Origin of the sequence: Streptomyces sp. NBC_00457, assembly GCF_036014015.1 — a bacterium.
Lineage (GTDB): Bacteria > Actinomycetota > Actinomycetes > Streptomycetales > Streptomycetaceae > Streptomyces.
Genome location: NZ_CP107905.1, coordinates 10,646,029 through 10,759,030, shown reverse-complemented (window position 1 = coordinate 10,759,030; position 113,002 = coordinate 10,646,029). Strand labels below are relative to the sequence as shown.

The following is a 113,002-nucleotide window of genomic DNA, read 5'->3' as shown; positions in this document are numbered from 1 at the left end:
GCTGGTCCGCTTCCGCGGCTACCGCATCCTGAACCGCGGCGGCCGGACCGCGTACGGAGCGACGTACGGCCTGCCCGCAGGCGTCCGCCGGGCACGGTCGGGCGGCTCGCGCTATGCCCAAGATGCCCGGCAGCAGGTGCGGGTGTGGGGCAACACTGTCCGCGAAGACGGCCGCGCCTGGGGTGACACGGGGCGTCATGTGGCCCGGGTTGTGCGGGAGAGCGATGACCGCGGCGGGCCAGGCCCCTTCATCAGCCGCCGCCTGACCAGGACATCGTCGGCGACCGCCGCCCCGGCGGCGTCTCCTCACCGGCCCGATGCCTCCCCTCGCACCGCACGGCCCAGCGCACCGTCTTCGCGCACCAACCGCACTGCGGCCACGCCGCCTGCCGGCCCGCCTCGCCGCACTGGCGGCAGTGACGCAGACGGTTCCGCTGGCATCACCAACCAGGAGCGGATGCGACAAGCAGAGGCATTGGGTGAGATGCGCGAACGGTGGCGCTCCGAGGACGGTGACGACGAGTGAGGCCGCCTGGCCGTCGCATGAGGCGGTGGGTATGTATCGTCGCACTGCTGATGTTCGCCGCCGTGTGCTGCGCCGTGCCGGCAGGGAACGCGATCAGCGCGTACGTCGCGCTGAAGACGGGTGCAGGCACCGGCGACGGCGGGATCGCCGAAGGCGGCACGGCAGCGGACATCCCACCGCGCATGCTCACCGCCTACAAGAAGGCGGTCCAGCAGGTCGGGAACTATGTGCCGAAGTGTCAGGGCATGCGCTGGCCGATCCTCGCCGGGATCGCCAAGGTCGAGTCCAACCACGCCGTGGGCCGCAACGTCGCCGGCAACGGAGACATCCGCCCGAAGATCTACGGGGTGCTCCTCAACGGGTCCGGGGCCGGTGGCAACACCACCGTCTTCCCGGACACCGACGGCGGCAAATGGGACGGCACCTCTCAGGGCGAGCGCGCCGTTGGCCCCTTCCAGTTCCTGCCGTCCACCTGGTCGACCGTCGGCGAGGACATCGGCGGCGACAAGACCGCCGACCCGCACAACGCCGACGACGCCGCCCTCGGCGCCGCGATCTATCTGTGCGGCAACGGCCGGGACCTGACCCAGCGTGACCAGCTCAAGGCGGCGATCCTGCAGTACAACCACTCCAACACGTACCTCTCGAACGTGCTGGGCTGGATCGACCAGTACACGGCGGCCGCCAAGGACCCAGGCCTCAAGAACGTGTCCAGAAAGATCCGCACCGTGCTTGATGCGGCTCTGTCCCAGCGGGGCGTGCCCTACTCATGGGGTGGCGGCAACACGAACGGCAAATCGACCGGGATCTGCTGCTCGCCCAACGGGTCCAGCGGCGAGCACATCAACGGCTTCGACTGCTCTGGGCTAACCCAGTACGCGTACGCCAAAGTCGGCATCCGGCTGCCGCGGGTCGCATCCGCCCAGGCCGGTGCTGGCCAGCGGATCCCCGCCCGCCTGGGCACATCCGCCCTCAAGCCCGGCGACTTGGTCTTCTTCGCCTACGCACCCGGCCGCGATTCCACGATCTACCACGTCGGCCTCTACACCGGCGGCGGACAGATGACCAACGCCGCCCGCCCGAACACGGTCGTCCGCCTGGACGCGGTCGACGCAATGTCGGGATACGCGGGAGGAGCCAGACTGCTGTGACCTCCACCCCACGCTCCCCACGCCTGCTGCTGATCATCACCGTCGCGCTCGCCGCTGGCGGGGTCGTTCTCCTGGCCCTCCCCCACGGCAGGACGGTGCCAGTCTCGGCGACACCGCCCAGCGTGACCGCGTCAGCGGATTCCCCGTCCAGGGCTTCGTCCGCGCCGGTTCCGAACCGTACGCGCTCCGCGCCCACGACGCCGGCGGCACCCGAGTCCGCGCTGCCGCCGCACGGCGAAGGCCCGGCTGGCGACCGAGCCATCCAGCAAGTGCTGGAGAGGGCCTGGCCCGCCGACCTTCCCGCCGTCGACGAGCGTCAGTTGCTCACCGCCGGCCGCGCCCTGCTGCGCGCGGACGCCACCGGGATCGGCCGCGCCAGGTGGCCCGGCATGTTCCGCGGCTCCGGGCGGGCGGTCGCTCCGGCCTTCGCCACGGCCCGCTTCCGAATCCAGGCCGCGATCGCCCGCCGCGACGGCAGCCCGGACACGGCGGTCGTGCACCTGGTGTGGGCGGGTGCCGACCGCGGCGGCACCTACACCGACGGCCGCATCACCGATCTGTTCTTCACCCGCACCGTCCGGAAGGGGGAGCCGACGTGGACTCCGCAGCCTCATATCTGAGGGAACAGGCCTTCGACGGGGCCACGGGCCAAGTATTCGGCCTGATCACCGGGCTCGTCGAAGCCGTCGCCTGGCTCTACGACCACTGGTACCTGCTCGCCCTCGCCGTCGCCGCTCCCTGGGGTGTGGGCGAGATGGTGGTACGGCGCCTGGCGGAGCGGGCCGTTGCCGAGCGGATGGCCCTGGAGCTCACCCCCGCCCGGCACTTCGACCCGGGCTTGGAGGAGATCTTCCGCCGCGGTGTGCAGCTGGCCCGGGCCTCGACGAGCATGCCGTGGTGGGCGCCGCGCCGGTCGAAGACCGTGCAGATCAGGCTGCGCGCGGACGGCTCCAGCACGCTGCGCTACCGCATCGAGGGCCCCGCTGGGGGCGAACGGCTGCTGTCTATCACCCCGTTCGGGCCGAACGTCACCGTCGACCGCGCCCGCCCGATCGTGGACAAGCCACGCGATCACGTGGTGCGGGCGGAGTTCATCCTGCGCGGCAGACTCACCGCTCCCCTGCGGGAGGTGCCACTGGAGCCCGACCCGCTGCAGCCCCTGGTCGACGCCGTGTCCGACCTGCGGGCCGAACTGGGCGACCTCGCCGAGATCCGCCTCGACATCCAGCGCGCCCCCAAGTGGGCCCTGCGCGCTCGCCGTCTGCAGCTCATGAGTACCGCACGCCGCCAGGAGCGCCGGGAGACCCAGCGCGCGGCGCGCTGGGTGCGCCAGGACGCCACCGGGATCGAAGACTCGCTGGCCTGGAACCTGCAGGCGCTAGTCACCGGCAAGGACCACTCAGCCGGGCGGCGACTGGTGATGCCCCCGGTGCCGCGCCGGGTTGACCGGTCCCAGGCCCTCGGCAAGCTCGCCGAGGACGACCACCTCGTCCGCGTGCAGCTGCTCGTGATGTGCGCGTCGAACGTCGAAGGCCGCGCCCAGGCCCGTCTCGCCCAACTCCAAGCGGGGTTCGATGTGTTCGGCGGCCGCTCTCGGTGGGCCATGCGCGGCTGGCGGCTGGGACCGTGGCGGTTCGGTGCCGATCACTGGCCCACCCGGCGCAGCTTCGAACGCCGCTGGGACTTGGGGCAGTGCCAGCCGCCCCGCGCGAACTGGGTGCGGCTGGAGGAATTGACCGGACTGCTCAAGCCGCCGACCGTCCACTGCCGGCTGCCGCTGCTTCCCGGTGACTTGCCGACGTTCGAGTTCGGGAATCCTGAGCTGTTGCTGCAGGGCATCTACCGGGGACCGGACGGCCGCAGGCGTCTGGTCGCCACCTACACGGCCCAGACGCTGTTCGAGTGCGGAGTGGGCAAAGCCGGTGGCGGGAAGACGGAACGCGCGCTGGCGCAGGCGATCGGGTGGGCGCACGCCGGCGGCGGATTGATGTTCCTCGACCCACACCGCGACTCCTGGCCGCGCGCCGCGACGTTCCTCGCCCACGACCACCTAATGCAGAAGATCGCGCTGATCGACCTCAACGCAGCAGGGCCCTCACCGATGTTGAGCTCGTGGAATCCGATCGCCATGCACCACGGGCCGGCTCCGCACGACGTCGTCGAGGCGGTCACCGACGCCTTCGCCTCCATCCTCGGCTGGGACGACGCCGCCGCTCCCCGCGCGCTGACCATCCTCACCTCGTGCCTGGCCGTGCTGGTCGCCATCAACCAGGCCGCCTGCCAGGCCGGACGCCGCGAAGACCAGACCACCGTCTTCCATGTGCGGTCCCTGATCTCCGACCCCGGCTTCCGGGCTGCGGCGCTGGCCGCCATGGCGGACCGGCTGGACGAGGAGACACGGGCGTGGTGGCGGACGGTGTTTCCGACCTTCCCTCCGGACGCGTTCGCCGTCGTCCTCAACCCGCTCGCCCGGCTGGCCGCCAACCCGGTCACCCGTGCCTTTCTCGGCCAGCCGGTCGGCGTCTACAACAGCCGGGCCGCCATGGACAACGGGCTGATCGTGTGGGTGTGCCCGGCCGGGAACGGCCCCACCGACCGGCTGCTGACCGCGCTCCTCGCGCGGGACCTGCTGCGGGCGGTGCGCTCGCGCCGGGACACGCCCGAGGAGCAACGGCGGCTGTTCCGGCTGTACTTCGACGAGCTGATCACCCTGACCGGTGCGGCTCCGGAGACCATCGCGTCGATGTTCGAAGACTTCCGCAAGTTCAGGGTCACCGTGCACGGCATGACGCAGCTGCTGGGCCGTCTGCCGGCGCCGGTGCGGATGTCGTTGACGCAGAACGCGTCCACGCTGGCGTCCACGGCCGGTTCCAAGACCGCGATCGCTCCGATCACCGCGGAGTGGGGGGACAAGCCGAGCGCGGACGAGGTCGCCGCACTCGACCGGTTCGAGCACTACATGACGCTCACCGTCGACGGCCGCCGTGTTGGGCCGGTCCGGATCACCGGTCCGCACCTGGACGAGGTGTTCGCCGACTACGCCCGACCCGGCGATGTCGCCGCCCTGGAGCGTGCTGCCCGCACCACCGCCGGGGCAGTGCCGCTCGGCGAGCTCACCGCCACCGCTGCCGACCAGCAAGGCCGTGTCAGCGCATTCCTCGCCCAGCGCGCTCCCGCTGCCACAGCGGACGTACGAATGAGCAAGCACTCGGACGGATATCAGTGATCCCAATCCCGTGCGACAGGTCCTGTGGGACGGTCCGCTCCGGTCAGAAAAAGGCCGGCATCTTCCAGCATCTCAACGCCCTGCTGGGCGCCGCGTCCGCGAGGACGAAGGCCGCTGGCCCGAACCGACCGCGATGGTGATCGACGCGCAGAGCATCAAGACCTCCACGCTCGGCTGGCTGATGCTCCACCGCCGCCTGGCCTGCGACTACGAAGCCCTCCCGACCCACTCCACCGCCATAATCTACATCGCGATGATCGCCCTGATGGCCCGCCGCCTCACCAAGGAATCTGCACCAACCTGGCGAGGGCTCTGATAGTTCGTCAAAGATCCATCTCGGGATGAAACATCGGGAGGAAACGAGGTCTTACTGAGCGTTGATCCTGTCTCGGATGCTCATACGGCGTCCGCACCGGCGGGTTCCCAGAGCTGGATCGGGGTGCCCTCCGGGTCGCTGAGCTCGGCGAACCGGCCATTGGGGTAGTCCTGCTCATGGACATCGACCTGGATGCCCGCGCTGCGCAGCTGGGCCACCATGGCATCGAGATCGCGAACCCGGAAGTTGATCGCCCACTGCTGTTCGGGGGTGCGGAAATGCTCCGATCCGCTCGGGAGCGGGGCGAACACAGTCGGCCCAGTCTCGGTCTCCCAGGACCGCTCATCGTAGGTATCCGGTGGGCGTCCTACGCCGAGGTGAGTCTCATACCAACTGGCCAGTGCCTCGGGGTCGCTAGCACGGAAGAAGATGCCGCCGATGCCTGTCACGCGTTCCATGCCGCCATCCTGCTCTGTCGGCCCGCTCGCAGCCCATGGATTGAGTCTTAACGTTCCGGAGTACGGCGGAGCTACCGAGTCACAGGCTCGACCCACCGGGGCGACTCGCGACGGACTTCATGCCCACCCAATGATCATGTTCGAATGCGTGCTCCTCTTGTCCGGTTCGGTCGCAGCCCAGTGTGCTCAGCTCGCCGGCGTGGTCGTCACAGACACATTCGGCCTTCCCTTTTGGGCGAGGTCAGGAGTTGTCGGAGGTGAGTGCGGCGACCACCCGGTTGATCATGTCCTCGTCCGTGGTCAACGGGGTCGGGGTGTAGGACAGGACGAAGCGGAGCCGGAGGTCGAGAGTGGAGAACACGCGGGTGCGGTAGCCGTACATCTCGCCGGTCTTTCCCCAGAACGTCACGCCGTTCACCGTGGCCGTCTGCAGGCCCATGCTGTAGCGGGCGGGACTGCCGTCCTTCAGCATGCGGACCTCGGCCGGGGGAAGTGTGCACAGCTTGTCCATCGCCCGGGGCGGCAGCAAGTCGCCGGAGAACAACGCCTGTTGGAAACTGAAGAGATCGTCGACGGTGGAGACCAGTTCGCCCTCGCCCCATGTGCTGGAGGGGTTGTAGACGGTGGCGTCGCGCAGGGAGCCGTCGGTCATCCGTAGATAGCCGTGGACATGCGGACCGTGCAGGCGGGGGTCGTCGCCCGGTAGCAGCGTGCGCGTGAGGCCGAGCGGTCGCAGGACGCGGCAGCCGATCGCCTCGCCGTAGCGTTGTCCGGTCAGCTTTTCGATGAGGAGGGCGAGGAGTACGTAGTTGATGCCCCGGTATTCCTGTTTGGTGCCCGGGCGGAACTTCAGCGGACCGTGCGTCACTGTCCGCACCCACTCGTGCGGCGTCCAGCGGTCGAACCGGTGCCTCAGGGCAGCCTCCGGCGTGCTCGTGTCAGGGATGCCCTGGTGGTCGGGGATTCCGCTGGTGTGGTTGAGGAGTTGGGTGACGGTGATGCGAGGGAAGTCGGAGGGGAGCAGCCCCGGAAGGTAGCGCCCGATCGGTGCGTTCAGCTCCACGCGGCGCTCTGTCCACAGCTGGAGTACGACCGTGGCCACGAAGGCCTTGGTGACGCTGCCCGCGCGGAACTTGTCGTCGGGGCGTGCGGCACGCCCGGTGGTGAGGTCGGCCATGCCTGTGGTGCCGTACCAGTGGTCCGTGCCGTGGGCGGCACGTAGTTGGGCGGAGGTGGCCGGCGGGTGGGAGAGGTCGGAGATCGCCGCCTGTAAGGCGCCGGTGTCCAAGCCGGCGTCCAACTCCTCAGACCTGGCGGAGTCCGCCGCCGCCCGGGAAGCCGCACTTCCGGCCGCGACCAGCACGGCACCGGCCACAAAACCACGGGCCAGAGAACGTCGGGAGATCGACTGAGAGTTCATGGAGCTCATGCTGCCGACGGCCTCGTACCCCGGGTATCCGGGATGTCCCCCTGGTATCCCTAATCCAACCCGTACCTGGCGGTACTCAAGTTAATCCAAGAACGTCACAGTGAGTCGACATCCTTTCGGTGTACGCCGCTGCCCCGCAAACGTCGGACCCCGTTCCGGAGTCTCGACGCTCACGAAAGGCCGCAGATCACCGACATCAGGCAGGCCAAACGACTTGCAGGCCATGGTCGACCACCATCCACTCGTGGCCGAGATGGCCCGCGAGGTGCCGCTCGGAGCGGTCGTCCTGAACGACCTCGAAGAGCACGGCCCCACCTCTGACGTGTGGGTGCCGCTGGCCGGCGGGGGACGACGGTCCTGGACCGAACAGTGACATCCCCGCTCCGGTTGGCTGCAGAGAAGAACGCTCTTTTCAGGGCAGTTGTCCCCGGTAGGTTCTGCCTCCTCGCCGCGGCAACCGGGCCGGGGTGTCCTCGGGGGTCGCGATCGTCTCGGCGGCCAGGTGGAGTTCGGCCCGCACGGTCGCGGACGACAGATCCAGGGATAGTGCCCTGCCGCACTTGCTGAGCCGGTCGGTGAGCGTACTGCGGCTCAGGCCTAGCTCGGAGGCAGCGGGCGCTGTGCGGCCGCGGTGTTGGAGCCAGCAGCGAAGGGCGATACGCAGCGGCTTGTCCAGAGGTCTGAGGAGGGCGGTAGCCCAGTGATGGGCGTCGTCGGGGCCGAGTAGATCGGTGGGCAGCGGGGGGTCGGGAACAAGGCGTACGGATGTGCTGACTTGTGGGGAAGGTACCGGGGCCCGCAACGCCAGCAGGAGTTGTGCCTGCACGGTGGGGTTGTCCAGGTCGGCAGCCAGGGCAGTGCCGATCCAGCGCAGGCGTGCACGAACCGTGCCTTCGGACACGTCGAGCACTGCTGCGGCGGCCTGAGCGGACCCCGACCGCAGGTATGCCTCCAGCGTCCGGTGCTGCTCGCGGGTGAGGGGCGTAAGGACGGCGGCGGACCAGCGGGCGAGCCGGTCGGCGGGCACGGCGCGGAGCAGCCCGTGCGAACCCAGGAAGGTCGCGGACGCCAGGCAGCCGGGAGTTGCGCCGTGCCGCGCGTTGCCGGCCTCGGCCCATGCCGTGGCGACCATGTCCAGCGGCAATGGGTCCGAGACGCCGCCGACCAGTTGATGGCGCTCTACGATGCGCGCGACGTAAGGGCGGGCCACGTGGCGGTCGTGGCCGAGGCCGTGGAGCGCGACGACCGCCACCTCGGTTCCCTCCATACACACCAGCATGCGGGGGGCTTTGGAAGTCACGCTGGGCTGCGCTGCTCGCCAATGAGTCTGATAGGCGGCATGCATCTGCGGACCGGCCAGCCGGAACACCGTCGCGTGGGTGGCGGCGGTGCCCAGCACGTCGGTCGCCAGATGGGGCTGGCCGCTCAGCAGGAGATGCAGGACGGCGGTGTGCAGTCTCTGCTCAGCGTGGCGGGTGTCCTCCGCCCGGCGAACCCGCGCCCGCATTCTGAGCAGATCGACGCAGGTCCGCGCGATCAGGTCAATGCGCGATACGGGCGATGCCGGGCCGGGACGGATAACGAGGACGCCACCGGTCATCTTGCGGATCGTCAGGTGCGGGTGCAGGCGGGGGTGCGCGGCGGCACGCACCCCTTCAGGTCCGGCGGTGTCTGGGGTGCTGCAGACGACGCCGCCCGTGAGGTCCGCCAGGACCGCCGAGCCCTCGGCCAGGACTGCGGCTTCGGCAATGAGCTGGGCGTCCGAGTGGGCTGCTGCCCGGGTGAGTCGTCGCACCACCTGGTATCGGGTCAGCTTCACGGGGCGGGCAGGCATGGGCGGCCCGGCACGGCTCGTCGTCATCGGATCCGTGCGACCCCGCCCCAGCCCGCGCGGTCGGTGAGCGTGCCGGTGTTCGCGTCGGGGCGCCAGCGCGGCCAGCTCGTGAACCCGGGTTCGACCAGTTCGGTGCCTTCGAAGAGTTCGACGGCCACCGACGGCTCCCGGAAGATGTAGGGGATCGCACCGGAGCTGTTGTACTCGTCCTGCACCGCTTGGTGTTCCTGGTCTGCGGCGGTGGAGTGGCTCAGTGACAGGTAGCTGCCTGGGGGAAGCTGCTCGACCAGCCGGCGCACCAGACCCCTGGCTTCGGTCCAGTCCTCGATGTGGCCCAGCACGTCGTTGATGACCAGGGCAGTGGGCTGGGTCCTGTCCAGCGTCTTGGCCGCGCCGGTTAAGACGGCGTCCGTGTCGCGCATGTCCGCCTGCACATAGGCGGTGGCGCCCTCGGGGGTGCTGGTGAGCAGCGCATGGACGTGCAGCAGCACGATCGGGTCGTGGTCGATGTAGACCACGCGGCAGTCGGGCGAGATCCGCTGTGCGACTTCGTGAGTGTTGTTACTGGTCGGCAGCCCGGCACCCAGGTCGATGAACTGCCGGATCCCTGCCTTGGCGAGGAAGGCGGTGGTACGTCGGAGGAAGTCCCGCGATTCCTTGGCGAACGGGACGATGTTGGGGTACTTGCTGCTGTAGGCGTCACCGGCGGCCTGGTCGGCGGGGTAGTGGTCTTTTCCGCCCAGCCAGTAGTTCCAGACGCGCGCACTGTGCGCGACGGACGTGTCGATCGGCTGATGCGGGCGAGTCGGTTCGGTCATGTCAGTACGTCTTTCGATTCGTTGGGATGGGGTGCGATGACGCAGGTGTGGTCCATCAACAAGTGATATGCTGACACCGCGTGCAGGCTGTTCAAGACTTCGGCTGTTCCGCGGAGATCTCCTTCACGGACTACGTGGTCGGGGATCTCCGGTACGTCGACCCGGTACAGGGTCACGGTCGGCATGCCGGTCATGGGGTGGCAACGACCGTCGAGTGGGTGAATCTGCAAGGTCACATCGGGGCGCTCGACGGCTGCCCTCAGTGCCTGCCGCTGCTCGGCCATCACATCTTCGTCGCCTACGGACGTATGCAGCGCCGCGGCGGACATGATGGCCCAGATGCGGGTGTCCTGGTGACGCAACCGCTTCTGGCGTTCTATGAGCAGCTCAGTCCGTCGGTCCTTGTCCGCGGGGGACAGGTCAGGTCTGCGGACGTTTTCGACGGCGCGGGCATAGGACGGCGTACGTAGCAGGGCAGGGACGAGGGCCGGCTCCCACACGCGGATGATCCGGGCCGCGGATTCCACGCTCATGAGGTCCAGCTGCCATGAGTCCATGACAGACCGCCACGGATGCCACCACCCGGGGAGGTTGGCAGCCGCGAGCTGCCCGAGGAACGCTTCGATTTCGGCCGTGCCCGCGCCGTACGCCGTGAGCAGGGCATGGACCTGACCTTCGTCCAGGGAGGTCTCGGCCTGCTCAATGCGGCGCACTGTTGCGGTGTGGGCCCCAAGTGCATGGGCGGCCTCGCCCCGGGACATCCCGGCCGCCTCACGCAACGTTTTGAGCCGGGTGGCTAGAACCAGGTGCGCGACGGTCCTTCCAGACCTTGCGCGAGCCACAGCATCCCCTTCCGGCACTTTCTACAACCTGCGGGTAGTGCAAACTCTGTACCTTGCAATCTCCGTTCACAACCCTTTGAGTATGTCTAACCCGCCGCAGCCGGCGCGCAGTTGGTAGGCGACGGCATGCCGCGAGATCGCGGTCGGCCGCCGACGGGGGCTCCGTTCACATACGTGCCGTCGCACCGGCCCGGGAGTAAGTCGGGTGCGGTCGACGTCTATGGGGACAGGATCGGGAGGACGCATGGACAGACGTGATCTGCGGCAGTCGGCCCCTGGAGGGACTTCCGTCAGCAGGAGGGACGACGGCGCCGGATCCGGTTCGGCGGCTATGCGCGCCTGCACGATGTAACACGCACAGAGGTGGCCGCCCTCGGAGGGAACGGCCACCTGGCGACTCATCCGAGTCAGGCACACCAGGTACAGACCCATCCATCACTGGGGTGCTCCGGTCGGCGTGTTCGCGGCACGCCGCTGGGCTCAGGATAGACCGGCTCACGCACAGGATCGCGACGTCCTGTGCCGTCCGGCCGGATCCCGATTCTGAGCCCGGGGTGCCCTGCCCTCACCCAAGGATGTGACATGCACACTACACACTCGAGTGCTGCGGGCCATCCCCCGCCCGCCGCTCCCGGCACTGCACGCCGCGCCCCGGCCCTCCGGCCCACGCCACAGCCCCCTAAGAGGCCACCGACCGGCACCGACCGGTGACTTCGGTGCACAGCCGCAGCTCATACCAGCCTTTGCTCGCCCGGCAGCCGGCTTGCCGCGCCGCGGTGACCGACGGTCATCCAGCCGACGCACCCTGACGTCCGGAGGGCGTAACCGTGCACACGACAACACGCCTCGTCGACCACTCCGTCGGCGGGCCCGTCACTAACGAGCCCCGCCATGCCAGGCTCGCCGCCCACCTGCCCCAGCACCTGGGCCTGCCCGGCAACTCCCCTGCAGCCGTCGCCACATGCCAAGCCCCGGCCAGAGCTCGGCACGCACTGCGGGAAGCTGACGTCCCCTCCGTGCACTCCCCGAACCACCAACTGGGCAACACCTTCGAGGACCTGGTGGAGACCGGCGGCAAGAAGGAGGGCCAGCAGCTGGCCCCCACCAAGGAGTTCACCAAGAACTACACGAACCGCACCAAGGTCAAAGAGGCCAGCTTCGCCACGGTCAAGCACTTCGACGGGAAACCGGCGCACCCGAAGGTGTACGCGCTGCGCCTGGCCGACGGCGGCGTCCTCGCGCTGTTCCCGAGCGCCTACACCATCGAATACCTCCACAAGCGGTTCATGAACGGCGGCAGGATCATCCCGGGCCCGGCGGAGGCGGTCTACAACAGCGAGCGGCGGCCCCTGATCACGGACGAGTATCAGGGCCAGGCCCTCGCGACACTGACCCTGACGGGCAAGCCAAAGGTGCTCACCCACAGGTACACGATGGCGAACTCCCGATGAGACCCGCCCAGACATCCTCGCCGCGCATCCCGCAATCGCTGAGGCAAACGTTCGCGACCCTCGACGAGTGGGCCCACAACCGCGACCAGCGCTTCGCACGGTTCCTCACCAAACGGCTGGCCGAGGCCGAGGCACTCGGCTGCTGCCTCGCAGAACTCAAGGCCCTGGCCGGCGTGCAAGACGTCTTCGCCGAATGGCTCGCCCAACGCGACCTCGCCACCGAGGACACCGACGACCTGCACCTTAACCAGGTCAGCACCCTTGGCTGGGCGTTGCGCAGCGTCGCTCACAGTATCTGGGCCGGCCATCCCGAGTGGGAACTGTCCTTCCATCCCGCCGCAACCAAGCCGCCGATCGACCCGCTGACGGCCTTGCTCGGCAGGTGAGCGGAGGCATCCAAGTCACTGAGATCAACTCGCCTAGCGCACTGGGAAGTTGCCTGGCATATGCGTAATCTTCTCGCTACGCAAACGCACCACCGCGGCTTGACCGTGCCGCGGATCCGGGCTGCCGTGCACCGGTGGCAACAGCGGCCATGTCATACCGCGCTCCACGGGGAGGCTTCGTGAAACGCCGCGCACACCACTCCGCTGTTCACTTCCGAAAGACCGCCACCGCGTCCCTCGCACTGTGCGCCGCGCTCGCACTGACCGCGTGCAGCTCATCCGACGGGAAAGACGAGGCGAGCGACGAGTCACCGACGGTCACGCAGTCGCCGACAGCTTCTGCCAGCGCTGATCCGGAGGAGACCGCGGTCCTCGCCGCGTACACCCAGTCCTGGGAAGCCCAGACCAAGGCCTACGCCAAGGCGTCTTCCGCAGGCACCGACTTGAGGAAGACCACCACTCTGCGAGCCCTGGGGCTCATCGAGCAGGACCTGAAGACCATGCGGAAGGCCGGGCAGGTGACGATCGGGAAGCCGATGATCCGCCCGCGGGATCCCAAGATGACCGACGGTGAGATTCCCAAGGCCACCCTCACGGACTGCGTCGACACCACGAACTGGACGCTGATCGACAAGGCCACGAAGAAGAAGGTCCCACTGCCGTCAACGCGGCTCGTCAAATACGTCAGCACCGCAAAGCTCGAGAAGTGGGGAACGAAGTGGATGGTCACAGAGTTGACCGCTCAACCGCAGACCTGCTGATACGGCGCCCCGCCCTACTCGGTGCCGCTCTCGTCTTGGCCGCCGCGGGCACCGCCCAGGCCGACGACGGTCCCGATGTCGGTGCGGGCAAGTGCCAAGTCGTCAAGTTCTGTGTCGATGTCAGCGTGCCCGGCGAGACCGGCGGGGAAAACCAGCAGGCCAGCTCGCAGGGCAGCGGCGGCGAGAGCAAGTTGAAGTGCGGGTACACAAAGATCGACCCGGAACCGCCGGTCAGTGCGAAGGAGCTCTGGAAGGGCGCCGACCCGAAGAAGAGCGACCTGTACTTCTACTCCTGTTCGGACGGCGGCCAGAACAACCCCGACGGATTCATCACCGTGCCGAACGGCCAGCCCCCTCAGCAGCAGGCGAATCCTCAGGAGCTGGCGCAGCAGGCAGTCGACTCCATGACGCTGCTCCGCCCGGACATCGCCAGCCCCAAGGCGGCCGGCAAGTACACCGTGGGCGTCCCGATGTGGATGTGGGTCAACCAAAGCGCCACGACGTTTGGACCGAACACCGCGTCGGCCACGGCGGGCGGGATCACCGTCACCGCGACCGCAAAGGTGTCGAAGATCGTGTGGCAGATGGGCGACGGCTCCTCCGTGACCTGCAACGGCCCGGGCACGCCCTACGAGGCATCGGAAGGCATGACCCAGTCGCCGACCTGCGGACACGTGTACTCCAAGACCTCGGGCGGCTCCCAGGGCGGCAAGTACCCGGTCACGGCGACCTCGACGTGGACGATCGACTGGCAGGGCGGCGGAGCGGCCGGCCAGCTCACCGAGATCCGGCAAACCAACGTGCAGGTGGCGATCGGCGAGCTGCAGGTCGTCAGGTAGCGCCGCGGAAGGACGAGACGTTGAGCAGGACCCAGGATCGTGTAGAGGCAGTCAGCTCGAACGGGGTCCCCCACCAGGGACGTGGGGCCGGGCCCGTCGCTCCCCCACGGGTGTCGGCCCGCCGTCGCCGACCAGGTGTCATCGCCCTGTCACTGGCTCTGATCGCCGCCGGAGGAGCGGGGGTTGCCGTCCTGCTGCTGCAGGTCGGCCACCGCACCGAGGTGGTAACCGTGGTCCGCACCGTCCAGGTCGGCCAGGTCGTGACCGAAGACGACCTGGGCACGGCTTCGGTGGCCCTGGACCCGGCCGTCAAGTCGGTGCGCGGCACCGACCTGGACTCGATGGTGGGGAAGCGGGCCGCTGTTGAGCTCAAGCCCGGTTCCCTGCTCGCCCCGTCCCAGGTGACGAAGGACTCGCTGGTGAAGGCTGGTGAGCAGTTGGTGCCGATCGGGCTGAAGCCGGAGCAGGTGCCGGCCACGGCACTGATTCCGGGCCAGAAGGTGGATCTGGTGCACGTCCCGGCCCAGGGCCAGGCGGACACAGGTAAGACGTCCGGCACCCTGCGGGAGACCATCACCGGACGGGTCGTGAAGGCCTCCAGCGCCGCCCCCGGCACGGGGATCGTAGTCGTCGACGTCGCCACCACCGCGCAGGAGGGGCCGACGGCCGCCGCGTGGGTGGCGGCCGGCACCCTGCGCCTGAACCTCGCGGCCCCGGACGGCAGCTGATGGCTGTCATCGCGCTGGCCGGGTGCAGCGGCGCTCCTGGCGTGACCACGAGCGCGCTCGCTCTGCTGTTGTCGTGGCCGCTGGAGCCGGGCCGGAGGATGATCCTGGCCGAGTGCGACCCGGACGGCGGGGCTGTGTTGCACGGTCTGCTGCAGGGCACGCTCGGTGACCGGTACGGGCTGCGCAACATCTCGGTCGCTGCCCGCAAGGGCGAGTTCAGCGACGCGTTCTGGCGTCAGCTGATCGACTTGAGCAGCGAGGACGGCAAACAGGTCTCGCCGCGCGACCGGTTGCTGCTGCCGGGCATCACCGACCCTGCACAGGCGGCGAGCCTGGGCTCGGTGTGGAAGGTGCTGGCGCAGATGTTCCGCGGCATCGATGCCGAAACCGGCCACGACGTCCTGATCGACCTCGGCCGCCGGGGGGCGTATGGGCCGTCCGGTGTCCTGGCCGAGCAGTCCGACGCCGTTTTGGTGGTGATCCGCAACACTCTGCGCTGCCTGCAGGCCGCTCAGGCCCGGGTGAGCGAGCTGGAGGAGCGCGTCGGCGACGTCGGGCTGATTGTGATCGATGAGGGGCCCTACCCCGCGGGCGAGGTGCAGCGGGTTCTGCAGGTGCCGGTGGTGGCGACCCTGCCGTATGCGCCGAAGGATGCCCGCGTGCTGTCCGACGGCGCCGAGCAGACGCGTCACTTCACCAAGTCGCCGCTGATGAAGGCGGCCCGGACAGCCAGCAGCGTGCTGGTCCAGCGGGCCGCGATGCGGCGGGCCCGCCTCGATCCGCGCGGCGCCTTTGCCACGGGGGAGGTGACCCGTGCGCGGTAGGCCTCTGCACGCCGATCCGACCGTCGCTCCGCCGCCCGGCCGCCCCCAGCAGGCCTGGCCCCGTCCGGCGAACGGAACACCGGCCGGAGCTGCCTCGAGTGCGCACGCGCTCGGCGCCGCGGCTCCGCAGGTCAGCGTGGATTACAAGGTCGCCCGGCACATCGCTGCCCAGGTCGCCAAACAGCGCGAGGAGTGGCTGAAGACCACGCCGGACGTGGACCGGGCCAGCGAGGAGCAGCGCTGCCTGGACTGGATCAACGAGGCGGTCGCGCTGTGGTCGGACGCCCAGGCGATGGCCCCGCACGAGGACGAAGCCCTGCGACGCGCTGCCTATGACCTGCTCTTCAGGGCCGGCCGGTTGCAGCCGTATCTGGACGACGAACGGGTTGAGGACATCATCATCCAGGGCCCGGACCAGGTGTGGCTCGACTACGGCGACGGCGAGCGCCGCATGGTCGGCCCCATCGCGGATTCCGAGGAGGAACTGCTGGAGCTGCTGCGGGAGTTGGCCCGGGGCTCCGGGCACAGCGAGCGCACGATCTCCACGGCGAACCCGACGCTCGCACTGTCGCTGCAGGACGGCTCCCGCCTCCAGGCGATCACAGGGCTCGGGCCGATGACCTACGCGGTCATCCGCCGGCACCGGGTCTCCCACGCCGATCTCGACGACCTGGTCCGGCTGGGCACGATCGACCCGATCCTGCGGGAGTTCCTCGGCGCCTGTGTACGCGCCGAGAAGAACATCATGATCGCGGGGAAGCAGAAGGCCGGGAAGACCACGCTGCTGCGGGCGATGCTCAAGGAGTTCGACCCGGAGTGCCGCTTCGCCACCGTCCAGACCGAGGACGAACTGTTCGCCCACGCCAACGGCTACCACCGCCAAGTCGTCTCCCTGGTGGGCCGCGAGTCCAACGGTGAGAAGGACGTCACCGGCCGCGGCGCCGGTGAGGTCACGCTGCTGGACCTGATGCACCCGGCGCTGCGGATGTCGCTGGAGCGGATCGTGGTCGGCGAGGTCCGTGGTCCCGAAGTCGTCGCCATGATGCAGGCACTGACGAACGGGTCGGGCGGCAACCTGTGCACCATCCACGCGCGTCGCCCCGACATCATCTTCGACCGGATCGCCGAGCTGTACGCGCTCGCCCAAGGCAACCTGTCCGAGCAGCTCGCCTACCGGCAGACCGCCAACGGTCTCGACTTCATCGTGTACGTCGACATGACGGACGAGACGCAGATCGGCGGCCGCCGCCACCGCTACGTCTCGCACGTCCTGGAGCTCACCGGGATCGGCGAGTCCGGCCGTCCGGCGACAAACGAGATCTTCTCCCCCGGCCGGGAGTTCGGCGAACTGCGGGCAGTGCCACGCATGGACCCGGGCTGCATCGACGATCTGCGCCGGGTCGGCTTCGACTCCACGCTGCTGCAGCACCCGTACGGGGCGTGGGCGGCGCCGCTGCCGTTGAAGGTGGGGGCGGGCCGATGACGCTGTTGTTGGCACTGCTGAGCGGCATGGCTGTCATGGGCGGGCTGATCGGTGTGGTGGCAGGCGTCGTGGGCACCACGGCGCCGCGCAGGCCGTCGCTGAGGCAGCGGTGGAAGGTCCTGGGCGCGGGGCAGGCGGAGGATGTCCGGCTGCGGCGGCGGACGCTCGCGGCGGCCGGGGCCGTGGTGTCCGTTGTGGTGTGGCTGGTCTCGGGAAACTTCGTAGCCGGTGCGATGCTCGGCGCAGCCGTGGTGGGCGTGCCGTGGCTGATCACGCCAGCGCAAATCGTGCAAGAACGCATCGGCCAGCTGGAAGCCCTGAGCGAGTGGACGCAGCGCCTGGCCGGGCTGCTGCGACTGGGCATGGGCCTGGAACAAGCGATGATCACCAGCCGGAAGGGGGCACCGGAGGAGCTCGCCGAGCAGATCGCGGGCCTGTCGGACCGGCTGCGCCTGGGGTGGCGGCCCGAGGAAGCGTTGCGGGCCTTCGCAGACGAGCTGGACGACATCACCGCGGACAAGGTGGCGGCCGCGCTCATCCTGTCCGTCAACGACCGCGGCCCGGGCCTGGCCCAGGCACTGGAGGACCTCGCCGCGACCGTTCGCGACGAAGTCGCCGGCAAGCGGAAGGTCGAGGCCGACCGGGCCAAGTCCCGCACCACGGTGCGCTGGATGACCTTCATCACCCTCGGCATCGTCGTCGCCGGGTTCTTCGTGCCCTCCTTCACCCGCCCCTACAACACGCTACTCGGGCAGCTGGTGCTGGCGGTCCTGACCGCAGGGTTCGTCGGCACGCTCGCCCTGATGAGGTCGCTGGGCATCTTCCGCCGGATCGCGCGCTTCCTGGAGGCCGATCCAAGCAGCACGGTGCGCCTGCCCGCGCTCTTGGTGGAGACGGATGTGCCGGGCGAGCGCGAGGTTGAAGGGGTGAGCTCGTGAACCTGTTGCCTGCAGTGGTCACCGGCGGCGTAGTGGGCGCCGGCGTCGCCCTGTTGGTGCGTGAACTGCTGCGCCCACAGCCCGCCTTGGCCGCGGCGCTGCAGCGCAGTGCCCCGGGCCTGTTGACTATGCCGGAGCCGGAGCCGGAGCTGGACCGGGACGAGGTCTGGGGCCGGTGGCTGCTGACCCGCCTGGGGCGCCTGCCCGCAGTGCGTATCCCCGCCAAGAACCTGGCGCTGCTCGGGCAGGGGCCGGGAGCGTTCATGCTGAAGAAGGCCGCGCTCGCCGGGCTCGGCCTGCTCTGTCCGGTGCTGGTCTCCATTCCGTGGATCATCGCGGGTGTTTCCCTGCCGTTCTACGTGCCCGCCGTCGCCGGGCTCGCCGTCGCCGGGCTGCTGTTCATCACCCCCGATCTGGTCGTGCGGGACCAGGCCAAGCGGGCCCGGGAGGAGTTCGCCCACGCGCTGTCCGCCTACCTGGACCTGGTGGCGCTCAAGCGGGCCGCGGACGCGGGCCCAACCGAGGCCCTGGAGAAGGCCGCCGCGGTCGGCCGCGGCTGGCCCTTCCTCTACCTGCAAGCAGCGCTGCGGCGCGCCCGGCTGGAGAAGATCCCGCCGTATCAGGCACTCGAGGACCTGGCGCACGAGTACGACCTGCCGGTCCTGGAGGACGTCGCCGACATCATGCGCGGCTCGGCCACCGACGGCGCCGCCGTCTACAAAGCCCTGCGGGCACGGACCGCCGCGCTCAACACCGAACTACTCGCCGCGCAGGCCGCCGAGGCGAACGCCGCCAGCGAAAAGATGACCGCCCCCGGCGCCCTGCTCGCCGTGCTGGTCATGCTCCTGATGGCGTTCCCCGCGGTGATCCGCATGCTCACCGTCTGACCGAACTGATGCAACGCACAGCACGAACTCTGTGGAGGTTCCCCTCATGAAGCACACCGCAGCCCGCAGCTTACGCGCCGTCCGCTGGCTGACGTCCCGCCTGGAAGACGGGCTTGGCGAAGCCGGCCGACGGCCGGACCGGGGCGACATCAGCATCACCACCGTCATCATCTGGGTCGCCGCGGTCGCCGGCGCTGTGGCGATCGCCGGCACCATCGCCATCGTGATCAACAAGTACAACGTCAGCCTGTCCGGCATCTGATGGTCTCCGGCCGGCTTAAGGACTGGTGGCGCGGGCGACGATGGCGCGACGACCGCGGGGACGCATCCATCCAGATGGCGATCGTCTTCCCGTTCGTGCTGCTCGCCACCATGGCGGTCATCCAGGCCTCCATGTGGTACTACGCGCGGCAGATCGCCCTGACGGCCGCCCGCGAAGGTGCCACCGCGGCCCGCTCCTACCAGGCCACCCCGGCCGACGGCGCGGCCCGGGCCCGCGATGTGCTGGGCCGCGTGGCGGGGGACAGCCTGATCAACCCCGGCGTCTCCACGGCCGGCAGCACCGCCGAGCGGGTGCGGATCCAGGTGACTGGGACGGCCCAGTCGATGATCCCGGGCGTCGACGGCCTGCAGGTCAGCCAGTCGGCCTCCGGCGCCGTGGAGCGCTGGACGACCCCGGGAGAGTGAACGTCGTGCCAAGGACCCGGTGGGGGGTGGCCCAAGGGGATGCGGGCAGCGTGGCGATCGAAGCGGCCATCATCTTCCCTGCGCTGATCATGTTCGTGTGTATGGCGATCGCCGGCGGCCGCCTCATCACCTCCGGCGCGAAGATCAACGCCGCGGCCGAGGACGCCGCACGAGAGGCCTCCATTCACCGCACCGTGGCCGCCGCCCAGGACGCAGCCCATTCGGCCGCGAACGAGTCACTGACCGACCAGGGCATCAAGTGCGCCTCCAGCAGCATCACCGTGAACACGGGCGGGCTCAACGTGCCCGTCGGGCAGGTAGGGACCGTCACCGTGACCGTGAACTGCACGGTCAATCTGTCCGACCTCCTGCTACCCGGCGTGCCCGGGGCTCGCACCTTGGAGTCCACCGCGACCTCGGTAGTGGACCAGTACCGGCAGCGGGGGAACTGATGATCTTGCAGCAGGTACGGGGGCGCACCCGCATCGGGTTCGACGACCGTGGTGGGGTCACGGTGTTCGTCGCGGTGTGCGTGGTCGCGCTGATCGGCATCGTCGGCGTGGCCGTCGACGGCGGTGGCAAGATGCGCGCCACCGAACGAGCCGACTTCGTCGCGGGGGAGGCCGCCCGGGCGGGTGGGCAGGCCATCGACCCTGCCCAGGCCATCACCGGCGAGGCGATCGTCGTCGATCCGCAGGATGCGCAGGCCGCAGCCCAGGCGTACCTGCGCTCCGTCGACGCTGCGGGCACAGTGGCCGTGTCCGCCGACGGCAAAACGCTCACCGTGACCGTCAACGGCTCGTACGACACGAAGTTCCTGCCCGTGGTCGGGGTCGGCTCGATGCCGGTGACCGGTCACGCCACGGCCACCCTCCTGCACGGCGTCGCCGCTCCCTAAGGACCATGATGCGCACCAGCCACTCCCCCGCCGCCCGAGGTCGCACCCTGGCCAGGGTGCTCAAGGCCGTGTGCAGCCTGCTCGTCCTGACCGGCGCGGTCGCCGGGCTGCCGCTCGTGCTGGCCTGGGCCAGTCCGGTGGTCTGGGATGCCGGCCGCGACGACCTGGCCCATCTGCTGGACCGGCAGGACACCGGCGCAGCCTTCCTGATGCTGCTCATCGTGGTGGGGTGGATCGGCTGGGGGCAGTTCGCGTTCTGCGCGATCCGGGAGCTGGTCGCGCAGTTGCGCGGCCGGAGTTGGCACGCACCGCGGGGGCTGGGCTCCTCGCAGCGGGCCGCGGCCGCGCTGATCGGGAGCATCCTGGTCCTCCTGCCGACGAGTTCGGCCCTTGCGTCCTCCCCCGCCCAGGCCGCACCAGCCGTCAGCGCCACCCACGTCCCCGGGCAAGCCCAAGCACAAGAGACGACCGAGGCAGACACCAGCTCCGCATCGACGGCGAGCACGCCAGCCTCCCGCACGACGTACACGGTGCGCGAGACGCGGCCAGCGGAGAGCCTGTGGGGCATCGCCGAGCGGGAGTTGGGCAACGGCGAGCGGTGGCGGGAGATCGCCGACCTGAACGAGGGCCGCCCCATGGTCGACGGCCAGGTCTTCCACGCCAACGGCTTTCTGCAGCCCGGCTGGCAGCTTCAGATGCCCTCAACCGCCACAGCCGCGGGAGGAGTTCGTACGCAGCTGGATGACAGCACCCCGGCTGCCGACGCAAGCGGGCACGCCGTCACGGTCCACTCGGGCGACTACCTGTCGAAGATCGCAGAGGAGGAGCTCGGCGACGGCAGCGAGTGGCCGAAGCTGTTCGAGGCCAGCCGGGGCAAGCCGCAGCCGCACGGCCTGCCCGCCATCTCCGACCCGGATGTCATCTACGCGGGGCAGCAGGTCATTGTGCCCGGAGCCCAGTCCGACCAGCTGGGCCAGGGCCGTGACCTGGGTGATGAGCCGGGCAGCCAGGAGACCACTCCCCCGGCCGCCCAGAAGCCCGACGACACACAGCAGCCGGGCGCGGGCACGGATCAGGCACCCGCGCCGAGCCAGAGCACCGCGCCTGCACCGCAGTCGTCGGCCCCCGACACGCCGGCCAGTCGCCCCGCCCAGCAGCCCGGGCAGGAACAGCTCTCCCCTTCCGCTCCGGCCGCCGCCGTGACGCCCGACCCCAGTGCCGCATCATCTGCCCCCGCACGGTCGGCGCCAGCTGCACCGTCCGGCACCGTGGCCTCCTCCCCCGCCACCACGGCGTCCGAGACCCCAGCATCGGCTCCGGCCAACAGCCACCTGAACCTGCGCACCGTGCTCGGCGCCAGCGCACTGCTGGCCGCCGCCGTCACCGGTGCCCTCGCCCTGCGCCGGACACTGCAGCGCCGCCGCCGCAAGCCCGGCGAGACGATCGCCATCGCCTCGGAAACGTCCACGGCAGAGGCGCAGTTGGCGGCGGCCGCCGAGCCGGACGGCGCAACCCGCCCGGACGCGGCGCTGCGGACCCTGGCCCACCACGCGGCCCAGCAGGAGAAGGACACCGTGTTCCTGCCGCCGTTGCGGGCGGCCCGGATCGGCGCCCGCACGGTGGAGGTGCTGCCCGAGGACCTCGCTCACGAGCCGCAGGCGCCCTTCGTCTCCGGGCAGGGCGGATGGTGGGTCCTGCCCGCCGATGCCGTGCTCCTGGACGAAGAGACCGCCCGCGAGGTGCCCGCGCCGTATCCCGGGCTGGTCACGATCGGCCGCACCGCGGCGGATGACCTCCTGCTGCTCAACCTCGCGCAACTTCCCGCACTGCTGCTGGACGGCAACCCGCTTCACATCACCGAGGTGTGCACCTCGCTCGCCCTGGAGCTCGCGATGAGCCCGTGGGCGGGCGACATCGAAGTCGTCACCGTCGGGTTCGGCGAGGACCTGCCGCAGTTGCTGCCCACCGCGCGGATCGCCCACATGCGGCAGGCCGCGCACGCGCTGCGCGATCTGAGCGAACGGCTGCTGGAAGCGCACCAGATGCCCGAAACCCAGCATCAGCCGTATCTGCTGCTGTGCGCGTCCTCTCTGGACACGGACACGGCCTGGCAGTTCGCCGACGTCATCGACAAGGCGGGCACGGTCCCCGTCACGCTGATCGCCCCGGCGAGCACGGCGGCCGCGCACTTCCCCGAGGCGGAGATCCTCAACGCCTCCCTCAGCGAACCGCAAAGCCTCGACTACGCCGGCACCGACATCACGGTGCAGCGCCTGGAGCACGCCGCCTACCTGCAGATCACCACGGCCCTGAGGGTGTCCGGACAGCCGTCCCACCCGGCCGAAGGCCCCTGGCAGGACGTCCCGGACGAGCCCGACAGCCTGCAGCAGCCCGAGCAGACCGTCCCGGAGGAGTCCACCGCGCCCGCCGCCGCTGCCACCAGTCGCGCGACGGCGTCGGCGGACCCGAGCGGCGAGGTCTTCCCGGCCTTGCTCGCCGCCACCACCGATCCGTCCGGGCTCCGCCTCCTGTCCTCCGCCGCGTCGTCGACCATGCCTGCCGACGAACCCGACGCAGTCGTCGAAGCAACAGCGCCTCCGGCCCCCGCACCCCCGGCGGCCGCGGAAGCCGCCGAGGCGGACGACCAGGAGGACTCCGCCGAAGAACCCACGGCGGCGGAGGCAGAGGAGTGCGAAGCGCACGACCTGCACGCCCCGGAGATCCGCGTGCTGGGCCCCGTCGAGGTGACGGACGTGGACAGCACCGGCCACGGCCCGCGGATGGCGCAGCTCGCCGCGTTGCTGTTCTTCCGACCCGGGCGAAGCTCCGACGTACTGTGCGCCGACATGGACCCTCTCAGCCCCTGGACGGCGAGCACCCTCAACGCCCGGCTGCAGGGCCTGCGTCGCTCCCTGGGCAACGATCCGGCCGGCAGCCCCTACGTACCGCGCCGCAAAACCGGCGAGGACCCCTACCGGCTCGCCCCCGGCGTGCACTGCGACTGGATCCGCTTCCTGCAGCTCGTCGAAAGGGCCCTGCCGATGGGTCCGTCAGGCCTCACCGACCTGGAGAGGGCGCTGACTCTGGTGCGCGGCAAACCGTTCGGCGGCAAACCCCTGCCCTGGGCCGAGCCCTACCAGCAGGAAATGATCACGCGGATCATCGACGTCGCGCACACCGTGGCCACCTACCGCACCCCCGCCGGCCCCCACCGTGACCTCAGCGCGGCCCGCCGGGCCGTCGCGACCGGTCTCGACGTCGACGACACGGCGGAACTGCTGTATCGGGACTGGCTCCGGATCGAGCATGCTGCCGGGAACCGGCAGGGGCTGCACACCGCAATCACCCGCGTCCAACAGGTCAACCGGGCACTGGACTGCTCACTCGAGACGGAGACCGAGGACCTCATTCGCGCCCTCCTCACCCGGACCTCTCCTGCACGAGCCCAGGGCAGATGAATGACGAACAGGGGACGATCCGCTGCCCGCACGCAGCCGGAAAGAGACGACCACGACGTACAGCACGTAGTGGGAGAGGGGTACGGGTGGCCGCGCCGGTGCAGCTGACACGGACGCACCGGGTTCTGATCGGCGTGGTCGTCTTCGGTGCCGTCGTCATCGCCGGCATCGGTTTCGCGGGTTCGTACGCCGCTGTCCGCGAACTGGCCCTCCAGAAGGGCTTCGGGGACTTCAGTTACGTCTTCCCGATCGGCATCGACGCGGGCATCTGCGTCCTGCTCGCCCTGGATCTGCTCCTCACGTGGATACGCATACCCTTCCCGCTCCTGCGCCAGACGGCGTGGGTGCTGACGGTGGCGACGATCGCCTTCAACGGCGCGGCGGCCTGGCCGGACCCGCTGGGTGTGGGCATGCACGCGGTGATCCCGGTCCTGTTCGTGGTCTCGGTCGAGGCCGCCCGCCACGCGATCGGCCGCATAGCGGACATCACGGCGGACAAGCACATGGAGGGGGTCCGCATGACGCGCTGGCTCCTGGCCCCCGTGCCCACGTTCCTCCTCTGGCGCCGTATGAAGCTCTGGGAGCTCCGCTCCTACGACCAGGTCATCAAGCTCGAGCAGGAACGTCTCGTCTACCAGGCCCGCCTCCGCTCCCGCTTCGGCCGCGGCTGGCGCCGCAAGGCCCCGGTCGAGTCCCTGATGCCCCTACGCCTCGCCAAGTACGGCGTCCCCCTGGCAGACACAGCCCCCGCAGGACTGGCTGCAGCAGGCCTCGCACCGACTTTCCGACCCCCTGCCGAGCGCGCCGGCGCCTCCACCCCGCCAGAACACGCCTCCCTCGAGACACCGGCGGTCCCTGACCAGCAAATGACCAAGCCGGACGGAGCAAGGCCGCGACACGTCCCAGCCTCCGCGCCCAAGCGGTCACCTGCCCCTCAGGAGTCGACCGAGGACGCCGTCGACCGGTTCGCCGAGTCCTACCAGGCGTACATTGCGCAGTTCCACGTCGAGCCGACCGCCGCGCAGTGGGCCCTCTGGCTCCGCGACGCGTACGGCATCTCCACCGCAGCCGGTGCCCCGCTCTCCGAGGAACAGACCCAGCCCCTGCTCCGGGTACTCCCACGGCGCGCTGTTCCTCAGACCGAAGAGATCGCCGTCTCTGAAGAACCACAGGCAGACTTCGTCATGAGCGGCAAGGAGCGCGAGTTCACCGGCATCGGATCACCCGCCGATGAGGCTGCCGCCGATCCCGGCGGGCAGGCCGCCGACGAACTCCCGCAGGAGGAGCATCCCGAGGCGGCACCCGCCGGTATGGGCGCGCAAGCCGCCACGGAGCGGCGCGGCCTGCAGGTGAACACCCCCATCGATGCTCCGCTGCCAGGCCACGACGACGTAGCCACGAAACGAGCGGCCCTCACCACCGTCGACCGCTACTACCTCGTATGGATGGAGTGCCAGGCCGGGCAGGGCGAGGAGCCCACGGCCGAGCAGCTGTCCGCCGCTCTCGCCGCGAAGGGCATGTACGGCCGCGGCCGAAAACCGGTCAGCCCCGCCAACCTGCGCCGCTACCTCCTGCCCTTCCGCCTGTACAACGTCTGGGCCCAGCACCGGGCGCACGGCCCACAGCCCTCGCTCAACGCCATCGCCCAGGAATGCGCAGCCCGCGGGATCACCGGTCAGTACAACAAAACCATCACCACCGATCACCTCACCCACGAAGCCGACGACTTCGAACGACGCTGGCAAGCTCTCACCCACCACCGCACCAGCACGCAACGGTAGGTCCGCGAGCGCACGCCGCCTGCGCATCGGCTGCATCAAGGTGAAGATCAATGACGGTACGAAGCAGCCACCGCGAGCCACAGCACGAGTCCGGTGGGGCCGGTTGCAGCCGTCCCTCCATAGGCGGGGTCATCTCAAGCCGTCACGATGGGGCCCTCAACGGCGTCACGACCACGCTGGCGGCTGTTTCTTCCGGGCAACGCTCGGAGTCGTTGCCGCCAGTTCGGCCGCTCAACCGTTTAATCTTGCGACGCTCGAACTTTTGATCTAGCGATGCTGGAAGGAAACCGTGTGAGCGGGAACTTGGTGCGGGGATTAGCGGTGGCCTCTGCCACTGCGGTCACCACTGTCGGCGCCGTTGCGGGAGCTGCCCAGAGCAGCACCGGCCAGTCGGTGAACGACACCGAAACGACAGCGAGCAACTCGACCCTCCTCGCGGACTTACCCGCGGGGCAGCAAGTTCAGGTGCAGACGGCCGCTCTGGCTCAGCAGGCCGACTCGCAGGCCATCGCCGCGGACAACAGCGCAAGGAAGACCGCGGCGGAGTCGGCCCGCAAGCAGGCCGCGAAGGCCGCGATCGCCAAGCAGCAGGCAGCCAAGCAGCAGGCCCTCAATGACGCCAAGGAGCGCCAGGAGGCGCGGCAGAAGGCCAGTCGATCGTCGACGGACTCCTCGGCGACGGACAACTCCAGCCTCGCGACGCAGTCCTCGTACACCACTGCCCAGGTCCGGGCTATCGCGCAGCAGATGGTGCCCAGCGATCAGTTCCAGTGCTTCAGCAACATCGTGGACCACGAGTCCGGCTGGAATTACAAGGCGGTCAACCCCTCTTCCGGGGCCTACGGTCTCGTACAGGCCTATCCCGGCTCCAAGATGTCGTCTGCCGGAGCCGACTGGCAGACCAATCCGGCCACGCAGATCAAGTGGGGCCTGAACTACATGAACGACCGCTATGGCAGTCCGTGCGATGCCTGGCTGTTCTGGCAGGCCAACGGTTCCTACTGAGCCGATGCCGTTGAGGCGGCTCAACCCTGCGCAGCTCCTCACCGTTCTGCGGTGAGGAGTTGCCCCATGTGTCGGTCGGGACGGGTCCAGAGGAGCGGTGGGGAGAGACGTGAAGGGGATGAATCGTGTTGCGAGTGCCTCGGTTGTGAACGGTCACGATATTCCCCATGGGACAGTTCATGAACTTCCCCATGGGGATCCCGGAGTCGCTTCCGTGGGCAATGGTCTCGGCAGACGTAGTGACACACTCTCAGGGCCATCCGATGGCTGGGGGTTGGTGCGCTGGGGTGCTCAGTAGCCGACAGTGAAGCGGCGTTGGACGAAGCGAGGTAGTTCCGCCTCGTCGACGAGGGCGACGGCTGCGTCCTCCGCGGAGATGCGGCTGCGTCCGTCCGCGTCGAGGATCGTCTGGTCACTGCCGACGCGGAACCGGCCCGTACGTTCCCCGGGTGCGATGTCCTCCGCGGGGCTGAAGTAGGTCCATAGCCGGTTGGAGAGGCGAAGGACGTTCAGGGCGTCCCGGTGGCCGCGTACTGCGGCGGCGTACTCCCGAGGCAGGCCGATCGCGTCAAGGGCTTCGTTCAGGAGTTCGTCGGAGTCGGCTCGTACGACTCCGGGTTCGATCTCCAGGCTGCCGGCGCCGCCGATGACGATGAGCCGTGTCCGGGAGTGGGTCTCCAGCGCCTTCAGGAGTGCCTGCGCGGCCGTGGCGTAGACCGTGGGATCGGCGATGGAGCGGGCCACGGTGTCAGCGATGTCCTGGGCTGCGTTTCCGGGCTGGAATCCGCTGATCAGTACGTCGAGGCCGGGTATGGCAGCGGCGACTGCATCGGCATCAAGGACGTTGAGGCTCTTCCAGGTGATGTCCTTCCGGTTCTCCTCGATCCGGGTGGCGTCGCGGCTGAAGGCCGTGACCTGGTGGCCCCGGCCGAGGGCTTCGGTGACGACACGACTGCCGATGGTGCCCGTGGCCCCGATGACTCCTAGGTGCATGAGCTCTCCCCTGGGTAGGTTCCGCTGACCATACTGCACGGCACGCGGAAACTATACGCCATGAAGTAAAAATACGGCGCTCAAGTTTGTGACGCTGTAGAGTGAGCGGCCATGGGAAGCGTGGGAAGCATCAAGGGGCGCCGCGAGCGGCTGCGCGCCGAGACGACCGCCGAGATCAAGAAGGTCGCGCTGGAGCTGATGGCTTCGGGCGGGCCCAACGCGATCACCCTGAGGGCCATCGCGCGCGAGATGGGCATGACGGCCAACGCCATCTACGGATACTTCGCCACTCGTGACGACCTGGTCACCACGCTGATCAACAACGTCTACACCTCGCTGGCCGACACCGTGGACGCGGCTTGGGAGGCCGCCCCCGCGCATGACCCGGCCACCCGGATCCAGGCATGGGCCTGCGCCTTCAGGGACTGGGCGCTGGCCAATCCCGAGGGCTTCCGCCTCATCTACGGCGATCCCGTCCCCGGCTACCAGCCCCCCGAGGGGGGCGCCGCACCGGACGCCGCCCACCGCGTCTGCACCGGGATCACCGCCCTCGCGGCCGCCGCCTGGCCACAGGCCGAACTCCGTTACGCGGACAGCGACTTCGACTGGTCCGACTTCGACCCAGGTCTACTGGACAAAGTCCGCCCGGCCTTCCCCGAGCTGCCCCCGGCCGCCGTGGCCCTGGCCCTGCGCATCTGGAGCCACCTGCACGGCCTGGTGTCACTGGAGATCTACGGCCACCTACAGGCGCAGGCCCTCAGCCCGGAGAAGTTGTTCCGCGAAGAACTGGCCCAACTCATCCGCTCCTTGGGCATCGCCCCGCAGAAGTAGGAGCCTTGCATGCCCAGCCACCCGTAGTGCACCGTCACCGCCCCGCAGGTGGTCAAGCGCCATGAGGACATCGAACCCATCGGCCCACTCACCCGCACCAACGGAAACGTTGCCCCAGCGGGGAATAACGTGACGCTCAAGCTGCCGATGATGGGGAATTCCCGAACTCCACGGGAGGGTGAGGCCGGCGGTGACGGCATCGAGGTCGAGGCACAGGCCCTGCGCGAAAGCGAGGACGGGGGCGGGTGCGTCTCGTTCGACCTCGCGAACCCACGCCAACAGCTGATGGCCACGGCGGTGTTGGAGCAGGTCATGGAAGGTGCGGGCAAGGTCGCAGGCTCGGGCGATGTCGGGGCAGGCCAGGCGAACCCTCAGGAGTTCGTCTTCCTCGTGGCGCTCCAGGGTGCCGCGGGGCAGCATGATCCATTTGGTGATCTTGCGTGGGCTTGGGATAGCGCCGCGGGCGGGTTCGACGGTGCCGGTTCGAAGGCCGGCGGCGTAGCGGCGCACGGGCAAGTCGCTGCCCTGGTAGCCGCGTTCCCGGACCTCGCGGTAGAGGTCGGTCGGGCTGGTCACGCCGCTGGTGAACCGCTCGGTCAGGTACTCGGTGAAGGGCTCCAGCACGCCCTTGGGACGCCCCATCCGGGCGGAAGCCAGCAGCTCGTCGAGGCCGGTGTCGCGGAAGTGGCGGACGGTCTTGCGGTCCAGGTGCAGGCGGCGGGAGATCTCGGAGACGGACCATTCTTGCCCGAGCAGACGGTGGATGTCTGAGTAACGGTCGACGGTGCGGACAGCGATCTTCGTGGGTGGCAGAGTCGGCGGAGGCAGGGGATTGATGATCCGCCGGGGCTCTGCAATGCGGTCGCCTTCGGCCTGTTTGCGCAGGCAGGAGCGGTGCTGGTGGCACGTCTTCTCGACCGCGGAGGAGAGGTTGTTGAGCAAATGCCCGCGGTCGGCGACCTCTTGGGCGCCTGACGCGGCTTCGCGCACAGCGCTGGAGTAGGCGCTGGCCCGGTCCCTGCAGATGATCTCCGCGCCGGAGTGTTCGCGCAGCCAGGCGGCGAAGGTCGCCGCGTCCCGGTCGGGCAGGACGTCCACCACCCGGGCCGCCTCAATGTCGACCAGGACAGTGCCGTAACGCCAGCCCTTCCGGAAGGCGAACTCGTCGACTCCCAGCACCCGAGGCGCCTGTTCGGGCGCCACCGGGGCCGTGAGTAGCCCCAGCAGGTGGGTACGGCCGGTAGGCAACTGGAGGACCCGGCACAGGCGTTCACCGGGACGGCCGCCCAGGAACGTCGCGATGCTCCGCATCCATCGCCGAAGGCCAACGCTGTGGCGACGGTACCGCTCGCTCAGATCCGGGACCTGCTCGACGAATGTCCTCCGACGGCATGAGGCCCGGTCGCAGAAGAACCGGCGCACGCTGAGCCAGATCGCCAACGTCCGCCCCATCACAGGGCGTTCAGCTACCCGCCGCACATACCGAGAGTGCACGCGACGTCCGGGCTAGCCGCAGTCCGGACAGACTGGTGACCGCCCGCACGACGACGCCTCGACAGAGACTCTCTCCGCAGTGACGTGCACCGCGGTGACACGCACATCGATCCCGGGAAACAGCACATCCTCGATCGCCACGGCCCCCATACCTGGGCAATCCCCACGAGAAACGTTCCCGCAGTCGCACGACGACCTGGGGATTCACGGAATCGCGGCCAGAACCAATTACGCGATCGTCCACAGCTGCAACAGCTCTCCGGCGGCCGGCTGGACTTCGCCGCCAACTTCGACATCGTCAACCTCGCCAGCCACGCCCGCCGCAGCTCGCGCACCCTCTCCGGAGGGGAGACCTTCCAGGCCTCACTCGCCCTCTCCCTCGCTCTGATGGAGATGCACGGCCGCAGCCGCACCCGCCTGGAGAGCCTCTTCCTCGACGAAGGCTTCGGCACTCTGGACACCGCCTCCCTCGACAGCGCCCTGCAGGTCCTGCGCACCCATGTCGGCAGCGACAAGCTGCTGGCCGTCATCAGCCATCTGCGCCCGGTCGCCGAGACCGTGCACGACGTGCTGTGGGTCGAAAAGGACCACCACGGCTCCCGGGCCCACTGGCTGAGTGCGGCGGACCGCGACACCCTCATCCGCGGGGACCTTCACAACCTGACGGACCTGGCATGACCACCGTGCGCGCCCGCGGCCGTACCGCGGGGCGCAGTGCACCGACGCCTACCACGTCCTGTTGCATATGCGGGCCGCCGGCCAGGCGCATAGGGAAACCCGCCAGCGCACGGCGCCCGGGTGGGCGGTCCTCCGCGGCATCAGGCTGATCAGCGTCGTTTCGAGCACGAAGGCTCACGCACTCTCGTCGCGTTCAGGCGGCAGCAGGAGGCGGACTTCAGCGCGTCGGGCGGTCGACGCCCGGCTCTCGCGGCCGCCAGGGGGACGCTCTGTCTCCGGAGCGTCCCTCACACTGTCGAGCGCCTCCTCAAGGCTGTCGCGTATGTGCTCCATCTCTGTCTCAACAGCGTCCTCGGCTACGACGATCTCCGCACCGATCTTGCGAAAGTCGGCATTCACCAGCTGTGACCCGGTTACTCCATGGCGTCCTGCCTGAGCCATGCCAGCGATGCTCAGCAGTGTACGGAGCTTTGGTCTGATTCCCCCTTTTATCATCGTGCGCAGTTTCTCCAGCCGCTCAGCCGCCGTTCCGTCCCAGCTCTTGGATCTCGACTCCTGTCTCAGCCGCTCCTCCAATTCTTGACGCCACTCGTCGAGCATGTGAGCGGCCGCCTGAACACCATCGAGCAGTACTTGGTAATCCCGTGCGCGCATGGCAGATCCGAGGTTGTCGAGTGCCTCCTCCACCTCTCTCAGTTGGCCCTCAAGGAACTGAGACAGCGGGACTTCACCGGTGGCCATGTTGCGCGCCCTGTGGGATGACGTCAGCCAACCTCGTCCGGCCACAAACGCTGCCCGTATATGCGCAGTCGTCTTCCGGCCTGCTGCACGCGGCGAAGCGTTTCGCCGGGCGATGAGGCATCGCCGAACTGGGACAACAGGGCGCCGGCATCTCTCAGTTGGTTGCGCAGCAGTGTGGCGCGTCGATCGGTGAGAGCATCCGCAAGATCCTCGGCTTGCCGGCGCAGGCTCACTGCCATGAAGCCCAGCCGCGCGGCGGACGCGTCGTGCGGGAGGCGCTCGATTTCACGTACGAGTGCGGCCAGTTCTGCCGCGGCTTGGTTATCTGGTGGTGGCGGAGTGAGCGGGATGACTTCGGCCAGGCGGTCGGAGACCGCTGTCTTTGGCTCGCCCTTGCCCAGTGGGGCACGGCCTGTTGCGCAGGCCTCGGTTGGAGATGTGGTCCAGTCTTCTTTCGGCGTGCCCGTGCCGCCTACGAAGGCGCGGGTCGCAAGGGCAGCCACTTCCAGGAACCACCAGCGGTCATGGTGAGCCATGCCAGGACGGGCGAAGAAACGCAACGCGCATCCGACAAGGACGAGATGGTTCTGTTTCTTCCACGCTTCGCGATCACCGTGCTGCGCTGACCCGTCCTCCGCCGCGGTGTGAATGGCCTTTGCGACGGTCCGGTACCCGACCATGGGCGGCGATGCTGCACAACGTCCGGGGGCCACCATCAGTTCGGCGAGCCCGCTGCGGATCGCGGAATGCGGCACGAGAGACGGCAACCACTCGGCGGCGATGGACAGCAGGAGCCTCATGGGGTCGAGCGAGAGCGGCCCAGTGGTCGAGTACCGGCCCAGATCGATGAGCTGGAATGCGTGCTCCTCAACCTGCCCAGCCTCCGTTCTCGGCAGCAGTACGTTGCGCACGTGCAGGTCCCCGTGGCTGCTGCCGAGGAACACGGGGACGGACGCCTGCCAGTCCTGTTTCGCCCCCTTGAGAAGTGCGAACGGATTGGGAAGCGGAGTCTGCCGCCCGGGAATCCTGATCAGTTCCGCCGGCGCGACGGTGTCGATGCCCTCTTCGGACAAGAACGCGCGGACGGCAGGGTCCTCGAGTCGTTGGCCGAGGAATCTCTCGAGGAACCTGCTGGGGATTTCGTCCACTGGGTCTGAACCCAAACCCCACTCAGTGATGATCGCTGTCACGAGGGTGGCGCAGTACCTGTCGAACTCCTCGTCATCGACGAGGTCAACGAGCCTGGGCGCCCTTTCAAGGGTGAGATCGCCCAGCACCACCCGTTGCAGGTGGATCCACCACGATCCCTCGCCCGCCAGCCTGCCGGATGGCTCCTCCAGCTCCACGAGATGAGCCGAGCGAAAGGCCTCAGGGCCCGAACCCATGGCGTCCCGAACGTTGTTGGTCTCCACATGCGCATCATCAGGCGGCACCAGCTTGACGATCAGGCGATCCCATTTTCGCGGCTGCCGGTGCGGTGTGCGGTGCACGACGGCGACGTAGGCCCCGCTGCCCCCGCCGGAGAGTGAGCGCTGGTAGCGCAGGTTGAAGGTCTGATCATGGAGCCAGGACTCAAGCTGCCGGATGACGTGACGGAACTCTTCGTCGTCGCCTCCGTGTTCCGAGCGCCAGCGCTCGCCCCCCTGGAGCCTGCCGATTCTGTCGGTCCTGACCATGGACCGGCCCCCCTCGGTCTGAAGATCTCGTCCCAAGGGCTCCGAGTATCGCGACCCCCCTGCCCCCTGACAATCGGCTCGGCGTGATCTACCGTCATCCCTCGGCGGTCTCCCAGCAGGAGGAACGCATGACGCGACCGACGCGACGCGGAAATGGTTCAGGGGAGCAAATGCCGCAGCCCAGCGAGAAGTTGGCTCTCTTACGATGGCATCTTGACCGGTACGACCGGCTCCGCGCCTCCACAGCATCCCGCGCGTCAGTCGTACTCAGCGCAGGCGCGATCCTGTCGGCAGGAAATGCAGTCGTCCTGGTACGCCTCATCGACGGGACAGATCCCCCGCTCGACACTACTGTGGCCCTGCTCTTCGGCGCGGGCCTGCTGACCAGCATCGGACTCGTTGTCCTGTCCCTTATCTTCGCCACCGGCGTCCTCGTCACCCCGAAGGCCAGCAGGGAGACCTTCACCGACGGCCACGACCTGCCCCTCGCCCTGACCTTCAACCCGTCAGACACGGTGCGGGAGTTGAAGACATATGCCGCGTTCAGGACGGCCGTCGCCGACCAGGGCTATGCGGCGATGCTCGAAGCCGCACAGGTCGAACTCTGGATCGGCATCCGCCAGCACCGCCTCCGCTACGTCCGACTGCGCTCCGCCGCCCGGGTACTGCGCTGGGCGGCAGTCGCGTTCCTGGTGTCTTTGGCCGGTTTCGTCATCACCGTGCTGAGCAAGGCGCCCTAGTACCAATGCCGTGACTCTACTGGTGATGTTGTCTGGGTCATGCGACGGCTGCGCACAGCGCGTGGTACGGCGGCGAGTTCTGGGGTTGCTGGACACCCAGTCGGAGACCCGGGTTGCTTTACGTGGTTGAGGGGTTCGGGTCGTTGGATGCGGACTGCGCGGGTGCCGGTGTGGGTGGGCTGGGGCCAGGTGTGGTGTTCGGCCCGTTGGGCGTTTACACGCGCCTGCAGTGGCTCGTTTCCCCAAGTCGGCAGGCCACGGAGGGCGTTTAAACGCTTGCGATCTACGCAGCCGCCTTCTGTCGAGCAAGCTCGCGCGCTCGCTCGTTCAACTCTCGCGCCCTCGGGTTGCCCAGGTAGGGCCGGATGCGTCGGCGCATGATGCCAAAGTGCTCGTCTGCCCGCGCGGACGACAAGGCCGCGTAGTCGTCGAGGAACAAGCCCCACGTCTCGCATGCCGCTTCGAGGTGCCCGATTTCCAACTGTCGTTGCGCAAGTAGGCCGTTCGCGTGCGCGCTGCCTTGTTTCTCCATCGGGGGCCGTGCGCGGTTCGATGCCCTCATGGCCTCGATGGAACCCGGCACGTCGCCGAGGGCGTACAGGACGCTCGATCGGTGGAACTCATACGCTGCCCGGTCGTAACCGCCCACAGCGTCCCGCCTGTTGTCAGCCTTCGCCAGAGCGTCTTCCGTCTCTCGGAGTCGCGCGAAGGCTAGCCGCCGGTCCCCCACCAGGGCGGCCCCATGCGCCTGTTGCCCGCGCAGGAAGGCTTGCAGTCGGGGTCCGGCTTGAGGTGCGGCTTCTGCAGCCGAATCGGCAAGTTCGAGGGCCTTGTTCGCGTGCTTCAGGTTGGCGGCCTGAAGGGCCATGCCGCGCAGGGTCCGGCAGTAGGTGACCTCGTCGCTGCCCGCCCTGGCCAGGCCGAGGGCCTGGCGGTAGTACCGCTGTCCAAGGCCGTGAGCCTTCTCGTACATGGCCATCCAACCCGTCAAGTAGACGAGATCGGATGGGTCATGTCCCGCTGAGTGGTGTAGTCACGGCAGCTGTTTCGATTCCGGTTGCGACGTGATCTGCGGTTCGGGCGGGGTCGGCGTGGTGAGGAGATCGGCCATGGAGGCTTCGGAGAGGTAGCGGCGGTCGAAGACCTGCCACTCGTCGTGGAGTTCGGCCAGGACCGCAGCGGCGAGTCGGTCCAGGGCTGCGGGGTTGGGGAAGACCTGGACGACATCGGCCCGTCGTTTGATCTCCCGGTTCAGCCGTTCCAGCGGGTTGGTCGACCAGATCTTCTTCCAGTGCGCCGGCGGGAAGTCAGCGAACGCCGTGATGTCCGTCGCCGCCTCCAGCAGCATCTTCTTGACCTGCGGGAACTGCCGTCCGAGCATGTCGGCTACCACGTTGAGCTGGGTGCGGACCTGCTCGCCGGTGGTCTGGGCGAAGACGGTGCGGATGGTGGCGGCGACCATCTCCCCGGAGCCCCTCTCGATCACCGAGAACACGTCCCGGACGAAGTGAACCCGGCAGCGTTGCCACGCCGCACCCAGGAAGACGGTGCGGATCGCGGCCACCAGCCCGCTGTGGCTGTCGGAGATGACCAGCTGGACGTTCTCCAGGCCACGGGCCCGCAGTGAGCGCAGGAACTTGGTCCAGAACGGCTTCGACTCACTGTCGCCGACCATCAGGCCGAGGATCTCGCGGTGCCCGGTGGCAGAGATCCCGGTGGCGATGACCACGGCCTGCGAGGCGATCCGGTGATTCACCCTCGCCTTGCAGTACGTGGCGTCCAGAAATACGTAGGGGAAGACGGTGTGATCCAGCGGCCGTTCCTTGAACGCGGTCAGTTCCTCGTCCAGTTCGCCGCAGATGCGGGAGACCTCGGACTTGGAGATCCCGGAGTCCGCGCCGAGTGCCTTGACCAGGTCATCGACCGAGCGAGTCGACACTCCGTGCACGTATGCCTCCATCACCACGGCAAACAGCGCCCGGTCGATCCGGCGCCGGCGTTCCAGCAGGGAGGGGAAGAACGACCCGGTCCGCAGTTTCGGGATCTTCAGGTCCAGGTCGCCGGCCTGCGTGGTCAGCAGACGCTCACGGTGCCCGTTGCGCCAAGTGGTGCGCGTCGCCGTGTGCTCGCCCGGGGCCGCACCGATTGTCTCGGTGGCCTCGGCCTCGATGAGCTCCTGCAGGATGCGCTCGCACGCCACCCTGATTGCTTCAACTCCATCCGCCCGATGTAGTGACTCAAGCAGCCGCATGAGCTCAGACTGGGACAAGGCCATCGCGTGCTCCTCCGGTTGAACTGCCCGTTCACCAGGGAGACTTGCGCGATGGCCTGCCCTTGTTCAGGGAGCACGCACGGTCAGCGGATGCACGCCCCGGGGCGGACACCGCGCGTTCCGGACCACGGCTCGGCTACACCACTTCACGGGACACGATCATCGGATGCTGCGGCGCGCATGTCGTTCTTGACAGCTTCGGTTCCGTCTGCCCGCAGGTAGGAGGAGACAGAGTTGACGATGAACGCGGCGGCCATCGGGCGCGCGTGAGCGCCCCCGAGTTCGTCGAGGATATCGGCGATCTTGTCCGTCATGCTGCGGACAACGGCCACGTCACCGGGGCCAATCCTGACGGTTCGCCCTGCGGCCTGGTGCTCAAGTCGGTCTAGCCTCACGCTTTCACCAAGTGGGGCGTCCGAGGCTTGATCAAATAAGCGGAGAGTGCTCCTGACCTGCAACGATGGGACTTGTCTAGGGTCCTGTTGGCTGCACGGAAAGAAGCACTCTCCAGGTGAAGAAGCGTATCGGGTCGTACCCGCACGTCCGCATCGAGGGCGGCGGCCGGGCGGTGGTCTCGCAGGCCGGGGCGTGCTGCTGGTCGAGACCGTCCGCAAGGCCGGTTTGGACACCGCGATATCAGCGGTGCTGACGCCGTGGCGGAAGGCTCGGGCGGTGCACGACCCGGGCAAGATCCTGCTGGACATGGCCCTGGCGGTCGCGCTGGGCGGGGACTGCCTCGCGGATGTCGCCATGCTGCGGGCCGAGCCGGCCGTGTTCGGGCCGGTGGCCTCCGACCCGACGGTCTCCCGCCTCATCGACACCCTCGCAGCCTCCGGAGAGAAAGCCCTGCGGGCCATCCGTGCCGCGCGGGCTGAAGTCCGCCAGCACGTCTGGCGGTTGGCCGACAGGGAAGCGCCTGATGCGGGCGGGACGGTGACCGTGGACCTCGACGGGGTGCTGGTGATCGCGCACTCGGACAAGGAGGACGCCGCACCCACGTGGAAGCGAACCTACGGCCACCACCCGCTGATGGGGTTCGTCGACCACGGAAGCGGCGGCACGGGTGAACCGGTCGCGGCCCTGCTCAGACCGGGCAACGCGGGATCGAACACGGCCACCGACCACATCACCGCCGCCCAACTGGCCCTGGCCCAGCTGCCGAAGAAGTACCGGCGCGGACGCCGGACCCTGATCCGCACCGACTCCGCGGGCGGTACTCACGACTTCGTCGCCTGGCTCGCTCAGCGGGGACGGTGGCTGTCCTACTCGGTCGGCATGGTGATCACCGAGCAGGTCCACCAGCAGGTGCTGAAGGTTCCGGCATCGGCCTGGACGGCGGCCGTCGAGACGGACGGCGAGATCCGCGACGGCGCCTGGGTCGCTGAACTCACCGGCGACGTTCTGGACGGCTGGCCCAAGGGCATGCGGCTGATCGTCAGGAAGGAACGACCGCACCCCGGGGCCCAGTTGCGGCTCACGGATGCGGACGGCATGCGGCTGACCTGTTTCGCCACCAACACCTCGGGCCGACCGATCGCCGAGCCCGAGCTCCGTCACCGGCTGCGGGCCCGGGCCGAGGACCGCATCCGCGCCGCCCGAACCACCGGCCTGCGCAACCTGCCCCTGCACCGCACGGCCCAGAACCGGATATGGCTGGAGATCGTGCAGATCGCTCTCGACCTGCTGGCCTGGATGCCGATGCTCGCCCTGACCGGCAAAACCAGACTCTGGGAGCCCCGCCGACTACGGCTCCGCCTGTTCACCGCAGCGGGACAGCTCGTGACCACCGGCCGTCGGCGAATCCTCCGCCTGGCCCGGCACTGGCCCTGGACCGATCACATCACCGCAGCCCTCGATCGGCTCACCCAACTGCCCGACCCTGGCTGACCAGCAGATTCCCCGTCCCTTCGACAGCACCTCAACACCCGGAGCAGTGGAATCCGGCGCCATCCCAAGGCGACACTCGGGTCTTCGGCCTGCACAGCCTCAGCCCACGGCACAAAACGGCCCACCGACTCCGTCGGCGGACCGTCACGAAACTTCGAGGCTAGACACCCTCCCCCGCGCGGTTCGCAAATCTCCTGCGTATCCCCGCCGGGCGGGGGAGGGCCAAACCCCTTGTAGCTCAGTCAGGAAGAGCAACACCAAGTGTGTGAATCTCAAACCCTTCCTTGGGATTGATCTTTGAACAGATTCATACGCGGGAGACCCCAGTTCGAGTCCGGGCAAGGGGACTGCTCGCCCCGGTGGAACACGGTCCAGGACAGCCCGAGCGCCCGCCGGGGCGGGCGCAACGCCCCGTGGGGTGGTCTGTGCCCACGTGCTGAACTCGTCTCCGCCGTCGCCCGGCCACCGCCGGGGGCCAACTGCCGCCATGCCTGCTCTCACGAAAGTTGAATAGGCTCCCACCCGTAGGGACCCAAGATCCTGTCCACTTCGTGCCGTTCCGCGAAGGGTGACCAACAGCGCGGGCAGGGAAGGCTGTCAGTGCCGCAGCGTACGGTCAGTGAGCACACCGTCCATCTGGACGAAACCACGGCTCGGCGACCATCGACTGTCAGTGGGCGCGGGTACAGTGCCCCCGCGCATTTGCGGGGCAACGGATTCCGCCCACTTCACTGGGTGAACATCCGGCAAATCAACCCAAAGTTAACCGCTCGGGTGTGCCTTCCCTCACCCTCTAGAGTGTGTGATGTGCGTCACTCAAAGGGTAAAAAAGGGGTGCCAACCTGGGCTGTTACCGGATAAGCAAGATCAAACTACGCAGATCAACATGTGGCTACACGATGCACAACCACAACAACGCAAGGCAAGATGGGGGCATCGCCGTACCCGAGTGTGATCGTCGCCACAAAGGCGGCCTCTGGCTTGCGTACGCGGCGGTAACCGCATTCGGAAATACGGAAGGCCCCACCCGACGCCGGCCAAGCATCCAAGTGAGGCCCTCCCTCAGCACTCCGTCTGCAGCGCGGCCCCGACCATTAGGTCGGGGCTCTTCGCGTTACATCGGCCCGTAGTCCCGCACGATCTTGTAGACCGTGAAGACGACCGGCCCCAGCCAGCGGACCGCCCGTCGGTGCGGCGGAATCCGCTTGCTGCAGCAGCGGCAGTGCCCCTCTGGCTTCTCGTTCTTGTCGGCCATCGGGATCTATCACCCCATTCCGTGGGACCTACGGATTTCGTAGGTCCGGTGGTTGGGTCCACATCCTTCGTGGACTCCGCGGGAGGCACGAGTGTTCGCGGACCCCTGGGGTGACTGATTGCAGAGCAGCGTACCCGCACGGTGCGGAATCCGTGGGGCCGTCAACTTCCCCTCGCCGCAAGGCGAGCGAGGCACCGCGTGCCGCGACGGACGGCTGCACGGGGCACGCATCCTCAACTTCGCGCGATCACGGCACTCTTACCTGCAACGCCCCCTGGGCGTACGTCCGGAACGGAGTGCCAGTTCCCTTTGAAGGAGTCGCCTATCTCACACAGGAATGCCAGATTCCGAGTGAACCGTCAGGCTCGAACGACCGTATTAATATGACTAGTTGGGTCACGCGGTTGCGGAACATGGCACCGATGCGGGTACAGGGCTCCCGCCGAGCCCGGTGCCACAGCTACAGGTCATGCTGGCGGACGGCCGGCCGGGGGAGTTCGGCAAGAACGGCGTTCGCCGCGTCGGTGAAGCGCTGGAGCTGGTCGCCGGACTCGTCCTTCAAGTGGTTCCAACCCTCCATGTCGAGGGGCTCGTACTGGGGCACGGACTCGGGCACCAGCCTGTGCGTCATGTCGTCGTACATCGCCCGGACGTACGTCTGGACGGTCTTCTGGAAGTCGGTGGCGGCCGGCACGAGGGCAGGCACCATCAGCCGGATGTGCGCGACCGTGTTGTCCAGGGCGGCCATATCCTCGGTCATCCCGCGGTACAGCACATCTCGGGTGCTGTCGTGCAGGTCGTGGCGCACGCGGGTGCTCGCATCCCTGTCCGCCCGGACGGCGTCCACCCTCGTTTCGACCTCGTCGAGCTTCAGGAGGGTCTTGGTGGCCTGCTGGAGGAAGCGGAGGCAGGCGTCGGCCCGTCTGTCCCGCAGCCAGTGAGCGTGTTCCGCCACCGACTGGTCGAGTGCCTGCTGCCGCATAGCTTTCGTGTTCATTCGGGACGTCAGCAGCCCGCCCCCGATTGCCGCCAGCGACACCACGCCCGTGACCACCGAGGCCGCGACAGCCGCCATTCCCGCATCCATGGCCGCCATACTGCCGTGCTGTCGCGCCCTCTGCGGCGTAGGCCGGGCGATCGCCCCAACGCCCGCCGTAGCTTCCGGTTCATCCCGGAGCTCGATGTTGTCCCGGAAGCCGTTGGGGACGCGGCCGCGGAAGGTCCGCGGGAGGCGTGTCACCGAATGTGGCCACCAGCGCGCAAGACCGCCTCCAGCGCCGGGTACCGGTAGAAGCTATCTCCCTCCTCGGCCATGGACTGAACCTTAGAGAGGAAGGAGACAAACTCCGCGGGCTGCGCCAAGCCCAGATGCGCCGTGTTACGGAAGAGCGCCACGGCAAGGTCGGGCATCTGGGCGGCGGTGCGGCACTCGTGGTTGCCCGCCCACGTCGTCAACGCTGCCCGGAGATCGTCGATGCCGAGGAAGACGCCGTGCTGGACAAGGAGTTGACCAGCTTGCTCCCCGGTACGCCAGCTTCCGGCTACCTCGATGAACCTCAGCACTGCGGGGACGAAGTACGGGTGGGGACGCGTTGCCACCACGTTCATCCGATGCAGCTCGGGAAGGTCAGCAAAGCGTTGTTCGAGCGCGGGAATTCGTTCCCTCGCGTAGCTGCTGCTGACGACCGCCAGGCTTGCTGCGATGTCGGCGCGAAGAGGTTCCCAGGTGGCAGAAGTAATGCTCCTGGTCAGCAAACCTTGAAGCCGCTCACGGAGTGGTTCGTCCACCATTTCCCAGAAAAAATCCTGGTCACAGAGGCGGATGAGTGCGCGAAGCTGTGTCTCGCCGTCGAGTGTCTGGAAGTTTTCACGCTGTCCAGCTATGGCGGAACGGACAAGCTCTCTGTCGCGTTGCGCGAACGCGAACAGCACGAGGGCGGACCTGTTGGCGTACTCGATGGCCGCCAAACGTCCATTGGGATCGAGTTCGCGTAGGGCGTGCTTCGCGGCGAGCTTGGCGATGTTGCTGCGGGCAGCTTTGCGTACGCGGTCGAAGAAGTTGGTCTGGATGTGGGACACCACCGGTACGAACGAGGGGTCGCAGGTGTAGTCGAGAAACGCGTCCAAGATCTTCCCGCCCTGGGTAGCGGGATGGGTCAGCAGCGTTGCCAGCGCGACCGCGAGGTGTCCGCGGGCGACTTCGGGGCGAGGCTCGTAGACCTCGCTGAAGCTGCGTAGTGACGGGTGTACGCAGAGGTTGCGGTCTTCGCGGATGCGTTCGAGTTCTCGCTGGCCGATCGAGTCGATCAGCTCGAAGTCAACTGCCTGGGTCAGCAAGCTGGCTTCGATGTTTTGCATCGCGCGCACGCCGTCGGGCGTGATGCCCTTTTCCCGTGCACTCATAATTTCGGTGCGGAATGCGATTGCCCCGGCATCGCCGTTGTCGGCGAGTTGGATGAGTTTGGTGATGATGTCCGCCGTGACCGCCGTCCAGGTTGCGGCGATGCTTGCGCGGATGGCGCCGGAGTTGTAGCAGCGCCATGCTTCCTCTGCGAGCGGCCGCGTGTCCGGGTTCCGGACTTGCGCTATCAAACTTTCCAGGTCCGCCACCGGCATCTCCTCGTAGTCGCACCCGAGTGTCCCAGGAAGTGCCCGGCCGAAGTTCGACACCCGACGACCGGTACATCTGATCGATCGGCACCATGATGGAGGGCCTCGTCAACGCGGGCCCTTCATTTCGTGCGTCACATATCGACTCCGTGTCCGCTGACTTCGACGGCCGGTGCCTCGTGCCCCGGTTCGGGGCGCTGGACCACGACGGGCTCGTCGCGGCAGGTGCGCTCGGCGCCTCCATCTCGCGAGTGCTGTTAGTTCTCGTGGGCAGAGCCACATGCCTAACTTGCCTTACGCCTCTCCAAGACGTTGACCTGTAGAGACACTTGACAGCACTAGATAACGACGACCCACGCTAAAAAGGGCCTGACACGCCCCGATATCGGTCGGCGGTCGCACGGCGCCCGACCAAGGGATGATGCAGGGGTGGGGGCCGCGACCAAAGTTGCAACAACCGCTGGCCAATCCCATGTTTGAGCTACTTGCGGACGCGGGAGACGTCCCCCGATCTGGCCGTAGCTGGTCGACGAGCGGCGTAAACACCCACCCGGTCCCGAACGGGCTCCTCCGGCAGCGGCAACAGCAGCGGTCGCTTGGCCTCGAAATACTCGTCGATCGTCCCCGCCTGGGCCCGGTTCCGCACCTACGGTTTGGTCAGACCGGCAGGCACCAAGCGGGTCCGTCGGGCTCCCCAAGCCAGACACGTTGCGTGCCGTCGGCCCCCACGGTCATACCGAACTCGGACTGTGGGGGTGCTCCGGCAGCCTGCCAGATGGTGAGGGCGTCCTCTACGGCGTCCCACAGGTGCAGGGGGCCGTGCTGGTGCACCTGCCACCCGTTTCCGGCGGGTTCGGTCCATGCCTGTGAGCCGGTGGCGACGTCTACGAGGATCACGCCGTCGCCGGTGGTCATGAGTTCGGCGGAGGGCGCGGCGAGCTGAGCAAGGAACTGTCCGGTCCAGTCGTCGAGAAGGCCGGGGTCCAGGCGGGCGGGGCGGGTGTTGCCTGGGTGCTGGTAGTAGGTGGGGCGTGGCGGGCGTTCGTGGGGGCGGGCGAGCATGTAGCCGATCTGGTCCCCGGCGAAGTGGCCGGTGGCGGTGCCGTCGTCGTGGACGGTGAGGCGGATGAGGCCGGAGGCGAGCATCCACCCGCTGATGGTGGTGGTGATGGTTCCGCCGTCGCGTACCTGGTACAGCCAGGCGGGAGGGATGTGCCGGACGGCGCAGGTCGCAACGATTGCGTCGTAGTCAGCGGCGTCCTGGTGCCCGGCGAGTCCGTCGCCGGTGATGAGCGTCGGGGAGTATCCGGCGGCGTGGATGTGGTCGGCTGCGGCAGCGGCAAGGTGCGGGTCGTATTCGATGGAGTACACGTTCTTGTCGCCGACGCGGTGACAGAGGATGGCGGTGGAGTAGCCGGTGCCGGTACCGATCTCCAGCACCTTGTCATCCTCGCGGATGCGCGCGAGGTCGAGCATGCGCACGATCAGTGAGGGCAGGGTGCTGGACGAGGTGGGGCGGCCGGCCAGCGGTCCGGGGGCGTCCGCGGCGGCGGTGCCGTCGATCTGGGTGACCCACGTGGTGTCTTGGTAGACGAGGCGAAGCCATTCGTCGTCGCCGGTCGTATGGCGGTGTACGGGCTCCCACTGGGTGCCGGACGGGCGGAACACCGTGTCGTCGAGGAAGAGTTCGCGTGGGACCGCTTCGAGAGCATCACGCCATGCGGAGTCTTCGACAGGGATGGCTGCGGCGAGGGTGCGGCGGAGCTGGGCCGGGTCGTCGGTCATGTGTGGCCTCCGTGCTGAAGCTGATCGGCGAGGGCGACGGTGATCGGTGCGGTGATGTGGTCGGGGAACCATGCCCATTGGCCGTTGGGGTTGCACTCGTACCAGTGCCACCGGCCATGGGCGTCGAGGCCGAAGTCGAATGCGCCGAAGACCAGGCCGAAGGCGTCGAGGTAAGCGCGTACCCCTTTGGCGACCTCGGGCGGGACGGTGATGGGGGTGTAGGTGAGCTGGTCGTAGTGGCGTCGCCAGTCGACACCGGGCGAGCCGTCGATCCGGACGGCGAACAGGTGCTCGCCGACGGCGGTGAGGCGGATGTCGGCGGTCTTGGCCACACGTTGCTGGAAGAGGTGCGCGGTGTGCCGTATCCGGTCGTCGATCTGGGCGGGGGTGACGTCGTCGATCCACACCGTCAGCGCCCGGCCGTCACCGTCGTCGTAGTCGGTTTCCCGCAGCGGCTTGTACAGGACCGGCCCGTGCTCGGCCGCGAACGCGCGGGCCTGGTCGGGGTCGTTGGTGATCAGGGTGGGAGGCACGGTCAGCCCGCAGCGGGCAGCCGTCGCCAACTGCGCCGGCTTGTACTCCGCGTCCCGGTTGCGCCAGGGGTGATTCAGGTAGTGGGCGCCGGGGAGGGCGGCGAGGATGCCGCCGAGCCCATAGCGGGCCTCCTGCACGGCCCAGCGGGCGGTCTGCTCACTCATGGCGAGGTCGGCGGTGTAGGGGGTGGGCCGCCGCCAGTACACCGAGCGCACGCTGTCCAGGTCGAGACTGCGCGTCTCAGTGGTCAGGGTGCCGCCGGGCCCGTTGCTGTCGAACACTGCTGCCGCGGTGACCGTCGTGGGGAAGTCTCCGGGGTCCAGGCGTACCACGGGCACGCTGCGCCGGTTGAGTTCGGTGATCACCTCGTCGGCTGTTGCGTCGTCCAGGCGGGTGACGACGAGGACGGGCGGCCCACCCGTGGCCATCAGTCGGAGTCTCCCTGCTGGTCGCTGCCCTGGTCCGAGTTGCCGTCCATGCTGGTCTTCGTCGTTGTCTCCTTCGACGTCTCCGACCGCTTGTGCTTGTCCAGCGTCGGCACCAGAGTGCCGTCGGGGTCCACCCACGCGGCGGTCTGCGTCTCGGGGTCGATGACCGCGCGGGCCGCGGGCAGGACTTCAGCGGGAGGGAACGGCTTCATACGGCTGACGCCCCAGGGGGTGACCTGATCGTCCGACGCTATGGCCTGCATGGGTCTCCTCGTCTCGGTCGCTCCTACGGTGGCACTCGCCGCCTGGTGCTGTCAGGACGGCAAAAGGGCCCGCCCCCGGCCGCGCGGCCGTCTTGCCGGGAAGTCCGCGCCTCTGGACGCCAGGGGCGGGGGCTCGGGGGTGCTCAGTGGCTGGCCGCGTCGATGAACCACGGCGGTCAGGGCTTGGCGGTCCGGTGCTCGGCCCAGGCCTGTGCCGCGTGCTGCATCGGCTTGGCCCAGTTGTCTGTGCTCTCGCCGGCGATCGAGTCCCACAGTCGGCGCTGGACGCGAGCGAGCGCGTCAAGGCCGGCAGGCGGGGCGTCCTGCCATGCTGAGTGCGCGGCGGCCTCACTCTCGGCCTGGCCGGGGGTGTGGCCATGGGCGATGAGCCACAGCAGCCACAAGGCGGGGTCGATCCATGCCGCGCCGGTCGACGCCCACCCCCAGTCGACGAACAGGGCTCCGCGGTCCGTCATGAGGACGTTGTGCGGGTTCCACTCGCTGTGGAGCAGGCGGTTTCCGGTGAACCAGGACAGATCTGCGGGGTCGTCGACGTAGGTCCTGAGCCGGTGCGGCATGGTCTTCAGGTCGACGTCCGGGGCGGGTACGTCGGCCAGCCTCGCCATGGTGGCCATGACCGCCGGCAGGTCGGGGGAGCCGGGCGTGAAGTCGGCGTGTCCGCCCTCGATGTGTTCGAAGCCGAGGACACTCCACCCGTCCTCTTCCACATGCCAGTGGAGCTCAGGCGCGATGTCCCTCACGTACGGGCCGACGTCCGCTTCCCGCTTCTGCGTCCAGACCCACGGGTGATCGAGCGGGAGACCTTTGACGAACAGCGTGCGATCCGCCGTGCGCACGCGAGCGGCGATGGCGCTGTTGCGACCCGTGCTCACGGTCTCGACGCCGGCAATGGGACCGCTGGCCTTTTCGATCAGCCGCAGCACGGCGTCCGGTAGCTCGGTCAGACGCGGGGTGGGCATCAATCCTCCAAGAGGTCTGGTCGGGGCCGTGCGTGAGCACGGCCCCGACACAGTGGGTCAGTTGTACGGGTTGTCTTCGCCGCAGCCCGGGACGGTGCCTACGGTCAGCGCTTCAACGTCCTCGACGAGAACGATCGCGTCGGGGTCCTCGACGACGGGCTCCGGCCTGCGTATCAGTTCGATCATGACGGCGGTCATCTCTACCTCGTTCCGTGTTGGCAGTAGTGCTTCAGTGGTGCCTTCGCCTCCTGGAAGACCTTCGCCATCGGCCTGCACACCCGGCACGTGCCGGACAGCGTGCAGCCGCTGCATCCTCCGGTGCGAAGCATCAGGGACTCGGCTATCTCGCCGAGCCGGGTCAGACCCTCCACGCCTTCGGCGATCAGGTCGATGTTCGGTTCGCGGCCGACCTTGCAGATCGAGGCCCGCCCGAACGGGTCGGCATGGAAGAACGTCACGCCTGCCGGGCATCCGGTGAACGGGGCCCGGTTGGTGAGGTACTGGGGTGACTGCGACGGCAGCGGCTCCGCGGTTCCGTGGATCGTCGGCGAGATGTTCGCGTACTCGCGATACGGCACGCCGAGCTGCTTCGCCCAGGCCCTCATCGTGTCGAGCTCGTGCACGTTGCCCTGCACGATGATCAGGCTCAGGTCGATGTTCAGACCAGCGTCGACGGCCTTGTGCAAGCCGGCCCGGAAGCGGCCGAATGCGCCGCGCCTGCGTGTCACCGCGTCATAGGTCGTGGCCGTCGCGCCGTACACGCTCAGCGTCAGCTTGGCCGGCGGATACGTGCACAACAGGTTCAGGACGTGGTCCTTGTGCAGCCGGGAACCGTTCGACAGGACCTCCAGCTGCATACCCAGCTCGTACGCGAGTCGATACGACTCGGGGAAGTCCGGGTCGATGAGCGGTTCCCCGCCGGTGATCTGGAGCCAGATCACGCCCGCGTCCCGCATGACGGCCAGCAGCTTCCGCTTGCCCTCCATGTCCAGGCCCTCGAAACGCTTCCTGCCGAGGTAGCACATCACGCAGTCGAGGTCACAGCCCAGGTTGATCTCCCACGTCGCCCGGCTGAACTCGAACAGGCACGCCTCCCGCATCAGGACGACCTCGCCGAGCCTTCGGCCCGCCAAGTCCATCTGCCACTGCGCGCGTACGGCGTCAACAAGCCACCGGGGCACGGTACTGGGCACCGACGCCAGGGCGAGCAGCTCATCGAACTTGGCATACGGGAGCTGCACGGCTTTGGTACTACCCGGTCGCAGGATGAGGCGCCGCTCTCCGAACGGTGTCGCAACGAGCTCGTGCATGTCGTCTTCCCTTCGTCACGGCTGGGGATGGATGCGGAGGGTCCATGCCTCGGGGTCGGCGATCTCGTCTGCTGTGGGCAGGAGCGACAGGTCCTTCCAGATCCGGTTGACGAAGCCGACGCCGTGCGCCGCCATGGCGTGGCCGATGAGCTGGGCCCCCTGCTCGTAGCCTTCACGGCTGGGGCCGAGGCGGCCGATGCCGGGGAACGAGCTGTGCAGGCGGTAGCGCCAGGACTTCCGTGCTTGCCGGTGATCGGCCGGCGTGCCGAAAAGCCGCGTGGTGACTTGCCGGTCGACCCAAGTGGCGTGCCCCTCCAGGACAGTTGAGACACTGCGCGGCGGTGCAAGGATCTCCCGCTGCTGCGGGAAGAAGCTCTTCCAGACCGTGCCGCTGCGGGCTTCGTCCTGGAGGTGGTGGACCAGTTCATGCGCGACGACCTGAAGGAGCACGCGCTCGTCGGCCAGTGCGCCGCCGTGATGCAGGGCCCTCGGGGCGATGACCGTCCGCACTGGCCGTCGGCGGCCTTCTGGGTACTGGCGAGCACCATGGGCCAGACCAGAGCCGGGACGAAACCCGTGATCTTGAGCCCGGTGCGGGCGGCATCGATCTGTTTCGGCGACAGGTCCAGGTCGGCGATGTCGCGGGCGAGGACGCGGTGCAGGTTCTGCCGGTACTCCTCCCGCCACGCCTTCGGCGTCAGCAGACGGAAACGGACCCCCTCCGAGGGGAGAGGGAGGTCGGTTATCTCCTTCACCGTTGGCGCCACCCGGTGAAGAATCGCGGAGATCTGATCGGCCAGGTCAGGGTGGCCGCGGGTGTCGTCAAGAACGGTGAAGCGGGTCGGGGTCACTGAAGTCCTGTCCAGAGAGGTAGTTGGGGTAGTGGGTCGAGTGCACAGGGCCCGGTGCGAGGTGAGTGACCTGCCGTGGGGAAGCAGTCGGAACCGCTCTCCCCGCGCCGGGTGTCTGTTCTGCCCAAGGCGAGCGCTTGGGCCTTGGGCGGCGAGGCACAGGCTGTCGGGGGTGTTGGTGCGGGGAGCACCCCGCCGCGGCGAACGCGGCAGGGGTCATCAGCACCGGCAAGCCAGCGCTACACGGGATGCCCGGTGAGCACTTCTACGTCGCCGCCGGCCAGCGCCCGCAGCGCCGCGTGCGTACGCGCCGCCGTGAACGGTGTCAGGTGCTCCTCCAGCTCATCCGGGAGCATCCACCGCACGCCCTTGATGCTGCCGCCGCCGAACATGAACGGCGCGTCTACGTCGAGGACCCCGCAGTCGAAGAGGAAGTTCACCCCCTCCTTCGACAGATGCGTCTCGTGCTGCTCGTCGGGCATGTGGTGCACGCCCAGCAGGCGGCCGGGCTGGAGGTTGATGCCCAGCTTGGTGCGGACGTTGCGAACGAGGCCGTCGCGGATGGCCTCGTTCTCCTCCACACAGCCGCCCGGGTGGAACCAGGGCGTGCGCTCCTCGCCCCTGAGGTCGGCTTTCGCCTTCTCGGTCATAAGTACCGCACCGGCGGGATTACGGATGATGCCCAGCGCCCCCAGGCGGCGCGGGGGTGGGTCGGTGAAGTGGTCTCGCTCGGTCTGCATGGGTCTCCTCCTCGGTCACAGTGGATCTTCAAACCCGGCCGGGGCGGGCGGAGCTACGAGGCGCCCCGGCCGGGGGCTTGTGGGGCCTCGCGCGGGTCTCCCGCCCCTCGGGGCGAAGGGACGGGAGAGGGCCGCTTAGTTCGAGGGCGAGCGCTTGGGCCTTGGGGACGCGGCGCGGCGCGCACCCGTAGAACCGCGCGTGCCCGCCATCCCCCGTGGTGGCCCCGGCTCATCCGCCACGGGGGCGACGCGGACGAGCCGAGGCCACACCCCCGGAGGCACGATGCGGGTGGAGCCTCCAGGGGGCTCACAACCGGCAGGGGAGGCCGGCCGCGAGTCCTATCCCGCCAACGACGCGGCGTCGGCAGGGCGGTGATCGAGGAAGTAGGCGAGCGCTTGCCGCATCAGCCGGTCCAGGCAGTCGCGGCACGCGTTGAACGGTGCGTGTTGCCCGTCCCAGGTGACCGGCCCGAGCCAGATCACCGGCAGGTCCGTGCACTCGCAGCCGAGCCAGCAGTCACCGATGACCCATTGCTGCGTCATGGGGACGCACCTCCCGCCGGGTGTTCGGCGGGCGCCTTGACGATGGCGAGCAGTCCGCGCCGTTCGGTGGCAACGGCGGGGCAACTGTCGGTGTGCCGGTAGCCGCGGGTACCTCCGCTCGCCTCCGACGCGAACACCGCCTCTTCGAAGCCCTCGCCGTCCTCTATCGACCCGGAGCAGCCGCCGCAGATCTTCCGGCGGACAACCTGCTCGATCTCGTCGGCGCCGGTCGGTTCGCCGAGCGGGCCCGGATGCTCGAGGAGCGTCAGCAGCGCGCGAGCACACGTGGCGACCTCGTACACGTAGCGCTCGCGTTTCCCGGCGCCCGGATCCATCGCGAGCGCCTGGTGGGCGCGGACCAGGCAGTGAACCGCCACCACCCGCATGCTCGAACGCATCCGCGCCGTGATCGCCGTGACCTTGGGGACCAGCAGTCCGACGTGCCCGGTGATCTGCTCGCACGTCTCGTCGAGCTGCTGCCCGGTCGGGAGGTCTGGCGTCCCCAGAACGCCGGTGTACGCCGCGCGGATCGTCTGCGCGTCGAGCTGCGGGGAATGTGAGGGCGCTAAGGCCTCAACAGTCACCGACCGACTCCCTCACCGCGAGCCGCCAGGCCGGTGATGACCAGGCTCTCCACCTCGTCCAGGTAACAGAGGTCCCCGGCGGTGTCCATCGGAAGGGACCAGTAAGAGCGCCCCTTCGGCTCCGTGAGGGCGATGTGCGGGACGCCGAGGTAGTAGGTCCGGCCTCTGAGGCGTTCCACCCCGGGGGCCTTCCGGTTGGTCCAACGCCATTCGGAGGTCACGGGCACCAGTGCGTAGTAGTGGTGGGCATGGATGTCCATGAACATCGCTCCGCCGTCGAAGAACCGGCGGAGGAAGGCGTCCACCTTCTCCAGTTCCTCCGTCCGCGCGGCGCCCCACACGAGGTGGGCTGGGATGCGTACGGCGGAGAGGGTGGCGCCGCAGGTGAGGAGCGCGATCCCCTGCTCCTTCCACTCCGCACGTGCGCGGGCGCGGTCTTCCGCGGCCGTGAGGAGCCAGTGCGTGACGCCGAGTTGCCGCTCCCCCAGGGTCGTCAGCCCTCTTGCCTCGAGCGCGCCGCCGTCCTCGTGCGGCCCGGCGTCAGTGGGACCTGAGTTGGCTTGAGCGGCGATGTTCTCCCGCGAGGTTCCTACTTGGGTCATGGTGGGGCCTCTTCGTCGTCTCGGTGCCCGCTAGATCGCACGTGAGGTTGGGAAGTTCTGCGGGGCCGTGCACAACAGCTAACCCACCGTCACCAGGGGTCGTATATGACGAAGTTGGTCGGGCTGCCTGCGCCGAGACTGACGAATTGACTTGCCCTTTACCCTCCGACGCAGTCGGCACCTTCTACCGTGAATCCATGGGGGAGACCCGAAACGAAGCCTTAGCCGCCTGGCTCAAGGCTCACGGAATGTCGGTCGCGGAGCTGACCGACGCCGTCAATGTCGCCGTTCAAAACCTCACCGGCAAGCCCGGCGCCACGTCGGAGCGGACTGTGTTCCGGTGGCTATCCGGCGAGAACAAATGGCCGCAGGAGCGCCAGCGCATCGCGTTGGAGATGATCACCGGCCTCACCATCACGGCCCTAGGGTTCGTGCCTCGGGGGAAAGCCAAGACCGTCTCAACGCCCCCACCCGCACCACCGGAGGACCCTTCAGTGCACCGCCGCCGTTTCGTCGGGGCGGCCACCGGCACCGCCGCCGCCGTCGCCGTACCCCTCGCCAGTGCAGCCTCCCGCCCGTCCCGCGTCGGCACCTCTGACGTGATCCGGCTCCGCGACGCCGTCGAGAACCTCGTCGAGCTGGACGCGGAACGCGGCGGACACACCGCACTCGAACGGGCCGCCCTCGCGGGGGCTGACGAAGCCATCGACCTACAGAAGCGGTCCACCACACAGCGCGTGCGGCAACGTCTTTTCGCGCTCGCCTCGGACTTCACCGCAACTGCCGCCTGGTCCATGATCGACGCCGGGCAGCCGGACGACGCTGGCCGACACCTCGACCGTGCGCTCACCCTCGCAGGCATGGCCCAGGACTCCGATATGACCATGCAGGTGTGGAATCTGAGGGCCATGCTCGCCCGGCAGCGCGGCTACTACGCCGAAGCGGTCGCCGCCGCCCAGGCAGCCCGGGCGACGTCCATCGTCCGCCGCAGCCCGATGCATGCCTCCCTCGCCCACGCCCGGACTGCTATCGGTCTCGCTCACTCCGGGGAACACCGCGCAGCTCTGCGCTCCCTTGGCCACGCCGAGGACGCAATAGCCAAGGCGGACTTGTCGATCCCGCTGCCTATCTGGATGGCCTTCTACGGGCCCGCGGAGCTGTACTCCATCACCGCGATCGTGCAGGACGTCGTCGGGCACGCGGCGGAAGCCGAGGCCGCTTCCTACAGGGCGCTCGCTGCCTTGCCCGAGGGGTACCGCCGCAATCGCGCGAACACCACCGTGCGCCTCGCCCTCGCCCAACTCCATCAAGGGGATGTGGAGCAAGCAGTCACCACCAGTGGTGAGGTGTTCGAGATCATGGCCGGTGACCCGATCCCCGGCCGCATGCGTCAAACCCTCGGCGACTTCCAGCGCGACCTCATCACCCTGGCTCCCTCCGAGCACATCGCGCACGAATGGATCGACCGCTACCGGACTGAATGGAGCACCCCTTGACCACGGCAACCGTCGAACTCCGCCACTACGGGCACGACGATCTACCGCAGATCCGGCAGACTCTGCTTGATGTGCACGCGGACGCGTACGCGGATGAGATGGAAGACGAGTTCAACCAGCGGTTCCCCTGGTTCGTCGACCATTGGGGCGGAAACCCCGGGTTCTCCTGCGTCATCGGCTACGACGACGGCGAACCGGTCGGCTTCGCCTACGGCGCCCCGGCCACCCCTGGCCGGGAGTGGTGGCGCGAGCACGTGGCCCCGGCGCCGGCGGATGACTCGACGTTCTCCGTGTCTGAGCTCATGGTGCGCCCGAAGTGGCGAAAGACCGGCACGGCCGAGCGGCTGCACATGGCCCTGCTGGAAAACCGGCCGGAGGCCCTCGCCGTCCTCCTGGTCGACCCCGACCACCCCAAGGTGCAGACCCTCTACGAGTCGTGGAACTACCGGAAGGTCGGCAACCGCCAGCCCTTCCCGGACTCTCCGAACTTCGCCGTCATGCTCCGAGAGCTCCGCCCTGCCTGACCACCCGCGGCCACCACAGCGAACCCGCTCCCACTGGGGCTGGCCGTCCAGACTGTCAGGCGTTGTACCCCTGCTGCCGCACGCCCGGTGCCCACTTCGCCGCGGCCTCCACGAAGCATGAGCGACAGAGCGGATTGGCGCCGCTGCCGTAGCGCTTGCACTTCGCGTAGCACTTGCAGCACAACCCCTCCTCGGAGGAGTCCCACACTGCCGACGGGTAGCGCTGCTCCGGGGTTTCTACGGCTGTGGCCATGGGTGCGTCAGTTCTGCTCAGGCGAGGGCATCGCCTCGAACAGAATAGAACAGCGTGGCTTCGGCCCTGTGTCAGTGCCGCGCCGTACCGTGGACGCCATGCCCCACCCTCCCCGGCCTCACGGCCAGGACGCCTGCCCTCGATGAGCTCAACGACCGCATACGCCGTCTCCTGGACCAGCCGCCCTCCGCCGAACGCACCGCGGCCTATGAACGGCTCCTCCGGCAGTGGGCGGACGCCCGCCAGCCGGCATCCTTCGTTACCGCCGCCTGACGCACGAGCGCCCCGCCGGTGGGTTGGCGAATTCCAGGGGTCGTTGCAACATAAGCGATCAACTGGCCGTGGCCAGGAGCTTAGGGAGACGCTCGGCTGGGGTTTCCCAGCCGAGCGTTGTGCGTGCACCCATGGACGGAGATGCCTTCCGCCTGATGTCCCACGGTTACAACGGCGGACACCAAGCGGCGAGTGACCACCCGTCAGCAGGTGGGGCGCCGGGAGTGCAGGATCACCGCGGCGCCACCGCGCTCGGTCGCGGGTCGATGTCCACCGGCTCGAGGGACGAGCCCCAGGTGTAGGTGCCGGAAAACGGCAGGCGCCATTCGAAGCCGTATGTGTGGCCCGAATCCGAGGAGTCCTCGGGCGCCAGCGACGTCTTGTGGGAGTAGTACTTGTGTTTCGGGTCCAGGCAGTCCCGCCAGGTGTACCACCCCGCATCGACGAAGAGGCCCCTGGCTGCGGCGCCGGAGGCCACGGGCTTCATCTCCCCGCCCCACCTGTACTCGCCGTCTGCCAAATAGATCCGGCGTTGGGTGCAGCTTTCAGGCATGCCGTTGCGTGGCTCGTGCGTCAGAAACTGGGTGTAGGTGTTGTAGGCCGTCGGTGCCGGGACCGCCACGGCGTTGCCCGGCGTGCTGAGGACGGTCACGCCGAGCAAGGCCATGACGAATAACGCAATTCGCGAAGTTCGCGCCACGATCGTTTCCTTTCCGAGAGGACGGACCGGTGCGCCGGGGAATTGAGCCACGGGAGATTCCCCGGCACCCACGCCGCCGGTAGCTGCGGATGTTTCCCGCCTCAGGCGACATCCCTAGGTGTAGCGCAAGCCTGCCGGGACGGGTCCCGACCCGGGATTGGTGCTGCGCGCCGGCATCGAGGCCTGGGTCAGCTTGCAGCCCCCGACTTCCTGTCCTCGCGGATCTCGAAGTCCATCGCACCCCTTGAACTGGGGTGTTGCGACGACCACTAGCACTCAGGTTGAGGACACGGGCCGTTCGCATGTCCCGCTTAAGGGTTGATCCTCCCGCGACGCTCAGCCGAACGTCACGCCAACCGTCACGCTTCTTCAACCCGATGACCAGCAGCGAGAGTTGTGACACAGCTTCTCAACCTCAACACACTGACTTGACAGGGAACGAGGAATACGGCCCGGCCGTCGAGGGCGAGTGGGCCGTCCCGGGCACCGCCCAGGACCGGTACACGGAGTGGGTCGGGCTCTACGGCACCGACCCGGGCGTGGTGATCCGGCTCATCGAAGAGACCGACGGCCCCCAGCGCGTGCGCAAGACCTGGACAGTCCAGGGCAAGGTCGAGGGGCAGGCCGTATGACCTGCCAGGGCAGGCTTAGACTCGAACGAGGTGAGGCCCTGGGCCACCGAGCGCTCAGCGAGCGGCGGTGTCACCTGAGTTCGACGGAGTACGAGCCTCCGGGGAACTCCCATCCGTCGGTGCCTTCGCCGATGTCCGCCACAATGACGTCGTCGACGAAGTGGTCCTCGAACTCGTCGTCGGTGAGCTCGCCAGCAGCCCAGAGTTCCTCGATCCCGCCCCAGTCGCCCCTGCTCGCGTCGATACGCAGGGGTGCGGCCCGCCGTGTGCCGCGCTCGCGTTCGTCGTCGCCCGTCTTGACGACGCCGCTGATCTCGAACTGACCGTCCTTGACGTGGTCCGGAATCGGGTCAGCGGGGACGATGGCGACGTTCTCGTACGCAGTGTGGATAAGGTCGCGGTAGCTGCGGCGGATGTTGTACTCGGGATCGGACAGCCAGTTGAGCAGGGTCTTGGGCGTCACGTCGAGGCTGGCCTCTTCCAGGGCCTGGTATCCGCGGTGGGTTCCGGTGAGCTGGCTGAGCTGGGCGTGCCAGTGCTTGGCGGTGTACGACGACAGCCGGTGCCGGGGCGTGACTTGGGAGCGCAGGAGGTCGTTGAGGGCGGCGCCCAGGGAGCCTCCGCGGCCGGTGGGTCCGGCCATCAGTCGTCACCTTCGGGGATGATCTCGCCGGGCTGGATGTACTTGGCCTTCACTTCGCCGAAGCCGGTCCCGATCGTGTACGTGGCGGGCGGCGTGCCGTCAGGCGTCCAGAAGACGGCCGCGTCGACGTTGCGCAGGGCGATGAGCGTGTGCCCGTCCTGGACGGCCCGGAAGGCTACCGCCCAGTGACGCACGGACGCCTCGGCGACCATGCTCATGCGCCAGTCGGGCCGCCAGAACGGGGAGCGTTGTTCCTCCCGCTTGGGCCACAGCAGCCGCAGGGCGATGGACAGCCGGGTCTTGTACGCCTTGTAGGGGTCACCGCCGACCTGGACGAGCTCGGTCCGTGCCTTGCGGGTGGCCTCGTAGAAGGGCTTGAAGAGGGACTCGTTGGCCTTCCCGGTCCATGAGTCGTGGATGGTCGGCGCGGCGCCGAGGTGGCCGTCGCGGACGAGTTTCTCGAGCTGCTTGATGTGGGGGGTGGTGACCCACACGCGGCCCTGATCGTCAGGCCGCTCGATGATCCGGCCCAGGGGGTGCGGCATGTCGGTGCGGGTCCACTGCGGGATGTCGATGAGGTAGATGCCGGCGTGGGTCTTGTCGAACGCCTCGAGGGCGCCGGTGTGCAGGAGCTTGTTCGGGGCGAGAGGGACGGCCGAACAGGCCGACGGGTAGCTGCCGTTGCGGTCGATCAGGCACATCACGCCGCCGCCGAAGGAGTCGGGCACGTCGAGCCTGTCGCGCCGGACGCGCTTTCCGTTTTCCCTGGTGTGGGCGACGCGCGTGCTGGTGACGTCGGGGTGGACCCAGCGGGGCTCGCCGTCCATGTCCTCGCTGATCAGCGGCCACGGACCGTTGTCCCGCTCCTCAAGGCGGATGACTTTGATCGGGTGCATCTTCGAGCGGTCCACCGCGTCCTTGAGGATCCTGAGGGCGGGGAAGACCGCGTCCTCGGGCTCGTCTTCCTCGTCCCCCGGTGCCAGGCCGTCCTCGTCGTCTTCCTCGGTGTCTTCTACGTTGGCGTCGTCCGGGACGTGCCCGGTGCTCGCGCCGGACTGGGGAGCGGCAGCGGCGGGCTTCCCGGCGGTGGCGTAGGCGCGCAGCGCGGCAGCGAGGCGGCGTCCCTCGGCGGTGTCCGGTAGTTGCAGCGGCGGCGCAGCCACTTGGGCCAGGGACGGCCCGAGTTCCGTAAGGGCTTCCTGGTCGCCATCGGTCAGTGCGGTGCGCAGCGCGGCCAGTACATGGGTGACGGAGGCTGGCAGCCCCTGCTGGGCACCGGACGTGTAGGGAAGCGCCGCCTCGGCCAGCTCCTGCTCCACCGCACTGGCCAGGCTCCGCGCAGGGCCTTCGCCGCCCGTACCGCTGGCGGGGGCGATGCCGGCGTCGAGGAAGCGGGCGTGCAGCAGGTCGGGGCGCAGGTACGCCGAGCCGATCGCCCCGAAGTCGCGTTCCGCGACCGTCACCTGGACCGTGGAGGGGTCCTCGGCCGGCGCGAGCGTTACCAGGATGTCGGCGTCCAACAGGCTCAGGAGCGTGGGATCGTCGCTGTCCACAATGGCGAGTACGGGGACGTGCAGGGAGCGCGCGAGACCGGCCAGGACCTGGGAGGCGTCAGGAAGGCGGTTCCCGGACAGCGGCAGGCGGGCGTTGTGGGCGGCCTGGAACCGGTCCACGACCACGAGCGCCAGATCCTCGACGTGTGGGGCGGTCTCCGCGATGGCCTCAGCGGTCAGGTCGCTGCCGTCGTCGATCAGCAGCACAGAGGCCTTCTGGCGCAGCTGCTGGGCAACCTGCTGCTCGTGCTCGGTGAGGTGACCCTGCTTCAGGCGCGGGTAGTCGCCGCCGGTCTCCGCGGCGAGGACCCGGCGGAAGATGTCGGCCCGGTTCGGACCCGACGCCGCGTACAGGACCTTGCGGTGGTCGACCAGCGCGGTCTGGCGTGCGGCAGCCAGCCCCAGCAGGCTTCCGCCCACGTTCGGGGCGGCCGCGACGAGCATCAGCCGGCCCGGCTGCAGACCGCCCGTCGCGGCGTCCAGCCCGGGCAGCCCGAACGTGGGGCCGCTCGGGCTGGAGGTGAGTACGGAGCCGATGGCGTCGCCGAGCGTGGCGAGCCTGCGGGGCGTCCTGTCGCGGTCCGGGTTGCCTTGGCTGTTCACCGCACCTCCTGCGGGCGCCGCGCCGGTGTGCGCGGCCGTGTCGGACGAGAGGGCACCTGAGGCGGTGTCGACGGGGAGCAGTATCGCGACCGGCGTGGTGTTCCGCCGGAGCACCTGCGGCTGCCCCTGAGCCGCCCGCGTGATGAGGTCCCCGAAGTCCTTCTGCGCCGCGCTCAACACGTGGGACGGGAACGCCTCGGCCTGCCGGGCTGCCGGAAGCCGGTCCAACGGCGCGAGCAGAGCGCGGTCCTGCCGCTTATGGATCAGCGTCGTGACCCCGTGTTCCTCGGCACGCTTGACCAGGGCGTAGAGATCCTTACGGGCCTCGGTCGCGTTCACCGCGTTCTCGGCCTGCGGCGCCTGACTCACGCACCCTCCCAAATACTCAACTCCCCACCATGATACCAGAATCCACTCATTTTGATCAGCTAAGTCATAACGTTCTCGGGGTAACTAACTCATTTATGAGGCTCTTTGATGTGAGTTGACGTCGGCCTTGGCAATGCTGATCGACAACCTGACGTGGCCCGGCAGGCAGTGACCTGACGCCGGAGCCGATGAGGAAGGGGACTGCCTGCCATGCCCGGGCGGCCCTCCTCGGAGACGTCCTCAGGGGACGCGGCGAGATTGCCGAAGCCTGGCTCCGCCGAGCGGCAGAGAGCGGCGACCTCGACGCAGCCACCAGCTACGGCGTGGCCTCAAGATTGAGAAGTGGCCCCATGCGGGGAGAGCCGGAATGACCTTGCTGTGGTGCTGTGGAGGCGCCTGACGGATGCGAGTCCCGAGCCCAGGCTGATCTTGCTGTGCGGGCTTCCTGGCTCCGGGAAGACAACGCTGGCCAAACGCCTGGCGAGAGAGATTCCAGCGGTGCGCCTGTGTCCGGACGAATGGCTGGCGGATCTCGGTGTCGATCTGTTCGATGAACGAACGCGCGACCGGCTTGAGGGGCGGTTTTGGGAGCATGCCCAGGACCTGCTGAGGCTCGGACAGACGGTGATTTTGGAGTTCGGTTTCTGGGGGCGTTCTGAGCGGGATGACAAGCGTTTGGCGGCGCGCGCACTCGGGGTTCCCGTTGAACTCCACTACCTTGCCGTGTCGATCGATGAGCTGTGCCGCTGCCTCGAAGTCCGCAGCCGGGAGGGTGAGCCAGGGACCGTCCCGGTCAGCCGCGAGCTGCTCGAGGAGTATGTGAAGCTCTTTCAGGCGCCCGACGATGACGAGTTGGGTCTTTTCGACGACCTGCCTCCGAGACGACGTGGATGACCGGACCCTTGTGATGCAGTCCGACCCTCCGGGGGCAGACCCAAGGTCGGCCTGCCGCGGCGTGCCCGGCGTCGTTTCGCTCTTCCGGGCCCGCGCCCCGGTCAGTCTGGTAAGGCGCCAGGTCGGCCCACGAGGGGTTGTCGTTCTCAGGTCAGCGTTCGATGAGAATGTTCGTGGCCACCGCGTCGTGCGTGACCCCCGACGGCTGATCCGGGTCGGAGGGCCACCAAGGAGCCGTGACCGCCGCCCGCAGTACGGCGCCGACGTCGTCGGACCTGCTTGGCTTGGCGTCGGCCGGCAGAGCGAGGCGGATCCGCACGGTCCGCGATTGACCGGGCTCGAGCTCGAACTCGTCCGTCTCCACGTGTGTTTGGCCTGTCAGGTCGGCCCAACGGCCCTCGCGGTTGATCGACCAGTGCACTTGTCGCATGGATTGGCTGATCTCTCCGGGGGCGAGGGAGATCGCGATGCGGAGGTGGGAGCGAGTGAGCTTGCCCGCGGCGTTGCGCACCCGCACGTACCACTCCACCGGCGTCCCGCCCTCGGTCGCCCGGAGTATCTGCGGGACCTTGACGGTGAGATGCGTGGGGTCGACGGAAAAACGCAGGCGCGTCGCGGATGCTGCCGGGTGGATATCCGCATAACCGGCATCCTTGGCCATCTCCGCGGCCACCGTGGTGGTCACGGCAGGAACCTTTCCATCCACGTCGTCGATGCGCTGGTCAGCGGTGAACAGCCGGAAGTCGAGCTCCGTCCGTGCCTTGCCGCGATACGACAGCGGCACGATGGCGGCGAACTCTCCGTTGTCGTCCTGCTCGTTGGTCCACTGCAACGGCACATCATGCCAGGAACCGTTCTCGCGGATCTGGAGTTCGTCAGGGACGGTCCCGATGTAGAGCGCCACATGGCGTCGCTCGGCCTGCCCAGCGGTGAGACCCGCGACGGAGAGGTGGAGGGGCAGAGGCGGGCCCCCGGGGACCAGGGTGTTGCCGTCCGCACTGAGATGAATGACCGGGTGAGGTGCGGGTGTGGGCCCGCTCGCCGACGGACTCTTTACCGCCGACGCGGACTTCTGCTCCCCGCACCCGGCGAGCGCCGTCATCGCGACAGCCGAGGCAGCCAACATGAGCGCTACAGCCGGTCTGGGTATTCGCGTCACGGTCAGTCCTCCGTGGCGGACTCTATCGGCGGCAGCGACCGGTAGGCAGGCCATCAGAGAATACGGGCGGACGCGGGGACCGTGGCACCGCGGACCAGGTGCCATACCGTCAGACGGTCAGACCGACAGCGAGACCTCACCGGGCACCACGAACGGCGCCGCCAGCTCCCGCAGCCCACCCACCCCGGTCCCCGTTAACGGGCACATGCGCACCACGATGAGCGCCGGCTACGCAGCTCGCGGCCGCGGTGGCATCCACGAGCTCCTCGTCATCGAGACCGCCCGGGCCACCGCCGACACGCTCACCACCCTCCACGACGATCTCGCCACCGGAGCGGGCGTCTCGGGGACGGCCGCCCGGCGGCGATCCACGCCGCCGCCCAGGCCTCGACGTTCGCCGGGTCCATCCGCACGCACCGCCAATCCCGGGACATCCTCAACAACCCTGCCCTGACCGTCTACGACAACCCGCACGCGTTCCTGATGTGCGTCTACAACCGTGATCGTGCCCTGTGCCACCGCTTGGACATCGCTGACACCCCGAGCCTGAACCGGTGCCGACCGTCCTGCGCGAACATCGCGCGCAGTGGCCGGCACGCCGACGAACTCCTGCGGCACGCCCGGGCCTTGGAGAAACAGGCCGCCCCAGAGACGGTGCCGGGTCCGCTCGCCGACCGGCTCACCCAACGCGCCGGGCGCCTACGGAAACTTGCCGACCGCCACGATCAGGACCGCATCCACTTCCAGGAGCCGACATCATGAGCCCCGCCCCCAGACGAACGCGACCGCATCCGTGCCGCGATGGAACGCATCCTGGGCGATACCCCCGAGCACTCCAACGGCGCCCTGACGATCGTCGCGCTCGCGGTCGAAGCCGGTGTCCCGCGCAACGCACTCACACAACGGCACACCGACCTGAAGAACGAGTTCTACGACAAGGTCCGCGCCCGAGGCGGCACCCCGGACAGCGAACAGCGCCTTCGCAAGCAGGTCCGCCGGCTCAAGGAACTACGCGCTGCTGACGTGGAGGAGATCGCCCAGCTCAAAGCCGACGTCGAAGCCCTTGTCGGTGCCCTGCACCAAGCGGCAGCCGAGAACCAACTCCTGCGCCTACAGCTGACAGACCGTACGGCCGTGCTCCGTCCGCTGCCCTCTCAGCGTGAACCGGCGGCCGCCCGCTCGGAGAGCAGGCAACCCGAGACCCCATTCGAGCAGTGAGGCGCAGGCGGTGCCTGTGAACTCCAACTACTGCGGCCCCACCGGGACGCCCGGCGGGGCCGATGATCGTACCTGTCAGGACGACGCGGCCTCAGGCTCAGAAGGCTGCCTTGGCGTTGGTCGACGAGAGGTCGCTCAGGTACCGGAAACGGAACAGGGTGCCGTCGTTGACGTCACTGGCGACCACCGTCCAATTGTCCCACGGGACCTGCGTGTAGTTGGACTGGCAGTAGTTGAGTGTGTAATCGCTCTTGTAGAAGCAGACCTTGACGGACTTGCCGGTGTTGAGCCGGAGGTTGATGTCGGCGCAACGACTCGTCGTCTTGTAGACGGTGGGGGAACTCGGCTGGTAGTACTCGCCGTCCGGCTTCGTGAAGGTGACGGCTCCGCCGAGGCAAGTCGTCGCTGCTCCAGCACTGGTGGCCGCGACTAGGCCCAATGCCGTTGCTTTAGCCTGCGGGCGTACGCTGCTGCGTAGTGCTTCCCGGGGGTGGTGCGGGTGTCTGCGGATGTCGGCGAGTTATCGGGGCTGGGGCTGCTGACCTGGGTGTATCGGCCTGGGTTGGTGGATCGTGTGGTGGCCGCTTGCGGTCGTGGCGAGCAGCGCAGACGCCTGCTGCCAGCTCGATTGGTGGTGTATTTCGTGCTCGCCCTTGCCCTGTTCTCGCCGGCCCCGTATCTGGAGGTGATGCGGCATCTGGTCGAGGGCCTGCGGAGCCAGGGCCTGCTGGGCGAGTGGCGCATCCCTGCGAAGTCGTCGCTGTTTCGGGCTCGCCAGCGGCTGGGATCGGAGCCACTGCGGGTGCTGTTTGCCACGACCGCGAAGCCGATGGGCACCGAGACCACGCCGGGTTGCTTCTGGCGAGGGCTGCGGCTGCTGGCAGTGGACGGCACCTGCTGGGACGTGGCCGACAGTCCGGCCAATGAGGCCGCTTTCGGCCGTCCCGGAAACAGCCGCGGCCACGACAAATCCTCCTTTCCTCAGGTGCGGATGGCCTGTCTGATCGAGGTGGGCACCCACCTCGTCCTGGACGCGGAACTGGCCGGCTGCCGCACCGGTGAAGTCACCCTGGTGGGCCGCCTTCCACGCTCCTGCCAGCCCGGCGAACTGGTCCTGGCAGACCGGGAGTTCCTCGGCGTGCCGCTTTGGCGGGCCTTCACCGACAGCGGTGCCGATCTGTTGTGGCGGGTGCCCGCCAACCGCATCCTGCCCGTCGAGCGGCAGTTACGGGACGGATCCTGGATCTCCCGCATCCACGCCCACACCGACCCCGCGCACCGTGATCCGGTCACAGTGCGGGTGGTGGCCTATCAGCTGCACGGCACCAGCCGCGAAGGCGAGAACTACCGGCTGGTGACCACACTGCTCGATGCCCGTCGCTACCCCGCCCGCCAGCTGGCTGCGCTCTATCAGGAACGCTGGGAAGCGGAGGCTGTCTTCGCAGAGCTCAAGACTCATCAACGCGGCGCCCACGTCGTGCTCACCAGCAAGACACCCGACGGAATCCTGCAGCAGATCTGGGCCCACCTGCTCGTCCACCACGCGCTGCGTGAGCTGATGGTGAGAACCGCGGCCACCCGGGGCCTGGATGCCGACCGGATCTCGTTCACCGAAACCCTGCGCTCCGCCCGGCGCAGTGTGACCGTCACGCCGGGCAGTTTTTCCCCCTGAACTGCTGGTCAGAGCCCTTGTCTTGCTCCAGCACGACCTACTCGAACGACTCCTGCCGACCAGACGCCTGCGCAGTCAGCCCCGCGTCGTCAAACGCAAGATGTCCAACTACCGGCTCAAACGGGCCGGACACCGCACCTGGCCCCAACCCACCCAGGCCGGTACCCGAGCAGTCCGCATTCAAAGACCCCAACCCGCAAACCCGTAACGCAACGGCATTGCGACTAGGCCGTGTTTGAGATGTTGATCAAGGTCGTGAAGCGATCATGGAATGCCTCGGGGTGATCTGACGGGCGGCCAAGGGCAGTGGCTGGAGCCGCTGTTGCCGTCAAGGGCGCCTTCCTTGCGCCTCTCAGGTCGAGGGGAGCACTGACGCGCCCGCCTTGGCGACGATCTCCTGCAGAGCCGCGACGTGCTGGTCGAAGGCCGCCCGGCCGACGCTGGTGAGCCTCGCCGACGTGCGCGGCCGCTTTCCGACGAAACCCTTACGGATCTCGATGTAGCCGGCGCCCTCAAGCGTCGTGAGCTGTTTCGACAGGGCGGAGTCCGACAGGCCGGCGCTGTCGCGCAGGAACTGGAAGTCCGCCCACTCGGTGGCCGCGAGCAGGGAGACGAGCGAGAGCCGGGTGGGTGCGTGGATCAGCTCGTCGAACTTGGGCGTGATCACCGTCGGCTCCCGGACCGGTTCGCGAGCATGAGGCCCTGACGGTACCGCGTGTACGTCGGTCCACCGACGACAAGGATCACGGCGGTGATCGAGGCACCAATGGTCGCGGCGTACGAAACCCCGGACGCCTTCAGGATGAGCGTTGCCGCCAGCGATACGCCGACGATGACCGCCGCGAAGGCTAGGTCCGCGGCCATGATACGGGGGCCGAACAGGCTGTTGTGGGGCTGGGCGCTACGGACCGAGCGCAACGCCACCAACCCAACTGTGGTGAGCACACCGGCCACGAACAAGGCGGTGGCCATCCCCTGGACGAGACCACCTTGGGTGGTGTCGACGACCGCTGCGAACGCGACCATCAGGAAGGCGATGGCCCCCCAGAACCAGCGGGGAAGGCTGGCCATCCGGATGATCTGCTCCTGCCGCTGGTCGATCTCGGTGAGCGCGCGCGCGGCCTCTTCCGGCCGTACCTGGTCAGTCATTTGCCCTCCTCGCAGTACTTTCCTGCAAGGAAAGTAGCGTGGAGTTTCCCAACCGGCAAGTACTTTCCCAGCAGGCATCGCTGCCGTTACTGAGCTCTTCGGATTGTTGTCGGGGGCAGTGACGTGTGGTGATCCCTGCGGTAGGCCCGTGGTATGCGGTACGCACAGGGTGGTGGGCTGACCGCGGAGCGGCGGCGGTTTCGCGAGCGGATCCGGTTCGAGGCTGGTGAGCAGTTCGCTCGTGGTGAGAGAACCGCGGTGATCGCGAAGGACCTGCGGGTAAGTGAGCGGTCGGTGGAACGCTGGCGTCGCGCCTGGCGGCAGGGCGGGATGGCCGCGCTCGCCTCCGCTGGACCGCCGAAACTGCCCCGGCTGACCGATGAGCAGTTCGCCGAGTTGGAGAAAGAGCTGGCGCGGGGGCCGGCCGTGCACGGCTGGGAAGACCGGCGCTGGACCCTGGCCAGGATCAGAGTGCTGATCGCCCGGAAGTTCAGGCTGGACTGCTCGTCGGCGGCGGTGTGGCGGCTGCTGCACCGGCACGGCTGGTCCTGGCAATCTCCCGCCCGCAGAGCCCTCGAGCGTGACGAGCAGGCTGTGGGCCTGTGGAAGAAGGATGTGTGGCCGCACGCGGAATGACTGCGGCGGCGCTGGGCGCGCGGTCGACCGGGCTGGGGCCGCTTTTGGGCCCCTGCGTGCGGCCCGGACGTGGGAGGAGTCGATCACCGCCCGCGACCAGTCCAGCTGGTTCTTCGAGCGCAGCTTGTTCAGCAGTAGCTGGTGCAGTTGGTCCCAGACGCCGGCCTCGTTCCAGGCCGCCAGGCGGCGCCAGCACGTCATGCCCGAGCCGAAGCCCAGTTCCTGCGGGAGGTACTCCCACTGGATGCCGGTGTGCAGGACGAACAAGATCCCGCACAGGGCTTGACGATCGGGCACTCGAGGTCTGCCCTCGACCTGCTTCGGGGGCGGCTCGGGCAGCAACGGCTTGATGAGCGACCACAGTTCATCCGACACGATCCAGGGTCGTGACTGACGCTTCCCCATGCCCACATCAACGAACGATCAAGCGGACAGTCACATGAACAACCCGCTTTTGTTAGAGCCAGTAAGCGCGTCTGGAGGCGCGGGCGCTCTCGTGATCTCGTTGGGCACTGAGGACGGCGCGCTGATCGGTGCATCGTCAGGACACCGCCCACGCGCACGGACCGGCAGCCCGGCTCCGCGGCGGAGGGGGCAGGCCGAGCGGTGGTGTGCCCGCTCCCTGGCCACCGGCACGTCCGTGGCTTTGCACGCTCACCCGCCGCCTGCACGAGGGGAGTCCCGGCAGGCGCGGTAACCAATTCGGCTCCACACTGAAGGCTGTGACCGTCCCTCACGAAACGCCCCGGGACCGAAGCCGCCGGGAAGGGGGAACGTTCACTCCGACTACGCGTCTTTCCCGCAGCCTCCAGCGAGATCCGGTCCGAGAACGCGACATCCAGTCACCTGGGAGGCGCTGTGCCCCTCATAGCTCTGTGCCTGCCCGCGCTGATGATGGCTTTGATGCTTGCGATGGGGATGCTCGAGGACGTCGTGCTCCGCGGCCCACCGTCTCCTCCGGAAGAGACGGAGCGTCCTGAGGCCACTGCACACGAGCCCGGGCCTTGAGTCGTAGGACTCGCTGGACCCTGACAACTCCACAGACTCCGTTCACTGGACTGACCGGGAATGCTCACCGGATGCCTGGCCGGAATCTGGTGCTGGTGCAGCAAGTCCGAGGGCGTCCCTGCGTGTGGCGACGTCATCGAACTGTTGGATGAGTTCCCTGACACGGTGTTGCGTGGTGGCTTGCGTGCCGATCTGGCTCTGCGCGCGGAGGAGTTCACCGTAGATGGCTCCGTACCTTCCGCAGAGCATGATGGATTCCTCGGCGCGGTCGTGCAGGCCAGTTGCGTAGGGCGCGGCGATGGTCACCGCGGCGAGGCAGGCCAGTGCGGAAATCACTACCTGTGCTCTGAAGCGGGAACCGTCGGCGATGACCGGCCAGGCGGCGAGCCCTGTGATGATGCTGAGTGTGGCCCCAGCGATGTGGTACACGCGCGCCCTGTGCAGCAGACGAACCGATTCTCTCGGCGTTCGTTTCACCCAGTAACGAGCACGTACGGCGCTGCTGTCGAGCTGGCGCAGGATCGTGCCGTCGACATGCTGTACAGCGGCACGACTCTTCTGTTGTCTGACAAACGTCAACAGCACATTAATCACTCCCGTACTCGTCCGGTAGTGATTCCACAGTGCCGTCAGTTGATCGCGCTTTTCCAATGCAACGCGCCGGTTCCCGGGTAATGGACGCTCCCAGCCGCCGATCAGCTGTATGCCCGCGTGCATTTGCGGTCACTGCGGGGTGGGCGCATAGTGTGAAACGAGCCAGCTGGGTGTTTTCAGCTGAAGGAAGTACTGTGCGCCGGAGCCCCGGCCCGATTACGGCGGGCCGGGGCTCCTGGTGACGCATCGGTGGGACGGTCACATCCCGCGGCGCCTACTTCGGGGTCGGTCGCTGCGCGGTCCCTTAGTTGTCGATCACGCGGAAGCTGCCATCGCCAGTTCCGTCACCAACTCCGAAGCTGGAGTCACCAGGCAGGACCACGGCGACGGGGTTGCCATTGTTGCAGTTGGTCCCGTCGAAGAACTCAACGACCCTGTCGGTGTCGTTGGCGATGTTGAAGGTGCCGGTGGCGAGGGTGTTCAGGTTGGTCACGCTGACGCAGGCTCCCGGGTCGTCCGAGTACGTCCGCTCGTTGATCTGGATCTTGCCGTCGTCCTTCTTGTGCCCGTCGTGGTCCTTCTTGTAGCCGTCGTCCTTCCAGTCGTGGTCGCCGCCGCCACCGAGGGGGGCCGAGGCAGGACGGGCGGACGAGGCGGACTGGGGGGAGTCCGCGGAGGCGTAGGTAACGCCGGTGACAGTCACGGCCACGGCAGCCGCAGAGGCTGCGATCAGGGCGACGGTACGCGTCTGCATATCAGTTTTCTCCTTCTTGCAGGGAAATCGGCTGATCTGCCGATCTGGAAATGAACCTACGGACGTCAATTTCCGACGGCATCTCGAAGATCACTAACGTGTGACGCGCAGCCGCCAACCGGACGCACGCGAAAGCACCTGACGAGCAGTCCGAACTTCCCTGATACCTCGTCAAATAGCTGCAATTGCAGGAAGTTTGGCGAGGAGATTAAGCCAAGCCGGTGAAAGAACCGGCGGCCCTTCACCCTGTCGGAACATCGGAAGCATGTCGGACGTTGACACCACCTCAGAATCATCACCTGACTGCTTGTCAAGGACGGCAGGCTGCCTCGCGAGTCTCACCGAGGCTGAGGACTGGCAGGAGGGCCCCGATCAGCTCTGATGCGATGCACTGACAGGCGGGGGGTGCCGGTCCGGACTGCGAGGGGAAACTGCACTCCCGCCACCCGTCGCGCCGCCAGGCCATGGGCACACTGGCCGCTGGCGTCGCGGGTCCTGGAGCGGGAGGGAGGCCGTTGCGGCGCCGCGGCGGACCGCTCGCGCCGGCCAGGGACGAGCATGCACGCCGACCGCGCCGATCACCGGGGACAGGCTCGGCTCAGCGTCCGTCGCACGCTCCCCGTTCCGGGACAGCAGCAGCGCAAACGGCCATACGGCCGTCAGTACCGAGCTGCCAGATCGTGTCCCGTGAAGTGGTGTAGCCGAGCCGTGGTCCGGAACGCGCGGTGTCCGCCCCGGGGCGTGCATCCGCTGACCGTGCGTGCTCCCTGAACAAGGGCAGGCCATCGCGCAAGTCTCCCTGGTGAACGGGCAGTTCAACCGGAGGAGCACGCGATGGCCTTGTCCCAGTCTGAGCTCATGCGGCTGCTTGAGTCACTACATCGGGCGGATGGAGTTGAAGCAATCAGGGTGGCGTGCGAGCGCATCCTGCAGGAGCTCATCGAGGCCGAGGCCACCGAGACAATCGGTGCGGCCCCGGGCGAGCACACGGCGACGCGCACCACTTGGCGCAACGGGCACCGTGAGCGTCTGCTGACCACGCAGGCCGGCGACCTGGACCTGAAGATCCCGAAACTGCGGACCGGGTCGTTCTTCCCCTCCCTGCTGGAACGCCGGCGCCGGATCGACCGGGCGCTGTTTGCCGTGGTGATGGAGGCATACGTGCACGGAGTGTCGACTCGCTCGGTCGATGACCTGGTCAAGGCACTCGGCGCGGACTCCGGGATCTCCAAGTCCGAGGTCTCCCGCATCTGCGGCGAACTGGACGAGGAACTGACCGCGTTCAAGGAACGGCCGCTGGATCACACCGTCTTCCCCTACGTATTTCTGGACGCCACGTACTGCAAGGCGAGGGTGAATCACCGGATCGCCTCGCAGGCCGTGGTCATCGCCACCGGGATCTCTGCCACCGGGCACCGCGAGATCCTCGGCCTGATGGTCGGCGACAGTGAGTCGAAGCCGTTCTGGACCAAGTTCCTGCGCTCACTGCGGGCCCGTGGCCTGGAGAACGTCCAGCTGGTCATCTCCGACAGCCACAGCGGGCTGGTGGCCGCGATCCGCACCGTCTTCCTGGGTGCGGCGTGGCAACGCTGCCGGGTTCACTTCGTCCGGGACGTGTTCTCGGTGATCGAGAGGGGCTCCGGGGAGATGGTCGCCGCCACCATCCGCACCGTCTTCGCCCAGACCACCGGCGAGCAGGTCCGCACCCAGCTCAACGTGGTAGCCGACATGCTCGGACGGCAGTTCCCGCAGGTCAAGAAGATGCTGCTGGAGGCGGCGACGGACATCACGGCGTTCGCTGACTTCCCGCCGGCGCACTGGAAGAAGATCTGGTCGACCAACCCGCTGGAACGGCTGAACCGGGAGATCAAACGACGGGCCGATGTCGTCCAGGTCTTCCCCAACCCCGCAGCCCTGGACCGACTCGCCGCTGCGGTCCTGGCCGAACTCCACGACGAGTGGCAGGTCTTCGACCGCCGCTACCTCTCCGAAGCCTCCATGGCCGATCTCCTCACCACGCCGACCCCGCCCGAACCGCAGATCACGTCGCAACCGGAATCGAAACAGCTGCCGTGACTACACCACTCAGCGGGACATGACCAGCTGCCAGGCGCAAGATGCCGCCCGCGCCTCCAGACGCGCTTACTGGCTCTAACAAAAGCGGGTTGTTCATGTGACTGTCCGCTTGATCGTTCGTTGATGTGGGCATGGGGAAGCGTCAGTCACGACCCTGGATCGTGTCGGATGAACTGTGGTCGCTCATCAAGCCGTTGCTGCCCGAGCCGCCCCCGAAGCAGGTCGAGGGCAGACCTCGAGTGCCCGATCGTCAAGCCCTGTGCGGGATCTTGTTCGTCCTGCACACCGGCATCCAGTGGGAGTACCTCCCGCAGGAACTGGGCTTCGGCTCGGGCATGACGTGCTGGCGCCGCCTGGCGGCCTGGAACGAGGCCGGCGTGTGGGGCCAACTGCACCAGCTACTGCTGAACAAGCTGCGCTCGAAGAACCAGCTGGACTGGTCGCGGGCGGTGATCGACTCTTCCCACGTCCGGGCCGCACGCAGGGGCCCAAAAGCGGCCCCAGCCCGGTCGACCGCGCACGCCCGGGCAGCAAACACCACATCATCACCGACGGCCAAGGGATCCCGCTCGCGGTGTCTCTGACCGGCGGAAACCGCAACGATGTCACACAACTACTGCCCCTGTTGGACAAGATCCCGGCAGTGGCCGGAGTCGTCGGTCGGCCGCGCAGACGGCCGGACATGCTCTTCGCCGACCGCGGCTACGACCACGACAAGTACCGACGGCTCTTGCGGCAGCGCGGCATCACGCCCGCGATCGCCGAGCGTGGCCAGCCGCACGGGACGGGACTGGGCACCTTCCGCTGGGTCGTTGAGCGGACGATGTGCGCCACGAGGCGCTCTGTTGTATTCCCGGCTCAGCCGGGAGGAACTCGGAAGGAGGTTCCTGGGCCCGATGACTTACCTGGATCCGAAAGGTGAAGGGGACAACAGCATGTCAGCAAACCAGCAACTGGGCTCAGTTGTCAGAGACGGTGTGCTGGGGAGGCCCGCGCGATATGGCGAAGACTGGATTGTTTGAAGCCCAATCTCCAGCAGATGCAAGTTCTCATCCGCCGGAAGGACAGCTGAAACCGGTGCCGCACTCTGCACGGGGTTCGATCGTGCCCTCGTGCACCTCCGGCGTGCGGAGCGATGCCCAGCGAGGACATTCAAGGAGATGAGTGGGACGCCTACGTCGCGCTAGAACGTACAGACAGAGACGAACGTGGGATCGCCTACGGGACGCGAGTCCTATGGCGACGGAGGCCCCGTAGTAGTCGCCGGAGTAACGACCGGCCGGGGAGGACGGGAAAGCCGTCCACAGGGCGAAGGGGGCCAGGTGACTCGGACACTCAGACCCGGGAGGTATGCGAAATGCAGATCGCCGCAACGGCGTTGTGTGTCCTGCGCGAGCAGCCTGAATCGCTCACGCTGTCGTCACTGGAGAGCCGGATGATCGGGAAACCATCACGTCCGGTTCGGCGGGAGGCCGCGCGGAAAAGGACCTGCCACGGCAGACACCTCGCCGCGCGGCCGACCCGTCCTCCTGGCTGCACGGTTTCCGCCGCTTACGGATCCGCTGGGAACGACGCGACGACATCCACGAGGCCTTTCTCGGACTTGCCGTCTGCCTGATCACCCACCGGCACGTCCAGAGGCTTTGTTAGGGCCAGTAAGGCCTGGCATCACAACCGGGAGACCGACGATGCGTTCTGGCAAGTGCCCCAGCCCCGTGTACGAACCGGCCCTGCGGTAGGGCCAGGCAGGTACCAGACCCGCTGCTTTGAGGCTGGCCCCGGGCAGAGGGCATCACGCGAGAGGAACAACCGGCTCCGCCTGTCCGTACTATCTCAACACCAGGCACCTTGCGGCAGCAACGGCGCCCCTGCAGCGCCGCCAGCACAAACCAAGAGGATGCGGCACGGCATGAAGCCGTCCCGCAGAGCCTGTACCACGGCCGCAAGCCGAGAAAGGGTCAACACCATGTCCGAGAGCACGACCACCACCACTGAACTGACATCGCACTACATCGCCCAGGTGACCGGCGACCTTGAGCGCAACCTCAAGGAGCAGGAACGCATCGGTGCGGAAATCACCGCCCTGCAGCAGCAACTGTCCGCCCTGCAGCAGGACCACACCGTGCTGGTGAACATGCAACAGGCACTCGGCATCCCGGAAGCACCGGCTGAGCCCGCGGCCGCGCCCGAGAGCGCCGCAGTGCCCTCTCCCCGGAAGAAGACCGACGCCGGGCAGATTGGCAAGCCGAAAGCCAGGAGGACCACGGCCGCGCAGGGAAGCCCGACGGCCAGGAAGTCCGCCGCCAAGAAGCCCCCGGTCAAGGCTGCGGCCGCCGCGAAGACAACACAGCCCACCCTGGTGGAACTCATCCGACGCCACCTCACCGAGCAGGGCGAACCGCGCTCCGCGGTGGAAATTTCCACCGCGCTCAGCCAGGCCCATCCCGAGCGCGGAATCAAGCCCAAGGTCGTGCGCGTCACCCTCGAAGGGCTCGTGGCCAAGAGCCTGGCTCAGCGCACTAAGCAGGGCCGCTCGGTCTTCTACACCTCCCCCGAGGCACCGGAGCCGACAGCTGCGCTTCCGGCCGAGGAGCAGCCCGAAGGCGCCGACCGCTGAAGCCACTCAGCAGCCGCACCCCATCCGGCTGCTGGGCCCGCAGGACGCGGTGCCCGGCTGCGACGCAGCACCCTTGAGCGCAGGCCGAATCGTCTCGATCACAACTGGTCTCCCGTTTCCTGTTTCGGTGCGAAAGCGCGGCGTAGGCAGGCGGGTCACGTCACGGGCCAGCAGCTCCCAGCTGATCGGACGGTTCAGAACCTCGATGATCTCGTTCAGCTGCATGGCTCGGTTCCTCCTTCTCAGCGCAGTTGCTCGGCCAGTCCGACGATGATGCCCTCCGGGCCGCGGACGTAGCAGAGCAGATAGCTGTCCTCGAACCGGGCGATCTCGCCGACGAGTTCGGCGCCGTGCGGGCGCAGGCGGGCAACGGTGTCCTTGAGGTCGTCGACGGCGAACATGACACGGTGCGTGCCCGCAATGTTGTGCGGCCGGTTGCGCGGCCCGGCGCTGATCACCGCGGGGCTGCGGTACTTCGCCAGCTCGAGTCGGCTGTGACCGTCCGGGGTCCGGACCATCGCAATGTCACAGCGGACGCCGTCGAGTCCGGTGCACTGGTCGGCGACTGGGCCCTCGACCTCCGCCCTGCCCTCCAGCTCCATACCGAGTTCCACGAAGAACGCGATGGCGGCATCCATGTCCTCGACGACGATGCCGACGTTGTCCATCCGCTGAATCGCCATGCCGGTTCCTCCTTCTTCCTCGTGCGGCCGATGGTGGCCGCTGATGTCCCTGGGACGGAGCCGGTGGCACGTTCTCGACATCCGCAGACCGCCGATGCGCTGCTTCCTAGACCTGCGTCAGGAACTCGACTCCGGACACCAGACGGAGGGCGACCTTGACCCGGTGACCGGCTGACCAGCCGTGGACGCCGCTAGAGACGGAATGGTCGGAGGTTCCCCTCTCGCCCGACACGGCCCGACCAAGACCGGTCCGGTCATCGGTCACCCGGGCGGCCGATGGGCAAGGTGGAAGGCATAGTGCGTGACGTGAACACTGCCAGAGCTGATGCTGACCACCTCCCGGTTGAACAGCAGCACGTGGCTGCCAGCAGGAGAGGCGGCAATGCCCTTGCGGAGGGAGCCCCCGTACTGCCGGTTGAGGAGTCCGCGCGAGGTGAAGTCGCCGTGAGAGCAGGACCACCGCGATGCCTGATTCGTCGACTGTTCGCCTCCGCCGCTGGGCCATCCCGCCGGCACAACGCTAGACGCGGGCACTGACAACAGGGCGGTGCCGGCCCGGCCAGTGCCGCCTTCAGGGTGCCCTGTCCCGAAGCACCGGAGTGTGCGGCGGGTCAGTGGCCAGGGTGCTGGGAGTACGTACGGGCGGCGTACCGGGCGGCGGTGATGGTGGGCGCGTTACGGCGGGCGGCGAGCCAGGCCAACGACGAGGCGGACGGGGACAGTCCGGCGACGTCCACGTACCGGACGCCGGGGCGGGGGAAGAAGTCACGGGCGGCGGCGGGGAGGAAGCACATGGCCTCGCCGGCGGCCACGGTGTGGAGCAGCGCTTCCATGTCGGGGACGACCGGCCCGTACTTCACGGGGCTGCCGTCGGGGCGTGGGTCCACCGCCCAGAAGTCCCGCCACACCCGAGGTAATCGCGGTGGCATGCGGACCACGGGACGGTCGGCGAGCTGCTCCAGCGCGACCCGCGGCAGGGCGGCCAGGGGGTCGTCGGCGGGCAGGCAGGCCACCCGTGGTTCGGAGGCCAGGTGATGGGTCTCGATACCGTCCGGAACGGGCGGGCGCAGGAAGACCACATCGACTTCCTGACGGAAGAGTGCATCGATGTGGTCGACGAAGTTCGGAGTGACCACCTGGATCTCCATCCCGGGTTGCCGTTCCTTCAGAATCCGCAGGACGGCCCGCGTGTGCGGCATGGCGGCCTCGGCCCCGATGGTTCCCACGGTGAGCCTGGCGGAGAGCTGACGGGACTGCGCACCGGCGACACGGCGGAGCCGGTCGATGCCCGCGACGGCCTTCCGGGCTTCGGGAATCAGCGCCTCTCCGGCCGTGGTGAGTTCGACCGTGCGACTGGTACGGCGGAAGAGTTGCACCTCCAGCCGCTTCTCCAGGTCGCGGATCTGCTGGCTGAGAGCGGACTGGGAGATGAACACGCGCGCCGCGGCGCGGCCGAAGTGCAGCTCCTCGCCCAGCGTCAGAAACAGCCGTAACTGGTGAACGCTGGGTTCCGCGGCGCCCACGAGCCTCGCTCTGGCCCCCCTGCCTGGCGCCATAACGTCCTCCTTATCGTGTGGCGAGGAATCTCCATGATCGAACCCGCTGACAACCATGGCCCCCTCCTGCATCCTTCTGATGTCGCCCGAAACGCCGGAGGAACCGGCGGACACGGGCGATGTCCTTGCAATGTCCGCACGACGGCAACAGGCACTGTCTGCCGGGCATCTCGCATGTCGCACGTGTTCCTCCGGCACCCCGTGCCCCGGCCTCGACACCGGTGCTCGCCACAGGAGAAGAGCATCACCAGCTGGACATCGTTCCGTTGGACCAGTCGTCAAGGAGTTTCATGGGTAAGAAAGTCAGCAGTCCGCTGCGCATCGCCGCGGCCGTCGTCAGCGCCGTTGCCCTCGCCGGCACGGCGCTCACCTCAACCGCCCAGGCCGCGCCCGCGGGAGACGTCTCCGCCATGGCATGCGGCTACTACGAGGCGGGGGGCACCGCCTACTACGGCCACTGCGGCACCAATCGCATCATCATCGAGATCGATCTGGACTGGACCACGACCGAACGCTACCAATGCGTCGGACCGGGTGAGACCAACCTCGGCAGTACCGACGACATCGACTTCGCCCACTACGTCGGGGACTGCTGACACACAACGGCAGTCCGCCAAGGCGGTCGACACCGCCATATGACACAGCGGAAACACCGCGGTGCCATATGCATCACCGCACGTGCGGACCGGGGAGGCGGGCAGGCCGACGCAGGCCGCCCGCCTCCCCCACCCGGCCGCACAGCACGACCACCACCGACCACGGCAACAGGTTTCGAGGACCAGTCATGCGCGTTCGTACTGTGAGCATCGCCGCCGTCTCCGCCGCCGTCGCGGCGGTCTTCGCTTCCGCGCCCAGCGCCTCGGCCGAACCGGACCCGCCGGGCTGCCCCCGGGGCTATTTCTGTGCCTGGCAGGGTCCGGACCGCACAGGCCCCATGGTGGTGCGGACCGCGGGGAACTGGAGCGGGTGGGCGTACTACCAGTCGTTCTTCAACAACGGCTACCCGTCCCCCGGTTACGACCACGTCGACATCCACTACGACTGGCAGGGGCTGCAGGACAAGTTCTGCGTCCACTACAACCCCGGCCCCGGCACGTACAGCGGCAATGTCTCCCCAGGCGTCGTGATCACGGGAGTCACGTGGCGCGGGGAGTGCTGACGCGCGGCCTGACTGACGTCGCGAGGCCTCTGGTGGCGCCGTGCCGGGCAATCAGCGCGAGCGACGCCGCCACTCTCCCCCGGCCCACTGAGCCGCGGTGGCCTGAGGCGATCACCACCCGGATCGGGATCAAGGTTTCCAGGTGCGCAGGAAGGAGGTGATCCGGCCTGCGGTGCAGCGCGGGTTGTTCAGCTCGTGGGCGAGCGCAGTGAGTTGTTCGCGGGTGGGGTTGACGGGGATGTTGCTGGCCTCGAGGTACATGACGGCGACGGCGCAGGCGACGGTGAGGTTGGAGCGCTCCAGCCAGCGGCAGCGGCCCAGGGTGTGCACCAGCGCGGCGGCGCGGGCGTAGGCGCCGTCGTAGACAGGGGTGTCGAGGAGTTCGCCGCGGTGGCGGGCGACGGCAGCGATGGGGACGCCGTAGTCGTCGACGCTGGGGTCGTGGTGGCCGGCCCGTTCCGCTACTTCGAGGATCCAGGATTCGTCGACGTGCAGGATCACGCGGCGGCGCCCGACTGCGGGTCGGCGTACGGCGCGTCGAGCTGCCGCTCCAGATCGTCGAGGAATGTGCCGTGCTCGTCGATGAGGCGCTGGGCGGCCGCCATGCCGGCGGCGCGGGCGCCCGTGGTGTCCTCGATGATGAGGCGCTCCACGTACTTGTTGAAGTCGAGCCGACGGGCGTGCGCGGCGGCCTTGCCAGCCGCGAGGACGTCCTCGTCCAGCCGGACCTGTGTCTGCTTCTTCGTGGAAGTCACACCAGCATGGTAGCAGGGTGGTAGCAGTCCAGGGCGCACCGCCGGGCCGTGGAGGCAGCGATGTCCCGTACGTCTCGTCGAAGCAGTCGTAATGCTCCTGGAACCACCACTGCCCCAGCTGCAGCAGCCCGAGGGACGCGACCATGGGGGCGTGGCCGAGCGCGTTGTCCGGCGGGCCGCTCGGAGTGGGCGGCAGCGGCACCTCGGCCACGAGTGGGCACGCTGGCCGCCTCGGAGCGCCATAAACCCCGCATGCGACCGCACCCAGGAGCCGCTGGTCAGCCTGCGCGCGGCCGTGATCCTCCTACTGGCCGTCCATGTTGCCGTCTCCGCGGCAGTGCTCACCCTTCTCTCCGGCAGCCCGTGGCCCGCCGCCGTGTTATCGGCTGACCTCCACCGTGGGGTGGCCGAAAGGCCGCCGTTGCGCAGACTCCTCCGTATACCCCCACAAGCGCGGAGGGCAGAGTCGTCCAGTACGACAGCCACGAGGGGGAGTTGGATGTCACTGGACTGGAGGATCACCGTCACCACTGTGGGCGGGGTGGCCGCCACGCTGATCGGCGTGGTGACCGGCACAGTGCTCAGCAGCCGCAGCAACCGCATGCGCTGGGCACGCGACCAGCAGATCGCCGAGCAGCAACCGGTCCAGATAGCCGCTGCTCTCGGTCAACTCACCGCCGGAAAGCGCGCTGACGGTGGCATCGAGCTGTGCAGACATACGAGCAGGGTGCCGTCGTTGGGCGCGCTCCAGGCTGTCTTCTTGGCCTCCTTAGCAAGGCTGTCCGTCCACTTATCCAGCTCGCGTTTATTGATCCCGCTGCGGGCCACATTGCCCTCCTGTCGCACGTGCTTGGGCGACAGGGTACGGGTGGGCACCGACAGCCCGGCCGTCAGTGAGATTGCGGCGACGGCACGGGCATGGCCGGTGAGCCGTCAAGATGGCCAAGAGCCTCGAAGGGCTGGTCCACGGGTCACGGTGCGGGCCATCCCTGTCGAGTCAGTTCCTGCGGGCGGGACAGGCGGCGAGGGCCGTCCACAATCCGTTTGCAGCTCGTCGACACCCCGGGGCGGGCTCCGTGTCTCCGCTCCGGCGAGACGCATGCGCACCATAGGCGGCCTTACACGCCTGCGCCGGGACCGCGAGTTCCGCGGTCCCGGCGCTTGTGGAGGGCAGTTGATCCGTCACGGGCACACTTTGGGTGGCGTGGGCGTCGTGCCGATCGTGATCGACACCGAGGACCCCCGTACCAGAGGGGTACCCGCGGTGGGGTTCTGACTGCTCACCCTTTGTACGTTGTTGCAGTCGACGGCACTGCCCACGCCGCCGAGCATGTATCCCGCGTTCGACAGCGCCTGCCTGGCCTGAGCCCGGGTGTCGCCGGTCAGGTCCGGGACGAAGGTGACGCCGGTGACCGAGGCCGTGAGGGATGCCAGGTGCCTGGAAAAACCAGTGTCCGACGACAGGTCGAGCACGGTCACGTCCCAGGTGGCGGTGCCGGTGAAGCCGATGGGCACCGACCGCGAACCGCCGGCGACCGGGAAGATCTCCGTCGACGGGTTGAAGCCCGGTCCGCTGATCTGCAACGCGTTCTCGGAGGAGCAGTTCACGCCGGTGGCGCTCCACTGCACTTGGGCGTTCTGCCCGAACACCACTGGTGATGGCGCGACCGTGATCGAGGCGGTCGCAGTGAGCGCGCAGTTCAGCCCCGGGTCGTCCGCGTGCGCGGGTGTCACGGCGAAGGCGGTCGCCAGCAGCGCCACCACAACCAGCACCCCGGCCTTGGGCGACCGCGCCCACCGGCCTGCCCGCCTCCGCAGCCAGGTGGCCATCCTCCCGGGCATCTGGTGGTGTGCCACATTCGATGGTTGTTCCATGATTCCCCCTTCTTGACGTGCGCGGCGCTCCGGCTGCGGTGGATACTCCCGACCGGCCGGAGATGCACGTGGTCCACGAGTCCGTCTACCAGGCCCTCTACGTCCAAAGCCGCGGCGAACTACGCCGTGAGCCTGGCCCGCGCCCATTGAACGAATGTTCAAGGCGCCGGCCGATGCGGCCATCACCAGCGTCCCGAAGATCTTGCTGCGTGCCTTCACGATGTCCTTCTCTCTATTGGTCTGGACCGAACGGGCCGGTGGGTCTGGCCTGGGTCCATGCGCGCCGCAGGTGCGCTACGTCCGGTGGCGGCAGCCGTGGCTACGGTCGGTCTGCTGATGAGCGTTGCGCGGCGGCGGAATGGGTAGGGAATCCCGGACGATCCCGGCGGTGTGGGCATCAACGTGCCCGCCGTTCGCTGCTGGGAGCCCGATTGTGGACAGAGCCCCTGACGTCAGCCGTGGTCATGGCTGCCGGCGGCTCGGGTGGTGTGGACAGCAGTCCTTGGAACTGGCGCAGCGGCGACCGTCGGGTAGCCGAAGCGCGGGTCCGTTGCCGATGGCGAAGAGCGTGCTCAGCCAGCCATGAGGCTCGCGCCTGGCGCCGGCATGCTGGTGCGCTGAGCGGCTGCCAGGGCGGCAACGGCGTGGTGTGGGATCAGCTTCAATGCTCCTTCGAGGGTGCTCAACCAGCGACCGTTTGTGGCTGGTGCCAACCCTGAGCCAGAGCGGGCTATCAGACATCCGTGCCCGCCACGGACCCGAGGATTGCGTGGTGGCATCCGTGCTCGGCACCGATGCGCTGCACCCAGGCATGCGAGCACGCTCCTTCACGCAGATCCATCGGGGACCTGCACCCAAGAGCGTGGACACCAATGACCACAGCAACCGCCGCCGCGACGATCGACGAGGCGAAACTCGAGGCGTTCGTCGGACAGGCGGTGCTTGACATGAGGGCAGCCATCTCCCGGCTGCTGCTGCACATCGGCGACCGGCTGGGCCTTTACAAGGCGATGGCCGGCGCCGGGCCGATCACCTCGTCCGTGCTGGCGCAATGCGTCGATACCACTGAGCGCCATGTCCGTGCGTGGCTCGGCAACCAGGCAGCCAGCGGCTATGTCGTCTACAACCTGGCTGGCGGCGGCACCTATGAACCGGCGGAACAGGCCATGGTCGTCGCGAACGAAGACAGCCCGATCGTCCTCGGCAGCACCTTCGAGACCATCACGTCGTGCTACGCCGACCACGAGGTATTCGTCGACGCATTCCGCACCGGCGCGGGCGTCGGCTGGGCAGAGCATGACCGCTCCATCACCGGACGGCACGCTGTTGCTGGTCCAGCCGAACGCCGGCGACGTACTGGAGCAGAACCTGAACCCGGTCGGACGAACCTATGACGGCCCGTCCACGGTGATCTGCACGCCAGGCTCGCCGGCCCAGGAAGTCGGACTGGGACTGGGTGCGCAGGCCGGTGAACGCCGACTGGCCGCCGTGCTGCGCGAGGTCGGGTTCAGCCACGTGCGGCGGGCGACCAAGACCCCGTTCAACATCATTGTGGAGGCCAGGCCATAGCCGTCGCACCCATCCTCGCCAGCTCGGACTCGCCACGTGCTCGTTGCTCCCCGCCGAGGAAGACGAGCGCCCGGGCCCATTGGTAGCGGCAGCCGGCACCCTCCAGGGCAGCGGCCGCGGCGGTCAAACCGTCGCGGCCGACGTCTCCTGAGGCCAAGACCGCCGCTCGGTCGACGATGGCGGTGGCGATCGGGTTTCCCACCGTCACCAGGCGCGCGCGCTGTATGCGAGCGGCGGCGTCCTGGTGCCCGCTGAGGGCTGCTGCCTCGGCCCACACGGCGGCGTACCAGGTACGCCACACGCTGTCGTACCAGTCCGTCAACTGCCCCGGAGGCGTGTGCAACACCTGCACCGCCTGCTGGGGCAGACCGCGGTGCAGCAGGAGCAAGGCGTCGAAAAATTCGCCGTACCGAAGCGGTGACGGCGAGCGGCCCGGCGTCCCGAGGGCATCGATGATGTCCAGCCACACAGCACGGGCGTCGTCGTCCCCGCGCAGTCCGTGGACCGTCGCGGCCGCATACGCGGCGCTCCTGAGATTGCCCGCACGCGGCCGGCCGGCCCGGCCCCACCCCTCGCGGAAACGCTCCGCCAGCGTGATCGTCTCGTCCCAGTCGCCCGCGAGCGCCGTGACGACGAGCATCCGCCTGGTCGCCAAGTGGCCCTCCTCACGGTAGAACGGCAGGTCCCGCAGGCGCTCGGCATGTCTCCTCGCGGCTCGTAGGTCACCGGCGGCGACGGCGCAATGGTCGGCCATGCCGAACCCGTCGAAGAACTCCAACCCGGTCGTGGCCGTCACCTGCAGCGGGGCCAGCAGCTCGGTGCGCCGCATCGCGCTGGCCGCCGCGGCTCGGACCTCGCCGCGGCCCAGCTGCACCGCGGTGAGCTGGTCGAGCGCGGCGCTCTCGATCAGTGGGTCGTCGATGCGGCGGGCCAGCGTGAGCGCGCGCTCGATGAGCTCGAGGGTGGCCGGATCGGCGATCGCGCCGTTGCACGCCTCGGCGGTGAGCAGGCGCGCCTGCGCAGCCAGGTCGCTGTCGGCCAGCGTCCACGCCTCGGCGATCAGCGCCTCCACCTCTCCGGCCGCGGGCTTGGTCTCGATCAGCCCCGGGGCGCGGTTGATGAACTCGGCATTCCGGGCGAGGTCACCAGCCGCGCCAACCCGATCACCCGCTCGTATCGCTGCGTCGGCCGCAGCCCTGCGCAGCCGCAGCGCGTCGTTGCCGAAATGCCGAGACTCGGCGGCACCTGCCGCACAGCGCAAGGCGCCGGCGGCCAGCAAGTCGTCCGCGGCGAGCTCGGCCGCCTGCTCGTAGCACCGCTGCGACTCCCCGGGCATGCCCCGGGTGAAGGCCAGCTCGGCCAACCCGATCGCCAACCGGTACCCCTCGGGACGGTATTCAGTGTTGCCGGCCGCCCAGGCCAGGGCACCCCGCAACTCGTCGGCAACCCGATCGAACGCCCCTCTCCAGGAACCGGCGAGTTCGCGGGAGGTGACCTGGAGATCTGCGCTTTCATCCAGACACCAATTGAGGTGGCGCGAGAGTGCCTGGTCCGACTCGCCGGCGTCTTCGAGCCGATCTGCGCCGTACTCACAGATCGTTTCCAAGGCGCGGTAGCGAGTTCCACTCGGCTCCGCGATCGCGATCAGCAAGCTCTGGTCGGCGAGCCCGGCCAGGATGGTCGCCATGGAGCCGGCCGGCTCCGGCGGCCAACCGGCCAGAACCGTCGCCGCAGCGCCGGCGGTGAACGGGCCGGCGAAAACCGAGATCCGGCGCAGCACCGCCTGATCGGGTTGGGCCAGCAGCGCGTAACTCCAGTCGAGCGTCGCGCGCAACGAACGGTGCCGGTCATCGATCCGTGGTCCGCCGGTCAGCAGCCGCAGCCGGTTGGCCAACCCGGCTTCGAGCCCATCAAGTCCGAGCGACGCGTACCGGGCAGCGGCCAGTTCTATCGCCAGCGCCATGCCGTCCAGGCACCGGCAGACGGCGGCGATGCGCTTGTTGTCGTCGGACGTCAGCAGGCTCCCGCCGGCCGAGGCCCGCCCAACAAACAGCTCGACCGCGTCACCGGGGCCGCTGTCGTCGGCTTCGACGGACATCCCGGGCACCGCAAACACCCATTCGAAGGGCACCAGCAACCTGGCCCGGCTGGTGGCGAGCACCGCCAGCCGGGGGCTGCCGGCCAGTAGCCGTTCCAGCAGGACCACCACGCCGTCCAGCAGGTGCTCGCAGTTGTCCAGCACGAGCAGCGTTTCCCGGCCGGCCGTCCAGCCCAGGACGTTGTCCGTCGCTGAGCGGCCCGCACTCTCCCCGAGGCCCAGCGCGTCCGCAATCGCCGCCGCGATCACCAATGGGTCGACTACGGGTACCAGGTTGACGTACCAAACGCCGTCGGCGAACCGATCGTTCGCCTCAGCAGCGACGCTCAGGGCCAGGCGGGTCTTGCCGACCCCGCCCGGTCCCACAACCGTGACCAGCCGATGCTCGCGCAGCGCTTTGCTCAGCGCCGCCCGCTCGGCCACCCGCCCGACAAACGGCGTCAACGGCGAGGGCAGCGCCGCGACTGCGGCCGGCGCGCCCTCCGGATCAGAGAGCAGGTTCGCCGATACAGCAGCCAGGGCACGGCGATCGTCCACCTGTAGCTTGCGCAGCAACGAGGAGACATGACTTTCAACGGTGCGGATAGAGATGAACAACCGAGCGCCGATCTCGGCGTTGGTCAAATGTTCACCGAGTGCGGCAAGGACCTCGGCCTCACGGACCGAGATGCCTACCTCGGGAGGTGTCCTCTGATTGGCCACGTTCAGATTGTGCACGGTGGTCGGCCGGACGTGCCCCGCCAGCCGAACGAAAACCACCATCGCGAAGCCCTGAAAGCTACCGGCCGCGAGGATGACCGCAGGGGCGGCCTGACCTGGCTGCCCGGCTTTAAGTCAAGGGGGATAACTCATGCGCACTGTTGCTCGTCTGTCCGCCGGCCTGCTGGCCGCCGTGGCACTCACCATGGGCTTCGTATCCGGCGCCTCCGCAGCCGAGCCCGGCCGCACCGCACCCACCAAGCCGCTGCCCTGGGAGGCCTCCCATCTCCCCGCCAAAGCCGGAGAGTTCACCACCCTCTGCGGGGGCCTCTGCCCCGACAGGCCGTTGCCCTAAGTAGCGCCGATGCTGGCTGCAGTTGCGGCCAAGTCGACGGCGGCGTTCCTTCTATGGCGCCGCGTACGCGAGCACAGCGGCCAGGACGCCCACGGTGAGCTGCAGAGCGATCCGGAGCGGTGCGGGTGCACGGCGCCGCCACGCCCCGTTGGGCAGCGGTGTGTTGGTGGATCGGGTCATCGTGTCAGCGTCCCGTGGGTGTCGGGTGCGCGGTGGCCGGGAGCAGGGCGGTGGCGGCGCGCACGGTGGCGGGCAGGCAGTCGTGGACCTCAAGTTCGGGGCGGGCGTGGCGGAGCTGTTCGACCACGTCCAGGCGCCGCTCGTAGGCGGGGTCGGTGCCGACCGCGATCGCCGCGCCCTGGGCGGTGTGTGCTCCGAGCTCGTACAGGGCGATGGGCTGCACGGCGCCTGCGGGGAACCAGAACAGGATCACGTCGGAGGCGGCGAGGGCGGCATGTTCCCAGGCGATCTGCTCGCGCGCGGCGGCCGGTTCGTGGCCCGGGAAGGAGGAACGGCGGGGGTTGAGGATGTGCGCCGTGCTGGTGGCGAGCAGCTGGAGGGCTGCGGACAGCTGCCAGTTCCGCACGCCGGTGATCCCGCCCGCGATGAAGACCGTGGGGGCGGTGGCGGTGTAGGGGGCGGGGGCCTCGGTGTAGCGGTCGGCGTACGGGGTGAGGCCCGGGTGGTGGTCGGCGGCGATCGCGTGCACCAGGTCCCGGGTGAGGGCCTGCGCGAGGGGATCGCCGTCCGGGTAGGCGCGCAGGACTTCAGCTATGCGCCACTGCTCCGCGTCCCGTTCGGTGAGGGCCGGGCGGAGCATCTGCGTGATCGCGGCGGCCGTGATGACGCCTCCGTCGCCCAGGCGGTCCAGGCCGCCGTCCGCGCTGGCGCCGGCGGACAGGATGCGCGTGCGGTGTTCCTCGGTCGGCTCCGGTTGCCACCGGCCGTGCAGGTAGTCGGTGGCCAGGGCGTCGGCGAGGTGCTGAAGATCCGTCACGCCGCTCAGCGTACGGACCGGGCCGGGCGGGCTGTAGCCCTTCCCGGAAGCCGACGGGCGGCCGGGTGCTGCTGGCGCTGAGGTGGGTGGTCGGCGGAGGGTGATCGCATGAGTCGTGCTGGCCAACACCGGTGCCCGGCGACGTGGCGTCCCGGCAGCCCAAGCGCCCGCGCGGCGGGCTACGACTTGGTCGTTCGGGAACGGCGGCGGGTGCCGGTCAGGGAGATCCTGTGACCACCAGGGCCCCGTCTTCGGCCCTTCGGGTCTCTCTGAGTGTCAGGAGCGGAGACAGGTAGAGCAGCTCACTGCCGCGGTACAGCTTGTACTGGTACCACTTGGCCCGCTCCAGGTCGCGCCGCTGTTGCGGGTCGCCATCGGGCAGGGTGAGCTCAACGAACCCTTTGCCGCCGCGCACGACGCCCTGGGACGTGATGCTCCCGGCGATGGTCACCGTGGTGATGTCGGTAGTGACCTGGACGGTGTCACCGTGCATCGGGATGGGTCCGGGAAACGCTCTCATGCCCTCACTCCCGCGAGAGGCACTTCGGCGATCGGGTTCCACACGATGTGGGCGCCGTCGTGCCACTGTTCAACGAGGTGCAGCCGGTCCGCGACCACGGTCCCGGACAGCGGGTGCCCGATGTCCGCGAGCGCGGCCTTGAGGGTGGCCGCGTCGACGTCTTCAGCGCCGTCTGCGGTGTAGGCGAGGGAGATGTGGGGGTAGCGGCTCGGGGCGGCCTTGAAGGCGGCTCCGGTGCGGGCTGTCGCCTGGGTGAGGGTTTCCACGATCTCGTTGAACGGGCGTCCCGGCCATCCGCTGATCTCCACAGCGACGTTGCCCACGGCGGGCCGGTCGAATGTCAGGGTGAAGGGCTGCACTGTCTGGGCGTAGCTCCCGACTTCCTCGAGGAGCGCGTCCACGTCGACGCTGGTGACGCTCAGGCCGACGGCGTGCAGGACCGTGCAGTGCATCCACTGCACCGGCACGTTCTGCAGTCCCGGCGGGGCAAGTCCCTTGTTGTAGGCCCTCATTCGGAATGTCCCGTTCGGACGTGGCGACCTGCGCTTCTCTCGGCTGTCTCATTCAGGAGCCACGGCATTCTGTCTCACGATCTTGTCCCGGGGGTTCGTCTCATCCCCTGCTTCCAGATCGGCCAGGAACGGTGCAAGACTGGGGAAATTCTCAACGCAGACCGGGCAGCCGGTTCCGGCGCGCGGGCGCGGTTGCTCCGTCTGCAGTCCCGCGCCTATATCGATGCCCCTCAGCCCCCGGGCGGTTCCCTCGATTCTGCGTCACCGCGCCTCGATATTCAGTGTCTCCACCGGAGTTCGGGGCATAACTCCAAGGGAGTTCGGGGGGGGGGGGGGGACGGAGGACACATGGACAGGGAGTCGCAGAGAGCCGACCGGACTGTCTGGACCGACTGGGCCGACGCGGACCTGGTGGCGGCCAACGCCGAGGGTAGGGTGACGCCTGCTCAGCGGGCGATGATCATCGGCAACTCCCGTGTCCCGCTCGTCTGGTGGCCTCTGCTGATCGTGGCCGGGTGGGTATTGATCATCGCGGGCTTCGTGCTGGCGGTGCTGGCCGTGAACGCCATGGACCACGCCGACGACCGCGGCTTCCTCGGCTCCGTCTTCGCCTTGGCCTTCGTCGTCATCTGTGTGCTCCTCCTTCCGGCGATGGTGATGGTGATGGGAGGGTTGCTGGTGGCCGAGGGCGGGAAGCGGTGCGAGAAGCGCCGTGAACACCGTGAGCTCCGTCGGTGGCGCCGCCGCAGGGCCGCCGCCCTGGCCGCTCCGCGGATCGGCGCCGCGATGGGCCGGATCGTCCAGGTGGCGGAGCAGGCCGATGAGCGGCGCGAGGCGCGGGTGGGCGAGCAGCCGGTGCCGGTGGCCGAGGGGGCGCCGCCGCTGCCGCCGCCGGGGCCCTACCGGCTCTACTGGCTGGAACCGATCAGGCGCGGCGCGGGGCCGCTGCTGCTGTCGGCGGAGCCGGTCGACAGCGAAGAAGCGGAGCCCGTCACCGAGCAGGGGGCCTCGCCCGGTATCCGGCTGGCCTAGGCGCTCGGCTTTACCCCGCAGGACCTGGCGGCCAACCGGGCGGGCCGCCTGTCGCTCCGGCAGCGCCGCCGGGAACACATCGGCGTCGGGCGTGGCACCGCGTTCTGCGGTCTCCCTTACCTCCTGGTGGCGACGATGCTCCTGTGGACCGGTTCCCTGGTGCGCGTCGGCGAGCAGGCGTGGGTGTGGTGGTGCCTGGGCTGCCTCGCCTGGGCCCTGCTCGGTGACAAGGCACGACGGGACAGGAGTTGTCCTGTCGAAGGGCGTCTGACAGGTGGAGAGCCGCTGACCTGCTGGGGTGCCAGGTCGTTTGAGATCGCCGCGGGTCGGTGTTCTCAGTCAACTTGGCTTTCGCGGAAGTCTCGCTCCCGATAGCGGCAGAATCACCGGTAGGCCGAGTGCCCCCTCGCGACTGTCAGGGGGAACCACGCGAACCCGGAGAGAGCAGACCGCCATGACGCGCTACCTGCGGCCACGGGCCCTCCTGCTCGGTGCCGCGCTCGTCCTCGCCCAGCCTGTCCTGGGCCCGTCGACCGCCCGCACCGCGACCACCGGGTCCGGCGTGGACTGTGACCGGATCTGGCAGACGCCGGAGGACAACGGCACGTTCTACGAGACCAACCGCACCCGCATCGATCCCCGTCCCGGCCACGGCTGGCGCGTCGGCTCCCCGCAGTCGGCCGGGATGGACCCGGCGGTGCTGGACGCCGGGCTGCGCCGACTCGGCCGGGAGCGGTCGGTGTTCAGCGCGCTGGTGGTGCGGCACGGCCGGCTGGTGGCCGAGCGGTACTTCCACGGCAGCCACAGGGGCCACAGCAACAACGTCCACTCGTCGTCCAAGAGCATGCTCCAAGCCCTGATCGGGATCGCTGTGCGGCAGGGGTTCATCGGCAGCGTCGACGACCCCGTGCGCCGGTACCTGCCGGAGTACTTCGCCGACGCCCCGGCCGCCAAGCGGCGGATAACGCTCCGGCACCTGCTGACCATGACCGCCGGGTGGCAGTGGAAGGAGGACGAGGCCGAGTACACGGTCGAGAAGCAGCGCGACTGGGTGAAGGCGATAGTCGACCGGGACCTGGAGCACGAGCCCGGCAAAGCGTTCAACTACAGCTCGGGGAACACGCATCTGCTCTCCGCGGTGCTCCAGCGGGCCAGCGGCAGCAGCACCTGCGGGTTCGCCCAGCGGTACCTGTTCGATCCGCTCGGGATCACCGCCGAGCACTGGGGACGGGACCCTCAAGGGGTCTACTCGGGTGGCTACAACCTCTACCTGACGCCACGGGAGCTGGCAAAGTTCGGACTGCTCTACCTGAACAAGGGGCGGTGGCAGGGCCGGCAGGTAGTCCCCCGGGAGACAGCCGCGCAGTCGATGCGTCCGGTCACCTCCGCCGGCGACGGGTTCTCCTACGCGCACGGGTGGTGGAACCGCCGGATCGGCGGCCGCGCCACGCCGTTCGCCTGGGGGCACGGGGGCCAGTACATCTACCTGCTGCCCGCAGAGGACATCGTCGTGGTGGTCACCGGGAACACCCGCGAGGGTCACGAGAACGTGGACGTCGACCTGCGCACGTTCCTGGAGCACGAAGTCCTCCCGTCCGTCCGCGCGGGCGGGTGAACGGCAGCCGGTGGAGGGCTCCTACGAGCCCGAACAGTGCCTCCGGCCGATAACCGGCGGAACTCGCGGACCGGCAGCCCATCCGCCACCTCGTCCACCAGCAACCGGCCCCAGTCGGCTGCGACCAGCCGCGGCCGTCGGCATTCCGGTAAACGGCCCGGGCCGGACGCGAAGCGCCGCACCGGAAGTACCGACTCGAACGGGACCCGACTCCTCCCTCACGCCGCACGACACGTCCTCGACGAGCACGGCATCGACGAGCCCGTCCAGTGGGCGCCCCAGCTCCCCGACCATGCGCTGCACGGCCTCCAGCTGCCTGGGCCTGACCCGCACAGCATCAGCCCTGAACGGCTCCACCAGGCCGTGCCCGGCAGCGACTTCTCCATAGCCCAGCTCGCCCGCACCCTGGAGACGACCACCGCGCATGTCGTCCACCTGCTCTCCGAGCACCCGGTCGACTGGAGCCCGCCCCGCTTCCGCCGCACCCAGCACACCGCCGCCCGGGCAGCACAGTGGCGCCGGTGGTACGAAGGCGACTGCCTCTCCCTCCAGGCCATCGCCGACCGGGAGGGGACCAGCCTCGCCACCGTTCGTCTCGCACTCCTCAAGGACGGCACTCAGCTCCGCCCCGCCGGGTCCTATCCGGGCCGCCCGAGGCGGAGGTGATCTTTCCGGGCGAGGGACGGCGGTGCGTGCCCCTCGGCTGTCGGTTGCTGGAGCTGCGGCGGCGATGCGGCTGCCCCGTTGCTACTGGAAGCGGCAACGGGGGACTTGGACAAGCAGTCATGCCCGCACGGTCCCGAGGCCGCGGGCCCTGGGCCCCATCGCCGACAGATGCTGGAGCAACCCGTCCCGCGCTTCGCAGCTGACACTGGCATCTCGGGCACCACGACCTGAAACATGCTCGCCAAGCACTGGCAATCCAGCGTTCACCGAAGGTCCGTCGACGCTGCAGCCGAACCTCCGTGAGCCGCAGCCTGCGCGTCTCTCTGAAGTCATGAACAAGATGATGCTGCAGGTGGTGTGCATGCTCTCGGTTGCCCTGACCAGCACACGCTCCGGACTTGGCCTGCCGCGAGCGCAACTCTATGTCTCTTGCAACGACCCGCGCCCGGTCGTGTCGGGAGAGATCGACGATCTGGATCCTGTATACGGATCACCGTCAACGTGGCCTATCCAGCCATTGCGGGGGTCTCACCCTGTGAGACCCCTGTGTGACCAGTCGGTGACGCTCAGTGCTCCCGAATGCGCCTGCGAGCAGGGAAAACGCTTACCACCGCCCTCCATCGGGACCCATGAGGCAGAAGCGGCGCTGAAGCACTGCGGGCACCGCCATGCGGGTTGCAAGGAGGCTCAAAATCGCATGCCTTTGCGCGGATCATGTTTGTTAGCGTGATCCGCGTCGAAAGATTGAGTCGAAAGACACCGCCCAGGGATGATGAATTTCCATTACCGGGCGATGGCACGTCCGCTGGCGCATGCAGGTCTGAGGGGGCCCGGGTTCTGCACGAGGAAGTCATCACGTCGGGGAAGCCTTCATAGACCGCTACAGAGGACCCGAAATTCTAACCCGTGTCCTCTGCCATGACGCGCCACCTAGCACCTTCCATTCCACGTCAGAAATATCTGACGAATCACTCTGTGCTCATTCGAGTCATCGCTAGGAGCAAAGAATATGGCCGAGCTTGCAATCGTCGGAAGCCAGGATGTCGACGCCAGCGAGTGGCTGGACAACGCCAGAGAAGTCCAGCTGCCGACGCGCGACAGTTCGGTGAAGGCGACCGTCGGAACCTTAAACGGGTACGAGCTGATCGTGATGCCCCGAAACAGTTCCGGACGCCCCGTTCCTCCGCATGCGATTGACTACCGAGCCAACATGGACGCGCTGTCACGGGCAGGCGTCCGGATGGTGCTCACCACGGCGATGGTCGGGACGCTGCGGCATTCGGTCCCGAACGGGAGCATGCTCGTCCTGGATCAGTTCATCGACTTCACGAAGGACCGGCAGTTCACCTTCTTCTCGGATGACCGGTTCGGCTTCGCTGACATGACCGAGCCCTACTGCCCAAACCTGCGGGCACACATGATTCGTGCAGGAGAAAGCCTGGGGCTCCACATGGCCCCGCGGGGCTGCTGCGTGTGCGTCCCCGGGCCGAGGTTCGAAACCCGGGCCGAGGTGAGGATGTTCGCGCAGCTCGGCGGCGACGTCATCGGCCACACCAACGGGACCGACTGCATTATGGCGCGAGAGGCGGGCATGTGCTTCGCGACCTTCGCCGGCGTGATCACGCTCGGCGCGGGTCTGTCGGACCACGACATGAGCGCGCACGACTGGCACGAACCGCGCAGGCAGCATGCCGCCCGGTTCAGGCAGATCGTGGCCGAGATGACCCGGTCGCTGCGCGACAGCGGCTCCGATGCCCATGTGCACTGCCGTTGCGCCACGGCCGCGCCAATCGAGAAGTAGCCGGGATTCGTCCGATCGGCCAGGGAGAGAGCCAGGGCCTGGAGTAACCGCTCCGGGCCCTCGCCGCCTCGTTGGTGAAACGCTCATGCGCAGGGAATGGGAATGATACGCACCCCTCATATCGTGTGGGACTGGAACGGCACCTTACTCGGTGACGGCCGCATCATGATGCGATCGGTCATCGCGGCCTTCGCCTGTGCCGGCCTCCCTGCTGTCACCATCGAGGATCACCGCAAGCACTTCACGAGACCGATACCCACCTTCTTCGAAAGACTGGCGAAGCGTCCCCTGAGTGACGCCGACCACCGTGCTATCCAGCAGTTTTTCGAGGCCGCTTATCGGGAGCTGGCGGTCCATCTGACATTGTCGCCTCACGCCAGCGAGGTGCTTGAAAGGTGGGCGGCAGTCGGCCGGACGCAGTCTCTGCTGTCGATGCATCCCCACGAGAAACTGATTCCGGAGATTGAAAGGTACGGGATCAGTGACCGCTTCATACGCGTCGATGGTTACAAGGGCTACGGGGCGGACACAAAGGCAGAACACCTCAAGGCCCATCTTACCGCCCTCGGGGATCCTTCTCCCGATGACGTGATCTTGATCGGTGATACCGTTGACGACGTACTGGCCGCGCAGAGCGCAGGGCTGAGATGTGTCATCTTCCATGACACATTAAATGCCCTACAGGACCTGCGCCAATTCGACCGTCTCACGGTGCCAGTCATCCGGACCCTCCCGGAAATCCTCAAACACTTCGAGTGTTAGCGAAGAGCCAGCACGACCGGCCAGAGATGAAACGACTTCAATCAGGTTCTACGCGGCGAGGGGCGGAAAATCAGTGGTTGCGAACGAGGATTCAGTGAACAGGGACGACGGGGGGCGGACCGCCGTAAGCTCGGTTGTCGTCACCGGATCTCAATCGGAATCCCGCCCGTCATCCAAACTCCATGTGGCGCAGGTTCAGGCCGCCGTGGAGAGGGTGTCCCTGCGTGAGGGTCGCGGAGCCGGTCCGCTCTCCGCAGCCTTCCACCTCCTCGACATGTGCTCCAACCTGGAGAGGGCCGTCGACTGTCGTGACCTGTCAGCCGTGGGACTGTCGGTTGCCGGCCTTTACACGACGAGTTCGCGGATAGCCGATGTCTACGGAGTGACCCTCAAAAAGTCGTATCAGGACCTCGGTCACAATGCGACCATCAGTAAACTAATCGAAGACCGAAGGTCGGCAGGGAGAAACCAGAAGGCGGCAGCGCTCCTGACGCTAGCCAGGACGTCGTTGACCGACATCATGCGGAACATCGCTCTGTACGGCTACGGCTACGGAAGCGCCACGCAAGACGCCCTCAAGCCCCTGTCCGAGGTGGTAGCAGAATTCCAGATATCTCTGCTGGATATCGGCGTCTGCCTTGAGCTGGATCTCGCAGAAGTGCTTGAGAACGGTTTCCACGACCGCGCCCTCAACGCGTTCTCCGGAGGAGAGCACAACCCTAGGCATGCGGCGGCCGTGAAACAATTCGCCCCCATCGCTAACCGCACCTACTGCCCTTTCGCTGTCACAGCCAACCTGTGGGGCGCTCCCGAGTACGACCGATCGTTATCGGTGGCAGAACACATCAGGTCTTCCGTTGGGTTGCTCCATCACTTCACTCGCGCCGCTCTCCGTGAAAATCTGGACGGGTTCATCTACTCTTTCCCCGCCGACGGCTTCTGCCAGGACATGAATCAGCTGGGCGGCCTTCTCCGCACAGTCATCGAAACCTTGATGCAGTGCGACCAGGCAAAATCCCGGTCCCTCCAGGAGGAGGACTTCCTGAAGGACAAGTGGCGCTTCTCGTTTGACGGCGAGGACTACTTCGTACCGGTGTTCGCGCCTCTCTATGGCCCCGGCCACAACCGTTTCACCTACGAGGTGCGAGACAGGATCTTCATCCTCCTACAGCCCAACAGCTCATTTCATCGCCGGATGGGAGGAAAGGGGCGTGAAATTCGAGGGCAGATACGGCAGCGATTCCGGGACGGATTCCAGCCGTACGACAATTCCAAGGAACCCGAACCCGGAAGATTCCTGCAGGCCGAGGACGGTCGCGCCGAATCACCGAAGTGGTATCAAGTAGACGAAGCATAGTTAGGACCACTGACACAGTGCGAAAAGTTCTATTCGCTAGCACGAATTCAATCAAGCTGGAAGAGGCCAAAGAGGTCATCCCTCAGATACATGGGATAGGTATCGGAATAGACGAGATCCAGGCCCTGACCCCGGACGAAGTCGTCAGACACAAGCTAGAGCAGGTCCTCAAGCTGTCCTGGGACGATCCGGTGATAGTCGAAGACACGGGTTTGGAGATCGACTCCTGGAATTCACTTCCAGGTGCGCTCGTGAAATGGTTCGTCGACGGCATGGGGGCGCGCGAAATCGCGCGCTTGACCGCACTCAAAGGGGAAAACTGCGGAGCTGACGCCGTAAGCTCGGTCGGCGTTGGATACAACGGGGAGGTCCAGGTATGGACCGACCGCATCCGGGGGAAGATCGTTGCTCCGCGTGGTGAATTGGGAGGCTGGACCCCCATATTTGAGGTCGAAGGGTCAGGAAAGACCCTGGCCGAGATGAGCTTCTCGGAGAGAATGTTCGTGACCATGCGCAGGCGGCCGCTGGAAAAAGCAAACGCGTGGCTGAACGAGAAGTTCGTAGCCTCGGACAGATAGCCACCAGGAGCTCCTCGAAGCACGCGAAAAGATGAAGGACACCAGCTCTGGCAGGATGGAGAATGCAGTGACCTCAGAGCGCGTCCCCCTCGTGATAGACACCGACCCCGGCATAGATGACGCTTTCGCAATCACCCTGGCCGCCCGCAGTCCCTACGTGGACCTACGCGCCGTCACCACCGTGTTCGGGAACGCGGCCGTAGACCAGACCACGCGCAACGCCCTTAGAGTGCTTGCAATGTGCGGCCGCGACGACGTACGAGTGGCCAGGGGAGCCGAATGCCCACTCGTCTACCCGCACCCCCACTGCGCCGAATACGCCCACGGCAAGGACGGCCTCGGAGGAGCATCAGAATCGCTTCCCGCCCCACAAGGGACCGAGCAGGCCCGCCCCGCCGTCGAAGTACTGGCCGGCGTCCTGAAAACCGCACAGACACCCGTGACGATCGCGGCAATCGGGCCCATGACCAACATCGCTCTGCTCCTGGCCGTGTACCCCGAGCTCCGCTCCCGCATCGGCCGCCTCGTTGTGATGGGCGGGGCGGCATCAGGCGGCAACGTCACCGCGACAGCCGAATTCAACGTGTGGAGCGACCCCGAGGCAGCCCGACGCGTCCTGGTCGAATCGGACGTGCCGACGACCCTGGTGCCCATCGACCTGACACACCGGGCCTGGGTGGACGACCGCTGGCTCAAGACTCTCGCCGCTTCCGGCCCCGCCGGTGCCTCCCTGGTCTCCGTCTCCACCCCCTACCGCACCCACTACCAGCGGGAACTCGGTGTGGACGGCCTCGTGCTGCATGATGCAGTCGCCGTAGCCGAGGCGATCTGGCCCGGCACGCTGAAGTGCCGACGGCTGGCGGTCGATGTCGTGTGCAACTCCCCGGCTGCACGCGGCGCTACCGTCATCGACACCCGCTCCGGATACGACAACGAACGGACCGGACGCGAGATCGATGTGGCGCTCGACGCCGACATCGACACACTTCGCGACCTCCTCCTCGACAAGCTGAGCGGCGGCCTTTCCTAACCGCCCACACACGCACTGACCCGGCTATCCAGGGACACCCACCTGGCTGTGGCCCCACGCGGCCACTGTCGGCCCGCATCGTTCCAATCGCTTCGGTCGAGGCACCTGTACAGCCCTCAGCCGCCTCCGCTACGTTGATGATCAGAATCGGGCTCGTCGACGCGTTGGTGGCTGGGTGGCGCGTCTCCTCGACGTGCCCGATGGAGACATCAGTGTCCTACCGCTCTCTGCTGCGTGTAGCAGGCGTCGGCTTCTTCCCCCTGGGATTCCTAGCCCGCCTGCCGTACGCGACATCAGCCCTTTCCACCCTCATCCTGCTCCAGGCAGCAACCCACAGCTACGCCTTCGCCGGACTCGCCAGCGCGGCCCAGAGCATCGCCATCGCCATCGGCGGCCCGCTCGTCGGGGCCCTCGCCGACCGGTACGGTCACCGGACCGTCGGAGCTGTGGCCGCGATCGCCAACTTCGCCGCCTGGGCCGCCCTACTGGCCGCGACCCACGGCAGCCGGGAAAGCATGTTCGCCGCGGCCGCTCTCGTCGGCCTGACCCAGCCTCAGGTCGGCCCCCTCGTCCGGGTGCACTGGTCACGACTGGTGCAGTCCCGCAACAAGCACCACCTGTTGTCCGCGGCTCTGTCCTACGAGGCATCCGCCGATGAACTGAGCTTCGTCGCCGGCCCCGCGTTCGTCGGGCTGCTCGCAGCGGTCAGCCCCCTCGCACCCGCCATCGTGACGATGGCTCTGATCGCAACGAGCACCCTCCCCTTCGCCCTGATCTACGCCCACCGCACCACCCACCAGCAGCCCTCGGGACAGCAGGACAAGCCGCACCTGCCACGCCGTCCGCTGGCCGTCATGTTCCTGGCGATGGTCGCCATGGGAGCGATCTTCGGCGCCGTCCAGACGGCCGTCACCGTGTACGCCGACACGACCGACGAGCCCGGCGCCGCGGGTCTCCTGTACGCCGAGTTCGGCATCGGCAGCGCCCTGGCCGGCTTCGCCTGCGCCTGGCTCCCGCAGCGGTTCTCCCTGCGCGCCCGCTACGTCTGCTTCGCCGCGGCACTCTTCGTCGGCATGATGGTCCTCTTCTTCGGCACGCAACTGGCCTCCCTGCCCGCAGCCGTCGCGTTGGCGAGCTTCACCGTCGCTCCCTACATGATCAGCCTGTACGCGTTGACCGAACGGCTCGCCCCCGCAGAACGGGCCGCGGTCGCCATGACCATCCTGTGCGCCGGAGGCCCCCTCGGCACAGCCGCCGGACAAGCCGTCTCCGGCGGCCTTGCAGAAACTCACGGCGTCGAAGGTGCCCTCCTGGTCGTTCTCATCGTCGCAACGGGAGCACTCCTACTCGCACTTGCGGCATTCCTGGCCGACCGCCAGCGCAACATCTGGATCATCGACGCTATCCCCGCGAAGAACCTGGTGGCTCAAGAATCTTCCGAACAGCCGCAGAACGCCCATTGAGCGCCGGGTGACACCTCTCAAGTGCCGTGGTGCATGCGGTCGGCGAATCTATGCCGACCGCATGCGCCCTTGCGGGCTTCCCACCTTCACGGGGGGGGTGACTCGAGGTCCGGGGAATTGGACACGCGCCTGAGACTGGCGGGCTTGACCCAGCGTGAGACACCGCTTGAAGTAGCAGGTCACGGGAACACGCATCGGACGCGAGTTGCGAGATCCTACACTCAGCCTAAAAGCACCACCGGCACCAGGCACCTTCACCGTATCCATCCGCCACGACAGCCGCTGTTGGTGTGCGGCTGCACTCATCCCTTGGCGCCTTCCACAGCGGCATCGCGGGCGCGGATGCCGGCGGTGCGGTGGTGCTCTCTCCGGCTGGGCAGAGCGGGGTTGAAGACGGGGGCGGCGCGGCGGGTCCAGGGCGGGGTGGCGTCGAGGATGAAGGTGACGCGGTCGGCGAAGCGGGGCTCGGGGACGGGGATTTCGACGCCGGGGTGGCGGCGCTGGCCACGGGTGACGGCTTGGGCGACGTAGTTGGTGATGGCGTCGGCGCGGTGGGTGCGGCGGCGCTCGCCGGGGGCGGTGAGGTGACTGAGTATGCGCAGGACGGTGTGGACGCTGGCGTCGAAGGTGAAGTGGTGCAGGGGCGGGACTCCGGTGACGGTGAGGGTGTCGGAGTCGGTGGCCGCGTCGAGGCCGGTCTGGTCGTACCAGAAGGCAGCGGCGTGAGCTTCGCCGCGGGCGTGGTGGTGCAGGGAGAGGCAGTAAGCGGCGGGGGTGTTGCCGGCGCCGGCGGCGTACTGCCACCAGAATCGGGCCCCGTCGTCGACGCCGGCGAGGTGGAGTGCGCAGCCCAGCAGCCAGGCGCCGGAGGGTTCGGGGAGCTGGTCGGTGAGGAACTCCAGCGCGCCGGGGGCGACGGTGGTGACGACGATTTCGCAGAGGTCATCAAGATGCCGGGTGGCGGCGTGGTCGCCGGCCGCGTCCTCGGGCAGCGGGGCTTGTTCGGGGTCGGGATCGAGATACGGGGTGTCCTCGTAGGCGACGGTGTCGGCGGGGACGCGGGGGTGGTGGTGGAGGCGGGCGCGGGCGAGGAGGGCGTCGACGGGGGTCATGGCGGCTGGGTTCACTCCCGGGTGCTGGGTGGGCTGAGCAGGCATTCGAGGGCGGCGCGGGCGTGGTGGTCCACGGCGCGGGCGATGGCGGGGCTCAGGCCGAGGATGTCGGGGATCTGGTGGTCGGGCATCTCGCACAGGTAGCGCAGCACCGCCACGTCCATCTGGTCGTGCGGGAGCCGGCCGATCGCATCGAAGAGATCGACAAGTTCGCTCAGGACGACCAGGTGGTCGGGCGCCGCGTCGTGGACCTCGGCGGTGGAGAAGACCGCGGTGCGCAGGTCGGGGGCGCCGTCGGGGCGACGGTGGGCGCGCGCCATGACGCGTGAGCGCAGCAGGTGCCAGGCGTAGCGGTTGATGTTCTCGCTGGTGGCGGCCTGACTCCAGCACAGCCACAGGATGTCGAAGGTCTCCGCCACCACCCAGCGGGCGCGGTGTTCGGTGAGCAGGAAGGCGCGCGCGTAGGCGGTGTAGGTGTCGGCCACCGCCTCGGTGAACGCCTGGTGGGCTATCGGCGGGGCCTCCGGCTGCACAGCGACCTGCTCGATGCACTGTGCGATCCAGCCGGGCGGCTTCTCCGCCTCGCGTGCCGCCGCGCTCCACAGCCGGCGCATCGGCTGCACAGGCAGCCCCAACGCGCGGATCACACTGAAAGTGATCTCCCAGGCAGGGTAGTAGCCGTTGCCGCGCAGCAGTTCGCTGATACGGGTCTTGGAATAGCCGGAGCGGTCGACCAGGTCGCCCAGGGTCAGGCCACTGGCAAAGAGGAAGCCACGCACCGGCTCGAGCCAGGCCCGGTGCGACAGACCCGCATCCTCGGAGATCGGGGCCGGCTTGCGGCCCCGCTTGCCGTAGGCCTCCGGCGGGGGCGGCTCGCCGGCGTCGGGGGACCAGATCATCGGGGCGGCTCCTGTCCGCCGCCTGCTGCGGCGGGCCCTGCGGGAGACCCGGACCCGTCAGGCGCGGTCAGGGCCTGAACGATCTGCTGCACGAGCAGGCCCAAGGACGGGAGCAGAGCGGCCACGGCCGCGACCTGTCCCAGCACGGTCATCACCGTGCTCCACGTGAGGACCGCCACCAGAACAGCAACGGTCACCACCTTCTTACTCGACATCGCATCGGATTTCTGTGAGCGGGGTTCACATCAACAGCCCTCCCCGACAGCGGTGCTGAAGCGCCGTCAGGAAGGCGACGCCAGCATTACGTGCCCGCCCCGCACCCCGCCACGTGATCATGGACTTACGGAACAATGCAGGGAAAGAGCCGGGCCCCGCTACCCTCACCCCGCGGGCAAGAACGACAGATATTTCAACCCTTTGAGGGTGAAACGTCACTTCTGCCCACGCCCCGTCGCGCATGCCGCATCATGGAAACCTGGGGCGCCACTCGACGCCGCACCACCGTGCGGTCCCCTGTGCTGAAGAAGGACCCAAGAGGGGACCGCACGGCGCCTCCCTCAAACCCCGCGCTCCTGCGAGCACACGCCCGGACAACGGCCCTCACCGACGCAGACGCGGGCGATGCGATCGGTGTCATGGCTCTGGTGACGGACGAGGCTTGCCTGGGCGAGGCGGCCCTTCGTGGCGGTGTGCACGGGTCTGGCGGTACGGCGGTACGCCCGGACGTGACGGTTGGCGGGAAGGATTCGGCAGGGCTCAGATACGAGGCCAGTCCTGGCCGGCGGTGACCTCGCGTGCGATGCGACGCCACTGGCCCTCCCGGCCGGGCAGGGGCCAGGCCCAGGTGGGCTGTTCCGCGGTGTTCAGGTCGTGGAGGAGGCGCACGAGCTGTGGGCCGGCGGTGGCGGCGCCATCCGGGACGGCGGGACCGTGGACGGCTCGGAGTTCGGCGAAGCGTGCAAGTTCGTCCTCGTAGAAGCCCACGGATTCATCGATGCGCGCGGCCAGGTCATCGCGCGGCACCGTGCGGTGCAACTGCAGCAGCGGAGGCTCGACGGACTCGGCGATCGCCGCTGCAAGCCGCGCGTGACCGTCGAGGATCAGATGGCAGTCAAGGCCGCTGACCCACCACAACAGGACGGGCGGGAGCGTCCCTTCACGGGCCTGTTTGCGGTACGCCTTGACCCGGCTGTCGCCGGGACCGGGCATCGGGCGCAGCGGAAGGACCTCCCATGAATGGGAATGAAGAAACCAGTCGATGTATCCGTCCGGATGGCCATCGACGAGCATCGCGCTCCAGTACTCAGCATGGGAAGCGTCAGCGTGGCGCCAGCGCCGGAGCGGACTCTCACACGAGAGCAGCCATCGGCCCTCGTGCAACGGGCTGTCCGGCGAGTCGATGAGGTACTGCGCGAATCGGTGAGCCCACCGTTCCGGGCTGCCCGCCAGAGCGCGCCCCACATCCGCACGCAACGGCGGGACGAAGGAGCGGTACTCATCCGTGCGCCAGAAGTCCACGCCCTGGAGGTGTTCGTCGACAATGGCGAGCAGTACAGGCTGCGACAGTTGGGAGACCAGCAGTCGCAGCCCGGCACTGAACACGCACAGCCCCGGCGGGTGGCGGTCCTCTATGTCCAGGGACAGGCCGATCCACGTGCCGCCGTCCCGCGTGACATCGCTGCGCTGCATGCCGAGAGCGTAGACGGCCGCTGCGGGTGGCTACGGCGCCTTCATCCGTCCGGCCCCACCAAGGCGACTCCAGCGGGCCCCGGTTTGTGAAGCCGGCTCCGAGGCGTCTTCAGTCGGCCCCGTCCGTGACCGGCTCGGGGGACAGAGTGGGGCCGCCTCAAGCCGCCTGGGCCAACGTCGTCCGGCTTGCCGGTGGTTATATCTAGCTCGCTGGGTGTGACGGCGCGGAGGTGAGCGTGTCCCAAGCGGCCATCGCGCAGGTGATGACCGTTTCCAGCTCGGCGCGAGTGGCGCCGTCACGGGCTTGTACGGATAGGCCTTGCACCACGGTGGTGTAGTAGCGGGCGATGGCGTCGAGGCTGGCGGGCGGCACGGCGAGGTCGCCGTCGGTGACGCCGCGGGCGAGCCGGTCTTTGTTGGTGCTGAGCATGTCGCGCCGGAGGTCGGCCAGGAACTCCCGGACCGCGTGGTTCTCAACGGCGCCGGTGGGCGCGGCCAGGATGAGCATGCAGCCGGGCGGCGCGTCCGGACGGGTGATCTCATCGGCGGCGGCGCGCAGCATGGCGTGGAACGCGGCGCGCGCGGTCGGCTGTTCGCGCAGCGCGCGCCTGGGCCGCTCACCTGAGGTCGTGCCGTAGAGCGCCATGACCTGCCGGAACAGGTCCTCCTTGCTTCCGAAGCACGCGTAGATGCTGGCCGAGGCGATTCCCATGGCCTGGGCCAGGTCGTTGAGCGAGGTGCCCTCGTAGCCCCGTTCCCAGAACAGCTCCAGCGCCTGGTGCAGGGCGGTGTCCGGGTCGAATGTGCGCGGCCTGCCGCGAGTGGCCATCAGAATGCCTTTTCCTCATTTTTGTCGTTCGATCAAGTTTACCTTGACCTGCTTCGGGGGCTATGAGCGCATGGCTGGTCGTTCGATAAACAAAACAGAGGCGATCATCATGAACATTCCCACGATCATGCGTGCGGCAGACGTCGCTGAGCGGCCCGCAGGACCTGCGCCTGATCGCCGACGCGCCAGTACTGAGCCCAGGCCCGGGAGAGGTCCTGATCCGGGCCACCGCATCCGGCGTCAACTTCGCCGACATCCAACGCCGGGTCCCTCGACATGTGCCCACCAGCTCAATACGCGGGGATCATCCTGAGGCGCTCGCCAGGTTCGCGACAAGGCTGCCATCTAGCCCGGTGCCTCAGGCTGCGTGTCGGCCCGTGCCGCAGATGCGACGATTACGTCATTGCCCGTGGCGCGCCCCCGTCGCCACGGGCTCATCCACGCCAGCGGTCGCTCCGGCCCACCGGCCCCCGTCGAGGCCGGTGGCGGCCATCACGTGTCGCAGCTGCGGCGAGCGTGCAGCGGTGGCGGGCACTGCGGCGGTCCGTGAGAGCTGGTTCGGCCGGATGTGGAACGTTCGACTGGCGACCTGGTCAAAGACTGCGGAGGGCGGCTCCGGGTGCCGGCGCGTGGGCGCCTGCGGACCTGGAGCCGCCTTCGTCACTGACGTCGGGAGCCGCTCGTGCGGCGGGCGTCGGTGTCAGCCGAGTGCCAGGCGACCCGCCCGAGGGGGACGATTTTCTCCATGCCCTTCCCCGGTGGTGTGATGGCGTCGGCGGCCGCGCAGAGGCCTCGACGGGCTGACGCCGTCAACACCGCCGCGCGGCACACGTCTTAAATGCGTAGAACTTGTTGTTGCCGGTGAATCCGGGGATGTTGCTGTAGCCGGAACCCCAGAAGACGGTGCCGTTGGCGATCGCGGCTCCCGCGAGCACAGATCCGCCGGAGGCGAAGCTCCAGAGGATGGTGCCGGTGGCGGCGTTGAGCGCGAACATGTTGTTGCCGGCACCGGCCATCGAGGGGGCGAACACGACGCCGTTAGTCACGGCCAGCGGCCCCTGATCCGAGGCTCCGCCCGGGTCCGGGGTCTGCCAGAGGATTCTCCCGGTCGCCGGGTCCAGTGCGCTCCATGAGCCGTGACTGGTTGTCTGACCCGATGGCTGGAGGGTGTAGGTCTGGCCCTGGTAGTTGGATATGGCTACGTAGATCCGGTTGCCGTCCGTAGCGGAACCCCACTGGATCCCGCCGAGTGGCCCGCCTGGCCCAACCTGGGTGGCCCACAGGACCGCACCGTTGCGGTCGGGGTCGAAGGCGGCATAGAGGCCGCTCTTTTGGCCAGCGCCGAGGACAGTCTTGGGGCCGCTGGCCGTTTGGATGGTGAAGAGGTTGACGCCGCTGCCGAAGTCGTAGTCGGAGCCTGTCGGCTGAGGGCAGTTCGGTCCGGGGGGCCCGGACAGGCACGCCAGATTCCAGTCGTCACCGTTGGACAGGCGTTGTGACCACGCGACCGACCCGTCCGTCATATGCAAGGCGACGATTGAGTCGAAATGGTCGTCCGGGGACAGGCACGATTCCTGAGTGCCGCCGCTGCTGATGCAGGACGTGTAGGCAGGCGCAGTCGGCGTGCTGTAGTTGTTGCCGGTGGTGGTGTACACGACACCCCTGGCCGGGTCCGGGACGACGGTGCTGCTCCAGACGGCGCCACCGGTGTATCCGGTCGGTACCGTGGAGGTCTTCCACTTCAGGGCTCCCGTGCTCGCGTTCAGCGCGACCACGCTGCCGCGGAAGCTGCAGCAGGGGTAGCTGGGGTTGTCGGCCGCGGTCTCTTCGGTCGAGGAGACCCCGACGTAGAGCACGCCCTGGTAGACGATCGGTGATGCGGTGTCGATCGCGTATGGATGGGTGTCGAGTTGGGTCTTCCAACGGAGGGCACCGGTGGTGATGTCGATGGCGAGGAGCCAGGCGCCTTGCTGGGTGCCGATGTACATCGTGTTGGTGCTCGGGTCGACGTAGGGCGTGGTGCGGGAGACCACCTTGGCGGGCGGATTGGGGAAAACGCCCGGCAGATAGTCCGTCAGGATGTCCCGGGACCAGATGAGCCGGCCGCTGTTGGCCTTGACCGCGTACAGGTGCCCGGACCAGTCGGGGAAGTACACGGAGCCACGGGTCACGGCGGCACGCGCCGACACATCGCCGCCGGTCGTGAACGTCCACTTCTTTGCGAGGGTGCCTGCGTTGGTCGTCGTGATCTGGCTGTGCTGATCGACCGGGACGCTCGCCGTGTTGTTGGGATTTTGGCCGAACATCGGCCATTCTTGGGCCTTTGTCACCGCGGTGGCCGCGTCCGCTGTGGTCTTCGGGAGGCTATACACCGTCGCTGCCGCCAGGGCCAGTACCGCGAGGAAGATCCCAGTTCGACGGCGCCACCATCGTGGTTGCGTGTCGTACCTTCTCGTCGCCGATGCAGGTCGGTCTGTCATGTTCCATCCCCCCGTTTTGCTGAGTTGCTTGTTGTTGTGTCGGCAGATGCCGTCGCTGGTGAGAGGTGCATGTGCGGGAGCGGTTTCGCGGTTTCAGGCCACTACAGGCGGACGCCGCGCACGTGGACCGCGTGGCCTGGTGCGCGGCGCGGCAGAACCGATGGAGCCCGCCGAGCGGGCTGAGGTGATGTGAACGCGGGCTCGGCTGAAGGAGCAGTTGCGGGCGGTGCCGATGGCGGGTGCCAACGGCGCGGTGCGCGCCGGAGTTCGGCGGTTGACCGGTCGGCGTCGGAAGCTGGGTGAGGTGCGGGAGCACCCGCAGCCCAGGCCTGCTTTCCCGCCGAGGGCCGTCAAGACGCAGCGGACGCGTTCTTCCCCACGGTCGGGAAGAGCGCTCATCGCCGCGATCGCCTCAGGTGAGGCGATGGTTGCTTCCAAATATGGCCGCAGCGGTCTCATCGGGCTGACAGGTGATGCCCAGGTCCTCGGAGCGGCAGCGGCGGGGAGCCGGGAGGTTCGCAGCCGACCAGGGAGCGCACCGTGCCGCCGGCCCGGCGCCACACCGGGACGCTGCACGATCATCGCTGGCGACCGCTCACGGCCACGGCGCATCCGGTGACCGGGACGTCGCAACCGGGTACCGGTGCCCTTGCTTGCTCCACGCCCGGCACAGCCCGGCGGGCGCAGGCACCCGCGGGAGATCCTTCGTTCGTACCCCGTGCTTGCCCGGGATGGGCGGACCGCCCCCCGGGGGGGGTGGGGCGGTCCGGTTGTTACGACTCTCTGCTTCCCCCTGCCGTTGTTGCCCAGCTCACGCCGGGGGCGCTCCCTGCGCGAGTTCGGCGAACTGGCGCTCAAGGATCTTGTCCGGGCCGTTGCGCCACATGTCGGTCATGGGCGCCATCGTGGCGTCGGGGAAGATGTCCTCCTCCCCCTTGTCCACCGCGTCGAAGATGGCCTGGGCGGCAGATTCGGGGGACGACTTGGGGATGGGGAGTTGGCGCGTCATGTCAGTGTCGATGGGGCCGGCCAGGACCGCGTGGACACTGACGCCCTGCCCGGCCAGGAACGCGCGCATCGTCCTCGTCAGGGAGAACAGGGCCGACTTCGAGATCGAGTAGGACGGGAAAGGCGGCAGGGGTGAGAGCGCGGCCGCCGAGTTCATGGTGATGATGGCGCCGCCGGAACGGACCAGGGCGGGCTGGAACGCCTGGGTCACGGCGTTGGTGCCGTGAAAGTTGACCGCCATATGGCGTTCGAGAATGGCGGGGTCGAACGGGATGTCGGGAAGCATGATGCCGGCGTTGTTGATGAGGATGTCGAGCGACTCGACCTGTCCGGCGGCCGCCTGGATCTGTGCGGCGTCGGTGATGTCCAGCGTCAGGGGCGTCACCCGCGCGTCGGCGTCGGCCAAGGGCTGGCGCGTGCCGGCGTAGACCCGTGCCGCCCCCCGAGCGAGGGCCTCGGCGACCAGCGCCTTTCCGATGCCGCGATTGGCCCCTGTCACCAACACAGTCTTGCCTTCGATGCCCATGCTCTTCTCCCCTGTCAGATGCCGTGGCGTGCGGTGGTGGGGCCTGGCCTGAGGGCCCCTGGTCCTGCACCCGCTCGCCGACATGGCCGTGCAGGCGAGTTCTGTATGACCGGGCCAACTTTCTTTGTCGATCGACGAACAAATCGTCCCATGGCGTTCTGGCGCGGGTCAAGGAGATCTTGTTCGATCGACAAAGAATGTGCGCGGAACGATCGGGAGCCTTCGCACTCTTCGTCGGTGTGGCGATGTGCATGAGTCCCTTGCCGGCTATTGCCAAGACGCCCCCTCGGACATGAATCTGCTGCACCGAAATATCGGGCAGTTGACCATTGCCGCGGGCGTGATCGACGACGTGGTCGGATGGTTGCTTCTTTCGATCGTCTCCGCGATGGCCACGACCGGCGTGAGCGGTTGGACGGTGGCGTCCTCGGTGGGCCTGCTCGCGCTCGCCGTCCCGGTGGCCGGTCACGCAGGCAGCCCGGCATCCGACTGGGCGTCAGTTCTTCGGCCGGGGACCACTGGAGGCCAAGGGCGCCCGACTGCTCAGGCCCGGTCGGCATCTCAACACACGGAAAAATGGCGGAAGTTCAGGGGTGGCGGGCACCTGGGGCGCATATGAGCGCGATGCTGAGTCCCAGGAGGACCCGCGCTCTGAATCCGGCGTCGGAGGTGTGAGATGCGGAGAGTGCGCGACCACACGGTGGTGGCTCCCCCACGCGCCTACTGGTCACCGGGGAAGCGCTGTGCAGCTAGCTTCAACCCCCTCTCCACGCAGGGCGTATCGGTTGAGGCGCTCGAGGCGCGAGCCCTGAGCCGATGCCTCGCCGCGGCGGCGCCAACCTCGCCCGGCGCTTCTTCCGGATCGCCGTCAGGAATACCACCGTGGCCTGGCAGCTCGCCGTGGGCGGTGACCTGTCGCTGCCCGAGGTGGCGGGGCCGCGCCCGCTCGGGTGCGGGTCGTCAACGCGTACGTCGGTCAGCTGCAGGCGGCGGGCGCCCACGATCCCGCGGTCACCGAGCAGTTCTGCGGGTGGGCGCGCTGGTCGATCCGCCTTGGCGTCTGCGGCGGCCCGCCATGGTGCTGCGGGTTGCCCCCAGCCGACTGCGCCGCAGGCTCGCCGACAGCCGCCCCGCAGGGAATATCCGTCACACCGAACGAAAGGGTGGCCCCATGACGACCTCGTCCATTCGCGAACGTGAGCTCCGCGTCGCCGGCATCCGCACCGTCTTGCGCGAGTCCGGCCCGGCCGACGATCGCGAGGCCGTCGTCTTCCTCCACGGCAGCCCCGGCTCCAGCGCCGACTGGATAGGACTCCTCGACAGCATCGGCGGCAAGTGCCGCGCAGTGGCATGGGACGCCCCCGGCTTCGGTCGAGCCGCCAAGCCGAGCGACTTCCCGCACGCTGTCGAGGGGCACGCCGCCTTCATTGGCACGGCCCTCGACACCCTCGGCATTGACCACGCCCATCTCGTCGTCCACGACTTCGGCGGCCCCTGGGGCCTCACGTGGGCCGCCGCCCACCCCGAGCGCTTCGCCAGCGCCGTGCTGATCGATACGGGTGTGCTCTTCGGCTACCGCTGGCACGCCCTGGCCCGGATCTGGCGCACACCGGTGTTGGGGGAGCTCTTCATGGCTACCGCCACCAGGCCCACATTCCGTGCCCTTTTGCGCCGCGGCAATCCGCGAGGCCTTCCGCGGGAGTTCATGGACCGCATGTACGACGACTTTGACCGCCGCACGCGCCGCGCCGTACTGCGCCTCTACCGGGCGACCGATGCCGCGGCAGCCACAGGGCCGCTCTCCGCCGTGCTGCGGCCGTTGCGCCGCCCCGCACTCGTGATCTGGGGTGCCCACGACCCGTACCTGCCCGTCGCGCAGGCCGAGATCCAGCGACGTACCTTCCCGGACGCCGAACTGGTGATCCTCGATGAGAGCGGGCACTGGCCCTTCATGGACGCACCAGAGGCCGTCGCCGCCGCGGTGACGAAGTTCGTCCAGCATGCGGCCGGGCACTGACCCGCTCTCTTCGCCGCATCGCATCGCCCGGACCGCTCCTCCCGACGGTCTCAACCACCAGCACCCCGCCTGCCCTGACCCCACCTGTGGCCCTCCGCCCTCGACACGGACCCGTGGACATGCCCGAAACACTCAGGGAGTAGTCCACTCCCCCTACGGAGGCGGAACATGGAGCGGACCCATATCACTGCCACGCCGTTCCGCTCGCGAGAGGACATCCGCCATGCCGCACATCGCCATCGACAACGATCAGCCCGGGATCCGCGGGTTGATGATCCAGCGGCCGGACACCGCCGCCCCGCTCAGCCAGTTAGCCGAGACGCTCCTGCGCTCCCCCCTGTCGCTTCCGCCCGGGGAGCGGGAGTTGATCGCCGCTTACGCGTCCCACCTCAACTCCACGCCCTTCTGCTCCGGTTCGCACGGGGCGTTCGCCGCCGCCCAGCTCGACGGCGGGCACGAGCTCGTCGACGCCGTGCTCGCAAATCCCGACACCGCGCCGATCACACCGCGACTGCGGGCACTGTTGCGGATCGCAGCCGAGGTATGCGGGCCGGTACGACCCCTCACGGCCGACACAGTCGCCGCCGCGCGGGCGACCGGCAGCGACGACGCGCAGATCCACGACACCGTCTTGATCGCCGCCGCGTTCTGCATGTACAACCGCTACGTCACCTGCCTCGATACCGAACTTCCGGACGATCCGGGCTACTTCGAGGAGGGTGCGAAGCTGATCGTCGCCCAGGGGTATGCCTCCGAGACCTGAGACGCCCGCCCACGCCGCGTCGAAACCGTGGGGGCACCGGCACCTGCTGCACCGCAGCCGGCCACCGGTGAAGTCGGTGGCGCCGAGGGTCATCAGTGGGGGCAGCGAAGACCGGCTGGCGCTGGGCGTGTACGACGAGATGCTGGTCGACCAGATCACCCTGCCGCAGGCCGGACCGATGCGGGTGTGGTCCCCTACCCGGCACGGCGTGCAACTCGCCTCCGAGTTGCACGGGCGCCGGCCATCGCGGACGGTGTCCGATCCGAGCCCTTCTCCAGCAGCCTGTCCCAGGGCAACCTGCCCTCCTCAACTGGCACGGAACCTGATCCGGAACCAAACACCAATCACAGGACCAAACGCTCAGTAGGCCCTGCACGCCTCGGGGGAGGCAGATGATCGTCGTCACGGCATACCCAAGACCGGCAAACCAGGCAGCTCGCGATCGCGCAATGACTATGGATGCTGCCGTTGGTTCAGCAAGTTGAAAGAAACCTCCTGCCCGGGTGCCGCCTACGCTCCGAGGGCGAGGGACGTACGTGCCCCTGTGCGCGACTCGTTCATCTGACGGCGGAAATCGAGGGAGTCTAGTGTGGCGCGCAGTGAAGAGCTATCGGTCTCCCACCAAGATCTTGGAAAGCAGGCAAATCCTGTCGGTGGAGTGGCGATTGAACAACGCTGGCTTATCCTGCTACTCAGCATTGGTGCAGGATTTCTACTGACGGTGGTGTGGTCCGCAGAGTTTGTGGACAAGACGATCGGTGGCAATGTCGCAAGGACCGTGCTCGGGCACGACCCGGAAGCCCCGATCTCCGGTGCGATGGCGGGTATCGTCTTCGCGTTCACTTCGGGACTCGCTGGCACGTTCACCGCTTGCAATATCGCAGCTTTCGGTGCGGTCGCCCCTCTTCTTGGCGCTGCTGGTAGCCGGTGGGGTCGTCTGGTGCAGTCGCTGAAGCCGTTGGGCTGGATGTCGCTTGGCATGCTCGCGGTGTCTGCTGTCTACGGTGCGGTGGTCGGGATCGTAGGTACTTCGATGCCGCAGTTCTCTCAGGCCGAGAACATGCCGGGAGTCCTGTCCGGCCGTTCGGTGCAGAGCATGGTGGCGTTCGGCATCGTTGGATTGGCGATGCTCTACATGGGGCTGAGCTCGCTTGGGTTTCTCCGCGATCCGTTCCTGCGCCTGCACAGTCGGTTTCCCTATGCGCAGACAGTGTTCATGGGCGCATTGATCGGTGGCTTCCTCATCGGGCGCCCTTATCCACTCTTTCGGCAACTGTTTCGGGACGCAGCCGAGAGTGGGAACCCGTTGTACGGCGCAGCGGCGTTCATGCTGCAGTCGGTCGGGAACATTGCGATCATGGCTGTGATTTTCATCGTACTGGCCGTGGCCTCAGGCGCCCGCTTGCAGACGTGGATGGCAAAGCCTGGGCGCGCGGCCGTGTTCATGGCGGTCACCCTTATCGTTGCTGGTGCCTTCACGTTCTTGTATTGGGACGTCCGCTTGCTCGCGCGCCGAGAGATTATCCCTTGGTATCCGATCGCTCCGTGGGCTGCGTAAGTGTGTGACCTGAGGTGTGCTGGCAACACCACCAGCCGCACATGGCTTTGAGCGATTCCGTGGCCTCAGCCCGTCCCGGCCCTGTCGACTGCCCTGTTCGACCTTGACGCGACGCTGTTCCGCTGCGAGTTGACCGACGACCAGCTTCCCCGCCGCCGTCCCCGGGCCGGGCCGACATCCTGGCCCAGCAGCGGGCTCAGGTCCCGGCACCGGGATGGTGGAAACGATGTAGCACTCGACCCGGCACGCCGTACGCGGAAGCAAGCCCGGCACCACTTTCAACCACTCATCCGAACCCCGCCGCGTACGGAGACCACCGTGGCCCCACCCCCGCCGATCGCCGCGCATGCGCTGCTCGTCTTCCTCTTGCAGGTCGGGCTGCTGCTCTCGGCCGCGCTGCTGCTCGGCCGACTGGCCAACCGCCTTGGCATGCCGGCCGTCGTGGGCGAGCTGTGTGCTGGGGTGTTCTTCGGGCCGACGGTGCTCGGCCATCTCGCGCCGTCCGTGTCCGCGTGGCTGCTTCCCCATACCGCCTCGCAATTCCACCTCCTGGACGCGATTGGGCAGATCGGTGTGGTGCTGCTCGTCGGCGTCACCGGCATCGAGGTCGATTTCCGGCTCGTGCGGCGCAAGGGCAGCGTCGCGCTCCGGGTGGGTGTCGCCGGACTGGTGATCCCGCTGGTCGCCGGAGTCATCGCAGGGCTGGCGGCGCCGCGTTCGCTGCTGACCGGCTCGGTGAATCGGGAGGCCTTCGCACTCTTCGTCGGCGTGGCGATGTGTGTAAGTGCCCTGCCGGTCATCGCGAAGACGCTCTCGGACATGAATCTGCTGCACCGCAATATTGGGCAGTTGACCATTGCCGCGGGCGTGATCGACGACGTGGTCGGCTGGTTGCTTCTTTCGATCGTCTCCGCGATGGCCACGACCGGCGTGAGCGGTTGGACGGTGGCGTCCTCGGTGGGCCTGCTCGTGCTCGCCGTCCTGGTGACCGCGAGCGTCGCCCGCCCCCTCGTCCGCGGTGCCTTCGCACGGTGCCAGCGCTCACCCGAGAATGGCCCGACGATCGCGACCGCCGTCCTGGTCATTGTGCTGAGCGCGGCCGCGACCCAAGCCATGGGCTTCGAGGCGGTGTTCGGCGCCTTCCTCGGCGGCCTGTTGATCGGCTCGGCGAAGATCGCGGACCTCGGCCGACTGGCGCCGTTACGGGCGGTGGTGGTGTCGGTGTTCGCGCCCCTGTTCTTCGCCACCGCCGGCCTCCGGGTAGACCTGACCATCCTCACCCGTCCGGTCCCGCTGCTCGCCGCGGTGGTCGCGCTGTTGATCGCGGTGGCTGGCAAGTTCGCCGGCGCGTACTTGGGTGCGCTGTCCAGCAAGTTGACCAGATGGGAGGCGCTGGCCCTCGCTGGCGGGATGAACGCCCGCGGAGTCATCCAGATCGTCGTGGCCACGGTCGGGCTCAACGTCGGCGTCCTCGATACGACCACATACACCATCGTGATCCTCGTGGCGATCAGCACTTCGCTGATGGCACCGCCGATCCTGCGCCGTGCAATGCCGCACATCCTGGTGACCGAGGAGGAGAGGGATCGGCGGCGGGCACTGGCTGTGTTCCGCGACCCGCGCCCAAGTGTCGACCCTGACTCCGAACCTGCCTGAATCCCGATCGGCCGGACCCGACGCGAGAGTGCAGCAGGGGTACCTCTATGTCTTCGCCAAGCGAGGCGTGGGGTTCTGGGTTCGTGGCGGGTGCTGTCGCGGAGTGTCGCGAACAGCACGTTGATCGGTTGCCGGGCGAGCCGGAGGCTGGCCTGTATGTGAGTCTTTCCTCTGCTCCGGCACTTGTCGTAGTAGGTGCTGGCGGCGGGATCGTGCAGAGCGGCGAACGCGGACAACATCGAGCGATTGAGTTGCCGGTTGCCGCCTCGGGGGGCGTGTTCGCCGTGGATCGAGGTGCCCGACGGCTTCGTGGTTGGAGCAAGGCTGTGATCTGGGCTTCCGTCGCCCTTCGCTGTTCGTGGACCGCGCGCCGGGCGAGCGGACCAGCGAGGGGATCACGATGTCGAGTGTGCCGGTGCCCGGAACGACGACGGTCTGCTCGTCGAGGGCCTCGGAGATGTCGTCGATCAGCCGCTTCGCCATCCGGGGCGCCTTGGGCCGGATCACCTCGATGAGCCTGCGGCGGCCACCTTTTCGCAGCGCGGCCGGGGATCCGTAGCGTTCCAGCAGCCAGGTGACGCGTGATGGTCGAGCCAGGGATCCGAGGGCGCGCTCCAGGCTGAGGGCGAACGGAACCAGGCGTCACCCGGACGTGGTACCGCCCGACAGCAGGTCCTCGTACCCGTTGCTCACCATCGCCTTGCGCTGGAGGTCCGCGTGCACGCGCTGCAGTTCGCCGAGGAAGTCCGCCGCACCGGCGACGGGCAGGCGCACCGGCCGCTCGCTGCTGGGGGTGTCGACCAAGGCGGCTATCGCGTCGGCGACCTGTTGGTTGTCCGGCAGGCCCGGCTCGTCGACGAGGTGCCCCTCGGCGCGGTCTGCCAGGTCGCCGTATTCGGCGAGGCGGCGGGCGTCCTCTCGCCCGAGCTTGTCGCGGTAGCGGCGGTAGTAGCGCACGCCGTTGGGGTCGGCGAGGTCAGTGTCGTACGCTCCGGGCTCGAGGATGACGAGGTCCACGCCGGACCGGCGCAGCTCGTACCGGCTGGTCTCGGCCATCGCCTCCATGGCCCACTTCGTGCCGACGTAGGCGCCGATGAAGGGGAGGACGATCCGGCCGAGCGCTGAGGTCGTCTGGACCACCAAGCCCTCCCCTTGGGCGCGCATGGCCGGCAGCACGGCGCGGTACATGCGCAGCTGGCCGAAGACGTTGGTGTCGAAGACGGCACGCACGTCGTCGATCGTCATCGTCTCGAGGATCGCGGGATAGAAGATGCCTGCGTTGTTGGCGAGGACGTCGATCCTCCCGGCGCGCCGCAGGACCTCGCGGACGCCGCGCTCGACGGAATGGTCGTCGCGGATGTCGATATCGACCACCTCGAGGGCGAGGTCCTCCTTGGCCGCAGCAGTGCGCAGCTCCCGCGCGGGGCCAGCGTTGCCGTTGCGGGTGTCGCGCATGGAGGCGAACACGCGGTGGCCCGCGCGGGCCAGGGTGAGCGCGGTTAAGTAGCCGAAGCCGCTGCTGGTGCCGGTGATCAGCGCTACCTTGATGCGGTCATCTAACGGCTTTTGCGTCGTCGCCATGGAATCCCCCGATGTGATGGCTGCCTCGACCGCTGCAGCCTGCCACCCTCCACCAATGATCCGCAACAGGAGTGTGCGAATTAGGACGACGGAATCAGCCGGGCGGAGAACTTATGACGATCATGTCGCAGTACTTGCCCGGGAGAACGCCGTCGGCTCGTCCCGGCGCCCGTGCCAGATATGCAGGTTGAAGAAGAACCGGTAGCGGCATCCGGCGCGGTAGCAGACCACGCCGGCGACGTTGACCCATAATCGGCGGGATATCACCCGGCCGCGGGCACCCTCCATGGTGCTGCCTGCAGCCGCGGCGGTGCCGGCTGGCTGGGCCGACGAGCAGCCACTGGGGCGGCTATGACGTCGTAGTTCCGGCTCTGGCACAGATCTTGGGGAGGGGACACGGAAGGTCATCGCGGTGTTCGATTGCGAGGGGGTGATCTCGCGTGAGACGGCGTACGCTTCGCCATCAGACAGACGGTAGTGACGCTCCATCAGGTCTCTCCGGGCCTTCACGGTCGTCGACTGCGACCGGTGACTGTGCTGGTTATGCAGGCCGATTCATCGTTCTGGGACTCGCTGCTGTTCGACGGGATCGACGACGTGGACATCGAGGCGGTGAACGCTGTCTTCAGTGCCGTCGACGCAGTAGCGAGAGACCGGGCGGCGGGCGCAATCTGTCCGGACTGCGGTGGGTTCTCGGAACGCGTGCATGACTCCTACCAACGCAAGTTGAGGGATCTTCCGCTTGGTGGGCAGGGTGTTGTCATCTGCGGGTCCGGCGCTTCATCTGCGGCGACGCGAACTGATTCGCGCCGCACCTTTGCCGAGCCGTTCGCGCAGCTGACCGTTTCGCACGCGCGCTTCACCACTCGCTGTCGAGCCGCACTCGCTCTCCTCGCCTACCGGTCGGCGAGGAGAGCGGATGCGCGCCCACCATGCCCTGGTCCACGGCCTGTTGAGCAAGGGGATGGGGCTCCGTGTCATCGCCCGCCACCTGACTGAGGGCGGCATACCGTCCAGCAGTATGCGCGCGCCGCCCGCCGGCAGGACATGGTTACCGGACGCAGTTCCCGCCCCAGCCGCCTCGACATGTACCAGCCCTACTTGCAACGCTGTATCGACGAAACCAACGGCACGATCACCATCATCGAGTTACGCGAGGGGCTGCAGCCTGAGCACCTCGATGACTTCGTGTCAGTCCGGAGAAATAGCGGTACAGGAGCCCGACCGCTTGTGATTGCCGGATGTGGCTGAACGTGCTCTACGATCCCCTTCATGGCCCAGAAGGTAGTCACAACATATGTGGATGACTTGACCGGCGAGGAATCGTCGGAAATCGCCACGCACAGCATCCTCATCGACGGAGCTGGGGTCGAGATCGACCTCACGGATGAGAACTACGAGAAGCTCCTTGAGCTCTTGAATCCGTTTCTCCATGCTGACGGCGCTCGGAGGATTCGCGGTGCCGCGAAGCTGAAAGGGAAGTCCAAGGCGTCGACTGGCGGCAGGGACGACTCGTCGGCGATCCGGGCTTGGGCGAAGGCAAACGGCTTCGAGGTCAGCGATCGCGGTCGTGTTCCGGCCTCCGTCCGCGAGGCCTACGAAAAGGCTCGCTGACACTCGTCCAGTAGATGGTGGCCCCCGCTGTTGCGGGGCTACCGGGCATCTCGCGGTCAATGACCGCACCCGTAGCACACACGAGGGCCGCTCGAAGCTCACACCAAGTTGCCCTGCGATCTCGTGCATCGTCCGAACTGGCATCTCGGCCGTGATATCACCGCAGCAATAGGGAGTTACAGTAGGCAGTCGGCGGGACTGGCCAGGCAGCGGTGAAGATGGCCAAGCACTACGGCACGACGGTGATCGCCACCGCCTCGCCGGGCAAGCACGAGACGGTGCGCGCCGTGGGCGCCGATCACGTCCTCGACTCGCGCGGCCCGACCTCGCCGCCGACGTACTGGGTGGACCGGCGGCGTGTCACGCCTCCTTGGTACGCAGAGCGTGGAAGCCGCCGTCGTAAAACAGCAGGGCGTCGTGCTCGTCCCGGACGCCCATGTCGAGGACTTCGCCGACGAAGATGGCGTGATCGCCGCCGTCGTAAGTGGCCGTGAGGGAGCACTCCAGCCAGGCGAGGGAGCCTGCCACGACGGGGGATCCGGTGAAACGGCCGGGTGACCATTCGATGGGGGCGAACTGTTGGATGCCGCGAGGGCGGCGGCGGTCGGCGAAGTAGCGCGCCAGATCCTCCTGGTGCGTTGAAAGCACCGACACTGCGAACGACTTGCGATCGAGGACGGCCTCGTGCATGGCCGCCTCACGGAGCACGCAGATCAGCACGAGCGGCGGGTTCAGAGACACCGATGTGAACGAGTTCGCGGTCATGCCGTGCGGCGTGGCACCGCCGGTCGTCACGACGGTGACGCCGGTTGTGAACCGGCCGAGGACGCGGCGCATGCCGT

The 113,002-nt window shown here is 68.0% G+C and carries 109 protein-coding genes, 1 tRNA gene and 8 pseudogenes (1 of these 118 cut by a window edge); 59 read left to right on the top strand and 59 right to left on the bottom strand.

The genetic code is table 11. From position 1 onward, the window contains the following. The 5 genes and pseudogenes from OG828_RS49155 to OG828_RS49135 all read left to right on the top strand — a co-directional run. A protein-coding gene (locus tag OG828_RS49155) for a hypothetical protein (RefSeq protein WP_328499629.1) crosses the window boundary here: on the top strand, positions 1-526 show its 3' portion. 2,264 nt of this gene lie to the left of the window's left edge; only the last 526 of its 2,790 coding nucleotides appear in the window; its start codon lies off the left edge, out of view; it ends in the stop codon at positions 524-526. Positions 527-576: 50 nt separating this feature from the next. Beyond that, a complete protein-coding gene (locus tag OG828_RS49150) occupies positions 577-1,677 on the top strand; it encodes a C40 family peptidase (protein ID WP_328499630.1) in 1,101 nt (366 codons plus the stop codon). Next, entirely contained in the window at positions 1,674-2,297 is a 624-nt protein-coding gene (locus OG828_RS49145; RefSeq protein WP_328499631.1) for a hypothetical protein, read from the top strand. The genes OG828_RS49150 and OG828_RS49145 overlap by 4 nt, the downstream gene beginning before the upstream one ends. Beyond that, the gene (locus tag OG828_RS49140) at positions 2,273-4,903 is read left to right on the top strand and encodes an ATP/GTP-binding protein (RefSeq protein WP_328499632.1); all 2,631 of its coding nucleotides are present in this window, start codon (positions 2,273-2,275) and stop codon (positions 4,901-4,903) included. The genes OG828_RS49145 and OG828_RS49140 overlap by 25 nt, the downstream gene beginning before the upstream one ends. Before the next feature lie 166 nt (positions 4,904-5,069). Continuing rightward, a pseudogene (locus tag OG828_RS49135) lies at positions 5,070-5,219 on the top strand (IS5 family transposase); the annotation flags it as partial. An 80-nt stretch (positions 5,220-5,299) separates the two neighbouring features. On the opposite strand, the gene OG828_RS49130 reads toward OG828_RS49135, so the two are convergent. After that, the gene (locus tag OG828_RS49130; protein ID WP_328349132.1) at positions 5,300-5,677 is read right to left on the bottom strand and encodes a VOC family protein; all 378 of its coding nucleotides are present in this window, start codon (positions 5,675-5,677) and stop codon (positions 5,300-5,302) included. Positions 5,678-5,918: 241 nt separating this feature from the next. Further along, entirely contained in the window at positions 5,919-7,097 is a 1,179-nt protein-coding gene (locus OG828_RS49125; RefSeq protein ID WP_328499633.1) for a serine hydrolase domain-containing protein, read from the bottom strand. A gap of 253 nt (positions 7,098-7,350) precedes the next feature. Between OG828_RS49125 and OG828_RS49120 the strand changes: the two genes are divergently transcribed. Then, positions 7,351-7,479 (top strand): hypothetical protein, encoded by a 129-nt coding sequence (locus OG828_RS49120; protein ID WP_282615240.1) that lies wholly within the window; start codon positions 7,351-7,353, stop codon positions 7,477-7,479. 39 nt (positions 7,480-7,518) lie between these two features. Here OG828_RS49120 and OG828_RS49115 read toward each other — a convergent pair whose 3' ends face one another. The 3 genes from OG828_RS49115 to OG828_RS49105 are packed head-to-tail and all read right to left on the bottom strand — an operon-like array spanning position 7,519 to position 10,600. Beyond that, the gene (locus OG828_RS49115; RefSeq protein WP_328499634.1) at positions 7,519-8,967 is read right to left on the bottom strand and encodes a helix-turn-helix domain-containing protein; all 1,449 of its coding nucleotides are present in this window, start codon (positions 8,965-8,967) and stop codon (positions 7,519-7,521) included. Continuing rightward, a complete protein-coding gene (locus OG828_RS49110; RefSeq protein ID WP_328499635.1) occupies positions 8,964-9,758 on the bottom strand; it encodes an SAM-dependent methyltransferase in 795 nt (264 codons plus the stop codon). The genes OG828_RS49115 and OG828_RS49110 overlap by 4 nt, the downstream gene beginning before the upstream one ends. Further along, a complete protein-coding gene (locus OG828_RS49105; RefSeq protein ID WP_328499636.1) occupies positions 9,755-10,600 on the bottom strand; it encodes a helix-turn-helix domain-containing protein in 846 nt (281 codons plus the stop codon). The genes OG828_RS49110 and OG828_RS49105 overlap by 4 nt, the downstream gene beginning before the upstream one ends. An 827-nt stretch (positions 10,601-11,427) precedes the next feature. On the opposite strand from OG828_RS49105, the gene OG828_RS49100 reads away from it, so the two are divergent. The 16 genes from OG828_RS49100 (at position 11,428) to OG828_RS49025 (ending at position 26,726) form a co-directional block, all read left to right on the top strand. Then, the gene (locus OG828_RS49100; protein ID WP_328499637.1) at positions 11,428-12,051 is read left to right on the top strand and encodes a hypothetical protein; all 624 of its coding nucleotides are present in this window, start codon (positions 11,428-11,430) and stop codon (positions 12,049-12,051) included. Beyond that, complete coding sequence (locus OG828_RS49095; RefSeq protein WP_328499638.1) at positions 12,048-12,437, top strand: hypothetical protein; 390 nt, start codon at positions 12,048-12,050, stop codon at positions 12,435-12,437. The genes OG828_RS49100 and OG828_RS49095 overlap by 4 nt, the downstream gene beginning before the upstream one ends. 179 nt (positions 12,438-12,616) lie before the next feature. Beyond that, complete coding sequence (locus OG828_RS49090) at positions 12,617-13,198, top strand: hypothetical protein (protein WP_328499639.1); 582 nt, start codon at positions 12,617-12,619, stop codon at positions 13,196-13,198. A gap of 35 nt (positions 13,199-13,233) precedes the next feature. After that, complete coding sequence (locus tag OG828_RS49085; RefSeq protein WP_328499640.1) at positions 13,234-14,037, top strand: ATP/GTP-binding protein; 804 nt, start codon at positions 13,234-13,236, stop codon at positions 14,035-14,037. A gap of 110 nt (positions 14,038-14,147) precedes the next feature. Further along, a complete protein-coding gene (locus OG828_RS49080) occupies positions 14,148-14,765 on the top strand; it encodes an SAF domain-containing protein (protein ID WP_328499641.1) in 618 nt (205 codons plus the stop codon). Next, on the top strand, positions 14,765-15,589 hold the full coding sequence (locus OG828_RS49075; protein WP_328499642.1) for a hypothetical protein: 825 nt from the start codon (positions 14,765-14,767) through the stop codon (positions 15,587-15,589). Before OG828_RS49080 ends, OG828_RS49075 begins: the two co-directional genes overlap by 1 nt. Next, entirely contained in the window at positions 15,579-17,072 is a 1,494-nt protein-coding gene (locus OG828_RS49070; RefSeq protein WP_328499643.1) for a CpaF family protein, read from the top strand. Before OG828_RS49075 ends, OG828_RS49070 begins: the two co-directional genes overlap by 11 nt. After that, positions 17,069-18,010, top strand: coding sequence for a type II secretion system F family protein (locus tag OG828_RS49065; protein WP_328504768.1), 942 nt, complete (start codon positions 17,069-17,071; stop codon positions 18,008-18,010). Before OG828_RS49070 ends, OG828_RS49065 begins: the two co-directional genes overlap by 4 nt. Continuing rightward, positions 18,007-18,897, top strand: a complete 891-nt coding sequence (locus OG828_RS49060; protein WP_328499644.1) for a type II secretion system F family protein — start codon at positions 18,007-18,009, stop codon at positions 18,895-18,897. The genes OG828_RS49065 and OG828_RS49060 overlap by 4 nt, the downstream gene beginning before the upstream one ends. A gap of 46 nt (positions 18,898-18,943) precedes the next feature. Next, entirely contained in the window at positions 18,944-19,159 is a 216-nt protein-coding gene (locus OG828_RS49055; protein ID WP_328499645.1) for a hypothetical protein, read from the top strand. Then, positions 19,159-19,584 (top strand): TadE family protein, encoded by a 426-nt coding sequence (locus tag OG828_RS49050; RefSeq protein ID WP_328499646.1) that lies wholly within the window; start codon positions 19,159-19,161, stop codon positions 19,582-19,584. Before OG828_RS49055 ends, OG828_RS49050 begins: the two co-directional genes overlap by 1 nt. Positions 19,585-19,634: 50 nt before the next feature. Beyond that, positions 19,635-20,036 (top strand): TadE/TadG family type IV pilus assembly protein, encoded by a 402-nt coding sequence (locus OG828_RS49045; protein ID WP_328499647.1) that lies wholly within the window; start codon positions 19,635-19,637, stop codon positions 20,034-20,036. Continuing rightward, complete coding sequence (locus tag OG828_RS49040; protein WP_328499648.1) at positions 20,036-20,482, top strand: pilus assembly protein TadG-related protein; 447 nt, start codon at positions 20,036-20,038, stop codon at positions 20,480-20,482. The genes OG828_RS49045 and OG828_RS49040 overlap by 1 nt, the downstream gene beginning before the upstream one ends. 8 nt (positions 20,483-20,490) lie before the next feature. Beyond that, entirely contained in the window at positions 20,491-23,940 is a 3,450-nt protein-coding gene (locus tag OG828_RS49035; RefSeq protein WP_328504769.1) for a hypothetical protein, read from the top strand. 86 nt (positions 23,941-24,026) lie between these two features. Further along, complete coding sequence (locus tag OG828_RS49030) at positions 24,027-25,721, top strand: DUF2637 domain-containing protein (RefSeq protein WP_328499649.1); 1,695 nt, start codon at positions 24,027-24,029, stop codon at positions 25,719-25,721. 273 nt (positions 25,722-25,994) lie between these two features. Continuing rightward, positions 25,995-26,726 carry a transglycosylase SLT domain-containing protein gene (locus OG828_RS49025; protein WP_328499650.1) on the top strand — a complete coding sequence of 244 codons (732 nt, stop codon included), beginning with the start codon at positions 25,995-25,997 and terminating at the stop codon, positions 26,724-26,726. A 291-nt stretch (positions 26,727-27,017) separates the two neighbouring features. On the opposite strand, the gene OG828_RS49020 is transcribed toward OG828_RS49025, so the two are convergent. After that, positions 27,018-27,719, bottom strand: a complete 702-nt coding sequence (locus OG828_RS49020; protein WP_328499651.1) for an NAD(P)-dependent oxidoreductase — start codon at positions 27,717-27,719, stop codon at positions 27,018-27,020. A 111-nt stretch (positions 27,720-27,830) separates the two neighbouring features. Here OG828_RS49020 and OG828_RS49015 point away from each other — a divergent pair, with 111 nt between their 5' ends. Further along, positions 27,831-28,550, top strand: coding sequence for a TetR/AcrR family transcriptional regulator (locus tag OG828_RS49015; RefSeq protein WP_328499652.1), 720 nt, complete (start codon positions 27,831-27,833; stop codon positions 28,548-28,550). On the opposite strand, the gene OG828_RS49010 is transcribed toward OG828_RS49015, so the two are convergent. Continuing rightward, positions 28,461-30,044: an ISL3 family transposase gene (locus tag OG828_RS49010; protein WP_328499653.1), complete on the bottom strand. Its 1,584-nt coding sequence runs from the start codon at positions 30,042-30,044 to the stop codon at positions 28,461-28,463. The two genes, OG828_RS49015 and OG828_RS49010, sit on opposite strands and share 90 nt — an antisense overlap. Positions 30,045-30,128: 84 nt before the next feature. Here OG828_RS49010 and OG828_RS49005 point away from each other — a divergent pair, with 84 nt between their 5' ends. Further along, complete coding sequence (locus tag OG828_RS49005) at positions 30,129-30,722, top strand: SbcC/MukB-like Walker B domain-containing protein (protein WP_328499654.1); 594 nt, start codon at positions 30,129-30,131, stop codon at positions 30,720-30,722. A 174-nt stretch (positions 30,723-30,896) separates the two neighbouring features. Here OG828_RS49005 and OG828_RS49000 read toward each other — a convergent pair whose 3' ends face one another. Continuing rightward, positions 30,897-31,463 (bottom strand): hypothetical protein, encoded by a 567-nt coding sequence (locus tag OG828_RS49000; RefSeq protein WP_328499655.1) that lies wholly within the window; start codon positions 31,461-31,463, stop codon positions 30,897-30,899. Positions 31,464-31,486: 23 nt separating this feature from the next. Beyond that, the gene (locus OG828_RS48995; RefSeq protein ID WP_328499656.1) at positions 31,487-33,139 is read right to left on the bottom strand and encodes a hypothetical protein; all 1,653 of its coding nucleotides are present in this window, start codon (positions 33,137-33,139) and stop codon (positions 31,487-31,489) included. Between the two features lie 170 nt (positions 33,140-33,309). Between OG828_RS48995 and OG828_RS48990 the strand changes: the two genes are divergently transcribed. Continuing rightward, positions 33,310-33,879 carry a hypothetical protein gene (locus OG828_RS48990; RefSeq protein ID WP_328499657.1) on the top strand — a complete coding sequence of 190 codons (570 nt, stop codon included), beginning with the start codon at positions 33,310-33,312 and terminating at the stop codon, positions 33,877-33,879. A 283-nt stretch (positions 33,880-34,162) separates the two neighbouring features. On the opposite strand, the pseudogene OG828_RS48985 reads toward OG828_RS48990, so the two are convergent. The 3 genes and pseudogenes from OG828_RS48985 to OG828_RS48975 form a co-directional block, all read right to left on the bottom strand. Next, positions 34,163-34,885 (bottom strand): annotated as a pseudogene (locus OG828_RS48985) (hypothetical protein); the annotation flags it as partial. Positions 34,886-34,912: 27 nt separating this feature from the next. Beyond that, a complete protein-coding gene (locus OG828_RS48980) occupies positions 34,913-36,154 on the bottom strand; it encodes an IS256 family transposase (RefSeq protein ID WP_328351705.1) in 1,242 nt (413 codons plus the stop codon). Between the two features lie 143 nt (positions 36,155-36,297). Then, positions 36,298-36,465: a hypothetical protein gene (locus tag OG828_RS48975; protein ID WP_443062358.1), complete on the bottom strand. Its 168-nt coding sequence runs from the start codon at positions 36,463-36,465 to the stop codon at positions 36,298-36,300. A 197-nt stretch (positions 36,466-36,662) separates the two neighbouring features. On the opposite strand from OG828_RS48975, the pseudogene OG828_RS48970 reads away from it, so the two are divergent. Next, positions 36,663-38,038, top strand: a pseudogene (locus OG828_RS48970) (IS1380 family transposase). 227 nt (positions 38,039-38,265) lie between these two features. Next, a tRNA-OTHER gene (locus OG828_RS48965) sits at positions 38,266-38,385 on the top strand. Between the two features lie 767 nt (positions 38,386-39,152). Here OG828_RS48965 and OG828_RS48960 read toward each other — a convergent pair. The 14 genes from OG828_RS48960 to OG828_RS48895 all read right to left on the bottom strand — a co-directional run bounded on the left by OG828_RS48960 (position 39,153) and on the right by OG828_RS48895 (position 50,523). Beyond that, a complete protein-coding gene (locus OG828_RS48960) occupies positions 39,153-39,293 on the bottom strand; it encodes a hypothetical protein (protein WP_328499658.1) in 141 nt (46 codons plus the stop codon). A gap of 460 nt (positions 39,294-39,753) precedes the next feature. Beyond that, positions 39,754-40,368, bottom strand: coding sequence for a hypothetical protein (locus tag OG828_RS48955; protein ID WP_328499659.1), 615 nt, complete (start codon positions 40,366-40,368; stop codon positions 39,754-39,756). Positions 40,369-40,529: 161 nt separating this feature from the next. Beyond that, complete coding sequence (locus OG828_RS48950; protein ID WP_328504770.1) at positions 40,530-41,909, bottom strand: hypothetical protein; 1,380 nt, start codon at positions 41,907-41,909, stop codon at positions 40,530-40,532. A gap of 651 nt (positions 41,910-42,560) precedes the next feature. Next, complete coding sequence (gene tgmC / locus OG828_RS48945; RefSeq protein WP_328499660.1) at positions 42,561-43,688, bottom strand: ATP-grasp peptide maturase system methyltransferase; 1,128 nt, start codon at positions 43,686-43,688, stop codon at positions 42,561-42,563. Beyond that, complete coding sequence (gene tgmB / locus OG828_RS48940) at positions 43,685-44,650, bottom strand: ATP-grasp ribosomal peptide maturase (RefSeq protein ID WP_328499661.1); 966 nt, start codon at positions 44,648-44,650, stop codon at positions 43,685-43,687. The genes tgmC and tgmB overlap by 4 nt, the downstream gene beginning before the upstream one ends. Further along, the gene (gene tgmA / locus OG828_RS48935; protein ID WP_328499662.1) at positions 44,650-44,913 is read right to left on the bottom strand and encodes a putative ATP-grasp-modified RiPP; all 264 of its coding nucleotides are present in this window, start codon (positions 44,911-44,913) and stop codon (positions 44,650-44,652) included. The genes tgmB and tgmA overlap by 1 nt, the downstream gene beginning before the upstream one ends. Positions 44,914-45,089: 176 nt before the next feature. Beyond that, positions 45,090-45,893 (bottom strand): aminoglycoside phosphotransferase, encoded by an 804-nt coding sequence (locus tag OG828_RS48930; protein WP_328499663.1) that lies wholly within the window; start codon positions 45,891-45,893, stop codon positions 45,090-45,092. Positions 45,894-45,950: 57 nt separating this feature from the next. Beyond that, positions 45,951-46,091 (bottom strand): hypothetical protein, encoded by a 141-nt coding sequence (locus OG828_RS48925; RefSeq protein ID WP_328499664.1) that lies wholly within the window; start codon positions 46,089-46,091, stop codon positions 45,951-45,953. Positions 46,092-46,093: 2 nt separating this feature from the next. Then, positions 46,094-47,203 (bottom strand): radical SAM protein, encoded by a 1,110-nt coding sequence (locus OG828_RS48920; RefSeq protein WP_328499665.1) that lies wholly within the window; start codon positions 47,201-47,203, stop codon positions 46,094-46,096. A gap of 15 nt (positions 47,204-47,218) precedes the next feature. Beyond that, complete coding sequence (locus OG828_RS48915; protein ID WP_328499666.1) at positions 47,219-47,713, bottom strand: zinc-dependent metalloprotease; 495 nt, start codon at positions 47,711-47,713, stop codon at positions 47,219-47,221. 580 nt (positions 47,714-48,293) lie between these two features. Next, positions 48,294-48,794 (bottom strand): NUDIX hydrolase, encoded by a 501-nt coding sequence (locus tag OG828_RS48910; RefSeq protein ID WP_328499667.1) that lies wholly within the window; start codon positions 48,792-48,794, stop codon positions 48,294-48,296. A gap of 339 nt (positions 48,795-49,133) precedes the next feature. Further along, entirely contained in the window at positions 49,134-49,337 is a 204-nt protein-coding gene (locus OG828_RS48905) for a hypothetical protein (RefSeq protein WP_328499668.1), read from the bottom strand. Beyond that, positions 49,334-49,921, bottom strand: coding sequence for a DUF6415 family natural product biosynthesis protein (locus OG828_RS48900; protein WP_328499669.1), 588 nt, complete (start codon positions 49,919-49,921; stop codon positions 49,334-49,336). The genes OG828_RS48905 and OG828_RS48900 overlap by 4 nt, the downstream gene beginning before the upstream one ends. Next, positions 49,918-50,523 carry a hypothetical protein gene (locus OG828_RS48895; protein ID WP_328499670.1) on the bottom strand — a complete coding sequence of 202 codons (606 nt, stop codon included), beginning with the start codon at positions 50,521-50,523 and terminating at the stop codon, positions 49,918-49,920. The genes OG828_RS48900 and OG828_RS48895 overlap by 4 nt, the downstream gene beginning before the upstream one ends. Before the next feature lie 197 nt (positions 50,524-50,720). Between OG828_RS48895 and OG828_RS48890 the strand changes: the two genes are divergently transcribed. Both OG828_RS48890 and OG828_RS48885 read left to right on the top strand, forming a co-directional pair. Then, the gene (locus OG828_RS48890) at positions 50,721-52,019 is read left to right on the top strand and encodes an XRE family transcriptional regulator (RefSeq protein WP_328499671.1); all 1,299 of its coding nucleotides are present in this window, start codon (positions 50,721-50,723) and stop codon (positions 52,017-52,019) included. Then, positions 52,004-52,543: a GNAT family N-acetyltransferase gene (locus OG828_RS48885; RefSeq protein ID WP_328349164.1), complete on the top strand. Its 540-nt coding sequence runs from the start codon at positions 52,004-52,006 to the stop codon at positions 52,541-52,543. The genes OG828_RS48890 and OG828_RS48885 overlap by 16 nt, the downstream gene beginning before the upstream one ends. A 55-nt stretch (positions 52,544-52,598) precedes the next feature. Here OG828_RS48885 and OG828_RS48880 read toward each other — a convergent pair whose 3' ends face one another. Both OG828_RS48880 and OG828_RS48875 read right to left on the bottom strand, forming a co-directional pair. Continuing rightward, entirely contained in the window at positions 52,599-52,796 is a 198-nt protein-coding gene (locus OG828_RS48880; protein WP_328499672.1) for a hypothetical protein, read from the bottom strand. 505 nt (positions 52,797-53,301) lie between these two features. Next, positions 53,302-53,769: a hypothetical protein gene (locus OG828_RS48875; RefSeq protein WP_328499673.1), complete on the bottom strand. Its 468-nt coding sequence runs from the start codon at positions 53,767-53,769 to the stop codon at positions 53,302-53,304. Between the two features lie 428 nt (positions 53,770-54,197). Here OG828_RS48875 and OG828_RS48870 point away from each other — a divergent pair, with 428 nt between their 5' ends. Continuing rightward, positions 54,198-54,401, top strand: a complete 204-nt coding sequence (locus OG828_RS48870) for a hypothetical protein (protein WP_328349168.1) — start codon at positions 54,198-54,200, stop codon at positions 54,399-54,401. Positions 54,402-54,471: 70 nt separating this feature from the next. Here the strand turns inward: OG828_RS48870 and OG828_RS48865 are convergent, their stop codons facing one another. Both OG828_RS48865 and OG828_RS48860 read right to left on the bottom strand, forming a co-directional pair. Continuing rightward, positions 54,472-55,044 (bottom strand): hypothetical protein, encoded by a 573-nt coding sequence (locus OG828_RS48865; RefSeq protein WP_328499674.1) that lies wholly within the window; start codon positions 55,042-55,044, stop codon positions 54,472-54,474. Continuing rightward, positions 55,044-57,569 (bottom strand): DnaB-like helicase C-terminal domain-containing protein, encoded by a 2,526-nt coding sequence (locus OG828_RS48860; RefSeq protein ID WP_328499675.1) that lies wholly within the window; start codon positions 57,567-57,569, stop codon positions 55,044-55,046. Before OG828_RS48860 ends, OG828_RS48865 begins: the two co-directional genes overlap by 1 nt. A gap of 378 nt (positions 57,570-57,947) precedes the next feature. On the opposite strand from OG828_RS48860, the gene OG828_RS48855 reads away from it, so the two are divergent. Next, on the top strand, positions 57,948-58,463 hold the full coding sequence (locus OG828_RS48855) for an AAA family ATPase (RefSeq protein ID WP_328499676.1): 516 nt from the start codon (positions 57,948-57,950) through the stop codon (positions 58,461-58,463). Between the two features lie 151 nt (positions 58,464-58,614). Here OG828_RS48855 and OG828_RS48850 read toward each other — a convergent pair whose 3' ends face one another. Then, a complete protein-coding gene (locus tag OG828_RS48850; RefSeq protein WP_328499677.1) occupies positions 58,615-59,565 on the bottom strand; it encodes a hypothetical protein in 951 nt (316 codons plus the stop codon). Positions 59,566-60,423: 858 nt separating this feature from the next. Between OG828_RS48850 and OG828_RS48845 the strand changes: the two genes are divergently transcribed. Then, positions 60,424-60,840, top strand: a complete 417-nt coding sequence (locus OG828_RS48845) for a hypothetical protein (RefSeq protein WP_328499678.1) — start codon at positions 60,424-60,426, stop codon at positions 60,838-60,840. Positions 60,841-60,937: 97 nt separating this feature from the next. Here the strand turns inward: OG828_RS48845 and OG828_RS48840 are convergent, their stop codons facing one another. Then, positions 60,938-61,279 (bottom strand): hypothetical protein, encoded by a 342-nt coding sequence (locus OG828_RS48840; protein ID WP_328499679.1) that lies wholly within the window; start codon positions 61,277-61,279, stop codon positions 60,938-60,940. Positions 61,280-61,339: 60 nt separating this feature from the next. On the opposite strand from OG828_RS48840, the gene OG828_RS48835 reads away from it, so the two are divergent. Continuing rightward, on the top strand, positions 61,340-62,512 hold the full coding sequence (locus tag OG828_RS48835) for an IS4 family transposase (protein WP_328357115.1): 1,173 nt from the start codon (positions 61,340-61,342) through the stop codon (positions 62,510-62,512). A gap of 352 nt (positions 62,513-62,864) precedes the next feature. On the opposite strand, the gene OG828_RS48830 is transcribed toward OG828_RS48835, so the two are convergent. Together OG828_RS48830 and OG828_RS48825 are read right to left on the bottom strand one after the other, a co-directional pair. Continuing rightward, positions 62,865-63,179, bottom strand: a complete 315-nt coding sequence (locus tag OG828_RS48830) for a winged helix-turn-helix domain-containing protein (RefSeq protein WP_319668554.1) — start codon at positions 63,177-63,179, stop codon at positions 62,865-62,867. Further along, positions 63,176-63,661: a hypothetical protein gene (locus OG828_RS48825; protein WP_328505062.1), complete on the bottom strand. Its 486-nt coding sequence runs from the start codon at positions 63,659-63,661 to the stop codon at positions 63,176-63,178. The genes OG828_RS48830 and OG828_RS48825 overlap by 4 nt, the downstream gene beginning before the upstream one ends. Positions 63,662-63,814: 153 nt before the next feature. On the opposite strand from OG828_RS48825, the pseudogene OG828_RS48820 reads away from it, so the two are divergent. Beyond that, positions 63,815-64,294, top strand: a pseudogene (locus OG828_RS48820) (winged helix-turn-helix domain-containing protein); the annotation flags it as partial. A 19-nt stretch (positions 64,295-64,313) separates the two neighbouring features. On the opposite strand, the pseudogene OG828_RS48815 reads toward OG828_RS48820, so the two are convergent. From OG828_RS48815 to OG828_RS48805, 3 genes and pseudogenes are all read right to left on the bottom strand, one after another. Beyond that, positions 64,314-64,702 (bottom strand): annotated as a pseudogene (locus OG828_RS48815) (IS5 family transposase); the annotation flags it as partial. A 645-nt stretch (positions 64,703-65,347) separates the two neighbouring features. Then, complete coding sequence (locus OG828_RS48810; protein WP_328499680.1) at positions 65,348-66,022, bottom strand: hypothetical protein; 675 nt, start codon at positions 66,020-66,022, stop codon at positions 65,348-65,350. A 181-nt stretch (positions 66,023-66,203) separates the two neighbouring features. After that, complete coding sequence (locus tag OG828_RS48805) at positions 66,204-66,653, bottom strand: hypothetical protein (RefSeq protein WP_328499681.1); 450 nt, start codon at positions 66,651-66,653, stop codon at positions 66,204-66,206. 834 nt (positions 66,654-67,487) lie between these two features. Here OG828_RS48805 and OG828_RS48800 point away from each other — a divergent pair. From OG828_RS48800 to OG828_RS48785, 4 genes and pseudogenes are all read left to right on the top strand, one after another. Next, a complete protein-coding gene (locus OG828_RS48800; protein WP_328351705.1) occupies positions 67,488-68,729 on the top strand; it encodes an IS256 family transposase in 1,242 nt (413 codons plus the stop codon). Positions 68,730-68,860: 131 nt separating this feature from the next. Continuing rightward, positions 68,861-69,552, top strand: a pseudogene (locus tag OG828_RS48795) (IS5 family transposase); the annotation flags it as partial. Between the two features lie 704 nt (positions 69,553-70,256). After that, positions 70,257-70,379: pseudogene (locus OG828_RS48790) on the top strand (IS5/IS1182 family transposase); the annotation flags it as partial. Between the two features lie 316 nt (positions 70,380-70,695). Continuing rightward, the gene (locus OG828_RS48785) at positions 70,696-71,346 is read left to right on the top strand and encodes a hypothetical protein (protein WP_328504772.1); all 651 of its coding nucleotides are present in this window, start codon (positions 70,696-70,698) and stop codon (positions 71,344-71,346) included. A gap of 6 nt (positions 71,347-71,352) precedes the next feature. On the opposite strand, the gene OG828_RS48780 is transcribed toward OG828_RS48785, so the two are convergent. Next, positions 71,353-71,571: a hypothetical protein gene (locus tag OG828_RS48780; RefSeq protein WP_328499682.1), complete on the bottom strand. Its 219-nt coding sequence runs from the start codon at positions 71,569-71,571 to the stop codon at positions 71,353-71,355. 17 nt (positions 71,572-71,588) lie between these two features. Continuing rightward, complete coding sequence (locus OG828_RS48775; RefSeq protein WP_328499683.1) at positions 71,589-72,029, bottom strand: VOC family protein; 441 nt, start codon at positions 72,027-72,029, stop codon at positions 71,589-71,591. Between the two features lie 43 nt (positions 72,030-72,072). Here OG828_RS48775 and OG828_RS48770 point away from each other — a divergent pair, with 43 nt between their 5' ends. Beyond that, positions 72,073-72,204, top strand: a complete 132-nt coding sequence (locus tag OG828_RS48770) for a hypothetical protein (RefSeq protein ID WP_328499684.1) — start codon at positions 72,073-72,075, stop codon at positions 72,202-72,204. Positions 72,205-72,640: 436 nt separating this feature from the next. Here OG828_RS48770 and OG828_RS48765 read toward each other — a convergent pair whose 3' ends face one another. Next, on the bottom strand, positions 72,641-73,585 hold the full coding sequence (locus tag OG828_RS48765; RefSeq protein WP_328499685.1) for a LysR family transcriptional regulator: 945 nt from the start codon (positions 73,583-73,585) through the stop codon (positions 72,641-72,643). 290 nt (positions 73,586-73,875) lie between these two features. Here OG828_RS48765 and OG828_RS48760 point away from each other — a divergent pair, with 290 nt between their 5' ends. Both OG828_RS48760 and OG828_RS48755 read left to right on the top strand, forming a co-directional pair. Next, entirely contained in the window at positions 73,876-74,181 is a 306-nt protein-coding gene (locus tag OG828_RS48760) for a DUF6355 family natural product biosynthesis protein (protein WP_328499686.1), read from the top strand. A 188-nt stretch (positions 74,182-74,369) separates the two neighbouring features. Further along, on the top strand, positions 74,370-74,744 hold the full coding sequence (locus OG828_RS48755) for a peptidase inhibitor family I36 protein (protein ID WP_328499687.1): 375 nt from the start codon (positions 74,370-74,372) through the stop codon (positions 74,742-74,744). Positions 74,745-74,873: 129 nt separating this feature from the next. On the opposite strand, the gene OG828_RS48750 is transcribed toward OG828_RS48755, so the two are convergent. The 4 genes from OG828_RS48750 to OG828_RS48735 all read right to left on the bottom strand — a co-directional run bounded on the left by OG828_RS48750 (position 74,874) and on the right by OG828_RS48735 (position 77,374). Further along, positions 74,874-75,245, bottom strand: a complete 372-nt coding sequence (locus OG828_RS48750) for a fic family toxin-antitoxin system, toxin component (protein ID WP_328499688.1) — start codon at positions 75,243-75,245, stop codon at positions 74,874-74,876. Next, complete coding sequence (locus OG828_RS48745; RefSeq protein ID WP_307841093.1) at positions 75,242-75,499, bottom strand: hypothetical protein; 258 nt, start codon at positions 75,497-75,499, stop codon at positions 75,242-75,244. Before OG828_RS48745 ends, OG828_RS48750 begins: the two co-directional genes overlap by 4 nt. A gap of 502 nt (positions 75,500-76,001) precedes the next feature. After that, positions 76,002-76,217 carry a hypothetical protein gene (locus tag OG828_RS48740; RefSeq protein WP_328499689.1) on the bottom strand — a complete coding sequence of 72 codons (216 nt, stop codon included), beginning with the start codon at positions 76,215-76,217 and terminating at the stop codon, positions 76,002-76,004. A 464-nt stretch (positions 76,218-76,681) separates the two neighbouring features. Continuing rightward, a complete protein-coding gene (locus OG828_RS48735) occupies positions 76,682-77,374 on the bottom strand; it encodes a PASTA domain-containing protein (protein ID WP_328499690.1) in 693 nt (230 codons plus the stop codon). An 872-nt stretch (positions 77,375-78,246) separates the two neighbouring features. Here OG828_RS48735 and OG828_RS48730 point away from each other — a divergent pair. Further along, complete coding sequence (locus OG828_RS48730; protein WP_328499691.1) at positions 78,247-78,768, top strand: hypothetical protein; 522 nt, start codon at positions 78,247-78,249, stop codon at positions 78,766-78,768. Between the two features lie 152 nt (positions 78,769-78,920). Here the strand turns inward: OG828_RS48730 and OG828_RS48725 are convergent, their stop codons facing one another. Then, complete coding sequence (locus tag OG828_RS48725) at positions 78,921-81,803, bottom strand: ATP-binding protein (RefSeq protein ID WP_328499692.1); 2,883 nt, start codon at positions 81,801-81,803, stop codon at positions 78,921-78,923. An 88-nt stretch (positions 81,804-81,891) separates the two neighbouring features. Between OG828_RS48725 and OG828_RS48720 the strand changes: the two genes are divergently transcribed. After that, positions 81,892-82,095 carry a hypothetical protein gene (locus tag OG828_RS48720; protein WP_328499693.1) on the top strand — a complete coding sequence of 68 codons (204 nt, stop codon included), beginning with the start codon at positions 81,892-81,894 and terminating at the stop codon, positions 82,093-82,095. A 51-nt stretch (positions 82,096-82,146) separates the two neighbouring features. Here OG828_RS48720 and OG828_RS48715 read toward each other — a convergent pair whose 3' ends face one another. The 4 genes from OG828_RS48715 to OG828_RS48700 form a co-directional block, all read right to left on the bottom strand. Next, complete coding sequence (locus OG828_RS48715) at positions 82,147-82,275, bottom strand: hypothetical protein (RefSeq protein ID WP_328499694.1); 129 nt, start codon at positions 82,273-82,275, stop codon at positions 82,147-82,149. A 4-nt stretch (positions 82,276-82,279) separates the two neighbouring features. Further along, positions 82,280-83,092, bottom strand: coding sequence for a nucleoside 2-deoxyribosyltransferase domain-containing protein (locus OG828_RS48710; protein ID WP_328499695.1), 813 nt, complete (start codon positions 83,090-83,092; stop codon positions 82,280-82,282). Positions 83,093-83,309: 217 nt separating this feature from the next. After that, complete coding sequence (locus OG828_RS48705; RefSeq protein ID WP_328499696.1) at positions 83,310-83,612, bottom strand: hypothetical protein; 303 nt, start codon at positions 83,610-83,612, stop codon at positions 83,310-83,312. Then, complete coding sequence (locus OG828_RS48700) at positions 83,609-84,124, bottom strand: 2'-5' RNA ligase family protein (RefSeq protein WP_328499697.1); 516 nt, start codon at positions 84,122-84,124, stop codon at positions 83,609-83,611. The genes OG828_RS48705 and OG828_RS48700 overlap by 4 nt, the downstream gene beginning before the upstream one ends. A gap of 348 nt (positions 84,125-84,472) precedes the next feature. On the opposite strand from OG828_RS48700, the gene OG828_RS48695 reads away from it, so the two are divergent. From OG828_RS48695 to OG828_RS48655, 9 genes are all read left to right on the top strand, one after another. Continuing rightward, positions 84,473-85,156, top strand: a complete 684-nt coding sequence (locus OG828_RS48695) for a hypothetical protein (RefSeq protein ID WP_328499698.1) — start codon at positions 84,473-84,475, stop codon at positions 85,154-85,156. 454 nt (positions 85,157-85,610) lie between these two features. Further along, positions 85,611-86,771, top strand: a complete 1,161-nt coding sequence (locus OG828_RS48690) for a serine hydrolase domain-containing protein (protein WP_328499699.1) — start codon at positions 85,611-85,613, stop codon at positions 86,769-86,771. Positions 86,772-86,807: 36 nt separating this feature from the next. Further along, positions 86,808-87,437, top strand: coding sequence for a hypothetical protein (locus OG828_RS48685; RefSeq protein ID WP_328499700.1), 630 nt, complete (start codon positions 86,808-86,810; stop codon positions 87,435-87,437). 1,009 nt (positions 87,438-88,446) lie between these two features. Continuing rightward, entirely contained in the window at positions 88,447-89,238 is a 792-nt protein-coding gene (locus OG828_RS48680; RefSeq protein ID WP_328499701.1) for an MTAP family purine nucleoside phosphorylase, read from the top strand. Positions 89,239-89,340: 102 nt separating this feature from the next. Continuing rightward, positions 89,341-90,000, top strand: coding sequence for an HAD family hydrolase (locus OG828_RS48675; RefSeq protein WP_328499702.1), 660 nt, complete (start codon positions 89,341-89,343; stop codon positions 89,998-90,000). A 94-nt stretch (positions 90,001-90,094) separates the two neighbouring features. Continuing rightward, positions 90,095-91,357, top strand: coding sequence for a YqcI/YcgG family protein (locus tag OG828_RS48670; protein WP_328499703.1), 1,263 nt, complete (start codon positions 90,095-90,097; stop codon positions 91,355-91,357). A gap of 17 nt (positions 91,358-91,374) precedes the next feature. Continuing rightward, positions 91,375-91,935 (top strand): non-canonical purine NTP pyrophosphatase, encoded by a 561-nt coding sequence (locus tag OG828_RS48665; protein ID WP_328499704.1) that lies wholly within the window; start codon positions 91,375-91,377, stop codon positions 91,933-91,935. Positions 91,936-92,002: 67 nt separating this feature from the next. Further along, positions 92,003-92,965: a nucleoside hydrolase gene (locus tag OG828_RS48660; RefSeq protein ID WP_328499705.1), complete on the top strand. Its 963-nt coding sequence runs from the start codon at positions 92,003-92,005 to the stop codon at positions 92,963-92,965. A 212-nt stretch (positions 92,966-93,177) separates the two neighbouring features. Beyond that, positions 93,178-94,428: an MFS transporter gene (locus OG828_RS48655; RefSeq protein ID WP_328499706.1), complete on the top strand. Its 1,251-nt coding sequence runs from the start codon at positions 93,178-93,180 to the stop codon at positions 94,426-94,428. A gap of 302 nt (positions 94,429-94,730) precedes the next feature. Here the strand turns inward: OG828_RS48655 and OG828_RS48650 are convergent, their stop codons facing one another. From OG828_RS48650 to OG828_RS48620, 7 genes are all read right to left on the bottom strand, one after another. Beyond that, a complete protein-coding gene (locus OG828_RS48650; RefSeq protein ID WP_328499707.1) occupies positions 94,731-95,540 on the bottom strand; it encodes a hypothetical protein in 810 nt (269 codons plus the stop codon). Positions 95,541-95,551: 11 nt separating this feature from the next. Continuing rightward, the gene (locus OG828_RS48645; RefSeq protein ID WP_328499708.1) at positions 95,552-96,439 is read right to left on the bottom strand and encodes an XRE family transcriptional regulator; all 888 of its coding nucleotides are present in this window, start codon (positions 96,437-96,439) and stop codon (positions 95,552-95,554) included. Continuing rightward, the gene (locus OG828_RS48640; RefSeq protein WP_328499709.1) at positions 96,436-96,654 is read right to left on the bottom strand and encodes a hypothetical protein; all 219 of its coding nucleotides are present in this window, start codon (positions 96,652-96,654) and stop codon (positions 96,436-96,438) included. The genes OG828_RS48645 and OG828_RS48640 overlap by 4 nt, the downstream gene beginning before the upstream one ends. Positions 96,655-97,195: 541 nt before the next feature. Next, positions 97,196-98,128, bottom strand: coding sequence for a hypothetical protein (locus tag OG828_RS48635; protein WP_328499710.1), 933 nt, complete (start codon positions 98,126-98,128; stop codon positions 97,196-97,198). A gap of 202 nt (positions 98,129-98,330) precedes the next feature. Next, positions 98,331-98,957 (bottom strand): TetR/AcrR family transcriptional regulator, encoded by a 627-nt coding sequence (locus OG828_RS48630; protein WP_328499711.1) that lies wholly within the window; start codon positions 98,955-98,957, stop codon positions 98,331-98,333. 809 nt (positions 98,958-99,766) lie between these two features. After that, on the bottom strand, positions 99,767-101,263 hold the full coding sequence (locus OG828_RS48625; RefSeq protein WP_328499712.1) for an outer membrane protein assembly factor BamB family protein: 1,497 nt from the start codon (positions 101,261-101,263) through the stop codon (positions 99,767-99,769). A 985-nt stretch (positions 101,264-102,248) separates the two neighbouring features. Next, on the bottom strand, positions 102,249-102,971 hold the full coding sequence (locus tag OG828_RS48620; protein ID WP_328499713.1) for an SDR family NAD(P)-dependent oxidoreductase: 723 nt from the start codon (positions 102,969-102,971) through the stop codon (positions 102,249-102,251). A gap of 292 nt (positions 102,972-103,263) precedes the next feature. Here OG828_RS48620 and OG828_RS48615 point away from each other — a divergent pair, with 292 nt between their 5' ends. From OG828_RS48615 to OG828_RS48595, 5 genes are all read left to right on the top strand, one after another. Next, a complete protein-coding gene (locus OG828_RS48615; RefSeq protein ID WP_328499714.1) occupies positions 103,264-103,590 on the top strand; it encodes a hypothetical protein in 327 nt (108 codons plus the stop codon). Between the two features lie 552 nt (positions 103,591-104,142). Beyond that, a complete protein-coding gene (locus OG828_RS48610; RefSeq protein WP_328499715.1) occupies positions 104,143-104,988 on the top strand; it encodes an alpha/beta fold hydrolase in 846 nt (281 codons plus the stop codon). A gap of 223 nt (positions 104,989-105,211) precedes the next feature. Continuing rightward, on the top strand, positions 105,212-105,751 hold the full coding sequence (locus OG828_RS48605) for a carboxymuconolactone decarboxylase family protein (RefSeq protein WP_328499716.1): 540 nt from the start codon (positions 105,212-105,214) through the stop codon (positions 105,749-105,751). A gap of 589 nt (positions 105,752-106,340) precedes the next feature. Then, positions 106,341-107,309 (top strand): hypothetical protein, encoded by a 969-nt coding sequence (locus OG828_RS48600; protein WP_328499717.1) that lies wholly within the window; start codon positions 106,341-106,343, stop codon positions 107,307-107,309. Positions 107,310-107,675: 366 nt separating this feature from the next. Further along, entirely contained in the window at positions 107,676-108,965 is a 1,290-nt protein-coding gene (locus OG828_RS48595) for a cation:proton antiporter (protein ID WP_328499718.1), read from the top strand. A gap of 65 nt (positions 108,966-109,030) precedes the next feature. On the opposite strand, the pseudogene OG828_RS48590 reads toward OG828_RS48595, so the two are convergent. Both OG828_RS48590 and OG828_RS48585 read right to left on the bottom strand, forming a co-directional pair. Next, positions 109,031-109,604: pseudogene (locus OG828_RS48590) on the bottom strand (IS110 family transposase); the annotation flags it as partial. A gap of 3 nt (positions 109,605-109,607) precedes the next feature. Next, positions 109,608-110,546, bottom strand: coding sequence for an SDR family oxidoreductase (locus tag OG828_RS48585; RefSeq protein WP_328499719.1), 939 nt, complete (start codon positions 110,544-110,546; stop codon positions 109,608-109,610). A gap of 543 nt (positions 110,547-111,089) precedes the next feature. Between OG828_RS48585 and OG828_RS48580 the strand changes: the two genes are divergently transcribed. Both OG828_RS48580 and OG828_RS48575 read left to right on the top strand, forming a co-directional pair. Then, entirely contained in the window at positions 111,090-111,545 is a 456-nt protein-coding gene (locus tag OG828_RS48580; protein ID WP_328504773.1) for a transposase family protein, read from the top strand. A gap of 273 nt (positions 111,546-111,818) precedes the next feature. Next, positions 111,819-112,160, top strand: coding sequence for a histone-like nucleoid-structuring protein Lsr2 (locus tag OG828_RS48575; protein WP_328499720.1), 342 nt, complete (start codon positions 111,819-111,821; stop codon positions 112,158-112,160). A 360-nt stretch (positions 112,161-112,520) separates the two neighbouring features. Here the strand turns inward: OG828_RS48575 and OG828_RS48570 are convergent, their stop codons facing one another. Next, positions 112,521-112,997 (bottom strand): flavin reductase family protein, encoded by a 477-nt coding sequence (locus tag OG828_RS48570; RefSeq protein ID WP_328499721.1) that lies wholly within the window; start codon positions 112,995-112,997, stop codon positions 112,521-112,523. Positions 112,998-113,002 lie beyond the last annotated feature (5 nt).

Excerpts from the sequence above, each read along its gene's own strand:
- OG828_RS49150 (WP_328499630.1), top strand. The coding sequence starts at position 577 with ATGTTCGCCGCCGTGTGCTGCGCCGTGCCGGCAGGGAACGCGATCAGC.
- OG828_RS49130 (WP_328349132.1), bottom strand. The coding sequence starts at position 5,677 with ATGGAACGCGTGACAGGCATCGGCGGCATCTTCTTCCGTGCTAGCGAC.
- OG828_RS49125 (WP_328499633.1), bottom strand. The coding sequence starts at position 7,097 with ATGAACTCTCAGTCGATCTCCCGACGTTCTCTGGCCCGTGGTTTTGTG.
- OG828_RS49115 (WP_328499634.1), bottom strand. The coding sequence starts at position 8,967 with ATGACGACGAGCCGTGCCGGGCCGCCCATGCCTGCCCGCCCCGTGAAG.
- OG828_RS49110 (WP_328499635.1), bottom strand. The coding sequence starts at position 9,758 with ATGACCGAACCGACTCGCCCGCATCAGCCGATCGACACGTCCGTCGCG.
- OG828_RS49095 (WP_328499638.1), top strand. The coding sequence starts at position 12,048 with ATGAGACCCGCCCAGACATCCTCGCCGCGCATCCCGCAATCGCTGAGG.
- OG828_RS49075 (WP_328499642.1), top strand. The coding sequence starts at position 14,765 with ATGGCTGTCATCGCGCTGGCCGGGTGCAGCGGCGCTCCTGGCGTGACC.
- OG828_RS49065 (WP_328504768.1), top strand. The coding sequence starts at position 17,069 with ATGACGCTGTTGTTGGCACTGCTGAGCGGCATGGCTGTCATGGGCGGG.
- OG828_RS49055 (WP_328499645.1), top strand. The coding sequence starts at position 18,944 with ATGAAGCACACCGCAGCCCGCAGCTTACGCGCCGTCCGCTGGCTGACG.
- OG828_RS49050 (WP_328499646.1), top strand. The coding sequence starts at position 19,159 with ATGGTCTCCGGCCGGCTTAAGGACTGGTGGCGCGGGCGACGATGGCGC.
- OG828_RS49040 (WP_328499648.1), top strand. The coding sequence starts at position 20,036 with ATGATCTTGCAGCAGGTACGGGGGCGCACCCGCATCGGGTTCGACGAC.
- OG828_RS49035 (WP_328504769.1), top strand. The coding sequence starts at position 20,491 with ATGCGCACCAGCCACTCCCCCGCCGCCCGAGGTCGCACCCTGGCCAGG.
- OG828_RS49025 (WP_328499650.1), top strand. The coding sequence starts at position 25,995 with ATGCTGGAAGGAAACCGTGTGAGCGGGAACTTGGTGCGGGGATTAGCG.
- OG828_RS49020 (WP_328499651.1), bottom strand. The coding sequence starts at position 27,719 with ATGCACCTAGGAGTCATCGGGGCCACGGGCACCATCGGCAGTCGTGTC.
- OG828_RS49015 (WP_328499652.1), top strand. The coding sequence starts at position 27,831 with ATGGGAAGCGTGGGAAGCATCAAGGGGCGCCGCGAGCGGCTGCGCGCC.
- OG828_RS49000 (WP_328499655.1), bottom strand. The coding sequence starts at position 31,463 with ATGGCCACCGGTGAAGTCCCGCTGTCTCAGTTCCTTGAGGGCCAACTG.
- OG828_RS48995 (WP_328499656.1), bottom strand. The coding sequence starts at position 33,139 with ATGGTCAGGACCGACAGAATCGGCAGGCTCCAGGGGGGCGAGCGCTGG.
- OG828_RS48990 (WP_328499657.1), top strand. The coding sequence starts at position 33,310 with ATGCCGCAGCCCAGCGAGAAGTTGGCTCTCTTACGATGGCATCTTGAC.
- OG828_RS48980 (WP_328351705.1), bottom strand. The coding sequence starts at position 36,154 with ATGGCCTTGTCCCAGTCTGAGCTCATGCGGCTGCTTGAGTCACTACAT.
- OG828_RS48975 (WP_443062358.1), bottom strand. The coding sequence starts at position 36,465 with ATGACGGACAAGATCGCCGATATCCTCGACGAACTCGGGGGCGCTCAC.
- OG828_RS48960 (WP_328499658.1), bottom strand. The coding sequence starts at position 39,293 with ATGGCCGACAAGAACGAGAAGCCAGAGGGGCACTGCCGCTGCTGCAGC.
- OG828_RS48955 (WP_328499659.1), bottom strand. The coding sequence starts at position 40,368 with ATGGCGGCTGTCGCGGCCTCGGTGGTCACGGGCGTGGTGTCGCTGGCG.
- OG828_RS48950 (WP_328504770.1), bottom strand. The coding sequence starts at position 41,909 with ATGCCGGTGGCGGACCTGGAAAGTTTGATAGCGCAAGTCCGGAACCCG.
- tgmC (WP_328499660.1), bottom strand. The coding sequence starts at position 43,688 with ATGACCGACGACCCGGCCCAGCTCCGCCGCACCCTCGCCGCAGCCATC.
- tgmB (WP_328499661.1), bottom strand. The coding sequence starts at position 44,650 with ATGGCCACGGGTGGGCCGCCCGTCCTCGTCGTCACCCGCCTGGACGAC.
- tgmA (WP_328499662.1), bottom strand. The coding sequence starts at position 44,913 with ATGCAGGCCATAGCGTCGGACGATCAGGTCACCCCCTGGGGCGTCAGC.
- OG828_RS48930 (WP_328499663.1), bottom strand. The coding sequence starts at position 45,893 with ATGCCCACCCCGCGTCTGACCGAGCTACCGGACGCCGTGCTGCGGCTG.
- OG828_RS48925 (WP_328499664.1), bottom strand. The coding sequence starts at position 46,091 with ATGACCGCCGTCATGATCGAACTGATACGCAGGCCGGAGCCCGTCGTC.
- OG828_RS48920 (WP_328499665.1), bottom strand. The coding sequence starts at position 47,203 with ATGCACGAGCTCGTTGCGACACCGTTCGGAGAGCGGCGCCTCATCCTG.
- OG828_RS48910 (WP_328499667.1), bottom strand. The coding sequence starts at position 48,794 with ATGCAGACCGAGCGAGACCACTTCACCGACCCACCCCCGCGCCGCCTG.
- OG828_RS48905 (WP_328499668.1), bottom strand. The coding sequence starts at position 49,337 with ATGACGCAGCAATGGGTCATCGGTGACTGCTGGCTCGGCTGCGAGTGC.
- OG828_RS48895 (WP_328499670.1), bottom strand. The coding sequence starts at position 50,523 with ATGACCCAAGTAGGAACCTCGCGGGAGAACATCGCCGCTCAAGCCAAC.
- OG828_RS48890 (WP_328499671.1), top strand. The coding sequence starts at position 50,721 with ATGGGGGAGACCCGAAACGAAGCCTTAGCCGCCTGGCTCAAGGCTCAC.
- OG828_RS48885 (WP_328349164.1), top strand. The coding sequence starts at position 52,004 with ATGGAGCACCCCTTGACCACGGCAACCGTCGAACTCCGCCACTACGGG.
- OG828_RS48880 (WP_328499672.1), bottom strand. The coding sequence starts at position 52,796 with ATGGCCACAGCCGTAGAAACCCCGGAGCAGCGCTACCCGTCGGCAGTG.
- OG828_RS48865 (WP_328499674.1), bottom strand. The coding sequence starts at position 55,044 with ATGGCCGGACCCACCGGCCGCGGAGGCTCCCTGGGCGCCGCCCTCAAC.
- OG828_RS48850 (WP_328499677.1), bottom strand. The coding sequence starts at position 59,565 with ATGACGGCGCTCGCCGGGTGCGGGGAGCAGAAGTCCGCGTCGGCGGTA.
- OG828_RS48845 (WP_328499678.1), top strand. The coding sequence starts at position 60,424 with ATGGAACGCATCCTGGGCGATACCCCCGAGCACTCCAACGGCGCCCTG.
- OG828_RS48825 (WP_328505062.1), bottom strand. The coding sequence starts at position 63,661 with ATGACTGACCAGGTACGGCCGGAAGAGGCCGCGCGCGCGCTCACCGAG.
- OG828_RS48810 (WP_328499680.1), bottom strand. The coding sequence starts at position 66,022 with ATGCACGCGGGCATACAGCTGATCGGCGGCTGGGAGCGTCCATTACCC.
- OG828_RS48805 (WP_328499681.1), bottom strand. The coding sequence starts at position 66,653 with ATGCAGACGCGTACCGTCGCCCTGATCGCAGCCTCTGCGGCTGCCGTG.
- OG828_RS48800 (WP_328351705.1), top strand. The coding sequence starts at position 67,488 with ATGGCCTTGTCCCAGTCTGAGCTCATGCGGCTGCTTGAGTCACTACAT.
- OG828_RS48785 (WP_328504772.1), top strand. The coding sequence starts at position 70,696 with ATGTCCGAGAGCACGACCACCACCACTGAACTGACATCGCACTACATC.
- OG828_RS48780 (WP_328499682.1), bottom strand. The coding sequence starts at position 71,571 with ATGCAGCTGAACGAGATCATCGAGGTTCTGAACCGTCCGATCAGCTGG.
- OG828_RS48775 (WP_328499683.1), bottom strand. The coding sequence starts at position 72,029 with ATGGCGATTCAGCGGATGGACAACGTCGGCATCGTCGTCGAGGACATG.
- OG828_RS48770 (WP_328499684.1), top strand. The coding sequence starts at position 72,073 with ATGTCCCTGGGACGGAGCCGGTGGCACGTTCTCGACATCCGCAGACCG.
- OG828_RS48765 (WP_328499685.1), bottom strand. The coding sequence starts at position 73,585 with ATGGCGCCAGGCAGGGGGGCCAGAGCGAGGCTCGTGGGCGCCGCGGAA.
- OG828_RS48760 (WP_328499686.1), top strand. The coding sequence starts at position 73,876 with ATGGGTAAGAAAGTCAGCAGTCCGCTGCGCATCGCCGCGGCCGTCGTC.
- OG828_RS48755 (WP_328499687.1), top strand. The coding sequence starts at position 74,370 with ATGCGCGTTCGTACTGTGAGCATCGCCGCCGTCTCCGCCGCCGTCGCG.
- OG828_RS48740 (WP_328499689.1), bottom strand. The coding sequence starts at position 76,217 with ATGTCTGCACAGCTCGATGCCACCGTCAGCGCGCTTTCCGGCGGTGAG.
- OG828_RS48735 (WP_328499690.1), bottom strand. The coding sequence starts at position 77,374 with ATGGAACAACCATCGAATGTGGCACACCACCAGATGCCCGGGAGGATG.
- OG828_RS48730 (WP_328499691.1), top strand. The coding sequence starts at position 78,247 with ATGACCACAGCAACCGCCGCCGCGACGATCGACGAGGCGAAACTCGAG.
- OG828_RS48725 (WP_328499692.1), bottom strand. The coding sequence starts at position 81,803 with ATGGTGGTTTTCGTTCGGCTGGCGGGGCACGTCCGGCCGACCACCGTG.
- OG828_RS48720 (WP_328499693.1), top strand. The coding sequence starts at position 81,892 with ATGCGCACTGTTGCTCGTCTGTCCGCCGGCCTGCTGGCCGCCGTGGCA.
- OG828_RS48715 (WP_328499694.1), bottom strand. The coding sequence starts at position 82,275 with ATGACCCGATCCACCAACACACCGCTGCCCAACGGGGCGTGGCGGCGC.
- OG828_RS48705 (WP_328499696.1), bottom strand. The coding sequence starts at position 83,612 with ATGAGAGCGTTTCCCGGACCCATCCCGATGCACGGTGACACCGTCCAG.
- OG828_RS48700 (WP_328499697.1), bottom strand. The coding sequence starts at position 84,124 with ATGAGGGCCTACAACAAGGGACTTGCCCCGCCGGGACTGCAGAACGTG.
- OG828_RS48695 (WP_328499698.1), top strand. The coding sequence starts at position 84,473 with ATGGACAGGGAGTCGCAGAGAGCCGACCGGACTGTCTGGACCGACTGG.
- OG828_RS48690 (WP_328499699.1), top strand. The coding sequence starts at position 85,611 with ATGACGCGCTACCTGCGGCCACGGGCCCTCCTGCTCGGTGCCGCGCTC.
- OG828_RS48680 (WP_328499701.1), top strand. The coding sequence starts at position 88,447 with ATGGCCGAGCTTGCAATCGTCGGAAGCCAGGATGTCGACGCCAGCGAG.
- OG828_RS48675 (WP_328499702.1), top strand. The coding sequence starts at position 89,341 with ATGATACGCACCCCTCATATCGTGTGGGACTGGAACGGCACCTTACTC.
- OG828_RS48650 (WP_328499707.1), bottom strand. The coding sequence starts at position 95,540 with ATGACCCCCGTCGACGCCCTCCTCGCCCGCGCCCGCCTCCACCACCAC.
- OG828_RS48645 (WP_328499708.1), bottom strand. The coding sequence starts at position 96,439 with ATGATCTGGTCCCCCGACGCCGGCGAGCCGCCCCCGCCGGAGGCCTAC.
- OG828_RS48640 (WP_328499709.1), bottom strand. The coding sequence starts at position 96,654 with ATGTCGAGTAAGAAGGTGGTGACCGTTGCTGTTCTGGTGGCGGTCCTC.
- OG828_RS48635 (WP_328499710.1), bottom strand. The coding sequence starts at position 98,128 with ATGCAGCGCAGCGATGTCACGCGGGACGGCGGCACGTGGATCGGCCTG.
- OG828_RS48630 (WP_328499711.1), bottom strand. The coding sequence starts at position 98,957 with ATGGCCACTCGCGGCAGGCCGCGCACATTCGACCCGGACACCGCCCTG.
- OG828_RS48625 (WP_328499712.1), bottom strand. The coding sequence starts at position 101,263 with ATGTTCGGCCAAAATCCCAACAACACGGCGAGCGTCCCGGTCGATCAG.
- OG828_RS48620 (WP_328499713.1), bottom strand. The coding sequence starts at position 102,971 with ATGGGCATCGAAGGCAAGACTGTGTTGGTGACAGGGGCCAATCGCGGC.
- OG828_RS48615 (WP_328499714.1), top strand. The coding sequence starts at position 103,264 with ATGAATCTGCTGCACCGAAATATCGGGCAGTTGACCATTGCCGCGGGC.
- OG828_RS48610 (WP_328499715.1), top strand. The coding sequence starts at position 104,143 with ATGACGACCTCGTCCATTCGCGAACGTGAGCTCCGCGTCGCCGGCATC.
- OG828_RS48605 (WP_328499716.1), top strand. The coding sequence starts at position 105,212 with ATGCCGCACATCGCCATCGACAACGATCAGCCCGGGATCCGCGGGTTG.
- OG828_RS48585 (WP_328499719.1), bottom strand. The coding sequence starts at position 110,546 with ATGGCGACGACGCAAAAGCCGTTAGATGACCGCATCAAGGTAGCGCTG.
- OG828_RS48580 (WP_328504773.1), top strand. The coding sequence starts at position 111,090 with ATGCAGGCCGATTCATCGTTCTGGGACTCGCTGCTGTTCGACGGGATC.
- OG828_RS48575 (WP_328499720.1), top strand. The coding sequence starts at position 111,819 with ATGGCCCAGAAGGTAGTCACAACATATGTGGATGACTTGACCGGCGAG.
- OG828_RS48570 (WP_328499721.1), bottom strand. The coding sequence starts at position 112,997 with ATGCGCCGCGTCCTCGGCCGGTTCACAACCGGCGTCACCGTCGTGACG.